Source organism: Cellulomonas sp. P22 (assembly GCF_044392165.1).
On the sequence record NZ_JBISBW010000007.1, the window covers coordinates 229942 to 345284 of the forward strand.

Consider the following 115343-nt stretch of genomic DNA (forward strand, 5'->3'; position numbering starts at 1 on the left):
GATGCCCTTCTCGAGGTCGCTGTTGAGGTTCACGCCGATCGAGACGGCCCCCTGCGCGATGCTCTGCGCGAGGATCCCCGGCAGCAGGTACTGCAGGTAGTCGTGCGTCGAGCCCGCGATCGACGCCCCGAAGATGTAGACGAAGGTCACCATGATGAGCACCGGCTGCAGGGTCACGTCGATCAGGGCCTCGGGTGTGCGCCGGGTCTTGACGAGGCTGCGGCCGGCCAGCGCGAGCGAGTGCCGCACCAGCGGGAACGGCCGGGGCCGGGTCGTCAGGTGGTCACCCTCGGGGCCGGTGGCCGAGGCGCCGGGCGGGAGAACGGAACGGGTGGGCGCTGCGGTGGTCATGCCGCCTCCTCGGTGGTGGGCTGCTGGTGGGTGTCCGTCGGACGGCCCGTGAGCGTGAAGAACACCTCGTCCAGGCTGGGCAGGTGCAGGGACAGCTCGATGACGGCGATCCCGGCGGCGTCCAGGCGGGCGACCGTGGCGGCGAGGGCTGTGTCGTCCGCGACGGGGACCGACAGCACGCCCTTGCGGGACTCGTCGGCGCGGGCGCCGCTCGAGACCGCGCCGAGCAGGGTGGCGACCTCCGGGAGCCGGGCCGCGTCGAGCGGTCGGACCGTGAGCGTCTGGCCGCCGACGACCCGCTTGAGGCCGTCGGGGGTGTCGTGCGCGATCACGCGGCCGTGGTCGATCACGGTGATCTCGTCGGCGAGGGCGTCCGCCTCGTCCAGGTACTGCGTGGTCAGCAGGACGGTCGACCCTTCCGCGACGAGCGAGCGGACGACCCCCCACATGTCCTCGCGCTTGGTCGGGTCGAGCCCGGTCGTGGGCTCGTCGAGGAAGACGACCTGAGGGCGACCGACGAGGCTCGCGGCCAGGTCGAGGCGGCGGCGCATGCCCCCCGAGTAGGTCTTGACCACGCGGTCGGCGCTCTCGGTCAGGTCGAACCACTCGAGCAGCTCGGCCGCACGGTCCCGGGCCTGCGGCGGTCGCAGGTCGAGCATGCGCCCGAACAGCACCAGGTTCTGCCGCCCGGACAGGTCCTCGTCGACCGACGCGTACTGCCCGGTCAGGCCCACGATCTGCCGGACGCGGCTCGCCTGGCGGACGACGTCGTACCCGCCGACGCGTGCCACACCCGCGTCGGGTTCGAGCAGTGTCGCGAGGATGCGGACGGCGGTCGTCTTCCCGGCCCCGTTGGGGCCCAGGACTCCCAGGATGCGTCCACGTGCGACGGACAGGTCGATCCCACGCAGGGCGTGGGTCTGCCCGAAGGACTTGGTGAGGCCTTGCGCCTCGATGATCAGGTCGGATCGGCTCATGACGACGAGCCTCGACGGGGCCGGCGACAGCGCGCCGACACCACCTGACAGCGCCCTGACACGGGCGGTAGCCAGCTGCGCCCGACGAGTCCCGCAGACCTGTGCGCGACATCACCCGAACGGACCTCCCGGACGCGCCGCAGCGATCGACGTGCCCGCCCGCGGCGAGGTGCCAGAGTGGGCCCATGGCCGATCTCAGCGAGCTGTTCGCAGCAGACCACTCGTCCGCCCTCGCCCGCACCGCAGCGCTCGACGCCGGCGAGGTGCCCGACGCCCGGGCGCACGTCGAGCTCACCGCGATCACCCCGGGCGACCTCGAGACCCTCGGGGAGATCGCCGCCGAGGTGGTGCGCTTCGGCACGGGCGACCTCGAGCTCGAGGAGGTCGACCTGGACCACGAGAACCTCGCCGAGCTGCCGCCGTTCCTGGTGGAGCTGCTCGCGGAGATCGGCCGCACCGAGGAGCCCGACGCCCTGACCGACATCGCCGCCCGGTGGGCCGCGACCGGCGAGCTCGACGCGACCGCTGAGGAGCTCGCGGTGATGCTCGCCGACATCGTCGACGTGGCCACCACCGCCCAGCGCGAGGACCTGCACGTCTACCTCTGGACCGAGCCCCTCGACTGACCGGGGGCGCGGCGGGCCGCGCGGCGGGTCAGCGGTAGGTGATGTCCGTGCGCCGGCTCGGGCGCCACAGGACGATGGCCCCGCCGGTGCTGCGCTGCTCCCCGACGCGGGCCCGCTGACCGCGGCGCACAGCGATGACGTCGCCCGTGGGGCCGGCGGTGAAGACCCGCCGGCCCGGCTCGGCGAACGAGCGCAGGTACTCGACCTGCTCGGTGAGCCGCTCGACCTCCGACTCGAGGTCGAGGATGCGCTTGATGCCCGCGAGGTTGACCCCCTCGTCCTGCGAGAGGCGCTGCACCTCGCGGAGCTGCTCGATGTCCCGCCACGAGTAGCGGCGACCACGGCCCCGGGTGCGTCGGGGCGAGACGATGCCCAGCCGGTCGTACTGCCGCAGCGTCTGCGGGTGCATGCCCGCGAGCTCGGCCGCGACCGAGATCACGTACACCTTCGCGTCGTCCGCCAGCATGTCTCGCCCCTCCGCCCCTCAGGTGGTTCCGGTGGTCCTGGTGATCATGCCTGCGCACGCACCTTGAGGTCGGCACGCACGTCCTCGCCCGACGTCGCCGCGGCGAACGCCTCGACCGCCTGCTTCGCGTCGCCCGCGAGCTTCTGCGGCACGACGACCTGCACGGTCACGAGCAGGTCGCCCGTGCCCTTGGTCGTGGTGATGCCGCGTCCCTTGACGCGCAGGGTGCGCCCCGAGGGGGTGCCCGCGGGGACCTTGACCCGCACGGACGACCCGTCGAGCGTCGGGACGTCGATCTGCGCCCCGAGCGCCGCCTCGTCGAACGAGACGGGCACGGTCACACGCAGGTTGTTGGCCTCGAGCGTGAACACGGGGTGCGCGGTCACGCGGACCGTCACGACGAGGTCGCCGGCGGGGCCGCCGTTCTCGCCGGGCCGGCCCTTGCCGCGCAGCCGGATCTTCTGGCCGTCGTGCACGCCCGCGGGGATGCGGGCGTTCACGGTGCGGCCCTCGACGTTGAGCGAGATCGTCGACCCCTCGGTGGCCTGCCGGAACGGCAGGGTGGTGACGGCCTCGAGGTCGGCGCCCGGGCGGGGGCCGCGTGCGCCCCCGCCGAAGCCGCCGAAGCCGCCGCCACCCCCGCCGAACAGGCCCCCGAGGATGTCCTCGAAGCCCTCGGGCATCTCCTGGCCGCCGCCACCGCGACCGCCCGTCGAGAAGCGCACGCGCTGGCCACCGCCACCGAAGCCGCCCCCGAAGAGGTCCTCGAAGCCCGCACCACCGCCACGGCCACCACCGGCACCCGAGAAGCGGGTGCCGGTGGCCATGGCCCGCAGCTGGTCGTACTGCTGGCGCTGCTCGGGGTCGGAGAGGACCGAGTAGGCCTCTCCGACCTCCTTGAACTTCGCCTCGGCGCTCGCGTCACCCGGGTTGTGGTCCGGGTGCATCTTGCGGGCGAGCTTGCGGTACGCCTTCTTGATCTCCGCCTGGTCGGCCCCTTTGGGGACGCCGAGCACGGCGTAGTAGTCCTTCTCGAGCCAGTCCTGGCCGCTCACGGCGCCTCCCTCCCGCTCATCGTGCGCCCGGTGCGCCGCTGCGCGGCGACTCAGGCATCCGGGTCGACGACCGCCACGCGGGCGGCCCGCAGGATGCGGTCACCCGCCCGGTACCCGGGCTGCAGGACGTTGGAGACGGTCGGCTCGCTGACCTCGGCCGAGTGGGAGTGCATGAGCGCCTCGTGCACGTTCGGGTCGAAGACCTCCCCGACGGCCCCGTAGCGGACGATGCCGAACCGGCTCAGCGTGCTCTCGAGCTTCTCCGAGATCGACAGGAACGGACCGGTCAGGTCGCCGTGCTGACGCGCGAGCTCGATGTCGTCGAGCACCGAGATGAGCGACTCGGCCACCTCGGCGACCCCGCGGTCCCGGGCGACGGCCGCCTCGGCCTTGGAGCGCTTGACGTAGTTCGAGTACTGCTGCTCGACGTTGTAGTACGCCGCGTTCGCGCGCTGGAGCTCCTCGAGGCGTTCGGCCGCGAGGGCCTCGGCCGCGACGAGCGCCTCGACCGTGTGCGCGTCGGCCTCGGCGTCGAGCCCCGCGAGCGGGTCGTGCTCGCCGCCCTCCTGGGGCTCGTGGGGCTCGCGCACCTGACCCGTCTCGGGGTCGACGCGCCGCTTGTCGGTGAACCGGGGCGCGCCCTCGCCGGAGGAGTCGGGCTGACCCTCTCCCCCGGCGTGGGCCTCGTGCTCGCTCACTTGGACTCGTCCTCGTCCACGATCTCCGCGTCGACGACGTCCTCGTCGCTCGCGGCCGAGGAGCTGTCGGACGGGGCCTCGCCCGCCGCGCCGGCACCGGCGGCCGCGCCGGCCTGGTCGGACGAGTACAGCGCCTCGCCGATCTTCTGGCCGGCCGTGACGAGCTGCTCGTGCTTGGCCTTGACGGCCGAGACGTCCTCGCCCTCGAGCGCGGTCTTGAGCTCGTCGATCGCGGACTGGACCTCGGTCTTGACGTCGTCGGACAGCTTGTCGCCGTTGTCGGCGAGCAGCTTCTCGGTCGAGTAGACGAGCTGCTCGGCGGAGTTGCGGGTCTCGGCCTCCTCACGGCGCGCCTTGTCCTGCGCGGCGTGCTCCTCGGCCTCCTTGACCATGCGGTCGATCTCGTCCTTCGGCAGCGCCGAGCCGCCGGTGATCGTCATCGACTGCTCCTTGCCCGTGCCGCGGTCCTTCGCGGAGACGTGCACGATGCCGTTCGCGTCGATGTCGAACGTGACCTCGATCTGCGGGACCCCGCGCGGGGCCGGGGCGATGCCGGTGAGCTCGAACGTGCCGAGCGGCTTGTTGTCGCGGGCGAACTCGCGCTCGCCCTGGAAGACCTGGATGAGCACCGACGGCTGGTTGTCCTCGGCCGTGGAGAAGATCTCCGAGCGCTTGGTCGGGATGGCCGTGTTGCGCTCGATGAGCTTGGTCATCACGCCGCCCTTGGTCTCGATGCCGAGGCTCAGGGGGGTGACGTCGATGAGCAGCACGTCCTTGCGCTCACCCTTGATGACACCGGCCTGGAGCGCGGCGCCGATCGCGACGACCTCGTCCGGGTTGACGCCCTTGTTGGGCTCCTTGCCGCCCGTGAGCTCCTTGACCAGGTCCGTCACGGCGGGCATGCGGGTCGAGCCGCCCACGAGGATGACGTGGTCGATGTCGGCGAGCTTGATGCCCGCGTCGCGGATCACGGCGTGGAACGGCGCCTTGGTGCGGTCGAGCAGGTCAGCGGTCATCTGCTGGAACTGCGCGCGCGTGAGCTTGCTGTCCAGGTGGACCGGACCGTTCTCGCTCATCGACAGGTACTGCATCGAGATGTTGGTGCTCGTCGCGGACGAGAGCTCCTTCTTGGCCTGCTCGGCGGCCTCGCGCAGACGCTGCAGGGCGATCTTGTCCTTGGACAGGTCGACGCCCGTGGAGTTCTTGACCTCCTTGATGAGGTGCTCGACGATCCGGTTGTCCCAGTCGTCGCCACCCAGGCGGTTGTCGCCCGAGGTCGCGCGGACCTCGATCGTGGAGAAGTCGTCGTCCTTGCCGACCTCGAGGAGGGACACGTCGAACGTGCCGCCGCCGAGGTCGAAGACGAGGATGAGCTCGTCCTCCTTGCCGCGCTCGAGCCCGTAGGCGAGGGCCGCGGCGGTCGGCTCGTTGACGATGCGCAGCACGTTGAGGCCGGCGATCTGCCCGGCGTCCTTCGTGGCCTGGCGCTCGGCGTCGTTGAAGTAGGCCGGGACGGTGATGACAGCGTCGGTGACGGGCTCGCCCAGGTACTCCTCGGCGTCGCGCTTGAGCTTGCCGAGGATGCGCGCGGAGATCTCCTGCGCGTTGTACTGCTTGCCGTCGATGTCCACGGACCAGTCGGTGCCCATGTGGCGCTTGACCGAGGTGATCGTGCGGTCGACGTTGGTCACGGCCTGACGCTTGGCGACCTCCCCGACGAGGACCTCACCGGTCTTGGAGAACGCGACGACCGACGGGGTCGTGCGCGAGCCCTCGGCGTTGGCGATGACGGTGGGCTCGCCGCCCTCCAGGACCGAGACCACCGAGTTGGTGGTGCCGAGGTCGATGCCTACTGCTCGAGCCATGAGCGTGCGCCTTCTTCCTTGTGGGTGCGTGTTCCCCGGGGCGGTGTGCCACCACCACGGAGATGCCTTGAGTCTGCTGGGCTCAAGTCTGCGCGCTCGACGCGGCCCACGCAAATCCCGGGGCTCAATATTGAGTCTGGTCCGCTCAACTCTGGAGGCGGAAACCGCCCCCACTCACCCTCCAGTGGACTCCAGCAACGACGGACCTGCACGCCGAGCGGGCGCCCAGGCGCCGCTCAGACGCGCGTGACCGACCCCGGAACGCCGGACGACGAAACCGGTCTCAGCTGACCCGCGTGCGCCGGGGGCTCGCGGTCGTCGAGGCGGCGGCAGCCATGCCCCACCACTGCGACCACCGGTCCAGGACGCTCGCGACCTCGGCGTCGGACACGTCGTAGAGCGAGAGCACAGCGGTCACCAGACCGTGCGGGGGGCGGGCCGCCGCCGGGGTCTCCAGGAGCACGAGCATCGCCGACTTCGTGCCGAGCAGCCGCAGACCGACCTGGTACTGGCTCTTGTAGGCCAGCGTGCCGCCCACGCGTGAGCCGTCGGGCAGGGTGGTCTGGACGTGGCCACCCACCGGCACCCCGCGCAGACCGTGCAGCCCGAGCCGGTCCAGCAGCCGGTCGTGCAGCGTGCCCGCGTCCATGTCGCGCATGACGACGGTGCGGCGCCCCAGCCCCGGGTACTCCTCGAGCGCGAACTTGAGCTGGTTCGCGCCCGCGAGCCAGGCCTCGTCCCGCGGGTCCTGCACGCCGTCGAACGTCGTGAGGCCGTCGTGGCTGCGCCGCTGGATCGACAGGTGCGACCGCTGGTGCGACTCGTGCGGCACGGACGTGACGACGGCACGGTCACCGCGCGGCCACGTGAGCGTCCGCACCGGGTGCCCGTCGACCGACGAGGTCTCCGACGCGCTCGCGCGCACCTCGAACATCTCGTGGATCTCGTCGGCGAGACCCTCGCGCTCGAAGCCGAACCAGCGCCGCACCAGCTCAGGGTCACGCAGGTGGTGCCACAGCACGTCGGCGGGCACGCCGACGTCCATCGCGACGATCTCGCGGTGCTCGATCCCGACGACCATGCTCACTCACCTCGCCCCTCACGCCGGGGCAGTCGGGCCACGGCGGTGTTCTACCGACCGTAGCCCGGGGCGCGACCGACGGCCTGTCCGGAAGGTGCGAACTGCGTCACACCCGGACAGGCCTCGCGTCTCGCCCAGCCGGGCCGCGAGTCAGCGCAGGAACGCCACCGACCCGGCGTCGAGCGCGAACGCCGCGTGCTCGCCCGGCGCGCACGTCGCGCCCGCGGGGGCGACGGCCGTCACGTGCCCGACGCCCTCGACGCGCACAGCGAGCTCGGCGTGCCCGCGCCGGAACGCGACCCCGAGGACCTCGCCCCGCACGACCGCGCCGGCCGCGTCCGGCGCCAGGACCAGCGCACCCGGGGCGAGGGCGAGGACCGACGCCGCACCCGCGCCGACGGTCTCCGTCGTCCGCCCCGCGCCCGAGACGACCGCCCCCGTCAACGCGGTGCCCACGGGCGACCCCGCGGCCACGAAGGCCTCGTACCCCAGGAACTCGGCGACCTCACGTGTGGCCGGTGCGCGCCACAGCTCGGCAGGCGGGGCGACCTGCAGCAGCCGGCCCCCACCCATCACGCCGACGCGGTCGCCGACGGTCGACGCCTCGTCGTGGTCGTGCGTCACGAACAGCGCCGTCGTGCCCGTGGCCAGCAGCGCCGCCCGCAGGTCGTCCGCGAGCCGTTCGCGCAACGCGCGGTCGAGCGCCGAGAGCGGCTCGTCGAGCAGCAGCAGCCGCGGCCGGGGCGCCAGGGCCCGCGCGAGGGCGACCCGTTGGCGCTCACCGCCCGAGAGCGTCGCGACGCCGCGCCGCGCGTAGCCCGCGAGACCCACCACGTCGAGCAGCTCGGCGACGCGCGCCTCCCGCTCCGCACGCGGCACGCCGGCCGTGCGCAGGCCGAACGCGACGTTGCCGCCCACGTCGCGGTGCGGGAAGAGCTGCCCGTCCTGGAACATCAGCCCGAAGCCGCGGCGGTGCACCGGCACCCCGGCCAGGTCCGCGCCGTCCCAGGACACCGTGCCCGCAGCGAGCGGCTCGAGCCCGGCGACGGCGCGCAGCAGGCTCGACTTGCCGCAGCCCGACGGGCCCAGCAGCGCGAGCACCTCGCCGCGCGCGACGTCGAGGCTCACAGCGTCGACAGCGGGCGGGGCCTGGGCGGGTGAGCCGCGGCGGACGTCGCCGTACCGGACGCTGACAGCGTCGATCGTGAGCCCGTCCATCAGAGCTCGCCTCCTCCTGCGGGGCCGCGCAACCTCTCGGCCGTGGCCATGATCCCTGCGGTGAGCAGGGCGAGCAGCACCGACGCCGCGAGCGCCATGCCGTGGTTCTCGGCCCCCGGGCGCCCGATGAGCCGGAAGATGACGACCGGCAGCGTGGGCCGGTCCGGGCGGGCCAGGAACGACGTCGCACCGAACTCCCCCAGCGAGACCGCGAACGCGAACCCGACCGCGAGCCCCAGCGACCGCGCCGCCATCGGGACGTCGACCGACGCGAGCACCCGGCCCGGACCGGCACCGAGGGTCGCCGCGGCCTCGCGCAGCCGCGGGTCGATCGCGCGCAGCACGGGCAGCACGGTGCGGACCACGATCGGCACCGCGACGACTGCCTGCGCGATCGGCACCAGCAGCGCGCTGCGGCGCAGGTCCACGTCGAGGCCGAACGGGTGGTCGAGCGTCAGCAGGAAGCCGAAGCCGACCGTGACCGCGGAGACGCCGAGCGGCAGCATGAACACGGCGTCGAGCAGCGAGACCGCACGTCGCCCGGCACGGCGTCGCGGCCGGCGTGAGACGACCAGCGCGACGAGCCCGCCCACCACCACGGCGAGCACAGTCACGTCGACCGCGATGCGCAGCGAGTTGACCGCCGCCTCCCACACCGTGACCGTCAGGGCGTTGGGGCCGCCGGTGGTCCCCAGGTTCACGTAGTTGTCGAGCCCCCAGCCGGTGGGGGTGCGCAGCGAGCGCACCACGAGCGAGACGAGCGGGAGCGCGAGCAGCACCACGACCAGGGCGGTGACCGCCGCGGCCACCGCGTCGGGGGCGCTGCGCAGCCGCAGCGGCCGGGTGCCGTCGACGGGCTCGGCGAGGTTCAGCGCGCGCTCGCGGGTGCGCCGTGCGCGGGCCGCCACCACCAGCACCGCGGCGACGATCACGACCTGCACCACCGACAGCACCGACGCGGCGCGCAGGTCGAGGAACTGCGTGGTCTGGATCCAGATCTCGGTCTCGATGGTGCCGAAGCGCAGGCCGCCCAGCACGAGCACGGTGCCGAAGGCCGTCGCGCAGAACAGGAAGACGAGGGAGGCAGCCGACGCGATCGCGGGACCCAGCGCGGGCAGCGTCACGGACACGAACGCCCGGGCGGGCGACGCGCCGAGGGCACGGGCGGCCTGCTCGGTGCGCGGGTCGATCCGCTCCCACAGGCTGCCGACCGTGCGCACCACGATCGTGTAGTTGAAGAACACCAGGGCCGCGACGATCGCCGCGAAGGTGCCGTCGAGGTGCAGCCCGGCCAGCAGCCCGCCCTCGGCCAGCAACGAGCGGAACGCGACACCGACCACGACCGTGGGCAGCACGAACGGCACCGTGACGAACGCCCGCACCGCACCCCGGCCCGGGAACCGGCAGCGGTGCAGCACGTACGCACCGGGCACCCCGAGCACGACGGCGATCACGGTCCCGAGGCTCGCCTGCGCGAGCGTGAGGCCGATGATGCGCCACGTGCGCTGCCGGGCGAAGACGTCCGCGAAGGCCGACAGGTCGAGCGTGCCGTCGGTGACGAAGCCGCGCGCGACGAGCGTCACGACGGGCCACGCGAAGAAGAGGCCGAGGAACACGAGCGGGATCCCGGCGGCGAGCCCCCACGCGAGCACGCGCACGGCGCCGGCCCCGCGCCGGGCACCGGGACCAGGCCCCGGTGCCGACGGTGCGGTGGTCGGCGCCGGCGCGAGGGTCGTCATCGCGTGACGATGTCCGTCCATGCCCGGATCCACTCGTCGCGGTGCTGCTCGACGTCCGCGGGCGCCACCTGGAACGGCGCGTCCGACAGCGGGGCCCAGCGGGCCCACTCCTCGGGCAGCTCGACCGCGCTGCTCACCGGGTACATGTACATCGACCCCGGGATGTCGGCCTGCACGGCGTCCGAGAGCAGGAAGTCGACGAACGCCTGCGCACCCTCCGGGTTCTCGGCGTTCGCGAGCACGCCCGCGTACTCGACCTGCCGGAAGCACGTGCCGAGCAGCGCGCCGGTGGTCGGCTCCGAGCCGCCCTCGGGCACGGTGAACGGCGGGGACGACGCGTAGGACAGCACGACCGGGCGCGAGCCCGCCCCGCTGCCGCCCGTGAAGTCGACGTCGTACGCGTCCGACCAGCTCTCGACGACCTTCACGCCGTTGGCCTGCAGCTGCTCCCAGTACCCCTGCCAGCCGTCCTCGCCGAACGCGCCGACGGTCGCGAGCAGGAACGCCATGCCCGGCGAGGACGTCGCGGCGTTCGTGACCACGAGCAGGTCGCGGTACGCGGGCTGCGTGAGGTCGTCGAGCGTGACCGGCTCGGCGACGCCGTGCGCCGCGAACCACTCGTGGTCGACGTTGAGGCACACGTCGCCCACGTCGACGGCGGTCAGCGAGCCCGAGGCGTCGGGGGCGTACTGCTCGGCGTCCGCCGCGGCGGGGACCGCGGACGTGTAGGGCGCGAGCACCCCCGCGTCGATCGCCCGGGACGCGAACGAGTTGTCGATCCCGAACGCCACGTCGCCCAGCGGGGCGTCCTTGGTCAGGACGAGCTGGTTGACGAGCGAGCCGCCGTCGCCGGGCGTGACGGTCTCGACCTGCAGGCCCGACTGCTCCTCGAACTGCTCGATCAGGCCGTCGCTCAGCGCGAACGAGTCGTGCGTGACGAGGGTGACGGTGCCGGTCGACGCGTCGGTCGCGTCGTCGGGGCCGGGGTCGATCGCGGAGCAGGCCGCGAGGGTCAGGGCGGTCGCGGCGGCCAGCGCTGCGCCGAGCGCGCGTCGGGCCGGACGGGTGGTGCGTGACATCGAAGAGTCCTCCCAGAGATGCAGGAGGGGGTCACCGCCGCCACCGGCCCCCGCGGCGTGCGCCGTGACCGACGACGACGGGGACTGAGAAGCCCGACTCCCTACGCCGGTGTGATCCGGATCAGGTTCGAGGGTCTGCGGTAGGCCCGCACTCTCAGCGCCCTCGACCCTCTCGGCACGGTGCCGGGCGGGCTGTGGCGCTCCCCTGTCGTTCAGCGGCGACCCTACACCGCGCGTACGGTGTCCCTCAGCCGCACTCCATCCACCTGCAGGAGGACCAGTGAACGACGAGAAGCAGTCGATGCTCGCCAAGATCGCCGGCACCGTCGTGGCGCTCGCCGCCGCCTGGGCCGCGCAGAAGGCGATCACGGTGGCGTGGAAGGCCGCGACCGGTCACCAGCCCCCCAAGCCCGACGACGAGGGGGACGCCGGCGTCCGCGAGCTGGTCGCCGCGGCTGCCGTGTCGGGCGCCGTCGTGGCGATCTCCCGGGTGCTCGCGACCCGCGGCACCGCGACCTTCGCGGCACGCGTCAACCGGAACCGGCACACCGCGGCCTGAGTCCCGCGCCGCCGCCCGACGTCGGACGGGTCAGGGGCGCTGCTCGTTGTCGGGCACGGGCGGCGGGAGGTTCGGCGGCTCGGCGTTGTCGGCCTCGGCCTGGTCGCGCGTCAGCTCGTCGACCACGAGCAGGTCCTTGCGCACCTTGCCCGTGCGGTAGCCCGAACGGCCGACCATGTGCGCCGAGACGGGCGCCGTCAGCATCTGGAACAGCACCACGAGCACCAGCGCCCACACCTCGGCGGCCGAGCCGATCCGCAGCGCGAGGCCCGCGAGCACGAGCACCAGGCCCAGGATCTGCGGCTTCGTGGCGGCGTGCATGCGTGAGAGCAGGTCCGGGAAGCGCAGCACCCCGACGCCTGCGGCGAGCGCCAGGAACGCGCCCGCGATCATGAAGACCGACGCGACGACGTCGGCGACGGTCGACCACCCGATGCTCATCGCACCTCCCCGGGGGTGTCGCCGCCGTGCTCGTCGGCGGCCTCTTCCGAGCCGGGCCCCGAGGCGGACTCGCGGCGCAGCCGTGCGGTCTCCTCCGCCGCGATCTCCTCGCGGGTGCGGACCCGGCCCTCACCCTCGGGCTCGACCGACGCGAACCGCGCGATCGTGACCGAGGAGACGAAGCCCACGAGCGCCAGCGCGACCAGGATCGGGATGATCTCGGTGCGTCGGGCGACGGCCGCGTACAACGCACCGGCCGAGATCATCGTCGCGACGACGATGTCGAGCGCGATGGTCCGGTCCAGCATCGACGGGCCCTTCTCGACCCGCACCACGGCGAACACGCACCCGACGGCGAGCATCAGCCCGGACACCACCACGACCCAGGTGCTCATGAGCCCACCTCCTGTCGCCGCGCGCCACGCGGGCCGCGGTGCAGCGGGAGCCCGGCCTGGCGCAGCTCGTCGTCCGAGGCGAACGCGCGCAGCACCCGTTCCTCCTGGTCGAGCACCGCCTGCCGGGCCTTCTCGATCCCGCCCGACTGCGCGACGTCGAGCACGTGCAGGTACAGCTTGCCGGTCAGCCGGTGCGCCTCGACCACGAGCGAGCCGGGGACGAGCGAGGACAGCTCGGCGGTCAGCGTCAGGTACAGGTCCGAGTGGCTGCGCAGCTGCACGCCGATCACAGCGCCGTGCGGCACGTGCCCCGGGCGCAGCGCGAGGAACGCGACCTCGAACGACGCCCGGACCAGGTCCAGCAGGAAGCGGCCGAACAGGCGCAGCACCCCGAGCGGGCGCACCCGCCCGTGGAACACGATGGGGGTCATGGGCAGGCCCACGGTGACCAGCACGCCCAGCACCAGGCCCGCCACGACGTCGGCGACCGAGAACGTGCCCCACAGGAGCACCCACACGACCGCGAGCCACAGGATGGTGGCCCACTGCCGGGTCCACGGCCGACGACGCGACGGGCTCACGGGGTCACCGCCGCGGGCGAGGGCTGCGGGGTCGACGGGGCGTCGGGCATGGCGTCCTCGACCAGGTCGGCCGAGACGCCGCCGCCGCGCTCACCGTCGGGCAGCACCGCGTCGATGTACGGGGTGCGCTCCTTGAGCGAGGCCGCGGCGCGGTCGGTGTACGCGTACAGCGGGCCGCCCGCGATCGTGAGCATCAGCCCCAGCCCCACGAGCGCCGCCGTGGGACCGACCATGCCGCCCGGGACGCGCGTGTCGGGCAGCGCGGCGGGGGGCGTCTGCCAGAAGGCCTTGTTCCACGCCTTGACCAGCGCGTACAGCGTGAGCAGGGACGTCACGACCCCGCCGACGACGAGCGTGTACGCGAGCGGCGTGCCGAGCTGCACACCGGCCTCCAGCAGCCCGACCTTGCCGAGGAAGCCCGACAGCGGCGGGATCCCCGAGAGGTTCATCGCGGGGATGAAGAACAGGATCGCGAGCACCGGGGCCAGCTTCGCCAGGCCACCGAGCCGGTCGAGGCTCGTGCTGCCGCCCCGGAGCTCGATGAGCCCCACGACCAGGAACAGCGCCGTCTGCACGGTGATGTGGTGCGCGACGTAGTAGATCGCCGACGACCAGCCCGCCTCGGTCGCGAGCGCGATGCCGAAGATCATGTAGCCGATGTGGCTCACCAGGGTGAACGAGAGCAGACGTTTGATGTCGTCCTGGGCGACCGCCCCCAGGATGCCCACCAGCATGGTCGCCAGCGCGGCCCACATGAGCACGTCGTCGAGGCGCCCGTCGGGGAACAGCAGCGTCTGGGTGCGGATGATCGCGTACACGCCGACCTTGGTCAGCAGGCCCGCGAACACAGCCGTGACGGGCGCGGGAGCCGTCGGGTAGGAGTCGGGGAGCCACGACGAGAGCGGGAAGATCGCCGCCTTGATGCCGAACGCGAGCAGCAGCATGACCTGCAGCACGAGCCGCACCCCGCTGTCGATCTCCGGCAGGCGCACGGCGAGCTGCGCGAGGTTCACGGTGCCCGTCGCCGCGTAGATCATCGCGATGGCCACGAGGAACAGCACCGAGGACAGCAGCGCGACGACCACGTAGATGCTGCCCGCACGGATCCGCTCGCCCGTCCCACCGAGGGTGAGCAGCACGAACGAGGCGGCGAGCAAGATCTCGAAGCCGACGTAGATGTTGAACAGGTCGCCCGAGAGGAACGCGTTCGCGACACCGGCCGTCAGCACCAGGTACGTCGGGTGGTAGATCGAGACGGGGGCCGCCTCGTCGCCGTCGGCCTCGCCCTGGGCGAGCGAGTACACCAGGACGCACAGCGTCACGGCGCTCGAGATCGTGAGCATGAGCGCCGAGAGCCGGTCGGCGACCAGGTCGATGCCGACGGGCGCGGCCCAGCCGCCCACGTCGAGCACGAGCGGCCCGCTGTCGGCGATCACCAGCAGCGACGCCGACGCGAGGAGCACGAGCGAGAGCGCGACGACGCTGATGGTCCGCTGCGCCCGCGGGCGGCGGTACAGCGCGAGCGCGAGCCCCGCACCGAAGAGCGGCACCACCACCGGCAGCGGCACGATCCACGTCAGGTCGGTCGTCATGGGCGCTCCTCGGTCTCGGAGGCTCCAGGCCCGCCCTCGGGGGTGGCGTCGTGGGGCACGCCGGGCCCTCGCAGGTGCTCGTCGGTCTCGTCGCGCGTCTCGGCGGCCTCCTGGTCGAGCGTCTCCCCGGCGGCCTCGGTGTCGCTGTCGGTGAACGCCCGCTCGTCGAGCGCGGCGAGCCGCGCGATACGGCGGTCCTCGACGTCGTCCTGCACCTCGTCGTGGCGGTGCAGCTGCCACGAGCGGTACGCCATGGCCATGAGGAACGCCGTCATGCCGAGCGTGATGACGATGGCCGTGAGGACCATCGCCTGCGGCAGCGGGTCGCTCATCTCCGCGACGGGTGAGTCGCCCACGATGGGCGGGTTGCCCGCGGCGCCGCCCGCGATGAGGAACAGCAGGTTCGCGCCGTTGCCGATGAGGATCACGCCGATGAGGACGCGCGAGAGGCTGCGCTCGAGCAGCAGGTACACGCCGGCCATGAACAGCGCGGCGATCACGACCACGAGGGTGAGGTTCGGGCTCATGTCGATGGTCACGGTCGGCCTCCTGACCTGCGGCCGCGGCCCGGGCCCGACGCGCCGTCGGCGGGGCCCTGCGCGGGCACCGGTCGGGTGTCGTCGTACGCGTCCGGGCCACGCTCGCCCTGCTCGGCCTGCTGGTCGATCTCCGCGCCGAGGCTGCGCAGGATGTCGAGCACGAGCCCGATCACCACGAGGTACACGCCCACGTCGAAGAACAACGAGGTCACGAGGTGCACGTCGCCCAGCACCGGCAGGTGCAGGTCGATGATCCAGGACTGCAGCACCGAACCGCCCGCGAACAGCGCGACGATGCCGACCCCGGCCGAGAGGAACAGCCCGCTGCCGAGCAGGAGGCCGGGCTGCACGGGCGCGGCCTCACCGAGCTCGTAGCGACCGCCCGCGAGGTAGCGCACCACCAGCGCGGTGCCCGTCACGAGGCCTGCGGCGAACCCGCCGCCGGGCGAGTTGTGCCCCGAGAACAGCAGGAACAACGAGTACATGATCATGGTGTGGAACAGCAGCCGGACCGTGACCTCGAAGATCACCGAGCGGCGCTGGGGGGCGAGCGTGCGCCCCGCACGCAGCCACTCGCGCGAACGTGAGCCCATGCCCTGGGCGCGCGCTGCGACGGTGCCCGGCGGCAGGTTCGCGGGGGTGCGCAGCGCGGCCATCGGGTCGGGCGTCCCGCCCCACACGTGCCGGCTCTCGGTCGCGTCCTGGGCGCGGTAGATCGCGCCACCGCGTCGCCGCAGGAAGACGAGCGAGGCGACACCCGTCGCCGCGACGAGCAGCACCGAGATCTCGCCCATCGTGTCCCACGCGCGGATGTCCACGAGCGTCACGTTGACGATGTTCTTGCCGCCGCCGAACTCGACGGCCTCCTCGGCGAAGTGCGCCGAGACCGGCACGTGCATGCGCGCACCCGGCACCACGACCGCGAGGCCCGCCACCGTGAGACCGACCGCGAGCCCGACACCGAGCCGCACCCAGCGGCTCGGGGCGAACGGGCGGTCCGAGAAGTACGGGGGGAGCCGGCGCAGCACGAGCACGAACACGACGAGCGTGATGGTCTCGGTCAGCACCTGGGTCAGCGCGAGGTCGGGGGCGCCGTGCAGCAGGAACAGACCGGCGACGCCGTAGCCGCTGACGCCCAGCAGGATCACGGCCTTGAGGCGTCGGCGAGCACGGGCCGCGAGGACCGCGGAGACCACGACGAGCGCTCCCAGGAAGGCCTGGGCGGGGGTGTCCCACGCGGCGAACGTGGCGGACGGCTCGGTCGAGGCGATCAGCACCCCGCCCACGGCCACCACGAACACGACGAGGATCACGCCCAGGTAGACGGGCAGCGAACCGCGCTGGGTGAGGGCCGTGACGTCGGCTGCGAGGTCGTCGAGCTTGCGCATCATGCGGCGGTAGACGCGGTCGGCCTCGGGCCCCGTCGACAGCTCTTCCTGGAAGCGCTCGACCGGGGCGCGGACGACGAACAGCAGCGCACCGACGCCCAGCACGAGCAGCGTGATGAGCAGCGTCGGGGTGAGCCCGGCCCACAGCGCCAGGTGGCCCGGCTCACCCACGGGGTACGTCGCGGCGTAGGGCTCGAGGAGGTCCTGGCCGAAGCCCGGCAGCAGCGCGACGGCCAGCCCGAGCACGGCGAGCACGAGCGCCGGGGCCACGAGCACCGGCGAGGGCTTGGTGATCGACGCGGGGCGGGCCGGCACGCCGCGGTCCACGGCCACCTCGCCCGGCTCGTCGGCCGCGTGGATCACGGGCTTCGTCGCGAACGCGCCCCACCACAGGCGCAGGCCGTACGCGACAGTGAGCATCGACCCGACCGCGACGGCCGCGAGCACGACCCCGCCGACCCAGCCGCGGCCCAGGTGCCCGATCGACTCGAGCGCGGCCTCCTTGGCCACGTAGCCCGCGAACGGCGGCAGCCCGATCATCGACGCCGTGGCCAGCGCGGCGGCGGTCGCCGTCACGGGCAGCGCGCGACCGACCCCTGAGAGCCGTCGCAGGTCACGCGTGCCGGTCGCGGCGTCGACGACGCCCACCACGAGGAACAGCGCGGCCTTGAACATCGCGTGCGCGCCGAGCATCGCGAGCCCGGCGAGCGCGGTCGCCCGGGTCCCGATGCCGACCAGCAGGATGATCAGGCCCAGCTGGCTCACGGTGCCGAACGCGAGGATGAGCTTGAGGTCGTGCTGGCGCAGGGCCCGGTAGCCGCCCAGCAGCAGCGTGCCGCAGCCCAGCACCACGACCACGACCTGCCAGGCCGTGAGCTCGGAGTAGCCGGGCGCGAACCGCGCCACGAGGTACACGCCCGCCTTGACCATGGCCGCGGCGTGCAGGTACGCGCTCACGGGGGTCGGCGCGGCCATCGCGGCCGGCAGCCAGAAGTGGAACGGGATGAGGGCCGACTTGCTCACGGCACCCACGAGCAGGCACACGACGGCGACGGTCACGGCGGTCGTGGTGGGCGGCGGCGACGCGACGACCTCGGAGATCCGGTACGTGCCGGCAGCCTCGCCCAGCAGCACGATGCCCACGAGCATCGACAGCCCGCCCGCGGTGGTGATGACGATGGCCTGCATCGCGGCCCGTCGGCTGGCCTTGCGCTCGTTGTAGTGCCCGATGAGCAGGTACGACAGCACCGTCGTGAGCTCCCAGAACACGTACAGCAGCAGCATGTCGTCCGCAGTCACCAGGCCGAACATGGCTCCGGCGAACGCGACCAGCACCCCCGCGAACCGGCCCATGCCGCGGGCGCTGGCCGAGAAGTACGCCGAGCAGTACACGAGGACGAGCGCGCCGATGCCCCCGACGAGCAGCGCCATGAGCCACGAGAGGGTGTCCAGGCGGAACGACAGATCGAGGCCCAGCGCGGGTATCCACTGGACCACCTGCACCGGCCCGCGGCCCGCCATCACGTCGCCCGTGAGCGTCAGGGCCCACACCGCGACCGACGCGGGGGCCAGCGCCAGCACCGCGAACGCCTTCCGGCCGAGACGACCCACCAGTGCGGGCGCAGCAAGTGCCGCTGCGAGGTGCACGGCGAGCAGTGTCAGCACGTCCGCTCCGTCCTGTGGTGGGCGGGTGGTCGGTCAGTGGCCCTGCGAGGACCGGGAAGGAAGGTGCTGTTGTCAGCGGCAGCTACGAGCACGCGTGACGACTGTGAGCGCCGACCACGGTGCGTGACTGGATTGCAGAAGACACTATCAACCGCACCAGGGTGCCCCGGCGCACCCGGACGCTCCGGAAACCCTGCCCGAAGCCGCGGATCGGTGCAGGCCGGGCACTCGCGGGGGCGTCGGCGGCCGCTCGGTCCGTCGCGGCGTCCGCACCCCAGGGCGACCCGCTAGCGTGACCGCGTGACCGCCCTCGAGATCGTCTGCCTCGCGCTCGTGCTCGTCGCGAGCGTCGTCGGTGTCGCCGTGTTCGTCCGCGGGTGCGTCGCGATCGTCCGCACCGTGCGCATCGGGCGCCCCGACGCGACCCGCCGGGGTCCCGTCGGTCCGCGGCTGCGCACAGTGCTCGGCGAGGTGCTGAGCCACGACCGCTTCCAGGGCAAGCCCGTGGTGCGGGCCGCGCACTGGGTCGTGATGCTCTCGTTCCCGATCCTCTTCTTCACGCTCGTCACCGGCTACGCCCAGGTCGTCGACCAGACCTACGCGCTCCCGCTCCTGGGTCACCTCGTCCCGTGGGAGTGGGCCACCGAGGCGATCGCGTGGACGTCGCTGGTGGGGATCTGCGCGCTCATCGGCATCCGGCAGCGCCGCCGCCCGCGGGCCGGGCAGGACGAGGCCACGCAGCGTCGGTCGCGCTTCTTCGGGTCGAGCGAGTGGCAGGCGTACGTGGTCGAGGCCACCGTGCTGCTCGTCGTCGTGGCGGTGCTCGTGCTGCGGGGCCTCGAGTACGCGCTCGCCACGCAGGACCCGGCGACGGCGCACCTCGCGAGCGCCTGGCACTTCCCGCTGACCGCCTGGTACGGCTCCGCGTGGGCCGGTGCCGCGACCGGCACGCTCGAGACGGCCGTGGTCGTCGCGGCGACGATCAAGATCCTCGTGTCGATGTCGTGGTTCGTGGTCGTCGGGCTGCAGCCCACCATGGGCGTCGCCTGGCACCGCTTCCTGGCCGTCGTCAACATCTACGCGCGCCGGTACCCCGACGGCACCCCGTCCCTCGGGCCCCTGCAGCCCGTCCTGGTGGACGGCACCCCGCTCGACATGGCCACCATCGAGGACCTGCCCGACGACGCCCGGCTCGGCGTGGGCGCGATCGAGGACTTCACGTGGAAGGGCCTGCTCGACTTCGCGAGCTGCACCGAGTGCGGCCGTTGCCAGGACCAGTGCCCGGCGTGGGCCACCGGCAAGCCGCTGTCGCCCAAGCTCGTGACCCTCGCGCTGCGCGACCACGCCGCCGCGACCGCGCCGTACCTGCAGGCGGCCCGCGCATCGGGCACCGCGGACGCCGGGACCTCCGCGGCCGATGGGGCCGACGGGCACGCCGGGCTCGACCTGATCGGCACGGGCGTGCTGGACCCCGAGGCGCTGTGGGCCTGCACCACGTGCGGCGCGTGCGTGCAGCAGTGCCCCGTGGACATCGAGCACGTCGACGCGATCGTGGACGTGCGCCGCTACCAGGTGCTCATGGAGTCGGCGTTCCCCAAGGAGCTCGGCGGCACGTTCACCAAGCTCGAGCGCCAGGGCAACCCGTGGGGCCTGCCCGCCCGGGCTCGCCTCGACTGGGCCAAGGGCCTGCCGTTCGACGTGCCGGTGGTCGGCGCCGACGTCGACTCCGCCGCGGAGGTCGACTACCTGTTCTGGGTGGGTTGCGCGGGCGCCTACGAGGACCGCGCCAAGCGCACCACCCGGGCCGTGGCCGAGCTGCTGCACACCGCCGGGGTCTCGTTCGCGGTGCTGGGCGACGGCGAGTCCTGCACGGGCGACCCGGCCCGCCGCGCCGGCAACGAGGTGCTGTTCCAGATGCTCGCGACCGCGAACGTCGAGACCCTCAACGAGGTCGGCGCCCAGGCGATCGTCGTGACCTGCGCGCACTGCTTCAACACCATCTCGCGCGAGTACCCCCAGCTCGGGGGCCGCTACGACGTGGTGCACCACACCGAGCTGCTCGACCGGCTCGTCGCCGAGGGCCGCCTGACCCCCACCGACCCGCAGCCCGGCACCCCCGCCGACGGCCAGCGCGTCACCTACCACGACCCCTGCTACCTGGGTCGGCACAACCAGGTCTACGCCCCGCCGCGCGAGCTGCTGGGAGCCCTGCCGGGCGTCGAGCTCACCGAGATGCCCCGCAACCGCGAGCGCTCGTTCTGCTGCGGCGCGGGCGGCGCCCGGATGTGGATGGAGGAGTCGATCGGCACCCGGATCAGCACGAACCGCGCGGCGGAGGCCGTCGCGACCGGTGCCGACGTCATCGCCACCGCGTGCCCGTTCTGCACAGTGATGCTCTCCGAAGGTGTCGCGGCCCAGCCCGCCGCGACCGGTGACGCCTCGACCCCGCCCGTCGGGGTCCCCGAGGTCGTCGACATCGCCCCGCTGCTGCTCGACCGGGTCCGCCCCCGCGACTGACCCACCAGGTCCGGGGTCGGTGACCACCAGCGGCCGCACCGGGACCCGCCCCGCGGCGATCGGTGACCCGGCGCGCGGCGCGGTGGCCGACGTACCGTGGACGGAGACCTGGACGGCCTGGGGGGGCAGCCATGGTGGACGACTCGCACGAGGTCATGCCGGAGCAGGGTGGGGCCACGGTCCGACGGCGGCGGGCGCTGTACGACCGGCCGATCGTCATCGCCTGCCTGGTCGCAGGCCTGGCGGTGGGGCTGCTCGCGGGGCTCGTGGCGTCGAGCTTCCGGGTCACGCGGACACCCACGTACCGGGCGCTCGCTGACCAGGCCCGGCTGCTCGTCGAGGAACGTGACGCGGCGGTCGACGAGGCCGACCGCGCGACCGCCGACCTGGCGACGACCCAGCAGACGACGCAGACGCTCCAGGCGCAGGTCACCGAGCTCGAGGGCCAGCGGACGACGGCGGCCGCGCGCGAGGAGGCCCTGTCGGACCGGGAGACGGCTGTGGCGGCGGGCGAGGCTGCGGTCACGGACCGTGAGGCGGCCGTGAGCGCAGCGGCGTCGACGGTCGAGGGCGCCAAGGCCGCGCTGGCGGCGACCGAGGCGAAGGTCAAGGCCCGCGAGAAGGCCGTCGCCACGCGCGAGGCAGCGGCGACGAAGCAGCAGGGCTCGGCACCCGCGACCGGGACGGCGGCGACCGACACCGCCGCGACCGACCGGGCAGCCGTCGAGGCCCGCGCGGCGCAGGTCGAGGACGCGGCGGCGGACGTCAGCCGGCGCGAGGCGGCCGTGGCCGAGCGCGAGGCAGCGGTGCAGGCGGCCGAGGCGGCTCAGCCCGCGGCGAGCCCGCCTGCGGCCTGCACCCCGGTACCCGACGACGCACCGGCGAGCCCCTGACGGGACGTGCTCAGAGGTCCTCGGGGGCGACCAGGAACTCGGCGGCGTCGGCGATCTCACCGCCCACCACCGCCTGGAGCTCGCGGGCCAGCGCCTGCAGGGGTGGCATGGCGCGACCGCGGGCGACCCGGTGCGCGAACGACGGGCGCTCGAGCTCGAGCTCGTCGACGTCGGTGGGCTCCCACCGCAGCCGGTAGGCGACCGCACCGTCCGCGGTCCACGGCAGGTCGCGCAGCATGGGCGGCAGCACGTCCTCCGCGGCGACCTCGAGGGCCAGCAGGCCGTCGACGCCCATGTCGACCAGGGCGCCGTAGCCCTCGGGCCGCGGCGGGGCCGCGAGCATCGCGTCGTCGTACGCCGTGGCCTCGGCGAGCAGCCGGGTGCGCTCGTGCACGTCCTTCACCCCGTGCCGCTCGAGGGCGACCCGCAGCCCCGCGCCACCGCGCTCGGGCAGGCCGGTGCCCGCGGACGCGGCGAGCGCCCCGCGACCCGCATCGGGCATGGGCCCCTCCCACGGGACCCCGTCCATCGCGAGGCGGGCACGGGGCACGACCCGCTGGACCACGCGCAGGGTCTCGTCGGGCTCGAGCCACTGGTCGGTGTAGACGGTGAGGTCGATCGTCCCGTCGACGTCGGGGTGCAGCACGGTGCCGTGCTCACCCGTGCGCACCGCTCCCCCGAGCCGTCGTGCGACAGCGACGAGCCACAGCAGGACCCGCTCCTCCTCGCGCACCGGCATCGCCTCGGGGAACGCACGCTTGAGGCCGTCCCGGTCGCCGCCCGGGTACGGCCGCGGTCCGCGCTCGCGGGGGCACCTCACGTCGTAGACGATCGCGGTGCTGGTCGGCAGCCCGAGCCCGGCCGCGTCGGCCTGGTCCACGGCGAACGGACCGGTCAGCGTGGACAGGCGCGAGACGCGCAGCACGCCCGGGGTGCAGGGCACCGCGCGTCCGCGGCCCGGCTGCGGGACGCCCGGCAGCACCTCCCACGCGGCGGCGGGGAAGCGGCTCAGGGCCAGCACCTCGACCTCGTCGGCGCCGATGCCCGCGGGCAGCGCGAGCAGGTGCCGGGTGCGCAGGCCCGGGTCGTCGAGCGCGAGGCGCGGCAGCACCGGGGGCGCGCTCACGGCGTCAGACCTCCGAGCGGTGGAAACCCTGCCAGGACCGGCTCGCCGTCGGGCCACGCTGGCCCTGGTAGCGCGAGCCGTACGCGCTCGACCCGTACGGGTGCTCGGCGGCGGACGACAGCCGGAAGAAGCACAGCTGACCGATCTTCATGCCGGGCCACAGCAGGATGGGCAGCGTCGCGACGTTCGACAGCTCGAGCGTCACGTGCCCCGAGAAACCGGGGTCGATGAAGCCCGCGGTCGAGTGCGTGAGCAGCCCGAGCCGGCCGAGCGACGACTTGCCCTCGAGCCGCGCGGCGACGTCGTCGGGCAGCGTGACCGACTCGTACGTCGCGCCGAGCACGAACTCCCCCGGGTGCAGGACGAACGGCTCGCCGTCCTCGACCTCGACGAGCCGCGTCAGGTCGGGCTGCTCGGCCGCGGGGTCGATCACCGGGTACTTGTGGTTGTCGAACAGCCGGAAGAACCGGTCGAGCCGGACGTCGATGCTCGAGGGCTGCAGCATCGAGGCGTCGTAGGGCTCGAGCACGACGCGGCGCTGCTCGAGCTCGGCACGGATGTCACGGTCGGAGAGGAGCACGGAGCAACCGTAACGGTCGCGAGGCCCACGCCGTTCCGCCATCGGACGGGTCGGGCTATGCTCTAGCCCGTGGGAGCGCGTGGGAGCGCTCTCGCACAGACCCAGCGCCGCGTCGGCCCACCACGACTCCGCGAAGCAGCGGACAGTGCCAGCACGTGCGGTATTCCGAGCACGCGAGAGGCAAACGCATGCGGTACGGCCATTTCGACGACGCAGCCCGCGAGTACGTCATCACGACTCCGCACACGCCCTACCCCTGGATCAACTACCTGGGCTCCGAGCAGTTCTTCTCGCTCCTGTCCCACCAGGCCGGCGGGTACTCGTTCTACCGCGACGCCAAGATGCGCCGCCTGACCCGGTACCGCTACAACAACATCCCCACCGACGAGGGTGGCCGGTACTTCTACATCAACGACGGCGGCGACGTCTGGACCCCCTCGTGGATGCCCGTCAAGGCGGAGCTCGACCACTTCGAGGCGCGCCACGGCATGGGCTACTCGACCATCACGGGCGAGCGCGGTGGCCTCAAGGTCGAGTCGCTGTTCTTCGTGCCGCTCGGTGAGAACGCCGAGGTGCAGAAGGTCACGCTGACCAACACGTCCGCCGCGGCGAAGAGCTTCACGCTGTTCTCGTTCGTCGAGTTCTGCCTGTGGAACGCCCAGGACGACCAGACGAACTACCAGCGCAACCTCTCGATCGGCGAGGTCGAGGTCGAGATGGACGGGCCGTCCGGCTCGGCGATCTACCACAAGACCGAGTACCGCGAGCGCCGCGACCACTACGCCGTCTACGGCGTGAACACGCAGGCCACCGGCTTCGACACCGACCGCGACACGTTCGTGGGCGCGTACAACGGGCTCGGCGACGCCGCGGTCCCGCTCGCCGGGAAGTCGGCCGGCTCGGTCGCCTCGGGCTGGTACCCGATCGGCTCGCACTCCCTGGACATCACGCTCGCCCCCGGCGAGTCGACGAGCTACACGTTCGTGCTCGGCTACATCGAGAACCCGCAGGACGAGAAGTGGGCCCCGGCCGACGAGGCCGCGGGCATCGGCGCGCTGCAGGTCGTCAACAAGACCCGCGCGCACGAGCTGCTCGCCCGCTTCGCGACGAACGAGCAGACCGACGCCGCGTTCGAGGCGCTCAAGGCGCACTGGACCCAGCTGCTCTCGGGCTACTCGGTGTCCAGCACCGACGAGAAGCTCGACCGCATGGTCAACGTGTGGAACCAGTACCAGTGCATGGTCACGTTCAACATGTCCCGCTCGGCGTCGTACTTCGAGACGGGCATCGGGCGCGGGATGGGCTTCCGCGACTCCAACCAGGACCTGCTCGGCTTCGTGCACCTCATCCCCGAGCGTGCCCGCGAGCGCATCCTCGACATCGCCGCGACGCAGTTCCCCGACGGGTCGGCGTACCACCAGTACCAGCCGCTCACGAAGCGCGGGAACAACGACATCGGGTCCGGCTTCAACGACGACCCGCTGTGGCTGATCGCCGGCGTCGCTGCGTACATCAAGGAGTCGGGCGACTTCTCGATCCTCGACGAGCAGGTCCCGTTCGACAACGACGAGTCGCTCGCCGAGTCGCTGTTCGAGCACCTGACGCGCTCGTTCCGCTACACGATCGACAACAAGGGCCCGCACGGCCTGCCGCTGATCGGTCGCGCCGACTGGAACGACTGCCTGAACCTCAACTGCTTCTCGAACGAGCCCGGTGAGTCGTTCCAGACCACCGAGAACCAGGCCGGCGGGGTCGCGGAGTCCGTGTTCATCGCCGCGCAGTTCGTCCTCTACGGCGCCGAGTACGCCGAGCTGGCCGAGCGCCGTGGCCTGACCGACGTCGCCGCCGAGGCACGCGCCGCGGTCGAGGAGATGCGCGCCGCGGTGCTGTCGCACGGCTGGGACGGTGACTGGTTCCTGCGGGCGTACGACTTCTACGGCAACAAGATCGGCACCGACGAGAAGCCCGAGGGCAAGATCTGGATCGAGCCGCAGGGCTTCGCGGTCATGGCCGGCATCGGCGTCGAGGGCACCGACCCGACCACGCCCGAGGCCAAGGCCAGCCCCGCGATCAAGGCGCTCGACTCGGTCAACGAGATGCTCGCGACCGACCACGGCATGGTGCTCCAGCACCCCGCGTACACGAGCTACCAGATCGAGCTCGGCGAGGTCTCCACGTATCCCCCGGGCTACAAGGAGAACGGCGGCATCTTCTGCCACAACAACCCGTGGGTCATCATCGGCGAGACCGTGGTGGGTCGTGGCGCGCAGGCGTTCGACTACTACAAGCGGATCACGCCGGCGTACCGCGAGGACATCTCCGACGTGCACAAGCTCGAGCCGTACGTGTACGCGCAGATGATCGCGGGCAAGGAGGCCGTGCGGCACGGTGAGGCCAAGAACTCGTGGCTGACCGGCACCGCCGCGTGGAACTTCGTGGCCGTCTCGCAGTACCTGCTGGGCGTGCGACCGGGCTACGACGGCCTCGTGGTCGACCCGCAGATCGGCCCCGAGGTCCCCGAGTACACGGTCACGCGCCGTGCGCGCGGTGCGACGTACGTCATCACGGTCACGAACTCGGGCGCCGACGGCGCGCGCGCGACCCTCGAGGTCGACGGTGCGCCGATCGACGGCAACGTCGTGCCGTACGCCCCTGCCGGGGCGACGGTGAAGGTGCGCGCGACGCTCTGACACGTCACCGGCCCCGGTGGTCCGAGCACCCGCTCGGGCCGCCGGGGCCGTCGTGTCAGGACCGACCGGGTCGGCACCCGCTGCCGGTCGGCACCGACTGGTGAGAGCGCGACCATGCGCGCTACGGTCTGCATCGGCGCGTCATCCACACGAGCCCCGCACGACGACGACGTCGCACCGGGGACCGTCTTCATGAGTCGTCGCGGACACCGCACACGGACGAGGAGCAGGGCGACGATGCGCTACGGCCACTTCGACGACGACGCGCGCGAGTACGTCATCACCCGGCCCGACACCCCGCGGGCGTGGAGCAACTACCTGGGCTCGCGGCTGTACGGCGGCATCGTCACGCAGAACGCCGGCGGGTACAGCTTCTACCGCTCGGGCGGCACCGGGCGGCTGCTGCGCATGCGGTTCAACGGGGTCCCGCAGGACGAGCCGGGCCGCTTCGTCTACCTGCGCGACGACGAGACGGGCGACTACTGGTCGGCGTCGTGGCAGCCCGTGGGCAAGCCGCTCGACGGGCCCGACGCCTACCGGGCGCAGGTGCGCCACGGGCTCGGCTACTCGGTGTTCGACGCGTCGTACGCGGGCATCGACACCGAGACCACGATGTTCGTCCCGCGGGGGCAGGCCTTCGAGCACTGGTCGGTCCGCGTGACCAACCCGGGCACGCAGACCCGCACGATCTCGGTGCTGTCCTACGCCGAGCTCGCGAACGAGTGGAACTACCGCCAGGACCTCGAGAACCTGCAGTACAGCCAGTACGTGGTCCGGGCGACGTACGCCGACGGCTTCATCCACCGCACCAACCACACCCGCGACTCCACGAGCGAGTGCTGGTTCGCGCTCAGCGGGGCCGACGTCGTCTCGTTCGACACCGACCGGGACGTGTTCCTCGGGCCGTACCGCACCCCCTCGGCCCCGATGGCCGTCGAGCGCGGCGAGTGCTCGGGCAGCGAGACCGTGGGTGACAACGCGTGCGCGTCGCTGCACACCCGGCTCGTGCTCGCCCCCGGCGAGACCCGCCAGATCGTGTTCACCCTCGGGGTCGGCTCTCCCGACGAGCCGTGGAGCGACGGCACCACCACGCTGCGCCCCGGACGCGAGCTCGTCGCCGAGCACGCCACCCCGGAGCGGATCGCGGCCGAGGTCGACGCCCTGCGCGACGAGTGGTCCGCGGCCCTGGCGCCGTTGCAGGTGCGCACCCCGGACGCGCAGCTCGACTCGATGGTCAACGTCTGGAACGCGTACCAGACCCACATGACGTTCAGCTGGTCGCGCGGCGTCTCGCTCATCGAGGCCGGCGACCGCGACGGGCTCGGGTTCCGCGACACCGCGCAGGACATCCTCGCTGTGGTGCACTCGATCCCCGAGGCCGCCCGGGAGCGGCTCGACCTGCTGCTCACCGGCCAGACGGCCGAGGGCGGCGGGCTGCCGCTGATCAAGCCGCTCACGCACACGCCCGGCAAGGAGGCCACGCCGCGGCTCGAGGAGTACCGCAGCGACGACGCGCTGTGGCTGCCGCTGTCCGTCACGGCGCTCGTCAACGAGACCGGCGACGTCGGGTACCTCGACCAGGTGCTGCCCTACGCCGACTCGGGCGAGGACACGGTGCTGGGCCACCTGGTGCAGGCGCTGCGGTTCTCGCTCGAGCACCGCGGCGAGCACGGGCTGGTCCAGGGGCTCGCCGCCGACTGGAACGACTGCCTGCAGTTCGGCGTCGAGGGCGAGTCGATGTTCTCCACGTTCCTGCTGGCCCACGGCCTGCGGGCCGTGAGCGAGCTCGCTGCCCTCGTGGACCGCGGCGACGTGGCCGCGTGGTGCGTCGAGCAGCTCACGTTCCTGCTCGAGGCCGTCGAGGGCGCGTGGGACGGCGACTGGTACATCCGCGGGATCTCCGCGGTGGGCACCCCGCTCGGCTCGGCCGACGCCGACGAGGGCCGCATCTACCTCGAGCCCAACGTGTGGGCCGTGATCTCGGGTGCGGCCAGCCCCGGGCGCGCCCGGCACGCCATGGACCACGTCCACGAGCTGCTCGCGTCCGAGCACGGCGTCGCGCTGTGCGCACCGCCGCACACGCACCCCGTCGAGGGCGTGGGGCTGTCGCTGCTCGTCTTCCCGCCCGGGCACAAGGAGAACGGCGGCATCTTCTGCCACGCCGCCTCGTGGGCCGTGGTCGCCGCCGCGATGCTCGGCCAGGGCGAGCGGGCCTACGAGTACTACCGGGCGTACCTGCCCGCCCGCTACGAGGACGACGCCGAGACCCACCAGACCGAGCCGTACGTGTACGCGCAGTTCACGCACGGACCCGCGTCCCCGCGCTTCGGCCAGTCCCGCAACCCGTGGCTCACGGGCACCGCGAGCTGGACGTACGTGGCCGTGACGCAGCGGATCCTCGGCGTCCGCCCGGTACCGACCGGGCTCAAGATCGACCCGTGCATCCCCGCGGCGTGGGACGGGTTCGAGGTACGCCGCCATTTCCGGGGTCATGAGGTGACGATCCGCGTCACCAACCCGGAGCACGTGAACAGAGGGGTAGCGATGCTCAGCGTCGACGGGACAGCGGTGGACGGCGACGTCGCCCCCGCACACCTGGTCCAGGACGGTTCGGTCGTGGACGTGGTGCTCGGATGAGCCTCGTCGAGCTCAAATCGAGCGGCTGGCAGCTCGGGGTCCTCCCCGGCACGGGTGGCTCGATCGCGTACGGCAGGGTGCTGGTCGACGGGCAGTGGCTCGACCTGCTGCGACCCACCCGACCCACCGTCTACGGCAACCCCGACATGTGCGCCAGCTTCCCGCTCGTGCCCTGGTCCAACCGGCTGCGCGACGGCGTGCTGACGTTCCGGGGGCGCACGTGGCAGCTCGCGCACCACGCCGCCGACGGCACCGCGATGCACGGCGCGACGCTGCCCTACACGTGGCAGGTCGCCGACCGCGGCGAGAGCCACGTCGAGCTGACGATCGACACCGCGGGCCTCACGGGCGTGAACTTCCCGTGGCAGTTCCGCTCGCGGATCCTGTACGCGCTCGACGGCGACCGGCTGACGGTGACCACGACGGTCGAGAACACCGACACCGAGCCGTTCCCCGCAGGCTTCGGCCACCACCCCTACTTCGAGCGCCGGCTGCGCCCCGCCGTGCAGCACGGCACCCCCGCGCCCGACGAGGCCACCACGGGGTCGGACGCTCTCCTCGAGCTGCCGTTCGACCGCGGGTACGCACTGGTCGACGCGATGGCCACGGGCCCCGCGGGCGACGTGCCCGCACGTGCCGACTACCGCACGCCGCGCCCGATCGGCTCGGCGTTCGTGGACGACGTGCTCACCGGGCAGCGCGCCGGCGAACCCGCGGCCCGGATCACCTACCCGGACCACGGCGTCGAGGTCCGCCTCGACATGGACCCCGTGTACGAGCACCTGGTCGTGTACGTGCCCCGCCACCGCGCCTACTTCGCGGTCGAACCCGTCACGAACACCAACGGCGCGTTCGCCCTCCACGACGCAGGCGTCCCCGGCACCGGCACCTTCGTCCTCGCCCCCACCGAGTCCCGCACCGGCACCTTCACCCTCACCCTTTCGCCGAGATAGAGCCCGCGCGCCGAGGTAGAGCGGTGTGCGGCTCTACCTCGGGCGGACGGCACCACCTCGGCGGATGGAGGGGTGGGTTGGATCGGGTTGGGGTCGGGGGGTCCGGCGGGTATATTGGTCGGCGCGTGGCCGACGTGCAGCGTCGGGCCGTCGCGCGGGTGTAGTTCAGTGGCAGAACTTCAGCTTCCCAAGCTGATAGCGCGAGTTCGATTCTCGTCACCCGCTCCATCCAGAGGGCCAGGCCAGAGCGCACGCTCCGGTCTGGCCCTTCGTCGTCGGCTACGGTCGCGACGTGACCGCACCCGGAACCGCACCCGTGACCCTGCGCCGCTTCGTCCACGCCGACGGCCCCGCGACGCTCGATCTGTTCGTGCGGGCCATCCGGGTGACAGCGCGGAACGACTACTCCGCCACCCAGATCGCGGCCTGGGCGCCCGATGACCTCGACCCCGCGGCCTGGACCTCCCGGCGCGAGACGAGCCGCACGTGCGTGGCGTGCGTCGACGGGCGGGTCGTGGGCTTCACGGACGTGGACGGGCAGGGCTACGTCGACATGATGTTCGTCGACCCCGACCACGGCGGCCGCGGCGTGGCCGGCGCGCTGCTCGGCTGGGTGGTCGACGTCGCCCGCCGGGAGGGCGTGACCGAGCTCAGCACGCACGCCAGCCTCACCGCACGACCGTTCTTCGAGGCCCATGGCTTCGTGGTGGAACGCGCGCAGCGGCCGGTCCTCCGCGGCGTCGAGCTGGTCAACTTCGTCATGCGCTGCCCGCTGCGGGCAACGACAGACACCCCCTGACGACAGCCAGAGGGCATCCGGGTCACGCTGCTTCGAGGCTGTCAGTCCTCGACGAGGCACCCGCCAGGAGGGCTCCACCCCTCGGGCGCTGCGGGCCAGCTGGGGGCGTGTTGAACCGCATCGCACGGCCCTAGCCGCGGGCGTCCCCCAGCAGGTCGGCCAGCAGCGCCTCGACGCGCCCGCGGATCTCGTCACGGATCGGGCGGACCGCCTCGATGCCCTGCCCTGCCGGGTCCTCGAGCACCCAGTCCTCGTACCGCTTGCCCGGGTAGTACGGGCAGGCGTCGCCGCAGCCCATGGTGATGACGGCGTCCGACGCCTGGACGGCCGCCGGGCTGAGGACCTTGGGGGTCTCGGCCGAGAGGTCGATGCCGACCTCGGCCATGGCCTGCACCGCGACGGGGTTGATCGAGGCGGCCGGGGCCGAGCCGGCCGATCGCACCTCGACCGCTCCGCCCGACAGGGCCGTCATGAAGCCTGCGGCCATCTGGGAACGGCCGGCGTTGTGCACGCACACGAAGATCACGCTGGGGCGGGGCTGGTCGGTCATCGGGCACTCCTCGGGAGGGTCGTGGTGGGACTGCCGGGGGCGGTCGGGTCGGCGCCGAAGAAGCGACGACCCGCCCACAGGGCGACGTAGACGAGGCCCACGAGCACGGGGACCTCGATGAGCGGTCCGACGACACCCGCGAGCGCCTGCCCGGACGTGACGCCGAACGTCGCGATCGCGACGGCGATGGCGAGCTCGAAGTTGTTGCCCGCGGCGGTGAACGCGAGCGTCGTGGTCGTCGCGTAGCTCATGCGCAGCGCGCGTCCGAGGGCGAACGAGCCACCGAACATGAGCACGAAGTACACCAGCAGCGGGACCGCGATGCGGGCGACGTCACCAGGGTGGCTCGTGACGGCGTCGCCCTGCAGGGCGAACAGCATGACGATCGTGAAGAGCAGGCCGTAGAGCGCCAGGGGGCTGATCCGCGGGACGAAGGTCTGCTCGTACCAGGTGCGGCCGCGCCGACGCTCGCCGAGGGTGCGCGTGAGGTAGCCCGCGACGAGCGGCACCCCGAGGAACACGAGCACCGATCCGCCGATGGCACCGACCGAGAACCCGGTCGTGGTGGTCTCGAGCCCCAGCCAGGCGGGCAGCACCTGCAGGTAGAACCAGCCGAGGGCCGCGAACGCGACGATCTGGAAGACGGCGTTGATCGCGACGAGCACCGCGGCGGCCTCCCGGTCGCCGCACGCCAGGTCGTTCCAGACCAGCACCATCGCGATGCAGCGCGCCAGCCCCACGATGATCAGGCCGGTGCGGTACTCCGGCTGGTCGGGCAGCAGCAGCCAGGCGAGGGCGAACATGAGCGCGGGTCCGACGAGCCAGTTCAGCACGAGCGAGGTGACGAGCAGCCGTCGGTCGCGGGTCACGCGCCGGGTCTCGGTGTACCGGACCTTGGCGAGCACGGGGTACATCATCACGAGGAGCCCGACGGCGATCGGCACCGAGACCGACCCGATGCTCACGGCGTCGAGGCCCGCGGAGAGCCCGGGCACCCACCGCCCCAGCAGCAGCCCGACCCCCATCGCGAGGAGCACCCACACGGCCAGATACCGGTCCCCCCACCCCAACCGCCCGACCGCGCTCCGCCCACCCGACCCGCGCGGTCCGCTCGGTCCGCTCGGTCCGCCGAGATAGAGCGTTCGCGCCGACGTAGTGCCGTCTACGGCTCTATCTCGCCGCGAGCGCTCTATCTCGGCGGACGAAGGGGTGGGGGTCATCGGGGCTTGGTGGCTTGGACGGTGGCGGCGTGGAGGCCGGGGGCGACCTCGTGGGTGGAGGTGATGGTGGCGTCGGTGAGGCCGGCGGCGTGCAGGGCGTCGAGGTACTCCGTGCGGGACAGGGCGCCGGCGATGCAGCCGACGTACGAGCCGCGCTCGGCACGGTCCGCGGGGCTGAGGTGGTCCTCCGCGACGACGTCGGAGATGCCGACCCGCCCGCCGGGCACGAGCACCCGGAACACCTCGGCGAGCACCGCGGGCTTGTCGGTGGAGAGGTTGACCACGCAGTTGGAGATGACCACGTCGACCGACGCGTCGTCCATCGGCAGGTCCTCGATGGTGCCCTGGCGGAACTCGACGTTCTCGGCCCCCGCCCGGGCGGCGTTGGCCCGTGCCAGCTCGAGCATCTCGACAGTCATGTCCACGCCGTACGCGTAGCCCGTAGGGCCGACGCGGCGGGCCGAGAGCAGCACGTCGATGCCGCCGCCCGATCCGAGGTCGAGCACGCGCTCACCCTCGCGCAGCTCCGCGACGGCCGTCGGGTTGCCGCAGCCGAGCGAGGCGAGCAGCGCCTCGGCGGGCAACTCGGCCGCGCTCTCGGCGTCGTACAACGCGCCACCGAACGACGGGTCGAGGTCGAGCGTCGCGCTCGCGGGACCGCCGCAGCACGAGGTCGTGGTGTCGCTGTCGCACGCAGAACCGGTCACCGCCTGCGCCGCTGCGGCGTAGCGCTCGCGCACCTGCTCGCGCAGTCCGCCGTCACGTGTGGTGGTCTCGTCCCCGGCCATGACCGTCTCCTCATATCGATGATTGTCGATGTCGATCTGCGACGAGCGTGGCACCACACATCGACCGCTGTCAATATCGACGGACGCCGATGTCTATCGGCATACTGGACCGATGACACCGACCGCCACCGCGCCGCGCGAGTCCACGACCAGCGCCGACGCCGCCTGCTGCGGCACGCCACCGCGCGCGTCGCTGTCCGCGTCCGACGCCACCGCCCTCGCGCGCACGCTCAAGGCCGTCGCCGACCCCGCACGGGTCCGTCTGCTGTCGCTCGTCGCGTCGCACGAGGGTGCGGAAGCGTGCGTGTGCGACCTCGTCGAACCGCTCGGGCTGAGCCAGCCCACCGTCTCCCACCACCTCAAGGTGCTGGTCGACGCGGGCCTGCTCACGCGCGACAAGCGTGGCGTGTGGGCCTACTACGCGCTCGTGCCCGGCGCCCTCGACGCGGTGGCCGACGCGATCGGCGCGCTGGGCGGGCGCGCACCCCACGGCGACGGCGACCGATGACCCACCCGTCGGCCGACGCGACCAGGAGCCGCGTGTCGACCGCGCCGCTCACCGCAGCGCACTGGCCCGCGGTCCGCGCCATCTTCGCCGACGGCATCGCGAGCGGTCACGCGACGTTCGAGACCGACCCCCCGACGTGGGAGACGTTCGACGCCGGGCGCCTGCCCGAGCACCGGTTCGTGGCGGTCGACACCGACGCGACGGTGCTGGGCTGGGTCACCGCCGCGGCCACGTCGAGCCGGTGCGCGTACACGGGCGTGGTCGAGCACTCGGTGTACGTCGCTGCCGCCGCACGCGGCCGCGGCGTCGGCCGGGTGCTGCTGGACGCGCTGCTCCGCTCGACCGAGGCCGCGGGGATCTGGACCGTGCAGGGCGGCATCTTCCCCGAGAACGCCGCGAGCCTCGCGCTGCACCGCGCTGCCGGGTTCCGCGTGGTCGGCACCCGCGAACGCATCGGCCGCATGTCCCACGGCCCGATGGCGGGCCACTGGCGCGACGTCCTCCTCGTCGAGCACCGCACCCCCTGACCCCACCCCACCCCACCCAGACGCCGAGATAGAGCCTGAGCGCCGAAGTAGTACCTCCCCCGGCTCTATCTCGACGCGCAGGCTCTATCTCGGCGGATCGGGGGTGGGGCGGGGGGGACACGGGGGGCGGCTGCGGGGAGTTGGTGGGACGGGGTCGCATGATGGGGGTGGGTACCGGCATGCTCGGACCGTCCGGGGTGGCGATCGGGAGGAGCGGCACGTGACCGACCTGCTCTCCTCGACGCGCGGACCGGGCGTGGACTCGGCCGAGCGGCGTCCGGACTGGTCGTGGCTGCCCGACGCCGCGGACGCGCCGACCGACGCCGACCTGGCACGGTTCCGCGAGCAGGCGGCGCGGCTGCTGGCCGACCACGGTGTGAGCCACGGCGCCGACGACACCGAGCACGGCCCGAGCGACTGGCACCTCGACCCGGTGCCGGTGATCGTGCACGAGCACGAGTGGGTCACGCTCGAGGCAGCCCTGGTGCAGCGTGCCGAGCTGCTCGACGCCGTGCTCGACGACCTCTACGGCCCCCGGCTGCTGCTGCGCGACACCCTGCTGCCGCCCGAGCTGGTGCTCGGCCACCCGGGCTTCCTGCGTGCGGTCCACGGCCTGCCGGCCCCCGGCCCCCGACGGCTCGTGCTCGGCGCGACGGACCTGAGCCGCGACCCGTCGGGCACCTGGACCTCGATGCTCGACCTGACCCAGGCGCCCGCGGGTGCCGGGTACGCGATGGAGGACCGCCGCGTGGTGGCCCGGGTCCTCGCGGGCGTCTACCGGCAGGCGCCGATCCAGCGCATCGGCCCGTTCTTCCACGCGCTGCGCCTGGCCCTCGCCGACGCCGCCCCCGCGGGCATCGAGGAGCCGCGTGTGGTGCTGCTGACCGCCGGCCCCTACAGCGACACGGCCTTCGACCAGGCGTACCTCGCGTCGATGCTCGGGCTGCCGATGGTCGAGGGCAGCGACCTGGTGGTGCGCGACGGGCGGGTGTGGGTGCAGGGCGTCGACGGGGAAGAGCAGGTGGACGTGGTGCTGCGCCGCATCGACGACGACCTGTGCGACCCGCTCGAGCTGCGCTCGGACTCGCGCCTGGGGGTGCCCGGCCTGGTGCGTGCGCTGCGGGCGGGGACCGTCGGTGTGGTCAACCCGCTGGGCTCGTCTGTGCTCGAGAACGCGGGGCTGCACGCGTACCTGCCCCGGCTGGCGCGCACGGTGCTGGGCGCCGAGCTGCGGCTGGGTTCGCCGACCACGTTCTGGTGCGGCGAGGAGTCGGCCCGCGCGCACGTGCTGGGCCGCCTCGACCGGCTGGTGCTGGCACGCACCACGCCTGAGCACCCGCCGGTGCTGGGGTGGACGCTCAGCCGCGCCGAGCGGGAGGTCCTGGCTGACAAGATCAGCGCCCACCCCGAGCTGTGGGTGGGTCAGGAGCCCGTGGGACCTGTCGACCCGAGCCTCGGATCGGCCCAGCTGCGCACCTTCTCGGTCGCGCACCGGGGCAGCTACCAGGTGATGCGCGGCGGGCTCGCCCGTCTCACCCCGGCTCCCGTCCAGCCCGACATCACCGGCACGCCGCGCGCCGTCGCCAAGGACGTCTGGGTCATCTCGTCCGAGCCCGACTCGACGCCCGACGCGTGGGTGCACGGCGACCCGCACACGCAGCGCATCCCGACGGGCCTGTCCGCTCGCACCGCCGAGAACCTGTTCTGGATGGGCCGCTACGCGGAGCGCGCCGAGGGGACCGTGCGGATGATCCGGGCCGCGGTGGACCGCTGGGAGGACTACCACCGCGCACCCCGGTCGCCGGGTGGCGGCGCCCTCGCGGTGCTGCTCGCGGCCCTCGACGCGCACGAGCCCCGCTCGTGGGCCGGTCGCGGACCCGGCCCGGCCCCCGTCGCCGACCGCCGCGACCCCGCGGCCCGCGAGCCCGGGAGCCACGACCCCGCCCCCGCGCCGAACCCCGACCTGCGCACGCTGCTGCTCGAACGCTGGCGCCCGGGGACGGTCGCCTGGTCGGTGCGCCGCCTCGCCGAGGCCTCGGCCGCCGTGCGCGACCAGCTCTCGCAGGACACCTGGCTCCCGCTCGCGAGCATGGAGCGCGCCCTGGCCGACGACGACGGCAGCGTCACCGGCGCGGGCAGCGTCACCGGCACCGGGCGGGCGTCCGCGCGCGGTGCCGGCACCGAGACCGCCGGGCTGCGTCCGGTGCTGGACCGCCTGCTCGAGGCGCTGCTCGCGGTCGCGGGCATCGGCGCCGAGAGCATGACGCTCGACACCGGCTGGTACTTCCTCGACGCGGGTCGCCGGCTCGAGCGCGCGCTCGACGTGGTGGACTCGCTCGACCGCACCCTCACCGTGCGCCGCACGGACGACGTGGACTCGCTCGTGGTCGAGTCGGTGCTGCTCGCGCACGAGTCGATCCTCACCTACCGCCGCCGCAACCAGTCGCGTGCGAGCGTCGCCACCGTGCTCGACCTGCTGCTGACCGACGTGACGAACCCCCGCTCGCTCGCGTTCCAGGTGGCGCGGCTCCGCGCCGACCTCGCCGCCGTCCCTGCCCCCAGCGAACCCGTCGACCAGCGCGACCGGCTGCTGCAGGACGTCGAGGACCTGCTCGCCGAGCTCGACACGACCGCCCTGGCCCTCGCCTCGGAGGACGGTCGCCGCGAGCGCATGGCCGACGCGCTCGAGTCTCTGCGCTGGCGGCTGCGCGCGGCGGGCGACGAGATCGGGCGGGTGCACCTGGCGCACCCCACCCCGAGCCGCGCGTTCGACGAGGAGTGGGGCTCGCGTGCCACGGACCACGAGGCCCCCGAGCCCGGCGACGACCTCCAGTCGGGGGGCACGTCATGAGCCCGGCGGCCACCACCACCACCGTCGACGCCCCGGCCGGGCGCACCTACGAGCTCGTGCACCGCACGACCTACGCGTACACCGACCCGGTGACTCGCTCGTACGGCCGCACGACGCTGACCCCGCGCGACCTGCCCGACCAGACCCTGCGGTCGTCGACCGTGACCGTGCACCCCCGCCCGACCGACACCGACGCGCACGTCGACTACTTCGGCAACCGGTCGACGTACTTCGCTGTCACGACCCCGCACCGCGAGCTGGTCGTCACGGCACGCTCGACCGTGCACGTATCGCGCGCGCAGGCGGACGTCGCGACGCTGCCGCAGGTCAGCTGGGAGGACACGGCCCGCGAGGTGCGGCGCGGCGCGGGGGCGGCGGACGGATCGGACGTGGTCGCGCTGCGCGAGGCGCTGCTGCCCTCACGCCACGTCGTGCCCTCGGCCGAGGTCCGCGCGTGGGCGGCGCCGACGTTCACGCCGGGGCGTCCGCTCGCGCAGGTGCTCGCCGAGCTCGCGCACCGCATCCGCACCGAGCTCACGTACCGGCCGGGATCGACCACCGTCGGCACGACCCAGGCCGAGGTGCTGGCCCAGCGCGCCGGGGTGTGCCAGGACTTCGCCCACCTCATGATCGCGGCGCTGCGCGGGCGCGGGCTGCCGGCGCGGTACGCGAGCGGCTACCTCGAGACGTTCCCCCCGCCCGGCCGACCGAAGGTGCGCGGCGCGGACGCGTCGCACGCGTGGGTCTCGGCGTGGGTGCCGGGGGCCGGCTGGGTCGACATCGACCCCACGAACGACGCCTTCGTCTCCGACCGGTACGTGGTGCTCGGGTGGGGCCGCGACTACGGCGACGTGCCGCCGCTGCGTGGCGTGATCTTCACCGACGCCTCGGGCTCGGAGCTCACCGTGTCGGTCGACCTCGCCTTGAGCGACCCGGGCGCCTCCGTCGACCCGGTCAGCCCGACCCCCGTCGACGCGTCCTGAGCTACTCGCACACAGGGTTGTCCACAGCCTCACCTGCGGAAAGACGCCAGCATCACAGGGCTGTGGACAGAACCTGTGGACAACTCAGCGTGTCCGACCGTGCGCTCGGGCCGCGAGCTCGGCCGGCCCCACCAGGAACCCTCCGTCGTCGACCACCGCCCCGCCGACCGCGGGCATGAGGGCCGCGACCGTGCGCGCGACCAGCGGGGCGATCCGGCCCCGGGCGATCACGTGCGGCGTCGACGGCTGCTCGGCCAGCAGCTCGTCGGGCTCCGGGGGCTCCCATCGCACCGCGTACGCGAACGGACCGTGGTCGCGCCAGCTCATCCGTTCGAGCACAGTGGCCACGCGTGCGGGCCGGGAGAACGTGAGCCGCACGTCGCCGTCGTACTCGAAGCGCGCGACCAGCTCGTAGGGGGCGACGACCGACCCGGGCACCGTGGGGGGGTGTGACGCTCACGCGCGCGCCGGGCAGCCGCGGCCGCACGAGCCGGACGAGCGCGTCGAGGGGCAGCGCCACCGCCGACCACAGCGTCAGGTCCACCGCGGCCCGCGGGTCGAAGGTGCAGGTCAGCGACCTGTCGGCGGGCACGATCACGCCTCCCGCGTGCCGCGCGGCGGCCACCGCCCACCCGCCCGGGTCCACGGCCGACACGCCGGCCGGGTCGTCCACGACGATCCCGTACGCGTCGAGGGTGCGCGGCACCTGGCACCCCGCACCGGCGGCCGAGGCGGGGACGTCGAGCGGGTACGGCCCCCGCAGGGTCGCCCCGGGGGCGCCGGGGGCCAGGCGCAGCACGCCGGGCTCCGCGGTCGCCTCGGTCGTGACGCCCCGGAACCGCGCGCCGGCTGCGGGGCGCGCGAGCGACCGGACCTGCGCCGCGGTGACCGGCGCGTGCTCCCAGCGGGCCTGCGGGAACCATGCGCCCGCGAGCGCGAGCACGTCGGTGTCGCGCGGGAGACCGAGCACCGGGATCCCGGCGAGGTCCGACGGAAGCTGAGCGGGGTCCGCTGTCATGCGCGGACGCTATGCGCGGGATGCTGCCGGGACGTTTCCGCGACGTGAGGATCGTGGACCGTCTGTCGTCGTCCACCGCTGCGTCCACAGGCCGGTGCGCGTGGGAGTCACGCTGTGCACACAGGTGTGGACAACACCTGTGGACAACGTGTGCCGGGCCGTCAGCCCCGGATGTCGTGCAGGTGGTGCACCACGTCGTGCAGGAAGTACTGCCCCAGGGTCGCGACGGTGAACACCGAGCCGTTCGAGCGGCGGCCCGCACGGTCCCACTGGTCGTCGCGCACCGACTCCAGACGTTCGGCGAACACGTCGGCCGCGTGCGCGATCTCGTCCGCGACCACACCCGGGTCCTGCAGGTCGTAGCGTTCCTCGACCGCCGTCGCGTCCTGGTCCCAGTTGGCGAACTGCGGGTCGTCCTCCGCGAGCATCCGCCGCAGCCGCTCGTCGAAGATCCGGTGGACGTCGCGCACGTGGGCGCCGTACTCGAGCACCGACCACGTCGTGGGGGCCGGACGCACCCGGGCCCCGGGGCGGTGCAGCGCGGCGACCCACCGCGGCACGAGGTCGCGCACGGTGCCCGCGAGCGCGGTCGGGGCGACATCGGTCGGCGCGAACCCGCACTCGGAGCAGCCTCCGTCGATCACCAGCGTCCAGTCCTTCACGTCCGGGACGATCGGCGGCGCGGCGGGGGCCTTCGAGGAACCGGACTTCTGGGGCGCGGAGGGCGTCATGCGTTGCACCCTAACGTCGGTGCCGCGGCCCGGCGAGGGTGCGACCACGACCGATCCCGAGACGGATCCGATGCGCCGGGACGCACGAGGTCCGGTGCGCGCGCGACGCACCGGACCTCGCCTCCCACGGTGGCCCGGCCTGACCCTCGACGGCCCGGTCGGGGTGCCGCACGTCTCCCCCCGGGCGTGCGGCACCCCTCGCGGTCCAGCCAGGGATGTGCTCCCCGACCGGAGTCGGAGACCCTCGCGAGCTGGACCTCCGCGGCGGGTCAAGCCGGTGAGAGCACGCTAAGCGGGGCAACGTTGCACCCGGGTTGCACTTTCCGACCAGTTTGACGGGAATTGTGAAGCGCTTCGACGCTGGTCCGGGACCTCATCGCCGGAGGTGGCGCGCCGCCCGCGGTGCGAGCTCGCGCGAGAGCAGGTCGAGGCGGCCGTGCGCCCGCACCCACCGCGGCGACCCCTTCACCGACAGCCGGGCGAGGCGTTCCCACGCCTGCCAGTCCTCCGCACCCTCGTCGAGGGCCACCCACTGCTCGACGACCTGCGCGTCCTGCGTGGCGAGCACCGACGCCCGCAGCTCGGCGCTCAGCTCGGCCCGCAGGCGCTCGACACCCGGCGCCCGCGAGCGCGCCAGCAGCGGCCCGGGGTAGCTCGCGAGCGCACCCCGCACATCACCCTCGGCCAGCGCCGTGCGGACCGCGTCGGCATCGGTGTAGACCGGCACGGCCAACCGGTACGGCCGTGACCCGCCCAGCAGCGGGCCGACGACGCGTCGCAGCCGCCAGACCTCAGCACGCACCGTGACGTCGCTCAGATGGTCGGGGTGCAGCAGCACAGCGAGCTCCTCGCTGCTCAGCCCCCGCGGGTTCGCCGCGAGCAGCAGCAGCAGCTCGGCGTGGCGCAGGCTCAGGCTCCGGGTCTCACCCGAGTCGGGTCCGTGCAGCACGCCCGCGTCGGGCCCCAGCACGTCCAGCCGGGCCGTGCCGGGCACGCGCGGCCCGATCCCCGACCGCGGGTTGCGCTCGTCGGCCCCGATCCGGGTCGCTCCCGTCGCCGCAGCGAGCTCGAGCTCGACCGCCATCGCGGTGGCGCGCACGAGCGAGAGCATCAGCCCCGACGCGACGTCGTCACCCCCTGTCACGTCGAGCACCCCGAGCACCCGCCGCGTGGCCAGGTCACGCACCGGCACCGCCGAACAGCTCCACGGCTGGACCGCCCGGGTGAAGTGCTCGGCCTGGAACACCTGCACCGCGCGCCGCGTGGCGATCGCCGTGCCGGGGGCGTTGGTCCCCGCGTACTCCTCGCTCCAGGTCGCACCCTCGGCGAAACCGACCCGGTCGACAGCCCTGCGCACCTTCCCGTCGCCCTCGACCCACAGCAGCCGCCCGACGTCGTCCGTCAGCGCCGCGACGATGCCGTCACCCACCGCGCCGTCCACCAGCAGCCGGCGCACAGCCGGCATCGCGGCGGCGAGCGGATGCTCACGCCGGTAGATGGCGAGCTCGCCGGTCGACAGGTCGACGGGGGCGACAGGCTGCTCGGGGTCGACCCCGTTGCGCGCGCTGCGCCGCCACGAGCTCGCCACGAGCGGCCGCACGTCGTCCGCGAGCGTCCCGGTCGTCACGAAGGTCTCGTGCGCCGAGCGCAGGCTCGCGGCGAGCGCGGCGGGGTCGGCACCGGGAGGTACGGCAGGTGCTTCGTGCCGGCGCATCGAACCCCCTTCCCGACGTCGACGCGAGCGACAGTCGTCGAGCGTCGTCACAGTCCGGATCTGGCACCAATTGTCAGAAGATATCCCGCTTGCGTCGATCCGCCGCCACGACATCCCGCGGGCAGGACGCCCGACGGGGCGCTGACCGGCCCAGATGTCGGGTGGTCAGCGCCCCGTCGGGTGCGCGGTGCTCAGGTCAGGCGCGGTCGTCCACCCGGATCGCGGCGCGGACGACGCGGGCCCGATGCCGTGCGACGAGCACGAGGCCCGCCCCGAGCGCCACGAGCAGCAGCGCGTAGGTCAGCGCGTCCAGGTCGCCGCCGGTGCTGGCCAGGACCCCGCTCTTGCCGTACTTGGCGAGCGCGGCACCCGAGGCCGACGTGCAGTCGGTCTCGGCGCCCAGCGGCAGGGTGAAGGACACCGGGTCGAACGCGGTGCCCGCCGAGTAGAAGCCCTCGAAGGCGGGAGCGGCCGCGGCGGTGAGCGTCGCGGGGACACCCGTCCACGAGACCTTGCCCGCGCTCGCCGACGAGGTGCCGTCACCCAGGCGGAGCGTCGCGACGGCGATGCCGCCGTAGGTCTTCTCCGCGGTGCGGACGTCCGCCACGAGGGTCGCGGACGTGGAGCTGTTGACCTGGACCCGCGGGTTCGAGATCGTCACGTCGAGCACGCCGCCGTGCGCGGTGAACTGCACCGAGCCGGCGAACGCGGCACGGCCCACGGCGTCGGTCCTGTTGAACGTCCCGGTGCCGCCGCTCCACGTCCACGGACCCGAGCCCGAGACGTTCGACGTGGCGATCGCACCCTGGCCGATCGAACCGGTGACGTAGCTGCGGAACGCGTCCTTGACACCCCACGTCAGGGTCGCACCCGAGACGGCGCGCGCGACGCACACCGGCAGCGCGGCCTCGACGGTGACCGGGAAGGAGACCTCGGTACCGTCGGCGGCCACGACCACCAGGTGGTGGCTGCCCGCGGGCGTTCCCGCCGGGATCGTCACGACGAGCCGCACGGTGCCCGACGCGTCGGCGGTCAGGCCCGACGCGAGGACCACCGGGTCGGACCGCAGCTCGAGCCGGATGCCCGTCTGGTGCGGCGCGAAGCCCGTGGCCACGATCGTGACCTCAGTGCCGGCCGTGATCGTGCCGTTCGACCCGGCGCCCTGGACCGAGACCGCAGGGGCCCCGCCCACCGACGGCAGCGTGGGGGCGGGCGTCGAGGTCGCCGCCGCGAACGTGATCGGGCCCGACACCGCGTCGAGGCTCCGCTCGGTCGCCGAGCAGCCGTGCGCGCAGAAGACCGCGGCGACGTACGTCGAGCCGGCCTTCGCCGTCCCGGCCTTGATCGTCAGCGTGGTCGTGAACGAGCCGTCGACGGCGATGCGTGCGGTCGGGACGTAGCCCGAGGCCGCCCAGCCGTCCTGCGCGGGCGTGGTCCCGGGCGTCCACGTGCCCGACGCGCCGATGTTGACGTACACGCCCTGGTGGGCGAGCGCCCCGGCGAACCCGGTGCCGCTCACAGTGATCTTCTGGTCGACCGACGGGTCCAGGCCCGTGGCGGGCGAGACGGTCAGCGCGGGTGCGGGCACCGGTGCGGGCGTCGACGGCTCGGGGCTCACGGGCGTGGCCGTGAACGTCACCGGCACGAACAGCTCCTGGGCGGCGTTCTTCGTGCCGCCGGCCGCGTAGGTGAACACGCCCACCGAGCCGCCGTCGAGGGCGGTCGGGGCGGTGACCGTCAGGCGGGCGGTGAAGGTGCCGTCATCAGCCAGCTCGACCCACTGCGCGCGGATCGCCGACTGGTACTGGGCGGGGACCTGGTCCACGACCGAGGAGGGCAGCACCCAGCCCTGGCTCGCGACCTTGCGGGCCGCGGAGGTGGCCCCCTCGGACGGCTTCCACACCGCGGCGGCGGTGCCGAACACGACGTAGGTGCCCTGCGAGAGCGTCTGGGGGATCGGGACGCCGTAGCCGCCGACGTTGGCGGCCGGGTCGAACCCGCTGCCCTTGACGACGATGGTGTCGCCCGCACGCACCGCGGTGCTGCCCAGCGGCGTGGTGCCGTCGGCCGCGTGCACCGAGATCGCCGGCGTCCACGTGGTGGGCTCCGGGCTCGCCGTCGCGGTGGGCGTGGGGCTCGGCGCCGGCTCGGCAGTCTGCGTCGGCGTGGGCGTCGGCGTGGGCGTCGGCGTGGGCGTCGGCGTGGGCGTCGGCGTGGGCGTCGGGGTCGGGGTCGCCGCGTAGGCGACCGGGACGGTCACGTTCTGCGTCAGGTCGGGCCCGGTACCCAGCCCGTGCGCCTTGGAGGCGTACACGGTGAACCCGGCCTCGGTCGGGGCCGGTGCGGTGAGCGTCAGCGTGAACGTGCCGTCCTCCGTGAACGGCGCGGCGGAGGCGCTCGCGACCTTCCCCTGCGCGACCCACACCGTGGCGTCGGTCGAGATGCCCGCGTCGTAGAAGCTCGCGGCGCCCGTGGCGCCGATGCCGACGTAGACGCCCGTGGTGTCGACCGTGAAGCCCTCACCGGTCACGGTGACCGTGCCGCCGCCCTCGGGGGCCGTCGTGACCGTGAGCGAGGGGCCGGTCGCGGCACCGGCCGAGCCGGCCAGCCCGACGACGGCCGTGGTCGCCGCGATCGCTGCCGCGGTCAGGGCGGCGAGCACTCTCCCGGCACGTCGGGTCCTGGGGTGTCCTGTCAGCACAGGAGAGCTCCTTCGGTGGGTGCGCGGCGTCGTGCCGGCGCGAGGGCGGACGGGGCAGGGCGTGACGTGCGGCCGACGCGGCGGGCCGCGTCGGGTCGGTGGCCGACGGGTCAGTCAGCGGCGCGATCAGGGGTGGAGGCGGTGGACGCGTCGGGGGCCACGGCAGCGGTCGCCGCGCGTCGACGTCGCACCGAGACGGTCGCTGCCGCGGCGACGAGCAGGACCACGACGGCCCCGACCGCGAGCGCGGTGCCGGCGCCCGTCGATCCGTCGTCCTCGGCGACGACGGGTGCGGCGTCGGCCGTGTCGTCGGCCGGCGCGGTCTGGGTGTGGGTGGCGGCGTCGGCGCCCTCGGTCGTCGTGGTGACCTCGGGCTCGGGCGTGGCCGCGGACGTCGTACCGAGGGGGGCGAACGAGACGGGGACCAGCACGTCTCCCGTGCGGTCGTCGGCGCGGGTGTGGTCGTAGCGGACGGCGACGGCGCAGGCGACCTCGCGGCAGTCGACCCCCGTCACGGGGTCCTCGCTGGTCGCCGGGAGCTGGACCTCGAACGTGCCGCCGGGGCCGAACGCGGTCGGCAGGCCCGCGGCGTAGCTGGGCGGGTTGGACGAGATCCAGGCCGAGCCGCCGAGCGAGCCGTCCATGTCGACCCCGCCGAGGCAGGGCGTGGGGGTCTGCCCGGGGCCGTTGTCGACGCAGATGGCGACGTAGACGCCCTTGCTCTCGTCGAAGCCGCTGCCGGTCACGGTGAGGACCTGCCCGGAGACGAGGTCCTCGGTCTGCGAGACGACGACCTCGCCCGTCGGCGCGGCCTGCGCGACCCCGGCGAGGGCGACGACGCCGCCCACGGTGAGGCTCGCGACGGCGACCAGCCGGTTCCTGAGTTCGAGACGACGTTCCACGGGCCGGACAGTACTACGACTTAGGGTTGCCTTCCTAATGTTAGCCTTACCTCCGGTTGGCGGGGTCGTCGACCCCCTTTCACCAGGAGAGAGACCATGAGCGCCGCGCGATCCGCACGCCGTCGCCCGCGCGCGGGCACGCTCGCCACCGTCGGTGCGGCGCTCGTCGTCGCGCTCCTGGCGGCGTGCAGCGCCGCGACCGCCGGGGTCCCTGAGCGCTCGTCCGGCTCGTCACCCACGGGCCCCACGACCGCCGTCGTGGCGGACGAGAGCATCCACCCGATCGCGACCGACCCCGCACCGCAGCTGCCCGTCACGGTGCGCTCGTACGACGGGGTCGACGTCACGATCACCGACGCGAGCCGCATCATCGCGGTCGACCTGTACGGCACCCTCGGCGAGATCGTGTACACGCTCGGACTGGGCGACGACGTCGTCGGACGTGACCGCGCCACGGGCTTCGCCGAGGCCGCCGACGTGCCGCTCGTGTCCGCCGCGGGCCACGACCTCAACGCGGAGTCGATCCTCGCGCTCGACCCGACTGTGATCCTCACCGACACCTCGATCGGGCCGCCCGAGGTCCAGGCCCAGCTGCGCGCCGCGGGCATCCCGGTCGTCTTCTTCGACCCCGCCCGCACCCTCGAGGGCATCGCGGGGCACATCACGGCCGTCGCCGAGGCCCTCGGGGTCCCCGCCGAGGGCGCGGCCCTCGTCGAACGCGTCGAGGCCGAGATCGCGGAGGCCCTCGCGCTCGCCCTCACCGACGGCGAGCCCCTGCGCATCGCGTTCCTGTACCTGCGTGGCACCGCCGGCGTCTACCTGCTCGGGGGGCCCGGCTCGGGCGCCGACTCGATGATCGAGGCGATCGGGGCGGTCGACGTGGGCACCGACATCGGTCTGACCCGCTCGTTCGTGACCCTCACGAGCGAGGCCCTCGTCGCCGCGGCACCCGACGTGATCCTCATGCTCTCCGAGGGGCTCGAGTCGATCGGCGGCGTGGACGGGCTGCTCGGCATCACCGGGGTCGCGCAGACGCCCGCCGGCGCGGCGCACCGCGTGGTCGACATGGACGACACAGTGCTGCTCAGCTTCGGCCCCCGCACCGGTGCGACGCTGCTCGCGCTCGCCGAGGCCGTGCACGGGACCGCTCGATGACGACCCAGGTCGCTGCTCCCCCGGTCCGACGCGGGTCCGAGCCCGGTCCGGCCCCCCACGCCCGACGTCGCGGCCGGGTGCTGCTCGTCGGGCTCGCGCTGGTCGTGCTGTGCGTCGCTGTGGTCTCGGCGGGCGTGGGCCAGGTGCGCATCCCCCCGGCCGAGGTGCTCGGCTCGCTGCTGCACCGGGTCGGTCTCGACCTCGGTCCGCTGCCCAGCCACCCGCAGGGCGACAACACGCTGTGGCTCGTGCGCTTCCCGCGCATCACGCTGGCCCTGCTGGTCGGCGCGGCGCTCGGCACCGCCGGGGCGCTCATGCAGGGCGTGTTCGCGAACCCGCTCGCCGAACCCGGCGTGATCGGCGTCTCGTCGGGCGCGGCGGTGGGCGCGTGCGCGGTGATCGTCTTCGGTGGCGCGCTGACCGCGGGCCCGTGGGTGGCCGTCGCGGCGTTCGTCGGCGGCCTCGTGACCACGTTCGCTGTGTACGCCCTGTCGCGGGCCGGTGGCCGCACCGAGGTCGTCACGCTCGTGCTGACGGGCGTCGCGATCAACGCCTTCGCGGGCGGCCTGCTCGCGTTCTTCACGTTCATCGCGTCGCCGGCCGCACGCGAGCAGATCGTGTTCTGGCAGCTCGGTTCGCTCAACGGGGCGTCGTGGGCGTCGGTCGCGATCGTGGCACCGCTGGTGGCCGTAGGCATCGCCGTGGCGCTGGCCCTGTCGCGGCGGCTCGACCTGCTCGCGCTCGGCGAGCGCGCGGCACGGCACCTGGGTGTGCACGTCGAACGGCTCCGGCAGGGCGTGATCGTGCTCGTCGCGGTGCTCGTCGCCTCGGGCGTCGCGTTCACCGGCATCATCGCGTTCGTGGGTCTCGTGGTCCCGCACCTGGTCCGCATCGTCGCGGGTCCCGGTCACCGGGTGCTCGTGCCCGGATCGGCCCTGGGCGGGGCGCTCGTGCTGGTCGTGGCCGATCTCGTCGCCCGCACGGCGATCGCCAACGCCGACCTCCCGCTCGGCATGCTGACCTCGCTGGTCGGTGGTCCGTTCTTCTTCTGGCTGCTGCGGCGCACCCGGTCCACGCAGGGCGGCTGGGCGTGAGCCGGCCCACCTGGTGGCCGCGCGGCGGTCCGCGGCTGCCCGTGCCGAGCGCCCCGGGGGACGTGGTCGCGCAGGTCCGCGGCGCCCACCTGACGCGGGGTGGCACCGAGGTGCTGCGCGGCGTCGACCTCGAGGTGCGGGCGGGCGAGGTGCGTGCTCTGCTGGGCCCCAACGGCGCGGGCAAGTCCTCGCTCCTGGGGGTCCTCACGGGTGACCTGCCCGTCACCGCGGGCACCGTCGCGCTCGACGGGCACGAGCTCGGGCACTGGACCACGACCGAGCTCGCGCTGCGTCGTGCTGTGCTGCTGCAGAGCGTGAGCGTCTCGTTCCCGTTCACGGTGGCCGAGGTCGTGCGGATGGGCCGCTCGCCGTGGCGCGGCACCCCGTTCGAGGACGAGGACGACGACGCGGTCACCGAGGGCCTCGCTGCAGCCGACGTGACCCACCTGGCGGGGCGCCTCTTCACCGAGCTGTCGGGCGGCGAGCGGGCGCGGGCGGCGCTGGCCCGGGTGCTCGCGCAGCGTGCCGGGGTGCTGCTGCTCGACGAGCCGACCGCGGCGCTCGACCTGCGGCACCAGGAGCTCGTGCTGCAGCTGGCCCGCCGCCGGGCGCAGGACGGCGGCGCCGTCGTGGTCGTGGTGCACGACCTCGGGCTCGCCGCGGCGTACGCGGACCGGGTCACGGTGCTCTCGGGCGGGCGCGTCGTGGCCGACGGGACGCCCGGCGACGCCCTGACCCCCGAGCTGCTCAGCGGGGTCTACGAGTACCCCGTGGACGTCTTCGCGCACCCGAGCACCGGTCGGCAGGTCATCCTCCCGGTGAGGTGACCGGCGCGCGGTACCGGGTGGTCCGACGTCCTGACAGACGGTGGGAGAATGTCAGCATGCCCAAGATCATCGGTGGCTCCTTGCACGAGCACCGCGAGCAGACGCGTCAGAAGCTCTTCGCGGCGCTGTCCTCGCTCATGGAGGAGCGCGGCTTCGACGCGATCACCCTCGCCGACATCGCCGCCGCGGCCGGCGTCGGCCGCACCGCCGTCTACAACCACTTCGCCGACAAGGAGTCGCTGCTCGTCGGCTTCATCACGGACGAGACCGAGCAGTACGTCGCGACGCTCGAGCGTTCGCTCGAGGACGTCGAGGACCCGACCGAGCAGCTCCGGGCCTACGTCCGCGCCCAGGCGCAGCTCAAGCGGATCTACCACCTGGCCCCGGGTCCCGACCTGCGCTCGGTGCTCTCGCGGGCCACGCAGCAGCGGGTGCGCGAGCACGTGGTGCTGGTCGAGCAGATCCTGCGCCGCATCCTGCACGCGGGGATCGCGTCCGGCGACTTCCCCGAGCAGGACATCGACACCACAGTGCCCCTCGTCAACGCGTGCCTGTCGAGCCGCGGCGTGCCCGAGGAGGACGGCCCCGCGCGCGACCGTGCGATCGAGTCGACCGTCACGTTCGTGCTGCGAGCCGTCGGCGCTCAGGACACCGTCGCCGCCTGAGCGTCGCGCGCGGGTCACAGCCCGGAGATGCCGGACTCCCAGAAGTATGCGGGCAGCTCGAGGCGACCCCGGTCGTGCTCGTCGTATTGCGGCAGCGGGAGCACCATGAACTGGTCGGGCGGGATCCGGTCGGACGGGGCGGTGATCCCGAGGTCTGCGCCGGCCCGGAAGCCGAACCGCTGGTAGTAGGCGGCGTCGCCGCGCGCCACGAGCACCGACTCGACGCCCTCCTCGGCCCTGCGGACCGCGGTGCGGAGCAAGGCCGAGCCGAAGCCCTGGCCGCGCGCGTCGGGCAGCACGCCCACCTCGGCGAGGACGAGCGCCTCGAGGGGGCCGCGCTCGGTGTGCAGCGGAGCCTTGCTGATGAGGATGTTCCCGACGAGCTCGTTGCGGACCTCGGCCACGAGGGAGAGGTGCGCGACCCACTCGGGCGACTCGTGGATCCGGTCGACGAGCACGGCGAAGTTCGGGTCGGAGTCCTCGAAGGCGACCCGGACGAGCTCCCGTACCGCGGGCCACTCGTCGGCGTGCTGCTGGCGGATGCGCATGACCACTCCCCCACGATGCTCGCTCCCCCGGCGGCGCGCCAACGGTCCCTCCGAGGGCGGAGAGGCGTGGCGCGCCGCGGTCCTCGTCCGTGAGACGGATGTAGGCAAGCCTTACCTTGCTCGGCTACAGTTCGTGACGGAGTGTCATGACGACGTGTCAGATCGCCCGTGCCGAGGAGACCGCTGTGACCATCACGATCGCCCGACCCGCCGCGGAGCACGACGCCGCCCGGACCCCGCTGTCGACGCTCCTGCGCGAGGGCACGCGACCCGAGCACGAGGCCGCCGAGTCGATGGGCTTCGTCGAGCAGCTCATGGCCGGGCGCCTCGACCGGGCCGCCTACACCGACCTCGCGGCCCAGCAGCACGCGATCTACACGGCGCTCGAGGCCGCGAGCGCGCAGATCCGCACCGATCCCGTGGGCACCTCCCTCGTGTTCGACGAGCTCACACGCGTCCCCTCGATCGAGGCCGACCTCGAGTTCCTCGTCGGACCGGACTGGGCCACCGAGATCCGCACCCTGCCCGCGACCGAGCGGTACGCGGCCCGCATCGCCGAGACAGGAACCTCCGTGAGCCTGTACGTCGCGCACGCCTACACGCGCTACCTCGGCGACCTCTCGGGCGGCCAGATCATCCAGCGGATGCTCGAGCGCCACTACGGCTTCGGCGCCGAGGGCGTGAGCTTCTACCACTTCGCCGAGATCCCCAAGGTGAAGCCCTTCAAGGACACGTACCGCGAGCGCCTCGACGCGCTCGACCTCGACGACGACGCCCGCGCCCAGGCCGTGACCGAGGCCAGGGCCGCCTTCGAGCACAACCGCGCCATGTTCGCCGAGCTGGGCGCGGTCCACGTGCGCTGACCCGGCGCACCGCCGATGAGGTGACACCGCTCTTGCGCACACGGCTGAGTGGCGGATGATGTCGTCGTGACCAGCACACAGGCGCGCGCCCTCGGAGCCCCCACGGGCGCCCCGTCGCTGGGTGGTGTGCGGGGCCTCGCCCTCGCTGCGCACCGGCTCGACCGGTGCCGCAACCTCGCGGAGGTCACCGATTCGGGCGCCCAGCTCGCCCGGCAGATCCTCGACGCACGCTCGGTCGCGATCTGCCGGATCGAGCAGGAGACGTGCCGGGTGCTCGCGACCGAGCCTGCGCCGAACGGCACCCGCGAGAGCCTGCTCGCGACGTCCTCGTTCCGCGCCGCCGACCGGCCCGCGCTGCGCACGCTCCTGCGCGACCGCACCAGCTGGGTCGCGCACGCCCCCGGGCTCGCCCCCGACGCCGACCCGGGCGACGCGGTCGAGAGCGCCGCGCTCGAGACGATGGGCAACGTGTCAGGCCTCGCCGCGCCCGTGGTCGTCAACGGCAGCGTGTGGGGCCAGCTCTACGCCGCGCGCGGTGCCGGGCAGGAGCTCTTCGGGATCGACGACGTCGCCGCAGCCGAGGTCGTCGCGGCCCTCGTCGCCGGCGCTGTGGCCCGTGTCGACCTCGAGGACCAGGTGCGCCACCTCGTCGCCGACGACCCGCTCACCGGGCTCGGGAACCGCCGCGTCGCCGACCACGCCGCCGAGCAGGCCCTCGAGGCCGACGGTGAGACCTGCGTCGTGATGTGCGACGTCGACGGGCTCAAGCGCGTCAACGACGAGTTCGGCCACCACGCCGGGGACGACCTGCTGCGCGCCTGCGCGGACGTGCTGCGCCAGGTCCACGACCAGCTGCCCGGCTCGACCGCTGCCCGCCTGGGCGGCGACGAGTTCTGCCTCGTGACCGTCGGGCAGTCCCGCGCCACCGTGAGCCAGACCGTGGCCCGCACCCTCGCGGCGTACCCGCTGCCGCACGGCTCGGCCATCTCGTGGGGCATCGCCTCGACCGCCGACGCGCGCGTCGAGGCCCCCCGGGCTCTGTTCCGGCGCGCCGACGCGGCGCAGTACCAGGCCAAGCGCAACCGGGCCCGCGTGAACCAGGCTCGCGAACGGCGCAACGCCGAGTCGGCCGTGACCGTCGACCGGCTCATCACCGCCGTCGTGGCGGCCGTCCTCGCCGCGCAGACCGGCGAGGTCACCCGGCTGTGCGCCCTCGCCGCCGCCGCGACCGCCGCCCTGGGCGGCTCGACGTGGACCGTGCTCGGCGACGCGGACGGCGTGCCCGTGGCCGTCGCCCGCGGCGGCACCCCGTCGGACGACACGACCGGGGTGCGCACCCTGAGCGTCGAGCACGCGCCCTGGGTCGTGCGGGTCGAGACGACTGCGCCCGACGACGCGACCGAGGCGCTGACCGACGCCCTGCAGGCCCTGATCGACGTGGCCATCCAGGGCGCGCGCTGACCGCGACCCGCTGACGTCGGCGGGGCCGACGTCGGGCCGGAGCGGACCCGTCAGCCGTGCAGCGGCAGCACGAGCTCGGTGGCCGCACCCTCGACGACCCGCACCGGCACTCCCCAGTCCTGCGCGTTGAGGTGGCACGCGGGGTACTCGATCGCGGGGTCGGCGTCGCAGCTCGCGGCGTGCGCCGTCACGTGCAGCACCCCCTCGCCGATCTCGGGGTCGAGGCGCAGCACCCGGTCGAGCGGCACGTCGTCCCCCGCACCCTCGAGCAGCAGCCCGGGCGGGGTCGAGGAGACCTGCAGCCGGGTCGAGGGGCCGTAGCGGTCGTCGTACTTCTGCCCGGCGGCGGGGGTGAACACCACGTCGAGCCGCACCGTGCCGGGGGCCAGGTCGGTCACGGGCCGCTGGGTGCGGTGCGCGCCGGAGTCGAGGATCTCCCCCGCGAGCGCGGCGGGCAGCGCGATGCGGGTCAGCCGGTGCGCGGCCGACTCGACGACCAGCAGCTGCACCCCGTCACCGGCGGTCTCGACCAGCAGCCCCGAGGGCTCGGCCAGCCCCGTGGCGAGCGTCGTGACCTCGCCCGTTCCGTCGATGCGGGCGCCGTCCGGGCCGGTCGCGGGGGCGTACCGGCGGATCGCGCCGTTGTAGGTGTCGGCGACGGCGACCGAGCCGTCGGGCAGCACCGCGACGCCGAGCGGGTGCTGGAGCAGGGCCTGGTCGGCCGGTCCGTCGCGGTGGCCGAACTCGAAGAGCCCGGCGCCGACGGCCGTGCCGACGGTGGGCGTGGCGCCGGCCTGGTCGAGGTGTCGGAGCGCGGACACCTCGGAGTCCGCGAGCCACACCCGTCCCCCGGCGTCCACCGCGAGACCCGAGGTCTGCGCGAACCACGCGTCGCGTGCGGGGCCGTCGACGAGCCCCTCGTTCATGGTGCCCGCGAGCCACGTGATCCGGTCGGCGACGGGGTCGAACGCCCACAACGTGTGGTTGCCGGCCATCGCGACGACGAACGCGTGCGCGTCGGGCGACCAGACGACGTCCCACGGCGAGGACAGCCGCACGTCGCGCGACGGCCCGTCGTACCCGACGCCCGTGCGGTCGGCCTTCGGGCCGTCGCCGGGGCGGGCGAGGACGTTGTCGGACGCACCGACCATGTACTGCTCGCCCGTGCCCGCGACCGTCGTCACCGTGCCGTCGGCGAGCCGCACGCCGCGCAGCGCGTGGTTCACGGTGTCGGCCACGAGCACGTCGAAGCCGACCTGCGCGCGCAGCTCGTCGGGCACCAGGGCCAGCCCGTTCGGCTCGCTGAACCGGGCCTCGTCGGGCCCGCCGTCGGCCAGGCCGCGCTCGCCCGAACCGATCCGGCGCACCAGCGTCTCGCCGTCGGGCGCGAGCTCGGTCAGCGCGTGGTGCCCGGCGTCGGCCACGAGCAGGTTCCCGCCGGGCAGTGCGACGACCTTGGCCGGGAAGCGCAGCGTGCCCGACGTCGGGGTGGGCGGCACGTACGGCCCGTCGCCTCGGTGCAGGGTGCCCTTGGCCTCGTGCTCGGCGACGAGGTCGCGCAGCAGCAACGCCACGTTGTTCTGGTGCCCCTCGCCGGCCATCTGTGCGACGACGTAGCCCTCGGGGTCGATCACCACGAGCGTGGGCCACGCGCGCGCCGCGTATGCCGACCAGGTGGTCAGGTTCGGGTCGTCGAGCACCGGGTGGTGCACCTCGTACCGCTCGACCGCCGACGCCAGTGCGACCGGGTCCGCCTCGTGCACGAACTTCGGCGAGTGCACCCCCACGATCACCAGCACGTCGCGGTACTGCGCCTCGAGCTCACGCAGCTCGTCGAGCACGTGCAGGCAGTTGACGCAGCAGAACGTCCAGAAGTCGAGCAGGACGATCTTGCCGCGCAGGTCCGCGAGGCTCACGTCCTTGCCGCCGGTGTTCAGCCAGCCCCGCCCGACGAGCTCGGAGGCGCGGACCTTCGGAAGACGAGTGCTGCTCTGGGTCACGGCACCAGTCAACACGACTGCCAGACGGAGCAGCGCCAGCTCCACCCCATGAAGCCCTCTCGCGGCACCTGACGACCTCCCGCCCGCACCGCCCTTGGCGCAGTCGCGAACCGGGGCGGGGCGTGACAGATTCGCTGACGTGGCAGACGGTCCGCGGCACTCGATCGGACTCGTCGCGTGCGTCGCGTTCGGTGTCGGGACGACGGTGGGCGGCGGGGTCTTCACGCTGTCGGGCACGGCCATCAACCTGGCCGGATCGGCGGCAGTCCTCGCCTATGCGCTCGCCGGGGTGGTCATGCTGCTCAGCGCGCTGTCCTTCGTCGTGGTCTCGGCCCGCGCACGACCTGGCGAGTCCGGCTACGCACCGGTCGGGGACCTGCTCAGCCCGGTGTGGCGATTCGTCGTCATGTGGGCCTTCTACCTCAACGGCGCCACGATCATCGCCTACCTCGTCATCTCGTTCGGCGACTACCTGCACGAGTACTTCATCCCCGTGGCCGGCACACTGGTGCTCGCGCTGGTGGCCACCGTGCTGGTCACCGCGCTCAATCTCGGCGGCACCGACGCCGCCGCGCGCGCCGAGACGTGGATCGTGGCGATCAAGCTCGCGCTGCTCATGCTGTTCGCCGTCTGGGGCCTGACCGAGCTCCGCCCCCACGACCTGGACCGCCCGCTGCCCGAGGGAGGCCAGGGCGTCCTGCGCGCCACCGCGCTCCTGTTCACCGCGTACACGGGGTTCAACGTCATCACGAACATGGCGGGATCGGTGCGCGACCCGCGCAAGACGGTCCCCCGCGCGATCATGCTCACCATCTTCATCTCGGGGGCCGTCTACCTGGGGACCGTGCTCGCGATGCTCGCGAGCGGCATCACCACGTTCACCTCGACGGGCGTGGCCCAGGCGGCCTCGATCGTGATGGGCCCGTGGGGCGGGGTGGTCGTCGCGTTCGCCGCGTGCCTGTCGACGCTGTCGGGGGCCAACGCCAACATGCTGGGCGCGAGCGACCTCGTGCTGCGGCTCGTCGCACGGGGTGACGTGCCGCCCGTCCTCGGTCGGCGCACCCGCTCGGGGCACCCGTACGTGAGCGTCCTGTTCCTCGCGGCCGTGACGGTCGTGCTCGTGCTGGTCGACGACCCCACGTTCGTCGTGGCGGTCGCCAACGTCGCGGCGATCATCGCGATGATCGTGGTGGGCGTCGCGGCGACCGTCCTCGCCGTGCGGGGGTGGCCCGGCGAGGGCTCACGGCTGCCGCTGGGGCCCACGATCCCGGTGCTCGCTGTGCTCACCGCGGCGAGCCAGCTCCCGTCGCTCGACGTCACGGCGCTGATCACCGGCTTCGCCCTGACGGCCGTCGGCACTCTTCTCTACGCGGCCCGGCAAAACGAGCGCGGCGGCCACGGCCGCCAGTCCGACGCGACCACCCAGATCGACGCCCTCAACACCCCCCTCCTCCGAGCCACCCGCCCCACCCCCACCCCTCCCTCTCGCTGAGACGGATGGGGGGGTCAGGCGGTGCGGAGGTGGGGGCGCGAGGCGGGGGTGATGGGGCCGGTGACCTTGATGTGGACGTGGACGCCGTCGACCGAGGACGGGAGGGCGGTGGCGTCGTCGGCGAGCTGGACGTTGACCTGGACGGCGTAGCCGTCGTCGTCCTTGGTGAGGCCGATCCCGTTGACCCCGGGGCGCTCGCGCAGCTCGGAGCGCAGCCTGTCCTTGGCCTCGCGTGCCCGCTGGAGGTCCGCCATCGTCGTCGCCTCACGTCTCGGCCGGCGGAGGCGCACGAACCCCTGCGCCGAACGCGCGGACCCTGCGCGTGACGCCCCCAGAACGGCTACCGATCGGATCGAGATACGTCGTCCGACCCCAGTGTCTCTCGCCGTGGCCGGTGACCGCCATGGTCCGGCACACCTGCGCACCGGCGCAACCGCTCCCACCGGCCGTCCGGACGGTCGGACGGGACCAACGGCCCACCAACGGCCCACCGCCGCCCTGGGCGCCGCCGGCCGCCGCCCGATCGCGGGCCGCACACTCACCGACTTCACCCGCTCAGATCTCGCAGGACGGGGTCGATCAGGAGGGAGAGCCCGCGCGGCCCACCGACCCACCGCTTGGAGACGATCATCAGCACCACGCACGACACCCCTCGCAAGGCATCCCGGCTCACGGTGCCGCCATCGCTCCGGGTCAAGGTCACCGTGGTCGTCCTGGGGCTCGCCGCGGGCGCCGTCACGGCCGGCGTGCTGATCGCCCAGTCGCCGGGTGGCGCCGCCGCACCGGCGACGTCGGGCACCTCGCAGACCGCCGGCTGACCCCGGGCTCGGCCCCGGGCCCGCCGGCTGGCCCCGGTCAGCGGGCGAGCTCGGCCCCGAGCGCGCCGAGCACAGCGTCGATCGGGTTGAGGTAGGTCAGCCCGGTGCCGTTGTCCCCACCGGTCTCGCTGCCGGCGAAGAGCAGCCCGATCGCGACCCCGTCGGCGCGGTACACGAGCGAGCCCGAGTCGCCGCCGCGGGAGAACGGGCCCTCGCCGGTCGACTCGACCTCGATCTGGTCGTCGAACCGCAGGTTGCCCAGGCCGCCCCCGTAGCCGACCACGACGTCGTCGAGCTCGATCGCGGTGACGCGACCCACCGTGAGCGCGGTCGTGCGACCGATCTTGGCGACGTCCTCCCCGCCGAAGGCCACCGTCGTGCTGGTGATGCGCCCCACCGGGTAGTCGAGGTCGACCGTCGGGTCGTCGAGCACAGCGACGGCCGCGTCGACGGTCGCGTTGCGTCCGTGCTCGAGCGGGACCGAGGCCGCGAGGGTCCCGACCCGATCCTGCGGGGCGTGACCGCCGTCTGCCGGGCCGGGCTGCACCACGACGTCACCGATCTGCCCCTGGGGCGATCCCACGAGCACGTGGTAGTTCGACAGGGCGTGCAGCACGCCGTCGACCCGCACGAACGCACCGAGCGTGCCCGCGGTCACGTCCACGTGCGCGATCGAGACTCCCGGCCGCAGCGGCCGCACCCGGTCGGTCTGGCCCACCGCGAGGGCGGTCGCGACGGGCGGACGGTGACCGATGCGTCGGTCCGAGCCCTCGGGGCTCACGAGGTGCTCGGTGGTGACGGGCCGGATCCGGCCCGTGCGCCGCACGTCGACCGCGGGACCGGCCTGCTCGATGACCTTGCGTGCGAGCCGCCGCACGGCGGGGAGACCCAGCCGGTAGCGCACAGCGACCGTGTAGCCACCGTCGCCCCGCGGCGCGAGCCCCAGCCCGAGCGTCGGCCCGGGCACGACCCCGCCGTCGAGCGCGAGCGGTGGCACCCCCTGGCGCTGGACGAGCTCGTCCACGTAGTCCGCGAGCTGGGCCTTGATCTCACGCGCTTCGTCCCTGTTCATGCTGCGCCCCCTGTCGGCGTCCGCACCGTTCCCCGCGACGGGCGTTTCGCCCGATGTGCGCCACAGTCTGCCGCGCGGCGCCGACACGCGTCGGCACCGCCGCGCTCAGCGGGCGCGGGAGGTTCACACGACCTGGACCTGCGGCGCTCACCACCGGAGGGCAGGTATCGGCGCAACCCCCGGTGAAGCGTTTCGCGTCGTTGACCGCCCCGGCGGCCGCACGGATCCTGGGCCTCTGAGCGCAGCACCTCCGCGCTCCGCACGCCCCCGGCCCTCGACGACGCCGGCCGGAGGCGGGACCGGTCGGCACCGACGGACCAGCCCCAGACGGGGAGCACGCTTCGGGTTCCTGGCCACCTCGACCTCGAGCCCGGGGGTCCCGACGGCGGTGACGCTCAACGGTGCGAGCTGCACCCTGACCTGACCACCCGGTCAGGAACCTGAGGACGGCCCTCGCGCCGGGACGGTCACTCGTCCCGGCGTGGGGGCCGTCGCCGTGCCGGGTCCGCTCAGCCCCTCGGGTACGGCCCCTGGTCGTGCCGTTCGATGACCTCGCGGTGCGAGGTGTGGGTGCGCTGGGCGTTGAGGATGATGGCCAGGATCAGGGCCAGGAACCCCGCACCCAGGCAGATGTACCCGACGACCGTGAGGTCGACGCCCGGGACGGTGTCGGTGACCGCGAACGCGAGGACCGCGCCGATCACGATGAGCACGATGCCGCCGCCGATACCCATGGGCACTCCCCGGTCCGGTGCCGGGCTCCCGGGCCCGGCCTCCTTCGAGTCTCGCCCGGCGGCGGGGTCGCCGCGCGGCGAGCGCCGCACCCCGGGGGGCAGGGTGCGGCGCTCGGGTCGCACCCCTCAGTAGGCGGGCGGACGCGAGGTGTCGTCGTGGCGCTCGATGACCTCACGGTGCGTGGTGTTGCTGCGCTGCGCGTTGAGGACCAGGGCGATGACGAGCGCCAGCACGCCACCACCCATGCAGATGTAGCCGATCGCCGTGAGGTCGATACCGCTGATGCCGTCACGGACGGCGAACGCGAGGATCGCACCGATCACGATGAGGCCTATGCCGCCACCGATTCCCATGGTCACTCCTCCGGTCGTGCCGGGCGGGGGTCGCCCGGTCGAGCCCTGAGTCTGGCGCGGGACGTCCAGGTCCGCTCGTCGAGAGCGCGTCTGGCCTGCGCACGAGGGCGGAACGGGCCGCACCGGCACCGCAGGAAGGCTCCGGGCTTCAGGTCGCGGGCCTAGGCTCGGCGCATGGCCCGGTACCTCGACGTCCACCCCCACGACCCCCAGCCGCGCACGATCTCGCAGGTGGTGCAGATGCTGCGCGACGACGCGCTGATCGCGTACCCGACCGACTCGTGCTACGCCCTGGGCGCCCGCATGGACGACCACGCTGCGGCCGACCGCATCCGCCAGATCCGGCACCTCGACGAGCGGCACCACTTCACGCTCGTGTGCTCGGACTTCACGCAGCTCGGCCAGCTCGTGCAGCTCGACAACGCGGCGTTCCGCGCGATCAAGGCCGCGACGCCCGGCGCGTACACGTTCATCCTGCCGGCGACCAAGGAGGTGCCGCGGCGGCTCGCGCACCCCAAGAAGAAGACCGTCGGCGTGCGCATCCCGGACAACCGGGTGGTCCAGGCGCTGCTGCACGAGCTCGGCGAGCCGCTGCTCTCGAGCACGCTGCTGCTCCCCGGCCACGAGGTGCCGCTCACGGACGGCTGGCAGGTCAAGGAGGAGCTCGACCACCTGGTCGACGCTGTGATCGACGCGGGTGACTGCGGCACCGAGCCGACCACGGTCGTCGACTGGTCCGAGGGCTACCCCGAGGTCGTGCGCGTCGGGGCCGGGGACCCGAGCCGGTTCGAGTGACCCCCTCGCCCGACGCGCCGACGTACCCGCTGGTGGCCGCCACGGCCACGAGCGTCGAGGCGATGGACGGGCTGCTCGTCGGGTGCCGTGCGTGCCCGCGGCTCGTCGCGTGGCGCGAAGCCGCGGCGGTCGCCCCGCGCGCGTCGTTCCGCGGCGAGACGTACTGGGCCCGTCCCGTCGCCGGGTTCGGTGACCCCGACGCCCGCGTGCTCGTGGTGGGGCTGGCCCCGGCGGCGCACGGCGGCAACCGGACGGGCCGCATGTTCACGGGCGACCGCTCGGGCGACTTCCTGATCGCGTCGCTGCACCGCACGGGCTTCGCGTCGCAGCCCACGTCCGAGCGGCCCGACGACGGCCTCACGCTCACCGACCTGCGCCTGACCGCGCCGGTGCACTGCGCCCCGCCCGACAACGCCCCCACGCCCACCGAACGCCGCACGTGCGGCCCGTGGTTCGCCCGCGAGCTCGAGCTCGTGGCCCCGCGCGTGGCTGTGGTGCTGGGCGGCTTCGCGTGGCAGGCGCTGCTCTCCACGCTCGCCGAGCAGGGGTGGCTCGTGCCGCGGCCCCGACCCCGGTTCGCGCACGGTGCCGAGCTGACGCTGCACGGGCCCGACGACCGGCGGCTCACGGTGCTGGGCTGCTTCCACGTGAGCCAGCAGAACACCTTCACGCGGCGCCTGACCCCCGAGATGCTCGACGCCGTGCTGCTCCGCGCCCGCGCGCTCGCCGACGCACCGCCGAGCGGGGTGCGCCGGACGGACGACGCGCCCTGACCGTCAGCGGCCGGTGACGCTCCAGGAGCCGGCGGCGAGGTCCATGAGCCGGGGCAGGATGACGTCGCCCGCGGCCCGCAGACCGTCGTGCAGGTACTCGTTGGTGATCCACACCTGGGTGCTGCCGACCTGGTCGGCGGTGCGCAGCGCCAGGTCGAGGTCGACGTACGGGTCGTCGTAGTACTGCACGGCCGCGACGGGCACCTCGTTCGAGGCCAGCCGGTCGACGTCGTACAGCGCGGGCCACTCGGTGCGGGCCGCGAGCTCCTCGGCCGCCGCCTGGAACGGGCGCAGCGCGCTGACCTGGGAGTACATCCACGGGAAGATCGCCTCGCCGGTGAGCAGCAGCGGCCGGGCGGTCGGGTCGAACGCGGGGTGCCTGGCCTGCTCGTCCTGAGCGGCCCAGCCCGGCTCGCGGTGACCCTGGTGGTAGATGACCTCCTGCAGCACCGCGTACAGCGGGTTGTCGTCGAAGCCGGTCTGGTGGGCGACCGCTGCGAGGAACGCCGCGGACGGCTCGGCGGTGGCCTCGTCGACGAAGGCCGTGTCGAGCGTCCAGTGCAGGCCGTCGACCCCGGTGCTCATGCCCAGCGGCATGCCGAGGGTCTGCAGGCGCTCGACCGTGAACGGGTCGCCGTTCGGCAGCCGCACGTCGTCGGCCGCGAGCCGGTCGGCGAGCCGCCCCAGCAGCGTGACGTCACCCGGGTAGCGCTGCGCGAGCTCGGCGTTGCGGGCGGCCTGCCGGGGGTAGGTCGCGCGGTACACGTCCTCGGCGGTCGCGGTGATGCCGGGGAGCCCGCCCGTGACGTAGCAGGCGGTCAGCGCCTCGGGGTGCCGGGAGAGGTACGCGAGCGTGAGGAACCCGCCGTACGACTGGCCGAGGGTGGCCCACCGGCGCCCGCCGAACACTGTGGTGCGCAGGTGCTCGGCGTCGGCGACGATCGCGTCGGCCCGGAAGCAGGACAGGTAGTCGGCGGCCTGCGCGGCACCCTCGAACGATGCGATGGTGCGCCCGTCGACACGCGACGAGCGGCCGGTGCCGCGCTGGTCGAGCAGGACCACGCGGTGCGTCTTCAGGGCGGTCGACCACCAGCCGCCGCCCTGCGGGCGCGGACCCTGACCACCCGGACCGCCCTGCAGGAACAGCAGCAGCGGCAGGTCGTCGCCCGTCCGCGTCGGGTCCACGATCTCGCGCGCGAAGACCTCGATGGCGCCGAACCGCTCGGGTGCGGACCAGTCGACCGGCACGCTCAGCCGGTGCTCGCGCACCACCAGGCCCGGGATCCGGTACTCGTTCAGGTCGCGGGCGAGGGGTGCAAGCGTGCTGGTCACCTGGTCAGCGTACGGCCGCACGGCAGCGGGCCCCGGGCACGACCAGGCCCGCGCGCCAAGCGGACGCGCGGGCCGGGTCGTGCAGGCCAGGTCGTGCCGTCAGGTCAGCCGAGCAGCTCGGGCAGCGCGGGCGACTCCTCGCCGAGCACGTGCTGCGCGAGGAACGCCTCGACCACCTGGTACCAGACGATCGCGTGCTGGGGCGTGAGCACCCAGTGGTTCTCGTCGGGGAAGTACAGGAACCGGTGCGGGGTGTTCCCGTCCGCGTCGGCGGCCAGGCCCGAGCGCGCGTTCAGCTCGTACCAGAGGCGCAGGCCCTCGCCGATCGGGACGCGGTAGTCCTTGTCGCCGTGGATCACCAGCATCGGCGTGACGATCTGCTCGACGAACAGGTGCGGCGAGTTCGCCAGCGCCATCTCCTGGGTCATCTCGCGCTCCCAGTAGTAGGAGGCGTCGGTCGTGGGGCCGAACTGGTCCAGGGCCCACAGGCTCGCGTGCGTGACGATCGCGTCGAAGCGGTCGGTGTGCCCGGCGACCCAGTTGGCCATGTACCCGCCGAACGACCCGCCCATCGCGGCGGTGCGCGACTCGTCGATGTCGTCGCGGGCGACGGCGGCGTCGGTCGCGGCCATCAGGTCGGTGAACGGCGCCGCGCCCCACGAGCCCCAGCCGCGGTCGATGAACTCCTGGCCGTAACCGGTCGACAGGGCCGGGTCGGGCAGCAGCACCGCGTAGCCCTGTGCGACCAGCAGCCACGGGTTCCAGCGCCACGACCAGGTGTTCCACGAGCCGAGCGGGCCGCCGTGGATCCACAGCAGCAGCGGTGCGGGCTGCTCGGCCGAGGCGCCCTCGGGCAGGGCGAGCCACGCGCGGACGCGGTGGCCGTCGGCCGCGGTGGTCTCGACCTCGGTGAGCGTCCCCGGCACGGTGGGCAGCGGCGCGGGCGTCGGCAGCGGGGTGGCGGCGACGGGTCGACCCGTGGCGACCGCGTCGGCCAGGTCGACCCGCACGGGGTGCGCGGGGGCCAGGTACGAGCTGCGCAGCGCGTAGAGGGTGCGCCCGTCGGGGCTGACCTGGACATCCGTGAACACGGCGTCGTCGCTGGTCACCCGCGTGACGGAGTTCGCGGCCACGTCGATGCGGAACACCGCGCCGCGGCCGTCGTCGTCGGCCATGACGAGGATCGAGGCCGAGTCGGGGGCCCACACGTAGCCGTGCGGCCAGCGGTCCCAGTCGGCGCCGAGCCGGCGCGGGTCGCTGCCGTCGATGCCGACGACCCACAGCTCGACGCGCGGTGCCTGGTGCGGGGTCGAGATCGTCTCGCGGCTGTACGCCACGAGCCGGCCGTCGGGCGAGATCACGGGAGAACCGAGATCGGCCTCGGGGTCGTCGACCAGCACCCGGTGCTCGGCCGTCGCGACGTCGACCACCTCGAGGCGCATGTGCTGGGCACCGCGCGCGGCGGGCACGTTCCACCCCGAGACGATCGTGCGCCCGTCGGGCGAGAGGCTGCTGCTCTGCTCGACCAGCACGGACCCCACGCCGGGTGTCACGTCGCGCAGGTCGAGGCGCGGGTCCGGGACCCCGGCGACGGGCGCGAGCACGTCGGCGCCGAGCTCCGCGGCGAACAGGTGCGGGTGCGCGGGGCCCAGGTCGTGGTCCCAGTACCGCACCGGGTACGACGTGTGCAGGATCGCCGCGACCTTCTTGTCCTTGCGGGCCTTGCGCAGCCGCTCGTCGTCCGCCGCGTCGATCGCGCGCGGCAGCACGTCCGACGTGACCAGCACGACGGGCGCGTCGGCCGCGACGTGCACCCCGCCCAGGCCGGCGCCGCGGTCCGCGACCACGCGGGCCTCCGCACCGTCGGCGGGCAGCAGCCACAGCGCGGGGGCGGGCTCGTCGTCGGCACCCTCGCGCGGCTCGGTGTCGGGGCGCGCCGACGTGAAGAGCAGGTCGCCCGACGGCGTGAACGCCGCGCTCGACTCGCCCTTGGTGCTGCGCGTCAGGCGCCGGGCGGGCTTGTCACCCTGCGGGTCGATCTCCCACAGCGCGGTCACGTAGCGCGTGCGCTTCTGGTCGAGCGTCGCGACCGCGGTCACGAGCCGGGTGCCGTCCTTCGACAGCGTGAGTCCCGACAGGCGCGGGAGGGCGATGTACGACTCGAGGTCGTGGAACGGTGTGGCAGCAGGTGGGGTGTCGGTCACCGCCCCGTCCTATCACGCCCGGCCCACACGTCAGCGCGGGCCGGTGCCGTCGGTCTCGGACATGCGCGCGAGCATCGCGTTGTACTCGTCCATCTCGACGTCGCCGTCCCGGTCCACCCGGCGGTCGCGCCGCCGAGCCACCCGCTCGTCGTCCCGCGCCCAGGACACCGCGACACCGATCGCGAGCGCGAGCGTCGGGAGCTCCCCGATGCCCCACGCGAGCCCCCCGCCGCGCTGCTGGTCGGCGATCGCGGACTCACCCCACGGACGGCCCAGCAGACCGAACCAGTCGGGCACCAGCAGCGTCTCGGAGTTGATGAGCCCGACCCCGAAGAACGCGTGGAACGCCATGGTCGCGAACAGCAGCAGCAGGCGCTGCGGGTACGGCGGCCGGGCCGGGCCGGGGTCGATGCCCACCAGGCCGTTCGCGAACAGGTACCCCGCGAGCGAGAAGTGCACCACCATGACGATGTGCCCGACGCCGCTCGTCAGGGCCCACTCGAACGCACCCGTGTAGTAGAACGCGATCATCGACCCCGCGAAGTTCACGGCCGCGACCAGCGGGTTCGCGAAGAACCGGCCCACGTGGCTGTGCACCAGCACCAGGATCCACTCGCGCGGGCCCCGCGACGCGTCGCCCCGCAGGCTCACCGTCCGCGACGGCAGCGCACGCAGCGCCAGCGTCACGGGCGCGGCGAGCGCGAGCAGGATCGGGATGACCATCGCCAGCACCATGTGCTGGACCATGTGCGCGCTGAACAGCACGTGCCCGTACATCGCCGGCCCACCCGACGTGGTCCAGAAGAACAGCACCATGCCCGCGACCCACATGACCGTGCGGCTCACGGGCCACGCGTCGCCGCGTGCCCGCAGCCGGCGCACCCACCGCACGTACACCACGGCCCCCGCGACGGCCGCGAAGCCGAACAGCAGCTCCCAGCGCCATTCAGTGAACCAGCGCAGCACGGTCGGCTCGGGCGGCAGCGCGTGCCCCGTGACGATCTGGGCCGGGGTCGGGTCGGCGATCGGATCGTCGGGCACGGGCGGGGCCGATGCGCCCATGGCCACGGCCACACCCGAGACGGCGCCCATCACGGCCAGCTCGACCGCGACGAGGCGCCAGAAGACCCGGCCCGCGGCGGGCGCCCCACCGGACAGGCGCGGGATGACCGAGCGCCGGTAGCGCAGCCCGACCAGTCCCAGCACGACGAACAGCGCGGCCTTGAGCAGCACCAGGACCCCGTACCGGCTCGCGAGCCCGTCGACGCCGCCGAGCCGGACCACAGCGTTGACCAGGCCCGAGACGGCCACCGCGGCGAAGCACCAGCCCGCGATCACCGAGTAGCGAGCGACGGCCGGGCCCAGGTCGCTGCCTAGCCGCCGCACCAGCACCGCGAGCGCGGCGAGCGCACCGATCCACACGGCCGCACCGACCAGGTGCACGAACATCGACGTGGTGGCCAGGTCGTGGCTCGCCGAACCTGCCGAGTGGCCGGTCTGCGCCTGCTGCCACAGCGCGACCACGACCAGCGCGGCCGTCCAGGCGGCCCCCGTGGGCGTCGCCACGACGAGCGCGAGGGCCGTGACGACCGCCGCGATCGTGGTCACGAGCAGCAGGGTGCGACCCAGGTCGATCTGGGTCACGAAGACGCCGAGCTCCTCGCCGAACGTGGCGGAGTCGAGCGGGCGCCCGCTCACCGAGGCGTAGGTCAGCACCAGGTGGACCAGGCTCAGCACGGTCCACAGCCCGGCCGCGACGCCCGCGACCAGCAGGCTGCGCGGGTACGCGGCGCCGTCCACGACGCTCGGCACCTCGCGCGCGGGACGCCTGTCGGTGCCGGCGCCGGCGCGGCCCGCGGTGCCGGCGCGGCCCGCGGTGCCGGCACGCGGCGTGGGGGCGCGCCGGGGCAGCACGCCGATCGCGAGCACCAGGGCCCCGAGCGCGAGCGACCCCGCGAGCTCGGTGAGCGTCGCGGCCACGGGCAGCCCCCACCGCACGACCGCGCCCGGGTCGCGCAGGTAGCCGGGCACCGCCGCACCCGTCAGCCACACGCCCAGCAGCGCGAGCAGCGCGGCGCTCCCGGCGAGCAGCGCGAGGAGCCCGCCGACGCCGAGCCGTCGACCGGGCCCGGCCTCGACCTCGGGAGGCACCTCGCGCACGCTCATCGCGTCACTTCCGCCGCTGACGGACCGCGACGGCGACCACGCCCGCGGCGATCAGGGCGGCGAGGACCGCGAGCACGAGCGGGGTCGAGCTGGTCTCCGCGGGCTCGGCCGAGACGGGCTCGGTCAGGTCGTTCGTGGCGGGGTCGGTGGCGGTGACGTCGGGCGACGGCGCGACCTCGCCCGGCTCGGCGTTCGCCGTCATGCGCGGCTCAGGGTCCGCTGTCGGCTCGACGCCGATCGCGGTGGCCTCGGCCGCGGTGAACGTGAGCTCGCCCGAGAGCGGGTGGCCGTCGGCCGAGGTCACTCGCCACTGCACCGTGTACGTCCCGGCGGGCAGCTCGCCCTCGATGGGCTGGCTCACGCTCGCGTCGAGGAGCACAGGCTCCCCCACGCTGACGGTGCGGCCGTCCGGCGCCACGACGACGACCTCGGTGCCGATCGCGGTGGCCGGCTGGTCGAACGTGAGCGTCAGCCGCTCCGGCACCACGGTGACGGTCGAGCCGTCGGCGGGGTCGGTCGAGCGCAGCGCGTTGTGCGCCTGCGCGGCGCCGGCGCCGATGCCGACCAGGACGAGGGCCGCGAGGGCGGCCGTGAGCGCGCGGGCGGCACCGCGCGCGGCGGAGGACGAGGACGGGCGACGGGTCACATCGACCATCATCGGGCCTCGTCCTCGCTGCGCCGAACTCCCGGCCCGGACGTCACCCCCGCGGTGAGCGCCGCCGGGGCGCCACGCCGCCGCAGCCCGAGCCACAGCCCGGCGGCACCGAGCACGCCGGGGCCCCGGCCCACCGGGTCGCCACCTGCGGCGACGTCCCCCTCGGGCGTCGCCGTCGACGTGTGCGAGGCATCGTCACCGGTCGCGACGACCCCGCTCGCCGCGCCCGCCGCGCCCGCCGAGCGTCAGGTGTGGCGTCCGTCGCAACCCGGCCCTGCGCCCCCGCGGCGACGATCTGCCTCCACCGACCTGGGGGCAATTGTCCGCAATGGGAAATAGTGTCGTGGGTCGTCGCCGTTGGGTTGGAGTCTGGGACGACGTCCGCGTCACGCGGGCCTCGCACCACGCGTCGGTCAACCCACAGGGATCGTCCATCCCGCGCTCGTTCGAGAGGCACCCGTGTCCCAGAACCCGTTGGTCCGCCCCGCCGTCCCCGCTCCATCCGTCGAGAGCCCCACCGCCCCTGCGCCCGGCGGACCGACGCACCGCGAGATCATGACGATCCTCGGCGGGCTCATGCTGGGCATGTTCCTGGCGGCGCTCGACCAGACGATCGTCGCGACCGCGATCCGCACGATCGGCGACGACCTCAACGGGCTCTCGCTGCAGGCCTGGGTCACCACCGCGTACCTCATCACCTCGACGATCGCGACGCCGCTGTACGGCAAGCTCTCCGACGTCTACGGGCGCAAGCCCTTCTACCTGCTCGCGATCGCGCTGTTCGTGACCGGCTCGCTGCTGTGCGGCACCGCCGGCTCGATGTACCAGCTCGCGATGTACCGCGGGCTGCAGGGGCTCGGTGCCGGCGGTCTCATGGCGTTGGCCATCACCATCCTCGGCGACCTGGTCCCACCCCGCGAGCGAGCCCGCTACCAGGGCTTCTTCCTCGCGGTCTTCGGCACCTCGTCGGTGCTCGGGCCGGTGATCGGCGGCTTCTTCGCGGGGGCCGACTCGATCCTGGGCATCACCGGCTGGCGCTGGGTCTTCCTGGTCAACGTGCCGCTCGGCATCCTCGGCATCGTCGTCATCTCGCGCGTCCTGCACCTGCCACCCATGAAGAAGGTCCAGCACCGCATCGACTGGCCCGGTGCGCTGATGCTCGTGGTGGCGCTCGTGCCGCTGCTGCTCATCGCCGAGCAGGGTCGCGAGTGGGGCTGGACGTCGGGCCGGGCGCTGCTCTGCTACGGGGTCGGCGTCGCGGGAATCGGGCTGTTCGTGCTCGCCGAACGCGTCGCGGGCAACGACGCGCTGCTGCCGCTCTACCTGTTCCGCAACCGCGTGTTCTCGTTCGGGGCGGGCGCCAACGTCGTGATCGGGCTCGGCATGTTCGGAGGGCTCGCGACGCTGCCGCTGTACCTGCAGATCGCCAAGGGCATGTCACCCACCGAGGCGGGCCTGACCCTCATCCCGTTCACCATCGGGATCATGGCGGGCTCGATCGTCGCGGGTCAGCTCACGGCCCGCACGGGCCGCTACAAGATCTTCCCCGTCGCGGGGACCGTGCTCATGGCAGCGGGCGGGCTGCTGCTCTCTCGGCTCAGCGCCGACACGACGCTGCTGGCCATCAGCGCGTACTCGATCGTCTTCGGCCTCGGGCTCGGCCTGACGATGCAGCCGCTCGTGCTCGCCGTGCAGAACGCCGTGCCCGTGCGCGACATGGGCGTCGCGACGTCCGCGTCGCTGTTCTTCCGGCAGATGGGCGGCACGCTCGGCACCGCCGTGTTCCTCTCGGTGCTGTTCTCGACCGTGGGCGCCAACATCGTGGCCGCGTTCCGGGCCGCGGTGCCGACCCCCGAGTTCCAGGCCGCCCTGGCCGATCCGACCGTGCTGGCCGATCCCGCGAACGCGCCGGTGCTCGACATGCTCGGCAAGGGATCGGGCGGGGCGCTCCCCTCGCTCGACGACTCCTCGTTCATCGGCGCGCTCGACCCACGCCTCGCCCGGCCGTTCCTCGAGGGCTTCTCCGAGTCGGTCGACCTGATCGTGATGATCGTCGCGGGCGTCATGGTGCTGGGCCTGGTGCTCGTGCTGCTCATCCCCGAGGTGCCGCTGCGCAACGTCTCCGGCATCCAGGGGCGGCTCGAGGAGGAGGCGGAGGCGGCAGCCGGCGCGACCCCGGGCGTCGCGAGCGAGGCCGAGACGGCCGAGGCCGCGAGCCTCCCGGCGCCCGACCGCAACGCACCCGGCGCACCCGGCGCACCCGGCGCACCCAGCAGCGGCCTGCCCGCCGAGCGGGGCGAACCCAGCCCGGCTCACGGGCCGCGCACCACGGACACCTGAGGGGCCGCCGCGACGGGACGACGTGCGGCCAACGGCCCCGGGTGCACCGCCGGGCTGCTCACCCAGGGCGCGATGTCCCCCGGGAGATGGTGTCGGAACCGTCGGGTTTGCGTCATCCTGTGCGGATGAGCACTGACACGCCGCGCGGCCTGCTGGTCGCGGTCTGCGGCATCGACGGCAGCGGCACCTCGACCCAGGTCGATCGTCTCGCCGAGCACCTCGGCACGAGCACCGCGACCCACGTCGCGCACGTGCCCACCGATCTCTACCGGGGCGACGACCTCGTCCGCGCGGTCCTCGAGCCGGACCAGCGCAGCGAGGAGAACATCCGCGAGCTCGCGCTGTTCGCGGCGTTCGACCTCGCGCGCCACGCCCGCACCGTCCTGCGCCCCCGGCTCGCCGCAGGCGAGACCGTGGTGGCCGACGGCTACGTCTACGGCAGCTACGCGTACTTCCGGTCGCGCGGCATCACCGACGTCGAGTGGCTGATGCACCTCAACCGGTACGCCCCCGTGCCCGACGTGACGATCTGCCTCGACGTGCCGCCTGAGACCGCCGCGAGCCGCGTGGTGCACCGCGACGGGTCGCTGCGCCAGCACCGCGACGTGGACCTCGACCGGATGATCACCTCGCGCCGCCTGTACCTCGACCAGCCATGGGGTCGCCGCACGAGCTTCCACGTCGTGGACGGCGCGCGCCCGGTCGACGACGTCGCACGCGACGTGACCAGCCTGGTCGAGTCCGCCGCGCAGGAGCTCACCGAGCGGCTCGAGGCCGAGGCCAGGGCTGCCCGGGCTGCCGACGCGGTCATCGAGCCGACCGACGGGCCCCCGCGCACGCCCGAGCACGGCACGAGCGTCCTCGCGTAGCGCTCCCGCCCCCGAGGACGGGACTGTCTAGCAGGCCAGCGCCTGGCCGCGTCGGGCGAGCTCGTGCACCGTGAGCCCGGGCCAGCCGTGCACCACGGCGAGCCACGGTTCGGGCAGGGCCGACAGGCCCCAGCGCGCCCCGACGAGCGCGCCGGTGATGGCCGCGACCGTGTCGGCGTCACGCCCGCCCCGCACGGCGGCCTCGAGGGCCCGGCGCAGGTGCTCAGGGCCGTCGTCGGGCAGCGACGTGCGGGTGATCGCGGACCATGCGGCCTGGAGCGCCTGGACCACCCAGCCGTTGCGCTCGAAGTCCGCGGGGTCCAGCCCCTCGGCCTCGGCGATCAGCCCGTCCCAGCGCGTCCGGCTCGCGGCGGGCAGCAGCGGCAGGCCGACGCGCACGTCGAGGTCGCCGGCGAGCACCGCGTGGCGGATGGCCGCGCACCACAGCACGCACGCGTCACCCGCGTCGGGGTCGTGGTGGGTGAGCTCGCTGACGGCGCGCGCGGCGTCGGCCGTCGCGGACGCGTCGTCGAGGTGGGCCAGCGCCACGGGTGCGGTGCGCATGAGCGAGCCGTTGCCGCCCGAGCGGCCCGTCGCCCGGTGGTGCGCGGTCGCGGCCGCACGGGCCCGGGCCGCGGTGGGCGGGCCGTCGTCCGTCGCTGCAGCGAGCACAGCGCGCGTCTGCGCGCCCACGTCCGCGGCATCCGACGCCCACGCGACCCACCCGGCGACCACGTCGTCGAGGCGGTCGACCAGCCGGTCGCCCGCGCACGCCGCCCGTTCGGCGGCCTCGAGCACCACGACCGCCATCTGCGTGTCGTCGGTCCACTCGCCCGGTTCCCACCCGAACGCCCCGCCACCGACCATGCCCACGGGCTGGTCGGCCGTCAGGGGCGGGCCGAACTCGTACGGGGCACCGAGCGCGTCGCCGCAGGCCATCGCGGCCAGCACCCCGGCCGCGCGGTCCGCCACCGCGGGGTCGGCAGCCGGGCCGTGAGCGGTGGGCGTCAGCCCCACACGAGGCCCTGGGCGGGCTCGGCGAGCACCGCGGCGACGTCCGAGAGGAACTTCGCCCCCAGCGCGCCGTCGACCAGCCGGTGGTCGAAGCTCAGCGCGAGCTGCGTGACGTACCGGGGCTTGATCTTGCCCTTGTGCACCCACGGCTGCTGCCGGATCGCCCCGAACGCGAGGATCGCCGCCTCGCCAGGGTTGAGGATCGGGGTGCCCGAGTCGATGCCGAACACGCCGACGTTGGTGATGGTGATGGTGCCGTCGGACATCTCGGCGGGGCTCGTGCGGCCGGCCCGGGCCGTGGCGGTCAGCTCGGAGATGCCGAGCGCGAGGTCCTTGAGCCCGAGCGTGTGCGCGTCCTTGATGTTGGGCACCACGAGCCCGCGCGGCGTCGAGGCCGCGATGCCCAGGTTCACGTAGTGCTTGTAGACGATCTCCTGGGTCGCGTCGTCCCAGCTCGCGTTGATCTCCGGGTGCCGTCGGACCGCCGTCAGCACGGCCTTCGCGGCGATGAGCAGCGGCGTCACCCGCACGTCGGTGAACTCACGGTCCTCGCGCAGCCGCGCGACGAGCTTCATGGTCCGGGTGATGTCGAGCGTGTGGAACACGGTGACGTGCGGGGCCGTGAACGCGCTCGCGACCATCGCCTCGGCCGTGCGCTTGCGCACCGACTTGACCGGCACGCGCGTCTGGCGGCCACCGTCGCTCACCGTGCCCTGCGCGAGCCACGGCGAGTCGTCGCCGGGGTACGTCGCCAGGGTGCGCGCCTCGGTCTCGACCGAGCGGGCGAGCACGTCCTCGCGGGTCACGATGCCGCCGGGGCCCGTGGGGTTGACCGATCCGAGGTCGACGTCGAGGTCACGGGCGAGCTTGCGCACGGGCGGCTTGGCGAGCACGTGCGGTCGGACCGACGCGGCGGGGACGGCTGTGCGCGGGCCGGGTGCGGCGGTGACCGCCTGTGCTGCGGGCGCGGCAGGCGGGCGCGCGCCGTTCTGCGCGGCGGCCCCGTTCTGCGCGGCCCCGTTCTGAGCGGCGGCGGGCTGGGCGGCGCGGGGACGGCGGGCCGAGCCCTGCCCGCTCACGCCGTAGCCGACGAGCACGGCCTCACGGGTCACGGCGTCCGCCGTGCCGGGCACGGAAGCGGCGGGCACGTCGGCCCCGCCGGTCGGAGCCACGGGGGCAGGCGCGGCACCGGTCGGGTCGACGTCCACCTCGATGATGGGCGTGCCGACGTCCACCGTGGTCCCAGGCTCGACGAGCAGCCGCGTGACGACCCCCGCGAACGGGCTCGGCAGGTCCACGAGCGACTTCGCCGTCTCGATCTCGACGATCGTCTGGTTGACCTCGACCGTGTCGCCGACCGCGACGTGCCACGCCACGATCTCGGCCTCGGTCAGGCCCTCGCCCGCGTCGGGCAGGTTGAACTGCTGGTACGTCGGCACCGTCGATCTCCTCAAACGCCAGGGTTCAGAACGTCGGGGTTCAGAACGTCAGGGTGCGGTCGACGGCGTCGAGCACACGGTCCAGACCGGGAAGGTAGTCCTCCTCGATCTTCGCGACGGGGTACGGGTTGTGGAACCCGCCGACGCGCAGCACCGGGGCCTGCAGGTGGTAGAAGCACTCCTCGGTGACCCGGGCGGCCACCTCGGCGCCCGTGCCGTAGAGCGTCGGGGCCTCGTGCACCACGACGCAGCGGCCCGTGCGGCGGACCGACGCGACGACGGTCTCGACGTCGAGCGGCGAGATCGTGCGCAGGTCGACGACCTCGACGCTCGTCCCTTCGGCCGCTGCCGCGTCGGCCACCTTGAGGGCCGTGGCGACGGTGGGCCCGTAGGCGACGACGGTGACGTCGGTGCCGGCGCGCAGCACCTGGGCCCGGTCCAGGCCGGTGGCGACCGCGGGGTCGTGCGGCGCGGCGACCGGGCCGAGGTCCACGTCGCCCTTGTCCCAGTACCGACCCTTGGGCTCGAAGAAGAGCACCGGGTCCGGTGAGGCGATGGCCTGCTGGATCATCGCGAACGCGTCGGCGGGGTTCGACGGGCTGACCACCCGGAGCCCGGGGGTGTGCGCGAACAGCGCCTCGGGCGACTCCGAGTGGTGCTCGATCGCACCGATCCCGCCGCCGTAGGGCACCCGGATGACGACGGGCAGCGAGAGCCGGCCGCGCGAGCGGTAGTGCATCTTCGCGAGCTGCGTCGTGATCTGGTCGAAGGCCGGGAAGATGAAGCCGTCGAACTGGATCTCGCACACCGGGCGGTAGCCGCGCAGCGCGAGGCCGATGGCGGTGCCGACGATGCCCGACTCGGCGAGCGGCGTGTCGACCACGCGGTCCGCCCCGAAGTCCTTGTGCAGGCCGTCGGTCACGCGGAACACCCCGCCGAGCGCGCCGATGTCCTCGCCCATGAGCAGCACCTTCGGGTCCTGCTCGAGCGCGCGGCGCAGCCCGTGGTTGATCGCCTTGGCGAGCGTGATCCGCTGCGTCCCGGTCGTGCCGGGGCTGGTGAGGTCGGTCGTGCTCATCGGGCACCTCCGGACAAGTTCGCGACGTGGGGGTCGCCCACCGCGTCGCGCTCGGGCAGGAACGAGCCCTCGTACGCCTCGAACCAGGCCCGGTCGGACTCGACCTGGGCGTGCGGGCTCGCGTAGACGTGCTCGAACATCGACGTCGCCTCGGGGGCACCCCATCCGCGGACCGTCGTCCGTATGCGCTCACCGAGCGCCGCAGCCTCGGCGTCGACGTCGGCGAGGAACTCGGCGGACAGCTCGCCCGCGAGCTCGAGGTGCAGCCCGAGCCGGTCGATCGGGTCACGCCGGCGCCAGAACTCCTCCTCGGCGGACGAGCGGTAGCGCGTCGGGTCGTCCGACGTGGTGTGCGCACCCATGCGGTACGTGAACGCCTCGACGAGGGTCGGGCCGCCGCCGCTGCGGGCCCGTTCGAGCGCCTCGGCCGTGACGGCGTAGCAGGCCAGCACGTCGTTGCCGTCGACGCGCACGCTCGGCACCCCGAAGCCGGGGCCGCGGTCGGCGATCGGCACGCGCGCCTGACGCGTGGTCGGCTCGGAGATCGCCCACTGGTTGTTCTGGCAGAACAGCACGAGCGGTGCGTTGTTCACGGCGGCGAAGACGAGCGCCTCGTTCACGTCGCCCTGCGAGGTCGCGCCGTCACCGAAGTACGTCACGACCGCCGTGTCGCGCTCGGGGTCGCCCGAGCCGACCGCGCCGTCGCGCTGCACACCCATCGCGTAGCCCGTGGCGTGCAGCGTGTGCGAGCCGATGACGAGCGTGTACAGGTGGAAGTTGTGGGCGGTCGCGTCCCAGCCGCCGTGGTCGAGCCCGCGGAACAGCCGCAGGATGTCCACGAGGTCGAGGCCGCGGGTGTGGGCGACGCCGTGCTCGCGGTAGGACGGGAAGACGTAGTCCTGGGTGCGCAGCGCTCGGCCCGAGCCGATCTGTGCGGCCTCCTGACCCAGGCACTGCGCCCACAGGCCGAGCTCGCCCTGACGCTGCAGCGCGGTGGCCTCGGTGTCGAAGCGACGCACGAGCACCATGTCGCGGTACATGCCGCGCAGCGCCTCGGCGTCGAGGTGCGCGGCACGCGGCGTGTACTCGGGGTGGTCGACACGCTGGCCGGTGGGAGTCAGGAGCTGGACGAGGTCATCGTCGTCGAGTGGACCGGTCGTGCTCACGCGGGGTCTCCTTGCGGCCGGCGGCAGTGGTGCGATCGGGTCGATCGGCAAACCTACGTCAGCGTAGGCTACGGGACCGTAGGTAGTCCCGGAGGGTCCCTGACAACCCTCGACCCGCGAACTTGTCGACTTCCCACACCCTCCGCTTCCCACACCCTCCGCGCAGGTCGTCGGACCCCCGCCCGACCGGCTCCTCCCGGGCGTCACCCCCGCGCGCGGGCCGCGATCTCGAGCAGCAGGTCGGTCGCCTCGGTCTCGCCCACGCTGACCCGCACCCCGTCGCCCTGGAACGGACGCACGAGCACGCCGGACCGCGCGGACGCCTCGGCGAACGCCGCCGCGCGGTCGCCGAGCGGCAGCCACACGAAGTTCGCCTGGCTGTCGGGCACGTCCCACCCCTGGGCACGGAGCCCCGCGAGCAGACGCTCACGCGCGTCGACCACGGCCTGCACCCGGACCATCAGCTCGTCCGAGGCACGCAGCGACGCGACCGCGGCGAGCTGGGCGATCTGCGAGACGCCGAACGGGGTCGACGTCGCACGGATCCCGGCGGCGAGCCGCGGACGGGCGACCGCGTAGCCGACCCGGAGGCCGGCCAGGCCGTAGGCCTTGGAGAAGGTGCGCAGCAGCACGACGTTCGGGTGCTGGGCGAACGCCGCAAGGCCGTCGGCCGCCTCGGGGTCGCGCACGAACTCGACGTACGCCTCGTCGAGCACCACGAGCACGTCACGCGGCACCGCCGCGAGGAACTCGGCGAGCTCGTCCGCGTGCACGGCCGGACCCGTCGGGTTGTTCGGGGTGCACACGAGCACCACGCGGGTCCGGGGGGTGACGGCCGCGGCCATCGCCGGCAGGTCGAGCCGACCGCCGTCGGCGAGCGGCACCGGCACACCCTGCGCACCCGCGACGCCCACCGCGATCGGGTAGGCCTCGAACGAGCGCCACGGGAGCACGACCTCGTCGCCCGCGTCGCACACCGCAGCCAGCACGTGGCTCAGCACCGCGACCGACCCGCAGCCGGTGACCACCGACGCGGGGTTCACGTCGAGGTGGGCCGCGATCGCCTCGGTCAGCTCGGTCGCGTACATGTCCGGGTACCTGTTGACGTCCATCGCACCGTCGGCGATCGCCGCGACCACGGACGACAGCGGCGGGAACGGGTTCTCGTTCGACGAGAGCTTGAACGCGGCCGCCCCGACGAGAGCCCGCGCCCCCGGGACGTACGGCGGGAGAGCGGCGACTGCCGGACGGAGCGGTACCTGGGTCACCGGGCCAGCATGCCACCGCCCGCTTCGCCCACGGCGACGGCACCCCGGATGGCAGGATCTGCCCATGAGCTTCATCGTGCGCGTGATCATCAACGGGGTCGCCATCTGGTTCGCGACGCTGATCCTGCCGGGCCTGGAGGTGGTCGCGACCGGGTCGACCGCGCAGTACATCGGCGTGATCCTTCTGGTCGCGCTGGTGTTCGGGATCGTCAACGCGATCGTCAAGCCGATCGTGAAGCTCTTGTCGATCCCCTTGTACATCCTCACGCTCGGTCTGTTCACGCTGGTCGTGAACGCGCTCATGCTCCTGCTCACCGCGTGGATCACGGAGCAGTCCACCTGGGGCCTGCGGATCGACAACTTCGGCACCGCTGTGCTCGGCGCGCTCGTCATCTCGGTCGTGAGCTTCGTGCTCAGCCTCCTGGCGCCCCGCAGCGGCCGCTGACCTCACCACCCGAGCGCTGCCGACTCCGCAGGGCTCAGGGGTCGGACGACGGGCACCGGCGGCAGCCCGCCCGGTGCGACCTCGCCCGCCGCGGGTGCGCGGACGCCCTGGTACTGCTGCAGGTGCACCGTGGTGCCCGCGGGCCCGAAGATCCTCTGCTCCGACGTGTCCCACGCGCTGAGCGACGGGTCGGACGCGCTGAGCTCCTCGACGCGCTCGGCGCTGCGCACGTAGCCGTCGATCGCGTGCGAGGCGACCAGGTCGCGCGACGCGAGGCGGTCGGCCGGGTCGGCGGACGTCCGCAGGTCGACCGCGACGGTGGTCCGCTCGGGGGTGTCGGGCACGTGCCACCCGTCGGTGACCGGGATCGCGTCGGTCGTGTGCTCGAGGTGCTTCATCGTCACGCCCGGGGCCGCCATGCCCGCGACGGGTGAGCCGGCGGTCAGCACGTGCGTCACCGCGAAGCTGCCCGTCGCCACGGCACTCGCGGCCACAGCCACCGCGGCCATCCCGCCCTGGCTGTGCCCGGCGAGCAGCACCGGTTCGTCGGGCCGGGCCCCCGCCTGGGTCAGCGCCTGCGTGACGAGGTCGCTCGTGGAGTCGGGCAGCCCCGCGATGAGCCGCAGGTTCGACCCCATGTCCATCGGGTTGCTCCCGCTGACGCCGGCGTCCTGGGTGCCGGGGATCGCGACGGCCCAGCTCCGGGTGCCGTCGGGGTGGTCGAAGCGCAGCACCGACACCGCTCCGGGGGCTCCCGTGCCCGCCTCGAGCCCCGAGGGGTAGGTGGCGCCGACGAGCCGGAGCAGGTCGGCGTCGTCGTGGGGCACCTCGTCGCCGCGCAGCTCGCGGCCCGGCAGCCGCGGCGTGACGGCCATGGACCGCAGACCCAGGGCGACCGCGACGGGCCGGACCGCTCCCCCGGACGGGGTCGGGGTCCAGGGCCGGAACCCGCTGCGCAGCCCGCGCAGGTAGCTCGCGACACCGTGCAGCAGCACCTCGGCGGCACCCCCGCGCACCAGGTCGGTGGGGTCGGGCCGCCGTCCCGTCAGCGCGAAGTTCGCGACCACCGCGAGCCCCGCGCTGGACACCATCGGCCCCGTGATCCCCCACGCGACAGCGACCGCGAGCAGGGGTGGCAGCTCCCCGACCCGGGCGGCGCCGACCCCGACCAGGCCGCGCACGACCCGGGTCGCTGTGCTCTCGGCGTCCTCGTAGCCGGCCGCCGCGGCGCGCAACGACCGCGACAGCGACCTCAGGACCTCGGCGGTCTCGCCCGGGGCACCGGCACCCGCGAGCAGCGGGGCGAGGCTCGTGCGCGCAGCACGGCCGGTGCCGAGCGCCTCGTCACCCAGCCAGGTCGCGTGCGCGGCCGCCGCGAGCTTCTGGGCGGCGTCGTCGAGCCGGCGGGCGGCGTTCTCGAGCGCGGTCGCGGCGTGGTGCAGGTCCTCGAGCCGGGCCGTGGTCCCGCCGTAGCCGCCCGAGACGACCACGCCCGGCGCAGGCCGGTTCACCGCGCACCGCACAGCAGGCTGCGTCCCACCTCGGCACGGCGGGTGGCGCCCGCGAGCGCCGTGGCCCGGTCGTGCACCACGAGCTCGCTGTGGGCCGCGTCCACGCTGCGGGCGGTCTGGGCGACGGCCCGCAGCGCCTGGTCGAGCGCGGCGCGGTACCGGGTCGCCGCATCGGACACCCACTCCACCTGCAGGGCCGCGGCGATCGCCAGGGCCGCCGCGGCGACCTGCTCGCCCGCGAGCGCGACGGTCGGGGCGACCGACCCGCCGTTCACGATCCGCGCTCCGCTCACACCGTTCGTCATGCGGGTGAACGTAGGGGCGTCGTCCAGACCGGTCAGGGCCGGGCGCACCCGCCCGGTGACCCCTCCCCGCACCGCGACGGCTGGGGGTGGGCCAGCCCGGTCACTCGGTGTCGTGCCACCACAGCCGTGCGGGGCGCGGCAGCACCAGGACCACCACCGCGCCGGCCAGCAGCAGGGCGCCGAGCCGCCACGCGTCGCCCGCCGCGAGGCCGTCGCGGGCGAGCGCGAGCGCCACCACCGCGAGCACCTGGACACCGAGCTGCACCACCACCAGGTCACGCAGGCCCGCCACGACCACGGCGACCTCGACCCGGGTGCGCCACGACGTCGGGGTCGCGAGCGCCGCGAGCCACAGCACCAGGTGCACCAGCAGCACGAGCACCCCGAGCGCGACCGGGCCCAGCAGGTCGCCCGCCACGACCCGGCCGCCCACGACCAGTGCGAGGACCGCACCCAGCCCGAGCCCGGGCTGCCACACGAGCGCCGCGACGAGCAGCGCGAGCACGAGCGTGACCGGGCTCAGCACGGCCGGCGGCGCCGGCGCCCACGCGAGCGCGAGGGCCGCCGCAGCCGTCACCGCGAGCGCGCACCGCAGCGCCACGGCCGGCACAGCGGGACCGGTCTGCACCTCCACCTCAGGCCCGGGCCGCGTCACGCGGGCACCCCCGCGCCGGGCCGACGACGCCCCCGCCGTGACATCCGGGCGAGCGCGACAGCCGGGTCGTCACGCCACACCACGAGCTCGACGTCGTGGTCGGCCAGCGCGGCGAGCCGGTCCTCGCGGGCGATCATCACGAAGCGGAGCGCGAGGCGCTCCTTGAGGTCCAGGTGGCGCACGCGCAGGCTCGGCAGCACGTCGACCGCGAGCACCCGGTGCCCGGCCCGCCGCCACTGGGTCGCGACGTGCGAGGCCTCGTCGTCGAGGAACGTGGAGAACAGCACGACGAGAGCCCCCGAGGGGATCTGCGGCGGGCGCAGCCGCGAGCGCGGGTCGCCCGCGGGACGGGTGAGGGCCAGCGCGTGGCGGATGCGGTCGAGCTGACGGCGGCCACCGCCGGGCGGCAGCGGGCGGCGCCGCACCCCGAGGTCGTCGAGGCCCACCCGGTCGCCGAGCGCGAGGTACCCCTGCGCGAGCGACGCGGCGGCCTGCCGGGCCAGGTCGAGCGACGTCGGGTCCTGCGGGCGCGGGCCCTCGGCGCCGCGCCACGTCCACGGATCGGGCCCCACGTCGTCGCGAGAGTCGACCACGAGCAGCACGTTCGCCTCGGCCTGGGCGTGCTCGCGTCGCACGTACAGCTCGCGCAGGTCGGGGGCGCGGCGCGCAGTCACCCGCCAGTCGATGCGGCGCAGCCGGTCACCCGGTGCGAACGGGTGCACGTCACGCAGCCCGCCGCCCTCGCCCGGTCGCCGGGACTCGTGCGGCCCCGTGAGGCCGTGCAGCCGCGGTGGCAGGGGCAGGTCGCGCAACGGGACAGGCAGGGGCAGCACGAGCGCCGTCCGGTCCACGGGCTCGGTGGGCCACGACACGCTCGCCGCACCCGGACCCACGCCCTGCACCTCGACCGTCGCGACCTCCTGCGGTCCCGTGCGCACCGTGTGCACCACGAGCGGCAGCTCGCGGCGCCCGTCGACCCGCACGAGGACCTCGGCGGCGTCCCGACCTGCACGGCGCACCCCGACCAGCGCCGCGACGGCTCCGTGCGGGGCGCTGACCTGCACGGCAGCCCGCAGGCTGCCGGCCTCCCGGTTGGCGGCCAGCGTCGGGCGCGAGATCGTCACGGCGAGGTCGCCCGCGGGCCGACGGCGCAGGTCCCACGCACCGGCGACGAGCGGCGCCGCACCCAGCACGGCCACGTCGGGCCGTCCGAGCAGCGCACCGACCACGAGCAGCACGACCCCCGCGGCGACCCCCAGGGCAGCGGGTCGCGTGCGCATCCAGGACGCGCTCACTCGGACCTCGTGGCCCCGTCGCCCGCACCGACGCCCACCGGACGGGCCTGCCGGGTCGTGCTCGGCCCCGCGACGGCGCCCAGCACCTCGGTGACCACGCGCTGCGGCGCCAGCCCCGACGCCCACGACTGCGGGCTGAGCGAGAGCCGGTGCGCGAGCGTGGCGACCCCGACGGCCTTGACGTCCTCGGGGGTCACGAAGTCGCGGCCGTCGAGCACGGCGAGGGCCCGCGCCACGAGCACGAGCGCCTGCGAGCCGCGCGGCGAGGCACCCACCTCGACCGCCGCGTGGGCGCGGGTCGCCGCGGCGAGGTCGACGCAGTAGCCCAGCACGTCCGGGTCCACCTCGACGGCCTCGACACCGGCCTGCATCGCGGCGAGCGTCGCGGAGTCGACCACCTGACGCACGTCCGCGTGCTCGCGTCGCCGCGCGAGCCGGCGGTTCAGCACGTCGACCTCGGCCTCACGCTCGGGGTAGCCGACCGCGAGCCGCACCATGAACCGGTCGAGCTGGGCCTCGGGCAGCGGGTAGGTGCCCTCGTACTCGACCGGGTTCGACGTGGCCACGACGTGGAACGGCTCGGCCAGCGGGTACGTCTGGCCGTCGACTGTGACCTGCCGCTCGGCCATCGCCTCGAGCAGCGCGGACTGCGTCTTGGGGGCCGTGCGGTTGATCTCGTCGGCCAGCAGCAGTCCCGTGAACACCGGACCGGGCCGGAACGCGAACGTCGCTGTCGCCGGGTCGAACACGCTCGACCCGGTCAGGTCCGAGGGCAGCAGGTCGGGCGTGCACTGCACCCGGCGGAAGTCGAGTCCCAGCGCGGTCGCGAGGCTGCGCGCCGCGAGGGTCTTGCCCAGCCCCGGCACGTCCTCGAACAGCACGTGGCCACCCGCGAGGATCGCCGCGAGCGCGACGCGCAGCGGCTCACGCATGCCGACGACGACGGTGCCGACCTCGTCGAGCACGGCACGGCCGCGGGCGGCGACCTCGGTGACGGGAAGCGCGGTGCTGGTCATCGGACGGTTCTCCCAGGGGTGAAGGGTTCAGGCTGCGGGGACGACGCGGGGTCGGTCGCGGGCGGGCGGGTGGTGCCGAGCCGTTCCAGCACGTCGACCGTGTGCCGGACGTCGCGCAACGACGGGAGCGGTGACGTGGTGGTCGTGAGGGTGCGGTGCGCGCGGGCACCGACGAGGTCGCGCAGCGCGCCGTCGTGCTCGGGGTCGGTGAGCGAGACCCCGTTGCGGGCCACGCGCCCGGCGGCGATGGTCCGCAGCGCGCGCAGCGCACGCTCGCCGACCCGGCCGTCGCGGCCCGTCATCGCCCACGCCAGGTCCTGCACCTCGCCGCGGGCACCGCTGCGACGCGGCCCGTGCTCACGCACCCAGCGCACGTCGGGGTCGAGCTCGAGACGCTCGACGAGTGACACGCCCAGGGCCACGGCGACCCCGAGCAGCAGCGCCGACGGCGTCGCCAGGCCCGCCGCCCAGGCGAGCACCAACGCGACCAGCAGACCCACGAGCGGTCGCCACACGAGGTCCCACAGCCGCCTCACGACGCACCCCCGCCCTGCGCGTCGTCGTCCTTCCGCCGGGCCGCGAGCCCGTCGGCGAGGGTCGCGAGGCACTCGCGGGCCCGGCCGACGTCGGCCGCCGTCACGGGGTGCTCGCTGAACCGGGCCGTGAGGTAGAGCCCGAGCAGGGTGCGCGTGGCCCGCGGGTCGGCGCGCGTCGAGTCGAGCACCTCGACCGTGAACTCGCTCGCGGTCTGGGCGCGCTCGCGGACGAGCCCGCTGCGCTCGGCGGCCTGCTCGAGCGAGACCCAGGCGGCGACGACCGCGTCCCCGGGCGGCACGCCGTCGACGAGCTCGCGCGCCGCCCGGGTCACGCCCTCGCGCAGCGCGGGGGTGCTCAGCTCGGCGGCGTCGGCCTCGAGGGCGACGTCGGGCGCGACGTCGTCGTCCGGCTCGGGCTTCTCACGGGTGCGCCACCACCGCCCCACCGAACGCACGAGCAACGCGAGGAGGACCACCAGGGCCACCGCGACCCCGATCGCGAGCCAGCCGCTCCAGCTCGTGTCGACCGCGTCGAGCCGGGGCTCGGGGACGACCTGCTCGGGCGACGGCTGCGGGATCGAGGAGAAACGGGGGGCGGGGACGATGCCCGTGGTCGCCTCGCGGCGTCCGAGCTGCCACGGGCCGGCCACGGCGGCGGCGAGCACCCCGGCACCCACGAGGACGGCGACGAGGAGCTCACGCCCGGGCAGGGCGCGGGGCGTCGGGTCGTGGCGGGCGATGTCGGCCGGGTCCGTGCGCGTCACCATCGGGCACCCACCCTGCCTCGCTCGGCACCGCGGCGGCTGTCGCCGCGCTGTCTCCGGTCGCTCTCGCTGCTCTCGGACGGCCCCACTGTAGCGACGGCGGTCGACGGACACCGCCGCGATCCGGGCCCGTGCTCTGGGATGATGGGGGTCATGACCTCCCCCGCGCGCGTGAGCCTGGCCGACGTCTCCCCTGCGATCGCGCTGGGACCCCTCGACGGGCGCTACCGCGGCACCGTGGCCCCGCTCGTCGACCACCTCTCGGAGGCGGCGCTCAACCGTGAGCGGGTGCACGTCGAGGTCGAGTGGCTCATCCACCTCACGTCGCAGCAGGTCGTGCCCGGCGCCCCGGCGCTCTCGGCCGCCGAGCAGCAGTACCTGCGGGACGTGGTGGCGACGTTCGGCCCGGCCGAGATCGCCGAGCTGGCCGAGATCGAGCGCACCACGGTGCACGACGTGAAGGCGGTCGAGTACTTCCTCAAGAAGCGCCTGGCAGACGCCCCGGCGGTGCTGGGCCCGGACACCGTGCTGCCCGACGTGAGCGAGCTCGTGCACTTCGCGTGCACGAGCGAGGACGTCAACAACCTCTCCTACGCGCTCATGGTGCGCGGCGCGGTGCAGGACGTGTGGCTGCCGGCCGCGACGACCCTGACCGACGAGGTCGCCGCGCTGGCCCGCGAGCTGGCCGGGGTGCCGATGCTGGCCCTCACGCACGGCCAGCCGGCCACGCCCACCACGCTCGGCAAGGAGCTGGCCGTGCTCGCGCACCGGCTGCGCCGCCAGCTGCGCCGCATCGCGGGCGACGAGTACCTGGGCAAGCTCAACGGCGCGACGGGCACGTACGGCGCGCACGTCGTGGCGGTGCCGGGGGCCGACTGGCCCGAGGTGTCGCGCACGTTCGTCGAGCACCTGGGCCTGACGTGGAACCCGCTGACCACGCAGATCGAGTCGCACGACTGGCAGGCCGAGCTGTACGCCGACGTGGCCCGCTTCAACCGGGTGCTGCACAACCTCGCGACCGACGTGTGGACGTACATCTCGCGCGGCGTCTTCATCCAGATCCCGGTCGCGGGTGCGACGGGCTCCTCGACGATGCCGCACAAGGTCAACCCGATCCGCTTCGAGAACGCCGAGGCCAACCTCGAGCTCTCGTGCGCGCTGCTCGACACGCTCGCCGCGACGCTCGTCACGAGCCGCCTGCAGCGCGACCTGACCGACTCGACCACGCAGCGCAACATCGGCCCGGCGTTCGGCCACTCGCTGCTCGCGATCGACAACGTCCGCCGGGGCCTGAAGGCCCTCTCGGTCGACACCGCGCTGCTCGCCGACGAGCTGGACCACAACTGGGAGGTCCTGGGCGAGCCCGTGCAGTCGGCGATGCGCGCCGCCTCTGTCGCGGGCGTCACGGGCATGCACAACCCGTACGAGCGGCTCAAGGAGCTGACCCGCGGGCGCCGCCTGACGGCCGACGACATGCGCGACTTCATCGCCGGCCTGGGCCTTCCCGAGGACGTCGCGGCCCGGCTGGGCGCGCTGACGCCCGGGGGCTACACGGGGCTCGCCGAGGAGCTCGTGAGCTTCCTGGACGTCTGACCAGAAGGGCTCTCCCGGACGAGACCACCCAGACTCTCACCAAGTTCTCAGGAACCTGGGCTTCCGAGCGTCGTCGCAGGTGGGCACGTATCACCAGGCCACTGGCGACCCCTTCGGGCGGGGGGCGACCGCCCTGGACCACCCGGAAGGGGGTTGCCGGGCCTGAGCCGTCCGGGTGAGTCCTGGACACATGCCCGGATTCGTTGCAGAATCGGGTCTCGATCCCGGAACGTCCGGTTAGATCCCCATTCGGCGAGGATGCCAACGTGACGCTGATGCAGAAGGCGATCACCCCCGCTCTGACCCGCGCTCACCTGAGCGTCGGCCATGACCGCGTGGCGGGGTACGTCGTCCGCGCGGAGGACGTGTCCTTCGCCACCACCCCGTCCCAGCTGTTCGAGGTGCACGGGCTCGGCTACCCCGGGACCCCGTTCAGCCCGTACGCCCCGTCGATCGACGTGCTGCGGTTCGAGTCGTCCCCGCAGCTGCAGTACAAGGACGTCCCGGGGTACATCGTTCCGCTGTGGTGGCTCCGGCACTCGCGCATCCCGCCGGGCGCCGAGCTCGTCCGCATCTTCGCGGACGGCACCCAGATCCTGCTCGGGCACTACGGCGACGTGGGCAGCGGCTGGAGCGTGACCCAGCTCGGGGCCCGACGCCCGGCCCTCGCGTCGCTGTCCCGCTGCGTCGGGCCCGTCGCCAAGTGGCACGGCGCCTACCTCGAGGCCGACGTGGTCGACGACGGGAGCACGGTCGTCCTCGCGCTGGCCAACCCGCCGCTCTTCGAGCGGGACTTCCAGCAGTCCCCCGCCGGGCGCTGGTACCGCCGGGTGCCGCGCGAGGACGTCACCGAGCTGTTCGAGCTCGACCTCACGGCCCGCTGGAACGACCTGTCGGTGCGGGTCGTCGACCAGTGGCAGGACGCCCAGCGCTACGTCGTCGCCCGCATCTCGCACCTCGGTGACGACGTCGACCGGGCCGAGCAGCTGCGGCTCGACCGGGTCGAGGCGGGCGTGTACGAGGCGGTGGTCTACGCCGCCGAGCTCACCGACATCCAGACCAACCAGGTCGTGCCGCACACGTGGGCACCCGGACCTGCCCAGAGGGCGTGGGCCTGACGGCCCACGCTTCCCCCTGACCGCGAGCCGGGCCTGGCTCCCCCCCGTTCAGGCCCGGCTCGCGTTCGTCCGTCCGGGGTCGGTCGCCGCACGGCTCGGCAGGTCGTCGCCCGCCAGGTCCGGGACCGGCAGGTCCGGGACCGGCAGCCGTTCCAGGTCGGCCAGCGCCCGGGCGTACGCCGCAGCGTCCCCCGCACGGGCCGCCTCCTGGGCCCGCACCGTCGGGCCGTGCAGCGCGGCGCGCACCCGGCGCCGCAGCATCCGCAGCTCCTTGACGTCGGCCACGCCGGGCCCGGCGCTGCCGTCCGCCGCCCGCTCGAGGGCACCGAGCACCCGGGCACGTTCGGCCAGCACCGCGGGGTTCCACCGGCGCACCCGCTGCTCGGCCTCGAACGCGGCAGCGGTCTCCCGGACGATCGCCCGCGCGGCCTCGACCGGGGCCGACTGCTCGTCGGGGGCGTGCTCGCTCACGGTGGTCAGGCTCACCAGCCGGACACCGGGCAGGTTCCCCACCTCCGGGTCGACGTCGTGCCGCAGGGCCAGGTCGACGACCGCGAGGGGCCTGTCCACACCGGTGCGCGTGGCCGCGAGCGCGTCGACCTCGAGCACCTCGCCGGCCGCACCGCTGCACGCGACCACGAGGTCGACGTCCCGCAGCGACCCCGCGAGGTCGCGCGTGGTGATGGCCTGCACACCCCGCGCGGCGGCGAACGCGGGCGCCCGCCCGCTCAGCGAGTAGACGCGCACGTCCTCGCAGCCCCGGCTCTTGAGCGCGGCGAGGCTCGCCCCGGCGTACGAGCCGGTGCCGACGAGGACGCAGCGGACGTCGGGCCACGCGGGCAGGCCGTCCTCGACCAGGTCGAGGGCCACCGACACGACCGACCGCCCCGCCGCCCCCAGACCGGTGCTGCTGCCCACGGTGCGTGAGGTGCGCGAGGCCGTCTGGAACAGCCCCTCGAGGTCGGAGGTCGTGGTGCCGTCACGGCGGGCGGAGGTCAGCGCCCGGCGCACCTGACCGGCGATCTCCCGCTCGCCGACGACCATCGACTCGAGGCCCGCTGCGACCGAGAACAGGTGCTCGGCCACGTCGGTCCCGGTGCGGGTGTGCACCTGGGCCTCGACCCGGTCGGCGGGGTACCCGGTGTGCGCGGAGACGATCCCTGCGACCGCGGCCCGCGCGTCGGGCACACGATCGGCCTCGACGACGTCGAGGTACAGCTCGAACCGGTTGCACGTCGCGAGCACGACGGATCCGGAGACAGGGGGGCAGTCGGCCACGATCTCGCGTCCGACCGCGTGCGTCGCGGCCGAGAGCCGCTCGAGCACGCCGAGGTCGAGGTCGTGGTGACTGGCGACCAACGACATCAGCACCACGATCAACGATTGAATCATCCCGGAGAAACTCCGGCACAATCGACACGTGACCCTTCTTCCCGCCACACATCCTCTCGCCGACGGCCGGACGAGCAATTCCCCGCTGGTCACGGCCTATTCCTCGGGAACCCCGGCCCGGCGCCCGGTGTGGTTCATGCGACAGGCAGGCCGCTCGCTCCCGGAGTACCGCGCGGCCCGGCAGGGCGTCGGGATGCTCGACTCGTGCCTGCGTCCCGAGCTCGCGAGCGAGATCACGCTGCAGCCCGTCCGGCGCCACGACGTGGACGCGGCGATCTTCTTCTCGGACATCGTGGTGCCGCTGCGGCTCGCGGGGGTGGACGTGGACATCGCCCCGGGCGTCGGGCCCGTGCTCGGCTCGCCCGTGCGGACCGCCGACGACGTGGCCCGGCTGCGTGACGCGGGACCGCTCGACGCCGAGGCGCTCGCACCTGTGACCGAGGCCGTGGCCCTCACGGTCGCCGCGCTCGGGTCGACGCCGCTCATCGGCTTCGCCGGGGCGCCGTTCACGCTCGCGGCGTACCTGGTCGAGGGTCGGCCGTCGCGGGACCACCTCGCCGCGCGGGCGCTCATGCACTCCGACCCGGCCACGTGGACCGCGCTGACCGAGTGGGCGGCCGACGTCACGGGGGCGTTCCTGCGCGCGCAGGTCCTCGCGGGGGCCAGCGCCGCACAGCTCTTCGACTCGTGGGCCGGGTCCCTCTCGCTCGCGGACTACGTGGCGCACGCCGCGCCGTCGTCGGCCCGGGCCCTCGGGCACGTCACGGACCTGGGCGTGCGCACCGTGCACTTCGGCACGGGGACCAGCGAGCTGCTGGTCGCGATGCGGGACGTGGGCGCCGACGTGGTGGGCGTCGACTACCGGCTGCCGCTCGACGAGGCGAACCGCCGGCTGGGTGGCCGCACCCCGCTGCAGGGCAACATCGACCCCGCGCTGCTGGTCGCCCCGTGGCCGGTGCTGGAGGCCCACGTGCGCGACGTGATCGCGCGCGGCTCGACCGCACCCGGCCACGTGGTCAACCTCGGGCACGGCGTGCCGCCCGACACCGACCCGGACGTGCTCACGCGCGTCGCCCGGCTCGTGCACGAGGCCTGAGGCGGTGGCCGCCACGTCGCAGCAGCCGACCGACGCCGCGGTGCGCCCGGGCGACGGGCCCTGGGACGCGGTGGTCGTCGGGGGTGGGGTCGCGGGGCTCGTCGCGGCGCGCGAGCTCGCGACCGCGGGCCTGCGCACGCTGCTGGTCGAGGAGCGGCCCGAGGTGGGCGGCGCGGTCGGACGGCACGAGCTCGCGGGGCTGACGCTCGACTCGGGCGCCGAGTCGTTCGCGACGCGCGGGGGCGCTGTGGCGGTGCTCGCCGACGAGCTGGGCCTGCGGGACCGCGTCGTGACCCCCGATCCGCGCGGTGCGTGGGTGCAGCTGCCGCAGGGTGCCGGTCCGCTGCCCCGCGCCGGGCTGCTGGGCATCCCGGCCGACCCGTGGGCCCCGGACGTGCGGCGCACGATCGGGCTGCTCGGGGCCCTGCGAGCCGGGGCCGACCGCGCCCTCCCCGCCTCGTGGGGCACCCGTGCACCCGCAGGCGGTGCGGTCACTGTCGGTGGTCTGGTGCGGGCCAGGATGGGGCGGCGGGTCCTCGAGCGCCTGGTCCGTCCCGTGGTCGCGGGCGTGCACGCGGCCGACCCGGACGACCTCGCGGTCGACGCCGTCTCCCCCGGTCTGCGGGCGGCCCTCGCGGAGCGCGGCAGCCTGGGCGCGGCCGTCCGGTCGCTGCGCGCGCTCGCCCCCGCGGGATCGGCGGTGGCGGGCTTCGAGGGCGGGCTGCACGTGCTGGTCGACGCCTTGCTGGCCGACGTCCTGGCGCGCGGCGTGCAGGTGCGCACCGGGGTACGGGCCACGGGCGTGACGCGGCCGGCGGACACCCCGTCGGCCGAGGACGACGCCGTGCGCGGGCCCGGCTTCGAGGTCGAGCTGCATGGTCCCGACGGCGCCGTGGCCAGAGAGCGGACCGACCGCCTGGTGCTCGCGACCCCGGCCGCGGTCACGCTGCTGGCCCCGGTCGTGCCGGCGCTCGCGGGCCTGACACCCGACGCAGGTGCCGAGGTCGTGCTCGTGACCCTGGTGCTGGACGCCCCGGCGCTCGACGCCGCGCCGCGCGGCACGGGGGTGCTCGTCTCGCCCGCGGTGCGCGGGGTCCGGGCCAAGGCGCTGACGCACGCCTCGGCGAAGTGGTCGTGGCTTGCGCGGGCCACCCCGGCCGGTCGGCACGTGGTGCGCCTGTCCTACGGGATCGCGGGGCACGGCGGAGCGGCCCCCCAGGCACCCGACCCGCGCACGCTGCCTGACGACGAGCTGACGAGCCTCGCCCTGCGGGACGCCGCGGCGCTGCTGGGGGTGCCGCTCGGGGCCGCCGAGCTCGTGGCGAGCGCCCGGGTCACCTGGTCGCAGGCCCTGCCGCGCCCGAGCGCGCGGCACCGCGCGGTCGTGGACCAGGTCCGGGCTGCGGCCGTCGACGTGCCGGGTCTCGCCGTCTGCGGGGCGTGGGTCGCGGGCAACGGCCTGGCGTCGGTGGTGCCCGATGCGCGTGCCGCGGCACACGCGCTGCTCAGCGCGCGAAATGTGCGCTCCGAATAGCGTGGAAGTCCGCGCGAGCGAGTCCTCGGTGCTTTTCTGACAGCCGGTCACGAAGCCCTCACACAATGCACCACGGATATGCGTTCCGGCGATCCGTCACCGCATTCTGGGCCACCGGTCCGGTCCGCGCGGTCCGGGCCCTTTTCGACATCGGCAGCGCCGAGGACGACACTGGACCCCATGCCCACGACGGTTCGCATCGGCACCCGTGCCAGCACGCTGGCACTCACACAGACGGGGCTCGTGGCGGCCGAGCTCGCCCGGCTCGGTGACCTGGCCGTGGAGCTCGTGGAGGTGCGCACCGAGGGCGACCGCGCGACCGGGTCGCTCGCGACCCTCGGCGGCACCGGGGTCTTCGTGACGGCGCTGCGCGACGCCCTGCTGAACGACCGGTGCGACATCGCCGTCCACTCGCTCAAGGACCTGCCGACCCTGCCCTTCGAGGGGATCGTGCTCGGCGGGACACCCCCCCGCGAGGACCCGCGCGACGTGCTCTGCGCCCGTGAGGGCTGGACGCTCGAGACGCTGCCGCTCCGCGCCCGGGTCGGCACCGGCTCACCTCGCCGAGCGGCGCAGCTCCTGGCCGTGCGACCCGACCTCGAGGTCGTCGACATCCGCGGCAACGTCGACACCCGGCTGGGCCGGGTCGCCCCCGGCGACCTCGACGCCGTGGTCCTCGCCCGCGCGGGACTCGCCCGGCTCGGGCGCCTCGACGCCGTGACCCAGGAGATCGACCCCCACGTCATGACCCCGGCCCCCGGCCAGGGAGCGCTTGCCATCGAGGTCCGCGCGCCGGGCACCCCCGACTCGCTCGGCCTCGAGCTCGCCCAGGCCCTCGCGGCCCTCGACGACCCGCGTACCCGCCTCGCGATCCTCGCCGAGCGCGCCCTGCTCGCCGCGCTCGAGGCGGGGTGCGCGGCGCCGGTGGGCGCTCTCGCGCGGGTCGAGGACGCCCCCGACGCCTCGAGCCCCGCGCGCATCCACCTGGACGTCGTCGTGATCCGCACCGACGGCTCCGCGGAGCTGCGCCGCTCGGCGTCGCTCCCCCTTCCCGGACCGGTCGCTGAGCACGTATCCGGGTTCGACGAGGCGCTGCGGCCGCTCGACCGATCGGGCCCCGTCGCTCTCGGCAGCCGCGAGCAGGAGCTCCGCGCCATCGCGCTGGGCGACGCCCTGGCCGAGGAGCTCCTCACCGCGGGCGCCGCCCGGCTGGCCGCCGTGGGACCGCGCGCGCCGGAGGCCCTGTGACGCAGACCGCCGCCGCGGCCCCCCTCGCCGGGCTGCGGGTGCTCGTCCCGCGCGCCACGCACGGGCCCGACCCGCTGTCGATCGCACTGTCCGCCGCCGGGGCGGTGCCCGTGACGGTCGAGCTGATCGAGACCGTCCCCCCCGAGGACCCGACCGACCTCGACGACGTGCTCCTCGCGCTGGGCGCCGGGTACTACACGTGGGTCGCCGTCACGAGCGCGGCGGCCGTCCCCGTGCTCGTGGACCGCGCCGAGGAGACGGGCTCCACGCTGGCCGAGCTCGTCGCGACCACCCGGGTCGCCGCGGTCGGTCCCGCCACGGCCCGCGCGCTGCGGCTCGCGGGGGTGCACGTCGACCTCGTGCCGCAGGGCACGTCCTCCGCACACTCTCTGCTCGCGCAGTGGCCCGCCCTGGCCGCCGACGACGACGGTCACGTGCTGCTGCCCCACGCCGACCTCGCCGCGCCGACGCTCGCCACGGGCCTGCGGGCCCAGGGCTGGCAGGTCGACGACGTGGTCGCGTACCGCACGGTGCGTGGCGCACCGCCCGACGCGGCGACCCGCAGCGCCTGGGAGAGCGGCGACATCGGCGCGGTCCTGCTCACGTCGGGCAGCACGGCCCGGAACCTCGTCGAGCTGCTGGGCCCGCCGCCGCCCGGCACCCTCGTGTGCTGCATCGGCCCGACCACGCGCGCCGAGGCCGATCGCCTGGGGCTGCCCGTCGCGGGCGTCGCCGAGACCCAGACCCCCGCCGGGCTCGTCCTCGCGCTCGTCGCCGCACGCACCGAGGCGGCAGCCGGCCCGACCGGCACCACGACCCTCGACCCCGACCCGTCGAACCCCCAGGTGACCCCGTGACCACACCCGACCGCACCCCACCCGTCGTGGGACGCGTGCGCCCCCGCCGCCTGCGCGCGACCCCCGCCCTGCGACGGCTGACCGCCCAGACCCGCATCCATCCGGCGGGGCTCGTGCTGCCCCTGTTCGTCAAGGAAGGGCTCAGCGAGCCGGCGCCGATCGGCTCGATGCCGGGCGTGGTCCAGCACTCCCGCGACTCGCTGCGCCGGGCCGTGGCCGAGGCCGCCCGCGCGGGCCTCGGCGGCGTGATGCTGTTCGGCGTCCCCCAGCACCGGGATGCGACGGGCACCCAGGCCACCGACCCGCACGGCGTGCTCAACCAGGCGGTCGCGGACGCTGTCGCGGAGGTGGGTGACGCGCTCGTGGTGCAGGCCGACCTGTGCCTCGACGAGTTCACCGACCACGGTCACTGCGGGGTGCTGACCCCCGAGGGCGCCGTCGACAACGACGCGACGCTCGAGCGCTACGCCGACATGGCCCTGGCGCTGGCCGGGGCGGGCGCCCACCTCGTGGGGCTCAGCGGCATGATGGACGGCCAGACCGGCGTGGTGCGGGACGCTCTCGACGCCGCGGGGCACGACGACGTGGCGATCCTCGCGTACGCCGCGAAGTACGCGTCGGCGTTCTACGGCCCGTTCCGCGAGGCCGTCGACTCGCAGCTCGACGGCGACCGCCGCACGTACCAGATGGACCCCGCGAACCGCCGCGAGGCCGCGACCGAGGTCGCGATCGACATCGCCGAGGGCGCCGACGTGGTCATGGTCAAGCCCGCGGGTTCCTACCTCGACGTGCTGGCCGACGTGGCCGCGGCGTCGAGCGTGCCCGTCGCGGCCTACCAGGTGTCAGGCGAGTACGCCATGATCGAGGCCGCCGCCGCGCACGGGTGGATCGATCGACGCCGAGCTGTGATGGAGTCGGTGCTCAGCATCCGACGCGCAGGTGCCGATCACGTGTTGACGTACTGGGCGGTCGAGCTGGCCGGATGGCTGCAGGAGGAGAGCTGATGGGTGCAGGGAGCGTGACGTCCGCGTCGTACTTCGAGCGGGCACGGTCCGTGACCCCCGGCGGGGTGAACTCCCCGGTCCGGGCCTACGGCTCGGTGGGTGGCACCCCCCGGTTCCTCGCGTCGGCGAGCGGCCCGTACGTGACCGACGTCGACGGCCGCGAGTACGTCGACCTGGTCGGCTCGTGGGGTCCGGCGCTGCTCGGGCACGCGCACCCCACCGTGGTCGAGGCCGTGCAGCAGGCCGCCGCGCGCGGCCTGTCGTTCGGGGCGCCCACGCTCACCGAGGTCGAGCTCGCCGACGAGATCCGCGCCCGGGTGCCCGCCGCCGAGCGCGTGCGGCTCGTGTCGACCGGCACCGAGGCGACCATGACGGCGGTGCGCCTCGCACGCGGCGTCACGGGCCGCGAGCGCATCGTGAAGTTCGCGGGCTGCTACCACGGCCACGTCGACTCGCTGCTCGCCGAGTCCGGCTCGGGCGTCGCGACGCTGGGCCTGCCCGGCTCGGCCGGGGTGACCACGGCCGTCGCGGCCGAGACGATCGTGCTGCCCTACAACGACCTCGCCGCGGTCGAGGCGGCGTTCGCCGAGCACGGCCCGACGATCGCGGCCGTCATCACCGAGGCCGCCCCCGCGAACATGGGCGTCGTGCCCCCGATGCCTGGCTTCAACGCCGCGCTGCTGCGCATCGCTCACGAGCACGGCGCGCTCCTGATCCAGGACGAGGTGCTCACGGGATTCCGGGTCAGCCCGTCGGGCTGGTGGGGGCTCGAGGGCTCGGTCGAAGGCTGGGACCCGGACCTGCTGACGTTCGGCAAGGTCATCGGCGGCGGCCTGCCGGTCGCGGCCGTCGCGGGCCGGGCGGACGTGCTCGACGCGCTGGCCCCGCTGGGACCCGTCTACCAGGCGGGCACCCTCTCCGGGAACCCGGTCGCCACGGCTGCGGGTCTCGCGACGCTGCGCGCGGCCGACACCGCTGTGTACGGGCGTATCGACACCGTCGCTGCCGTGCTGCGCGGCGCCGTCTCGCAGGCCCTCGCGGCCGAGGGCGTCGAGCACGCGGTGCAGTGGGCGGGCAGCCTGTTCAGCACGGTCTTCGGCGGCGCGGCCGCGGCGCACGGCGCCCGCAGCTACGCCGAGGTGCTGGCCAGCGAGTCGTGGCGCTACCCGCCGTTCTTCCACTCGCTGCTCGAGCAGGGCGTGTACGCACCGCCGTCGGCGTTCGAGGCGTGGTTCGTCTCGGCCGCGCACGACGACGACGCCGTCTCGCGCGTGCTCGAGGCGCTGCCGGCCGCAGCCCGGGCGGCCGCCGCCGCGACCCCTCCGCACAGCTGACGCGTGGGTGCCGTCACGAGGGTGACGGCACCGCACGGCGCAATCCGGCATGATGGCGCCCGGACGCGGAGGAACCGCGCGAACCGGACGCGAGGAGCTGCGCTGTGCCGACCATGCAGAAGGTCGTGACCCCTGCGGTCTCGACCGCCGTCCTCGAGCACGGCTACGACCGGGTCGCCGGTTTCGTGGTGCGGGCGGCCGACGTCGCGTTCGCGACGACCCCTGCGCAGCTCTTCGTGGCGCACGGCCTCGGCTTCCCCGCGACGCCGTTCGGCCCCGACGCCCCGCACGTCGACGTGCTGCGCTTCCCCGCGGCCGCGCAGCTGCGCTTCGAGGACGCGGTCGGCGGCACCGACGAGGCGTCGCGTCGGCGCACCGGCGGATCGTTCGTCGACCGGCCACCCTTCACGGGTACCGGGTTCGTGGCGGTGCCGGACGAGGTCGTGCCGCTGTACTGGCTGGTGCACTCGCGCGTCCCCGCGGGCTCGGAGCTGGTCCGGGTGCACGCCGACGGGTCGTCGTCGGTGCTCGCCCGCTTCGCCGACGTGGGCCACGGCTGGGTGGTCGAGGATGCGGGGTCCGGACGCCCGGGCACGCCGCCGCTGTCGCGCTTCGTCGGGCCGATGGCGCTGTGGCACGACGAGTACGTCGCGGCCGACGTGCTGCCCGACGGCACGGTCGTGCTCGCGACCCCGCCTGGGCGGACCCCCGCGCTCGACGGCTTCGTGACGGTCGCCGGCGGTCGCGGGCGGCGTGAGGTCGCCCGCGCCGAGGTCGAGGAGCTGTTCGAGCTCGACGTCTCGGCCAGCTGGGGCCCGCTGCAGGTGCGCGTCGTCGACCAGTGGACCGACGCGGACGGCGAACCCCGGGCGCGGGTGGCGTACACGGGTCACGACGCTGACCTCGCGGAGCAGCTCGGGCTCGAGAAGCTCGACGCGGCTGTCTACGAGGCCACCGTCCCGATGGGCTCGCTGCGCGACGTGACCCCCGCGCGACTCGTCCCCGAGTCCTGGGGCACAGCCACCGTCTGAGCCAGGCGCTGCCCGGTGCGCACGACACGGGGCAAATCCGGTCATAGCGGGCCGATGCTCCGCCATACTCGGCCGAGGCGGACACGGCCGCCCGCACGACCCCCGGCGCTAGCTACGGAGTCGCCATGACCACTGCACAGACCGTCGAACGTCGGACCCTGCTCACGAGGGCGCTCGACACCATCGAGCGGGTGGGCAACAAGGTGCCGCACCCGGCGATCATCTTCCTCGGGCTCATCGGCCTGATCATCGTGCTCTCGGCGGTGTTCTCGCTGCTCGGCACCGAGGTCACGTTCGAGCAGGCCGTGCTCGGCCAGGACGACCTCGAGACCGTCACCGTCGCCGCGAAGAGCCTGCTCGACGCGGACGGCATCCGGTTCCTGTTCACCTCGACGGTGTCGAACTTCAACGGCTTCGGCGTGGTCGGCGTCGTGGTCGTCGCGATGATCGGCGTGGGCCTGGCCGAGGAGGCCGGGCTCATCTCGGCCTTCATCAAGCGGCTCGTGAAGGTCACCCCGGCGCGCTTCATCACGCTGATCGTCGTCTTCCTCGGCGTGATGTCCTCGATCGCGACCGACGCGGGCTACCTCGTGCTGATCCCGCTGGCCGGCGCCGTCTACGTGTCGCTGGGCCGGAACCCGCTCGCGGGCATCGCTGCCGCGTTCGCGGGCGTGGGCGGCGGGTTCGGGGTCAACCTGCTCATCACCCCGAGCGACGGGATGCTCGCCGAGATCACCAACGAGGCGATCGCCGACCCGACGCAGCACGTGTCGATCACCGGCAACATGTACTTCTCGATCGTCTCGACGATCGTCGTGACGATCGTGGCGACGCTGGTCTCGGAGAAGTTCGTCGAGCCGCGCCTAGGCCCGTGGAACCCCGCGGACGCGCCGGAGGACGAAGCCGCGACGGCGCCCGCGTCGAACGACCTCACTCCCGAGGAGCAGCGCGGCCTGCGGTGGGCCGGCTGGGGACTGCTGGGCGTGACCGCCTTCGTGCTGCTGCTCTCGCTGCCGCCGTGGGGCCCGCTGCGCAACCCGGAGACGGGCAGCCTGATCGAGGGCTCGCCTCTGATGGGCAGCATCATCTTCCTGATCCTGCTGTTCTTCTTCGTGATGGGCCTGGCCTACGGCAAGGGCGCGGGGACCATCAAGAACAGCGCCGACGTCATCAACCCCATGGTCAAGACCATCGCGGGCCTGGCCGGCCTCATCTTCCTGCTGCTGATCATCAGCCAGTTCATCGCGTACTTCAACTACTCGAACCTCGGCACGATCGCCGCGGTCAACATGGCGGACGCGCTCGAGCACGCGAACCTCGGCACGGTCCCGCTCATCCTCGGGCTGATCGCGATGACGGCCGTGATCGACATCTTCATCGGCGGCGTGGTGCCCAAGTGGGCGATCTTCGCGCCCATCTTCGTGCCGCTGTTCATCCAGCTCGGCATCTCGCCCAACCTGGCCGTCGCGGCCTACCGGGTGGGCGACTCGCCCGTCAACATCGTCACGCCGCTCATGCCGTACTTCGCGCTCATCGTGATCTTCGCCGAGCGGTACAAGCGCAAGATCGGCGTCGGATCGATCATCTCGCTGATGCTGCCGTACACGGTCGCGCTGCTCGTGGCGTGGACGGCGCTGCTGGTGGGCTGGTACCTGCTCGGGCTGCCGCTCGGGCCGGGCGGTGCGTCGATCTACCTCTAGGCACCCCACGACGAGAGGCCCCGGTCCGCCGCTCGCGGACCGGGGCCTCTCAGCTGACGGCGCTCAGCGGCGCGGGTTCAGGCGCCCGGCGTCTGGAAGTCCGCCGCGAGGTCGACGAGCAGCCGCGCCCCGAACCCGGTGGCCCCGGCGGTGCGCCACGCGTCGTCGTGCTCCGAGCGCATCGGACCGGCGATGTCGAGGTGAGCCCAGGGGGTGTCGCCGACCCACTCGGCGAGGAACAGGGCCGCGGTCACGGCACCCGCGAACGGCCCGCCCAGGTTCTTGATGTCGGCCACCTGCGAGTCGAGCTGCGAGCGGTAGCGACGGTCGAGGGGCAGCCGCCACACGCGCTCGTCGGTGCGGGCGGCGGCGAGCTCGACCTGGCGCTGCAGATCCTCGTTGTTGCCGATCAGCCCGGCGGTGAGCATGCCGAGCGCCTGGAGGCACGCGCCCGTGAGGGTCGCGACGTCCACCACGGCGTCGACACCGTCCTCGACCGCGAGGGCGAGGGCGTCCGACATGACCAGGCGCCCCTCGGCGTCGGTGTTGACGACCTCGATGGTGCGCCCCGACCGGGTGGTCAGGACGTCGCCCAGCATCGTCGCGGTGCCCGAGGGCATGTTGTCGGTGCAGGCCAGGTACGCGGTGACGCTCACGGCGACGTCGAGCTCGCGCAGCACCGACACGGCCGCGAGCACAGCGCCCGCCCCGGTCATGTCCATCTTCATCGCGGCGTGCATCGCGTCGGACGGCTTGAGGCTGATGCCGCCCGAGTCGTACGTGATGCCCTTGCCGACGAGGCCGAGGTGGGCGCGCGAGGTCCCCGGGCGGTACGCGAGCCGGACGAGGCGCGGCTCGTGCGCGCTGCCGGCGTTGACGCCGAGGATGCCGCCGCAGCCCATCTCCTCGAGGGCGGCCCGGTCGAAGACCTCGACGTCGAAGCCCTCCGTCTCGCCGAGCCGCACCGCGACGTCGGCGAGGGCGACGGCCGTGAGCAGGCCGCCCGGGGCGCTCGCAAGGTCCCGCGAGACGAGGGCCGCCCGGGCGAGCACCTTGCCGCGCCCGGCACCGCGCCGCACACCACCCAGGCGGTCCTCGGGCACCACGAGCACGATCCGTTCGAGCGGGACCCCGGCGCCCGGGGGCGTCTCGGAGCGCAGCGCGTCGTACCGGTAGCGGCCCAGCAGCACGCCCTCGACCACGGCGGCGCCGGCGTCCTCGGCGTCCACGGCGGGGGTGTCGGCGAGGGTCGTGGTGACGACCGCGTCGCGCGGGACCGCGCGGGCGTAGGCCGCTGCCGCGTCGCGCAGCACAGCGGCGTCGAGCTCCTTCGGGACGCCCGTGCCCACCGCGACGAGCGTGCCCTCGGCGCGGGGCAGCACGAGCGTCTGCCCGGTGCGCCCCGTGAAGCCCCAGCGGGCCAGCTGCTCGCGGTCTAGCCCGAGCACCGCGGGCACGTCCCCCTCGCTCGGCACCGGGACCCCGAGCGTGACGTCGGGCTCCAGACCCGCGGGCGCCACGACGTCGAGGGCGACGGCGCGCACCGCCGCGGCCGAGGGGACGAGATCGAGCGGGTCGCTGCTCGGGGTGTCGGTGCTCACGGTGGGTCTCCTGTCGGACGTCGGGGGCTGGGCGCTGCGGTCACGGCTGCGGTCAGGCGGGTACGAACGGCCACGCGGTGGGGATCACGAGCAGGGCGACGGCGAGCCACGCCAGCATCGTCACGAGCCCGATGCGCCAGTAGTCGCCGAAGCGGTAGCCCCCGGGGCCCATGACCATCATGTTGGCGGGGGTTGCGATGGGGGTCAGGAACGACGCGGCACCCGCGACGGCCACGAGCATGAGCACCGGCAGCGGCGAGATCCCGGTCTCGGCGGCAGCGGCCAGCGCGACGGGAACGACGATCAGCACGGTCGCCGTGTTGCTGATGACCTGCCCCAGCACCGCGGTGAGCCCGAAGAGCACGACCATGAGCAGGTAGGGGCTCGACGAGCCGACCACGTCGACGATGAGGTCGGCGATGAGGTCGGCCGCGCCGCTCACCTGGATGGCCGTCGAGAGCGGGATCAGGCCGCCGATGAGCACGACCGTCTGCCACGAGATCGCCCGGTAGGCCTGCTGCGCGTGCACCACCCGCAGCACGACCATCGCCGTCGCGGCGATCAGCCCCGCGACGGCCGGGGGCACGATGCCCGTGGCGAGCAGCGCGACCATGCCGACCAGCACGCCGATCGCGCGCATGGCGGGCGGTCCGAGCGGGCCGACCTGGCGTCGGACGGCGTCGGGGCAGTCGACCACGAGCACGTCACGGTCACCCGCGAGCCCCTGGACCGTGGTCCACGGGCCGTGCACGAGCAGTGCGTCGCCCTCGGTGAGCGTCGTGGGCCGGGGCCCGCGGTCTCTGCCGAGGTGCCGCACGGCCTGGATGAGCAGGCCGCCCTCGCGCACCATGCCCGGGAACACGACCTCGCCGACGAGCCGCGAGCGCGGCGGGATGACGATCTCGGCGACGCCCGTCTGGTGCGTGAGCAGCTCGACCTGGGCCCCGCGCAGGAACGGCGAGATCGTGACGTCCAGCCCGTGCACGCTCGCGAAGCCCGCGACCTGCTCGGGTGGCCCGGCCACGACGAGCGCGTCGTCCGGCGCGAGCGCCGCCTCGTCGCCCGGCTGGCCTCCCGCGCGCTGCACGCCGACGAGGCTGAGCCCGGGGTGGTCGGCCAGAGCGACCGTGGACCAGCGCTGCCCGACGAGCCCCGAGGCCGGGGCCACGACGAGCCGGTGGACGCCGTCGTCGAGCGAGTAGTGCTCGACGAGCGTGCTCACGTGTGCGCTGAAGTCGGGCGGCAGGGCGTCCGAGCTGCGGTGCGGCAGCAGCCGTCGGCCCGTGAGCAGCGCGACAGCGACCGTGACGAGCACGAGCGGCACGCCCACCACCGCGAACTCGAAGTACCCGAACCCCTGCGTCCCGAGGTCCAGGGCCGCCTCGGAGGCGATGACGTTGACGGGGCTGCCGCTGAGGGTGAGCAGCGCGCCCGCGCTCGCCGCGAACGCGAGCGGGATGAGCAGGCGCGAGGGGGGTTCGCCCGCCTTCCGTGAGGCGGCGACGACCACGGGAAGCAACGCGGCGACGGCACCGTTGGGAGTGATGAGGGCGCTGAGCACGGCGGCGAGCAGCATGACCGCTCCGAGCAGCAGCACCCGGTGGGCACCGGCCTTCTCGGTGAGCACCTGGCCGGCCCAACCGGTCACGCCGCTCGAGTCGAGCCCCTCGCTCACCACGAACAGCGTGGCGATGAAGATGACGACGGGTTCGCCGAACCCGCCGAGCGCGGTGCTGACGTCGAGCACCCCGGTCGCGGTGAGGCTCAGCGCGGTGAGGATCGCGACGACGCCCACGGGCAGCCGGTTCCAGATGAACAGTGCGACGGAGCCGGCCAGGATCACCAGGCTGATCGTCGCGTCGTCCATGCCGCCTCGTTCGCAGGGAAATCGGGTGCAGGGTGCCTGGTCATGATGCCGCCGGGCAGGGCCGGCTGTCAGGGGACACGCCGCCCCGATGTGGGCGGAACTGGGGTGGTCTGTGGTGGTGTGCGCACGCCGGTCACCACCCAGGTCCGTCGGGACCGAGGTCCTGGTCGGGAATACCCCCCAGGGGTACCGTGTTGCACGTGACGGACGGCACCCGGCCGCCCACCGCACCAGCCACGGAGGTCCCGTGCACGGCTACATCCAGGACAAGGACGACTACCTCAAGCGCCTGCGCCGCATCGAGGGGCAGGTCCGCGGCATCGCCCGCATGGTCGAGGACGAGACCTACTGCATCGACGTCCTCACCCAGATCGCGGCCGTGACGAAGGCCCTGCAGGCAGTGAGCATCGGCCTGGTCGAGGACCACCTCGGCCACTGCGTGGTCGACGCCGCACGCGAGTCCCCCGAGGCCGGCGCCGCGAAGGTCCGCGAGGCCAGCGAGGCCATCGCGCGCCTCGTGCGCAGCTGACCGACCACAGCCCCCGCCCCGCACCACCCCATCCCCGGCCGATGACGGCCGGCCCCTTGGAAGGAACCACCATGAGCCAGACCCTCACCTCCACGTTCGGCGTCGACGGCATGACCTGCGGCCACTGCGTCCAGGCCGTCACCACCGAGCTGACCGAGCTGCCCGGCGTCAAGGACGTCAGCATCGAGCTCGTCAAGGGCGGCACGTCGCAGGTCACGGTCGTCTCGGACGAGCCGCTGGCCGATGACGCGGTGCGGGGAGCCGTCGAGGAGGCCGGGTACGCGCTGACCCCCAAGGGGTCGCTGCTGTGAGCACCGGACCCCGCCCCGACGACCGGTCCGGGCACGTGGACGCCCCGCGGGCCCCGGTCGGCACCATCGACCTCGCCGTGACCGGGATGACGTGCGCGTCGTGCGTCGCGCGCGTCGAGAAGCGCCTCAACCAGGTGCCTGGCGTGAGCGCGACCGTGAACCTCGCGCTCGAGACCGCGCACGTCGAGCTCGCCGACCCGACCGACGAGGAGGCGCTGCTCGCGGCCGTCCGCAAGGCCGGCTACGACGCGCGCGTCACGGGTCGCCGCGGGTCGGCCGCGCCCACCCCCGCAGCCCCCGCGGCGCCGGGCGACCACCACGAGCACGGCGAGCACGAGGGCATGGACCCGGTCGAGCACGCCCTCTCGGGCCACTCGATGGCCCCCGGGCACGACATGGAGCCCGACGAGGACACGTCCGCCCCGACCGCCGACCGCGGCCACGACCTGCTCTCACGGCTGCGCGTCGCCGCCGTGCTCTCGGTCCCCGTGCTGCTGCTGTCGATGATCCCGGCCCTGCAGTTCACGGGCTGGCAGTGGGTCGTGGCCGTCCTCGCGCTGCCCGTCGCCACCTGGGCCGCGTGGCCGTTCCACCGCGCTGCCGCCCGCGCCGCCCGGCACGGCGCCTCGACGATGGACACCCTCGTGTCGATCGGCATCATCGCGGCGACCGGCTGGTCGCTGTGGGCGCTGCTGCTCGGCGGCGCGGGACGTCTCGGCATGACGATGTCGCCGAGCCTGTGGCCGGCAGCCTCGTCCGACCACATGGCCACGGCCCCCGAGCTGTACTTCGAGGTCGCGGCCGTGGTCACCACGTTCCTGCTGGCCGGTCGCTACGCGGAGCACCGTTCGCGGCGCCGGGCCGGTGACGCGCTGCGCGCCCTGCTCGACCTCGGCGCGAAGGACGTCGCGCTCGTCGTGACCGGGCCCGACGGGCGCCGCACCGAGCAGCGCGTGCCGATCGACCGGTTGGGCCACGGCGACGAGTTCGCCGTGCGACCCGGCGAGAAGATCGCGACCGACGGCATCGTCGTCTCCGGGTCGAGCGCCGTCGACACCTCGCTGCTCACGGGCGAGCCCGTGCCCGTCGACGTAGGCCCTGGCGACGAGGTCACCGGCGCGACCATGAACACGTCGGGCCACCTCGTCGTGCGCGCCACCCGCGTGGGCGAGGAGACCCAGCTCGCGCAGATCGGTCGGCTCGTGGCCGCCGCGCAGACCGGCAAGGCGCCCGTGCAGCGGCTCGCCGACCGGATCTCCGCGGTCTTCGTGCCCATCGTGCTGGTGCTGGCCGTCGTGACGCTCGTGGCCTGGCTCGTGAGCGGCGGTGGCGTGCAGGCGGCGTTCACCGCGGCCGTCGCGGTGCTCATCATCGCGTGCCCCTGCGCGCTCGGCCTCGCGACCCCCACGGCCCTGCTGGTCGGCACGGGACGCGGCGCCCAGCTGGGCATCCTCATCCGGGGCCCGCAGGTGCTCGAGCAGACCCGCGCGGTCGACACCATCGTGCTCGACAAGACCGGCACCGTCACCGAGGGCCGCATGTCGCTCGTCGACGTGCTGGTCCCCGACGGGGCCGGTGCCGAGGCACCGGACGAGGTGCTGCGTCTCGCGGGCGCCGTCGAGGCGCTCTCGGAGCACCCCATCGCCCGCGCCGTCGCCAACGCGGCGGACGAGGTCGCTGCTGCCCGCCGCGCCCGCGTCCCCGCCGGGGTCGGTGAGGACGGGGTCGTGATCGGCTCCGACCAGGTGCACGACTTCCGCAACGAGGCCGGCCACGGCGTCGTCGGCGTCGTGCGCGTCGCTCACGACGGCGTCGGGCTCGCCCGGCGTGTGCTCGTGGGGCGCCCGCGGTGGCTCGCCCAGGAGGACGTGCGCACCGACCACCTCGACGAGGCGTTCCGCGCGGCCGAGGCCGACGGGGCGACCGCCGTGATGGTCGCGTGGGACGGCGCCGCCCGCGGCGTGCTCGTGCTGCGCGACCCGGTCAAGGCCACGTCGGCGCAGGCCGTGCGCGAGCTGCGCGACCTGGGGCTGCGACCCGTGCTGCTCACGGGCGACAACCTGGGTGCGGCACGCGTCGCGGCCCGGGCGGTGGGCATCCCCGACGACGACGTGATCGCCGAGGTGCTGCCCGCCGAGAAGGCCGAGACGGTCCGCCGTCTGCAGGCCCTCGGGGCGCACGTGGCCATGGTGGGCGACGGCGTGAACGACGCCGCGGCGCTCGCCACGGCCGACCTGGGGCTCGCGATGGGCACCGGGACGGACGCCGCGATCGAGGCGGCCGACCTGACCCTGGTGCGCGGCGACCTGCGCTCCGCTCCCGAGGCCATCCGGCTCGCCCGCACGACCCTGCGCATCATCAAGCAGAACCTGTTCTGGGCCTTCGCCTACAACGTCGCGGCCATCCCGCTCGCGGCACTGGGTCTGCTGAACCCGATGATCGCCGGCGCGGCGATGGCCTTCTCCTCGGTCCTCGTCGTGTCCAACTCCCTGCGGCTGCGCCGCTTCCACTGACGCAGCCCGACCCCCGTCGCTCCACGAGCGGCGGGGGTCGCGCGCGTCTCCCGGCCCCGGCTCAGAGGTCGCGGGCGCGCCACACCACGTCGAGCGCCCGGTCGCCGGTGGGGTTCGGCTCGACCCGCTCGGTGGTGAATCCCTCGCGCTCGTAGAACGACCCGGCGCGCTCGTTCGCCGCGAAGTGCTCGACGCAGAGCCGAACGCTGCCCGAGGGCAGCTGTTGGATCAGAGCCTCGACGAGCCGAGGCCCCACCCCCCGGCCACGGCGCTGCGGGTCCACGTACAGCTTGTAGATCACCTGGTCGGCGCCGCTCAGGCCCCGTTGCCCGACACCCACGACCTGACCGTCGACCTCGGCGACCACGACCAGCCCTTCGGACACCGCCGCGTCGATCTGCACCTGGCTCCACCACGCGCGCACCTGCGCGTCGGCTGCTCGTGCGCCGATCAGTGGCGTGTAGTGCGGACGGATGTGCGCCTCACCGAACTGGCAGATCGCCGCGACGTCGGCTCGCTCGGCGCTCCGTACGAGCACGTCGGACCTCGACACCATGCACCCCCTGCGGGCTCAGCGGAAGCGGCGGCCCTCGTCGCGGCGGTAGGCCGTCACGGCCAGGACTGCGAAGACGACTCCCCAGGCCACAAGCACGGGCAGGGCCAGCGCGTAGGCCGGTGCGCCCGTGACGACCTCGACCACCAGGTCGCGGGCCGCACGGGTGGGCAGCACCCGCGAGGCGGTCTCGAGCCACGGAGGGAAGATCTCGGGCGGCATGAACAGCCCACCGGCGAACGCGAGCGGGAACAGCACAGCCTGGACCACCGCGATGGCCGACTTGGCGCTCAGCGAGTAGCCGATCGACAGGCCGAGCAGCAGGAACACGAGCGCGACGACGGGCACCATCGCCAGCCCGCCGATGAGCTGGCCCACGCTCACCCGGGCCGCGGTGAACAACGCCGCGATCACCACGAGCGGCACCAGCGCGAGGAAGCACCAGACGATCCCGTTGAGCACCCGCCCGGCCATGCGCGGCCCGGCGCCCGCGGGCAGGGTCCGCAGGAACGGGTCGAAGGGCAGCGCACGGTCCTCCGCGACACCGGCGCCGAACGAGAACATGCACGCCGAGATCACCGCGAACGTGCCGAGCTGGGCCACGGCCGCGGTCGACGCGACGGGGTCCTGCGCGATCGCCCGCTGCGGCACCACGAAGAAGAACATCGCGAGGGCGGGGAACATGAGGTTGCCGATCACGGCGACGGGCAGCCGCACGGTCTCGAGGAAGCTGTAGCGCGCGTGCAGCAGCGCCAGGCCCAGCCATCGGCCAGGTCCGGCCGGGAGCGTCTGCACCGTCATCGTGGTGCCTCCTCGGTGGGAGGGTCGTCGGGCGGGTCGCCGTCGTCGGTCGGGTCCTCGCGCCGCTCCCCCGCGCCCCGGCGATCACCGTCGACCCGGCGCTCAGACGCGACGTCGCGGTGCACGGAGTCGCGGTGCACGGAGACGCGGCGCTCGGTCACGCGCCGTTCGGCGCTGCGCCGTTCGGAGCGCCGTCGCTCGGCGGCGGCCCGCTCTGCGGCCTCGCGCTCGGCGGCGGCGGACGGCTCCTCGGCCCCTGCCGTGGTGCCCGTGAGCGCGAGGAACGCCTCCTCCAGCGAGGCGCCCCGCACCTCGAGCCCGCTGAACGGCACGTCGGTGCGCACGAGCTCGCGCACCACCTGGTCCGCGTCGGCGGCCAGCAGGGTCCAGCGCTCGCCGTCGCGCCGGACGCCGACCACGCCGGGCAGCGCGGCGAGCCGGGCGGCGTCGGCGTGCGGCACGGAGACCAGCACGCGGCGCACCGAGACGACGTCGAGCACGGCCTCGAGCGTGTCGTCGACGAGCACCCGGCCGGACCCGACCACGACCACGCGCCGGGCCAGGGCCTCGATCTCCTCGAGGTAGTGGCTCGTGAGCACGACCGTCGCGCCGTCGGCGTGGTAGTCGAGCAGCGCTCGCCACAGGATGTGCCGGGCCTCGACGTCCAGCCCGGTGGTGGGCTCGTCGAGCAGCACGAGCCGGGGCCGCCCGACGAGGGCGAGGGCCACAGCCAGGCGCCGCCGCTGGCCGCCGGACAGGCCGCCGGTCTGGCGACGCGTGACCTCCTCGAGCCCGAACCGGGCGAGCAGCTCGTCGCGCGGCATCGGGTCGGGGTAGTGCCGTCCGACGAAGTCGACCACCTCGCCGACCTTGAGCGAGGGCGGCAGGCCCGTCTCCTGGGGTGTGGTGCCGAGCCCGATCCGGGCGGCGGCGTCGCGCGGGTCGCGGCCGAACAGCCGCACGGTCCCGGCATCGGGGCGCCGGAGCCCGCTGACCAGGCTCAGCAGCGTCGTCTTGCCCGCGCCGTTGGGACCGAGCAGCCCCACGAGCTCGCCCTCGTGCACGGTGAGCGACACGTCGTCGAGGGCCAGGACGTCACCGAAACGGCGCGTCACCCCGTCGACCTGGATCACCGGTGCGGTCATCGAGCTCCTCCCAGCGGGTCGGTCAGGGTGCGGGTGTCACGCTCGAACGCTGCACAGCCCGCGTCCTCGACGCGTTTGCGCACGTGCGTGGAGAGGCTGCCTGCGATCATGCTCGATCCGACGCCGACCAGGAAGCCTCCACCGCCAGCGAGAGCCATGTGGAGCAGCCGACGGCGAGGCACGTGATCGACAGCCCCCACCGGCGCCCCGGGCCCGTCTACTCTCGGGGCGTGAGCACCCTGGGGACTGCGCCGGCACCCGGCGCGGGCGCGATCCGGCGCCGCCTGACGACCGAGATCTGGATCGTGCTGGGCCTCTCGCTCGGCAGGTCGGGCGTCTACGCGCTCGTCAACATCGCCGGGCGGCTCACCGCCGGCCCGCCGCTGTCCGACCAGTCCACGACGCTCAACCCCAGCCGCTCGCCGCGCCCCTACCTCGACCTCACCTACCAGCTGCTCAGCATCGGCTTCGCGCTGGTCCCCGTCGCGCTCGCGCTGTACCTGCTCTCGGCCAACGGTCGCAGCGCGGTGCGGCGCATCGGCCTCGACGTGACCCGGCCGTGGCGCGACCTCGGCATCGGCGCGGGCCTCGCGGCGCTGATCGGGATCCCGGGCCTCGCGCTGTACGCGGTGGGGCGGGCGATCGGCATCACCGTCGAGGTCCAGGCCTCGGCCCTCGACGCCGCGTGGTGGACGGTGCCCGTGCTCGTCCTCGCGGCGCTGCAGAACGCGCTGCTCGAGGAGGTCATCGCTGTCGGCTACCTGTCCGAGCGGCTGCGTGACCTGCGCTGGCACCCCGCAGCGATCGTGGCCGCGAGCGCCGTGCTGCGCGGCTCGTACCACCTGTACCAGGGCATCGGCCCGTTCTTCGGCAACGTCGTGATGGGCGTCGTCTTCGCCGAGTACTACCGCCGGAAGCGGCGCGTCATGCCGCTCGTGGTCGCGCACACGCTGCTCGACGTGGTCGCGTTCGTCGGCTACGCGCTGCTGCCCGCCGAGCTGCGCACGTCGCTCGGCCTGAGCTGACCCGAGTCGCGAGCGCCCAGCACCGCGCGCCGTTCACTCCCCGGTCTGGCGTTCACCCGGTCTGGCGCTCACGCAGCGCGAAGCCGGACACGGTCAGCACCGCGCCCAGCACGAACGCGAACAGGCCGAAGACGACCACCAGCACCTCGACCGTGTCCTGCGGCCGCAGCACCAGGAACAGCCCGAACAGCACCGCGACGAGCCCGCTCGCGAGCGCCCACGTCCATCCCTGGTCACGGGACCGGTACATCGAGGCGGCACCGATGACACTGAACACGCCGAGCACGAGCACCCAGATCGCGAGGAGGTAGAACAGCACGAGCGCCGTGGGCCCCGGCCAGAGCACGATGACGACGCCGAACGCGACGCCCACCAGACCCTGCACCATCCACAGCGGCGCGCCGGGGGTGCCGCGGTGCAGGAAGCCCTGGCCGAGCGCGATCAGGCCGTCGACCACGGCGAAGACGCCGAACACCCAGACGAGCGTCGAGACGGTCGCGAGCGGCTCGACGAGCATGAGGAACCCGAGCACCACCAGCAGCACCCCGCGCAGCACCGGCAGCCACCACTCGCGTCGCCGCGCCACGAGCCAGACGGCGTCGTCCGCCATGGGACCTCCCCCGGGCGCCGGGCGGGCCTCGCTGCCCACGGGTGCGGCGCTCCTGCCGATCACGCTAGTGCGCAGACCGGGGATTCCTCCTGTTGGCCCGGTTGATCCGGTGCCCGACGACCACCTCCCCGCCTGTTCTCCCTGCCTCGAGGGGCACCGCTCCCTAGACTCGCCGGTATGCCTGACACGCCGAGCACCACTGCCGGCGCCAGCCGCACCCAGAGCCCGGACGACCCTCGCGCCCCTGCCACCCCCCTGACCGAGACGATCGACGGCGTCGAGATCCAGGACACCCCGACCGTCCGCGTGCACCACCCGACCGACCTGCTGAACGTGGTGCTGAGCGCGCTCGGGATCGTCGTCGTGCTGATCCTCGCGACCTACGCGCAGAACACGACCACGGGCGTCGCGGAGGACGTGCAGGGCTTCGCGACGGTGCTGCGCCGCATCCTCTTCCTGCCGGTCGCGGTGCTCGAGGGCCTCGTCACGATCGTGGTCCCCGTGGCGGTGCTCACCGAGCTCGCCCTACGGCGCCTGGGGCGCCAGCTGCTCGAGGCGCTCGTCGCGGGCATCGCCGCCCTCATGCTGTGCACGGGCGTCGAGTGGGCGCTCGAGACGTTCGGCTCGAAGGCGCTCATCTCCGGGATGTCGGTGCGTCTCGGGGACACGTGGACCCTCACGGTGCCCGGGTACGTCGCACTGCTGGTCGGCCTGCTGTGCGCGAGCGGGCCGCGCACGCGCCGACGCTCGGTCGCGTGGTCGTGGAACCTGCTGTGGATCGCGATCGGCGTGGTGCTCATCACCGGCCAGGTGTCGCTGCCGGGCCTGGCTGTCGCGCTGCTCGTCGGGCGCATCGGGGGCCTCGGGGTCCGCTACCTCACGGGGGTGCAGTCCGAGCGTGCGTACGGTGCGAGCCTGATCGCGGGGATCCGCCGCGCGGGTTTCGACCCGGTGCGCCTGGTGCGGGTCCCCGGCGGCGACGCCGATGCGGACGCCGCCGACCACGGCCTGTTCGGACGGCGCCGCCCCGCGCCGCCCGCACCCTCCGCGAACCCCGACATCGACGCGACGGCCCGCGCGCTCAACCGCACGTCCGACGCGCGCGTCTACGAGATGCGCACCACCGACCACCAGCGGCTCGACGTGATCGTGCTCGACGGCGACCGGCAGGTCATCGGCACCCTGTCGCGGCTGTGGCGGTCGCTGCGGCTGCGGGGCATCGACGGACGCTCGGTCGTGTCGCTGCGCCAGGCCGCCGAGCGCACAGCGCTGGTCTCCTACGCCGCGCGCTCCGCGGGGGTCCGCACGCCCCATCTGCTGCGCATCGCCGAGGCCGAGGACTCGATGCTGCTCGTCAAGGAGCACCCCGGCGCCGCGGTGCCGCTCGCCGACCTGGGGCCCGAGTCGATCTCCGACGCCACGCTCCAGGCGATCTGGCAGCAGCTGCGCATCGCGCACGAGGCCGGCCTCGCGCACCGCGCGCTCACGAGCGACACCGTGCTCGTCGACTCGCTCCTCGGGCAGCCTGTCGTGTGGATCGTCGGGTGGGCCACCGGCGACGTCGCCTCGTCCGAGCTCGCCCGGCGGCTCGACGTCATGCAGATGGTCGCCCTGCTCGCGCTCCGGGTGGGAGCGCAGCGGGCCATGGCCTCGGCGGTCGCCGTGCTGCCCGACGACGACATCGCCGCGGCCGGTCCCTTGCTGCAGACCGTCGCGCTCCCCCGCCAGACCCGCGACGAGATGCGCCAGCACCCCGAGGTGCTCACCGAGCTGCGCTCGGCGCTCGTGCAGCGCCTGCCCGAGGCGGACGTCGAGCCCGAGCAGCTCGTGCGCTTCGGTGCACGCACCGTGCTGTCCATCGTCGTGACCGTCGCCGCGATCGTGGTCGTGCTCGCGACCATCAACGTGGAGCAGATCACCCACGCGATCTCCGACAGCGACTGGCGCTGGAGCGTGGTCGGCTTCCTGTTCGGCATGTCGACGCTGTTCGGCGGGGCGCTCGCCTTCGTCGCGTACTCACCCGTGAAGCTGTCGCTGTGGCGGGCCACCCTCACCCAGACGGCCGCGACGTTCGTGGCACTGGCCGCGCCTGCGGGCCTGGGGCCGGCGGCGCTCAACCTGCGCATGCTGACCCGGCGGGGGGTGGCGACCTCGCTCGCCGTCGCGACCGTCGCGCTCGTGCAGGTCTCGCAGTTCGTCGTGACGATCCTGATCCTGGTGGTCCTGACGATCGCGTCGGGCTCGAACCAGGCGACCCGGTTCACCGTCACCCCGACGACACTCATCGTGATCGGCGCCGTGGCGGCGACCATCGCGGCGCTGCTGCTCGTCCCGCAGGTGCGCCAGTGGGTGCTGCGCAAGACCCTGCCGACGCTGCGCCAGACGTGGCCCCGGCTCATCGAGGTCGTCGGGGAGCCCAAGCGGCTCGCGCTCGCGATCGCGGGCAACGTGCTCATGACCATGGGCTACGTGTTCGCGTTCGAGGCGTGCCTGCTGGCCTTCGGGCAGCACCTGAGCCTGGTCCAGGTCGCGCTCATCTACCTCGCGGGCAACACCGCAGGCTCGCTCGTCCCCACCCCGGGCGGCATCGGCACCGTCGAGGCGAGCCTGATCTTCCTGCTGTCGACGGCCGTGAACCCCGGTGTCGCAGCCTCGGTCGCACTGCTCTTCCGCGTGGTCACCTACTGGCTGCGCATCCCGTTCGGGTGGGCCGCGATGCGCTACCTGCAGCGCACCCACGAGCTCTAGCCCCACCGGTCAGGTCAGCCGAGCGCCTTGGCCTTGATCTGCGCGAGCTCGGCGTCGCTGATGACGCCCGCGTCGTGCAGCTCCTTGGCGTGCTGGATCTCCTGCGCGGGCGACCGTCCCGCGACCTGCCGGATGTACTGGTCAGCCTCGGTCTGCGCCTGCTCAACCGCCTCGGCCTGCCGGTGAGCCATCCCCGTGCCCCGGAAGATGATGTACAGCAGCGCCGTCAGGAACGGGAAGATCACCAGCCCGATGACCCACAGCGCCTTCCACCACCCGCTGAGCTTCCGGTCGCGGAACAGGTCCGAGAGGATCTGGAACAAGATGATCAGATAGACGATGAACAAGAAGGCCCAGACGGCTACCCAGACGAAGTCCCACCAGCTGTCCCACATGTCCGCTCCCGAGGTCCGCGTGGCCGTCCATCGGCCCTGTGACGCGGCCTCCGGAGCAGGTCTGACACCTCGATGCTAGAGCCGCACACCACCCATGTCCCCCCGAACCAGGACATATGCCTCCGGCGGGTCGACGCCGGGGTCGCGTCAGGCGATCGCGGCGTAGTCCCGCTGGGCCGGGACGAGGTCGTGGCGCACCGCGCGGGAGGCGGCGATGCGCGCCCAGGCCTGGAGGCGGGCGGCGGAGGCGCCGAGCTCGTGGGAGCGCTCGAGAGGGGCGATATCGGTATCGGTCGGCTCCGAGGGCCCGAGGCTGCCGCGCTGGTCCATGTCGTGTCCTGTCTTTCGGTAGCCCGGCTGACCCCGTGGGTCCCGTGGCTTTGCGTCCCCTCCTCGCGGAGGGTTTGCCTGTTCGCTGACAGGTGTGACATTAGACGCAGGTGAGACGCGGATGGAAGCGTTTCGACGGACGAGGTCGGCTGTGCAGCCGCACATCACCCAGTCGGACCAAACGGACGATCCAGACCGGGTGGCGCCGCGACACGGCTCGGTCCATGATGTTGTGACTCAGATCACAGTGATCGTGTGGTGATTCCGAGCGGATCGCGGACATCTCATCAAGGACGGGGATCTCTCGCACAGAGGGACCCGCCGCGCTGGGCAGGCGGTGCGGGCGACACGCAGGGGGGGTCGTCCGTACCGCGGGCGCTGCCGCGCACGCGGGGGGCTGCCGCGGACCACGCCCACAGCGCGGGGCTTCTGACCGTGCCCCCCGAGGCCGGTCAGAGGCCAACCCCCCGTCACCGCCGAGCGGTGCGGGGGGGTTCGACCCTCAGGCGGCAGCGCGCAGGAACGCCTCGAGCAGGGGCCCCGACGTCGTGGTGCCGAAGTCGCCGTCCTCGACGAACACAGCGACCGCGAGGTCGCCGTGCACCGCGATCATCCAGGTGTGGTTGCGCAACGCGTCCTGCGAGCCGAACTGGGCCGTGCCGCTCTTCGCGAGCACCTCGGGGCCGGGGACGTCGAGCAGGAACGTGCCGCCACCCTCGGTCACGAACGCGCGCATCATGTCGCGCAGGGCCGCGGCCTCGCTCTCGGTCAAGGGAGCCGGGGTCGCAGCCGCGGGTGCGGCCGAGGTCGCGGTCGTTGTCGCGGTCGCACCCTCCGCCGCAGCACCCTCCGTGGCTGCCCCCTCGGCCGGGACCACCAGCCGGGGCGTGACCCGCGCACCCTGCGCCACCGACGCCGCGACCACGGCCATCGCGAGCGGCGAGGCCTGCACCTTGCCCTGGCCGATCATCGACGCCGCGTGCTCGGTGCCCGTGGCGGTGCCCGGCACCGACCCCAGGTACGCCGGGAAGCCGACCGCCGCGTCGACGCCCAGCCCGAGGCTCGCCGCCGCATCCGCGAGCGCCTGCTGGTCGACCGTGTCCCGGGCGCCGATGAAGGCCGTGTTGCACGAGTTCGCCAGCGCGGTGCGCAGCGTGATGTCGCCCAGCCGGTTCGCCGGGTAGCCGGGGTAGTTCGAGAACGCGCGCCCGTCGACGGTCGTGGACGCGGGACAGCTCAGCGTGCTCGTCGGGGTCAGCCCCGCACGCAGCAGCGCGAGGGTGCTCACGACCTTGAACGTCGAGCCCGGCGCGTAGGTGCCGACCGTCGCGGTCGAGAGCCCTTCGCCACCCGGGCCGCTCGCAGCAGCCAGCACCTCGCCCGTCGAGGGCCGCAGCGCGACGATCGCGCTCGCCGGCACCACCGGTTCGAGGATCTGCTCCGCGGCCTCCTGCAGCGTGGGGTCGAGCGTGAGGACGAGCGGCTGGCCCGGTGTCGGGTCGAGGTGGAAGAGCTCGCGGTCAGCCGCACCGTTGCTCGAGACGACAGTGAGGCCCGGGCGACCGCGCAGCTGCTCGTCGTACTGCTTCTGCAGCCCGCCCAGCCCTGTCAGGTCACCCGCGGCGATCGCCCCGTCGGAGGCCTCGACGATCTCGGCGGTGGCCTGTCCGACGCTGCCCAGCAGGGGCCGGGCGAACCGCCGCGTCAGGGCCAGGGGCAGCGTGTCGGGGACCACGTTCACGCCGACGAGCGTGCGCAGGGCGCTGACGTCGTACGCCGGGTCGTTGTCCCGCACCACGATGGCCTCGACGAACGCCTTCTCGCCCGCGGCGGCGACCCGCCCCGCATACGCGTCGGCGTCGATCTCGAGGGCCGCGGCGAGCTCGCGTGCCGCCGCGTCCTGACCGACCGCGTCGACGCGGGTCTTGTCGATGCCGATGCGCTGCACCGGGCGGTCCTCGACGAGCACCGAGCCGCCGGCCCCCAGCACGTCGGCCCGTGCGGCCCGCTCGCGGCGCACCCCGAGTGTCTCGCCCGCGACCAGGTCGGGGGCCAGCAGGGCGGGCGACCACTGCGGCTGCCACTCCCCCTCGACCCGCTCGAGCCGTGCGTGCGTCGTGTAGGTCCAGTCGACGTCACCGGAGTCCACGTCCCACGTGTAGGCGAAGGTGGCCGTGGCGGCGGCGTCGTCCTGCTCGTCGACCGTCACGGCCCCGGCCTCGACCGTCGGCACCCACGGCGCGAGCCCGGCGAAGGCCTCGTCCCGTACGGCCGCCGCCTCGGCGGGCGTCGCACCGACCAGGCCCGCCTTCGCGAAGTCGCCGGTGGCCAGCGCCTCCGCGAGCGCATCCGCCGCACCCTCGGGGCCGGGCTCGTCCGACGTGCAGCCGACCAGCCCCGTCGCCAGGACCACGACCGTCAGCACCCCCGCCGTCGCCCGACCGGCTCGACCCACGGCTAGACGTCGACCCCGGACGGCGTGCCCGTGCGGCGTCACCCCGCCGCGGAGGTGTACCTGACCTGCGGTCGTGTCGCTCATGTCGCCCCTCGCCTGCTGCTCGAGCCGCACTGGTGGACGGTCGCCCACGCGTCGCGCCCGCCCATCCTGCCCGAGGAGCCGGCCTCGACCCACCGGATCGGACGCCCGGAGACGCACACGATCGGTGAAGATCACGAACGTGTCCGGTGCGCGGCCCGGCGGGTCAGACGTTCCGGGGCCGGGTGACGGGCCGGAGCGCCCCCGGAGCCCCGGCAGGCACCACCGGGTGACGCGGGGCCACCGTGTCGAGGCGCACGTACGGCTCCCCGGGTGCCGGGCGCGGGTCGACGTCGCCCCGGTTCGGCCACAGCGACAGCGCACGCTCGGCCTGCGCGGTGATCGTCAGCGACGGGTTCACGCCCAGGTTCGCCGAGACCGCCGAGCCGTCCACCACGTGCAGCGTCGGGTAGCCGTGGACCCGCTGGTACGGATCGAGCACGCCGTCCTGCGGGGTCACCCCGATCGGGCAGCCACCCAGGAAGTGCGCCGTCATCGGCATGTTGACGAGATCGCCGAGCGACCCCGCCGCGACGCCGCCCAGCTCCTCGGCCAGCAGGGTCGCGGCCCGGTGGCCCGAGGGGATCCAGGTGGGGTTGGGCTCGCCCGGGCCCTGCCGGCTCGTCATGCGCCGCCACCGGGCCGGCACCGGGAGCACCCCGAGCCGGCGGGGCGCGAGAGACGTGGTGAGCGAGTTGTCGGCCGACTGCATGACCAGGGCGATGACGGACCGCTCGCTCCAGCGGTACGGGGCGAACGCCCGCAGCGTCGCCACGGGCGCCCTGCGCAGGTCACGCCCGTACGCCCGGAGCACCGACGCCCAGCGCCGCCACGTGGCCGCGCCGGGCGCCAGCGCCGTCGAGAGCAGGGCCATCGCGTTCGAGCCCTTGCCGTAGCGCACCGGCTCGACGTGCGTCGTGTCGTCGGTGAAGAAAGACGACGTGATGGCCACCCCGCGGGTCAGGTCGCGCGCAGGGTCCACGCGTGGGGCGCTCGCACCGAGCAGCGCCTCTGAGTTCGTGCGGGTCAGCTCACCGAGCCGCGCCGACACCCGGGGCAGCCGACCCGTCGCCCGCATCCGGTGCAGCAGCGTCTGCGTGCCATAGGTGCCTGCCGCGAGCACCACCTCGTCGGCCAGCCACGTCGTGCGACGTCGGGCAGCGCCCGGGCCCGGACCCGTGGCCCGCGAGCGCACGGCCCATCCCCCGCCCACGGCCGGGACCACGTCGGTGACAGTGCTCAGGGGCACGATCCGCACGCCCGCCCGCTCCGCGAGGTGCAGGTAGTTCTTGGTCAGCGTGTTCTTCGCCCCGACCCGGCAGCCCGTCATGCAGCCCCCGCACTCGGTGCAGCCCGTGCGATCGGGCCCCGCACCGCCGAAGAACGGGTCCGGCACCGGGCGACCCGGCTCGCCGAACAGCACGCCGACGTCGGTCGCGTGGTGCGTGTGCTCGCGCCCCATGCGCGTCGCCACCTGCAGCAGCAGCCGATCGGCGGGTGTCGTCGACGGGTTCCGCGTGACCCCGAGCATCCGGGACGCCTGGTCGTAGTGCGGGGCGAGCTCGGCCTCCCAGTCCGTCACGTGGGCCCACTGCGGGTCGCGGAAGAACTCGGGCAGCGGCCGGTACAGCGTGGTCCCGTACACCAGCGAGCCACCACCCACCCCGGCACCCGCGAGGATCAGCGAGTCCTTGAGCACGTGGATCCGCTGGATGCCGTAGCAGCCCACCGCCGGCGCCCACAGGAACGTGCGCAGGTGCCACGACGTGCGGAAGTCCTCGTCGGCGAAGCGCCGCCCCGCCTCGAGCACCGCGACCCGGTAGCCCTTCTCGGCCAGCCGCAGCGCCGCGACCGCCCCGCCGAAACCTGACCCCACCACGAGCACGTCGTACCTGGTGGACGCACCGTCAGGGTGCACGTCGTCGGGGCGCTCGTCGTCGTCGACCATCCGCGCATCGTGGCACACGGGCCTCGTCGACCCCCCACGAAGAGCGACGGGCGGTACGGGGCTTTGGTCCGATACCCGCCGCGGGCCGGTGCGGCAGGGTGGAGGGCATGCACGAACGGGGGGTGGGGGTGCGGGACGTCGACGACGTCGCGCGACTGCTCGGCGCCGCCCTGCACCTCGACCCGGGCTTCGTGCACGTGCTGCCCGACGCGCGGGTGCGCGCCGCGACGTTGCGGTCGATGTACGCGCTCGCTGTGCACGACGCGCTGCGCTCGGGTCACGTCACGACCGCGGCCGACTCCCGCGGGCTCGCCGGGGTCGCCGTCTGGTACCCACCCGGGAGCTACCCCCTGACCCCCGTCCGGTGGGTGCGGTCGCTGCCGCGGGTGGCCGCGGTCGCTGCGCGCTCAGGGCGGCGCGCCCCCGCGCTGCTGCGCCTGACCTCCGCCGTCGAGCACGCCGTCCCGGCCGACGCCTGGTACCTCGAGGCGCTCGGCGTACGGCCCGACGCGCAGCGCCGCGGTCACGGTCGCCGGCTCGTCGAGCAGGTGCTCAGGCTGGCCGACGAGCAGCGCACCGCGTGCTACCTCGAGACCTTCCACGCCGCGAACGTGCCGTACTACGCCGCGATGGGGTTCGACGTTCTGGGTCAGGCCGCACCGCTGCTCCCGGGCGGGCCGCCCGTCGCCCGCATGCGCCGCGAGCCCCGGGACCGACCTCACGCGAGCCGGTAGGCCAGCTCGATCCGGGACACCTGGTCCTCCTCACCCTCGGGCGGGCCGCCCGTCAGGTCGTACTCGATCCGCCCGCCC

Annotated in this window: 101 protein-coding genes, 1 tRNA gene, 1 pseudogene and 2 riboswitches (2 of these 105 only partly in view); of the genes and pseudogenes, 42 read left to right on the forward strand and 61 right to left on the reverse strand. The window is 73.9% G+C overall.

What is annotated here, in order from left to right; genetic code table 11:
- Together ACGIF2_RS10040 and ACGIF2_RS10045 are read right to left on the reverse strand one after the other, a co-directional pair.
- Positions 1-351 carry the 5' end (the start) of an ABC transporter permease gene (locus ACGIF2_RS10040; protein ID WP_396046114.1) on the reverse strand. The gene continues 498 nt to the left of window position 1, outside the view, so 351 of the gene's 849 nt are visible here — the first part of the coding sequence; its start codon is at positions 349-351; the stop codon falls past the left edge of the window.
- Positions 348-1328, reverse strand: a complete 981-nt coding sequence (locus ACGIF2_RS10045; protein ID WP_396046116.1) for an ATP-binding cassette domain-containing protein — start codon at positions 1326-1328, stop codon at positions 348-350. Before ACGIF2_RS10045 ends, ACGIF2_RS10040 begins: the two co-directional genes overlap by 4 nt.
- Before the next feature lie 185 nt (positions 1329-1513).
- On the opposite strand from ACGIF2_RS10045, the gene ACGIF2_RS10050 reads away from it, so the two are divergent.
- Positions 1514-1954 carry a hypothetical protein gene (locus tag ACGIF2_RS10050; RefSeq protein WP_396046118.1) on the forward strand — a complete coding sequence of 147 codons (441 nt, stop codon included), beginning with the start codon at positions 1514-1516 and terminating at the stop codon, positions 1952-1954.
- A gap of 28 nt (positions 1955-1982) precedes the next feature.
- Here ACGIF2_RS10050 and ACGIF2_RS10055 read toward each other — a convergent pair whose 3' ends face one another.
- The 8 genes from ACGIF2_RS10055 to ACGIF2_RS10090 all read right to left on the reverse strand — a co-directional run bounded on the left by ACGIF2_RS10055 (position 1983) and on the right by ACGIF2_RS10090 (position 11155).
- Positions 1983-2420, reverse strand: a complete 438-nt coding sequence (locus tag ACGIF2_RS10055) for a heat shock protein transcriptional repressor HspR (RefSeq protein WP_396046120.1) — start codon at positions 2418-2420, stop codon at positions 1983-1985.
- A gap of 44 nt (positions 2421-2464) precedes the next feature.
- The gene (locus ACGIF2_RS10060) at positions 2465-3475 is read right to left on the reverse strand and encodes a DnaJ C-terminal domain-containing protein (RefSeq protein ID WP_396046122.1); all 1011 of its coding nucleotides are present in this window, start codon (positions 3473-3475) and stop codon (positions 2465-2467) included.
- A gap of 50 nt (positions 3476-3525) precedes the next feature.
- Positions 3526-4173 carry a nucleotide exchange factor GrpE gene (locus ACGIF2_RS10065; protein WP_396046124.1) on the reverse strand — a complete coding sequence of 216 codons (648 nt, stop codon included), beginning with the start codon at positions 4171-4173 and terminating at the stop codon, positions 3526-3528.
- On the reverse strand, positions 4170-6038 hold the full coding sequence (gene dnaK, locus ACGIF2_RS10070) for a molecular chaperone DnaK (protein WP_396046126.1): 1869 nt from the start codon (positions 6036-6038) through the stop codon (positions 4170-4172). The genes ACGIF2_RS10065 and dnaK overlap by 4 nt, the downstream gene beginning before the upstream one ends.
- A gap of 283 nt (positions 6039-6321) precedes the next feature.
- Entirely contained in the window at positions 6322-7119 is a 798-nt protein-coding gene (locus ACGIF2_RS10075; RefSeq protein ID WP_396046128.1) for a hypothetical protein, read from the reverse strand.
- 150 nt (positions 7120-7269) lie between these two features.
- Complete coding sequence (locus ACGIF2_RS10080; RefSeq protein WP_396046130.1) at positions 7270-8337, reverse strand: ABC transporter ATP-binding protein; 1068 nt, start codon at positions 8335-8337, stop codon at positions 7270-7272.
- On the reverse strand, positions 8337-10076 hold the full coding sequence (locus ACGIF2_RS10085; RefSeq protein ID WP_396046132.1) for an ABC transporter permease: 1740 nt from the start codon (positions 10074-10076) through the stop codon (positions 8337-8339). The genes ACGIF2_RS10080 and ACGIF2_RS10085 overlap by 1 nt, the downstream gene beginning before the upstream one ends.
- Positions 10073-11155 (reverse strand): thiamine ABC transporter substrate binding subunit, encoded by a 1083-nt coding sequence (locus tag ACGIF2_RS10090; RefSeq protein WP_396046134.1) that lies wholly within the window; start codon positions 11153-11155, stop codon positions 10073-10075. Before ACGIF2_RS10090 ends, ACGIF2_RS10085 begins: the two co-directional genes overlap by 4 nt.
- Positions 11156-11236: 81 nt before the next feature.
- Positions 11237-11372, reverse strand: a riboswitch (TPP riboswitch).
- Positions 11373-11435: 63 nt separating this feature from the next.
- On the opposite strand from ACGIF2_RS10090, the gene ACGIF2_RS10095 reads away from it, so the two are divergent.
- Positions 11436-11714 carry a DUF4235 domain-containing protein gene (locus ACGIF2_RS10095; protein ID WP_396046136.1) on the forward strand — a complete coding sequence of 93 codons (279 nt, stop codon included), beginning with the start codon at positions 11436-11438 and terminating at the stop codon, positions 11712-11714.
- 30 nt (positions 11715-11744) lie between these two features.
- Here the strand turns inward: ACGIF2_RS10095 and mnhG are convergent, their stop codons facing one another.
- From mnhG to ACGIF2_RS10125, 6 genes are read right to left on the reverse strand one after another with little or no spacing between them, the layout of a single operon-like run.
- On the reverse strand, positions 11745-12155 hold the full coding sequence (gene mnhG, locus ACGIF2_RS10100; RefSeq protein WP_396046138.1) for a monovalent cation/H(+) antiporter subunit G: 411 nt from the start codon (positions 12153-12155) through the stop codon (positions 11745-11747).
- Complete coding sequence (locus ACGIF2_RS10105) at positions 12152-12550, reverse strand: monovalent cation/H+ antiporter complex subunit F (RefSeq protein ID WP_396046140.1); 399 nt, start codon at positions 12548-12550, stop codon at positions 12152-12154. Before ACGIF2_RS10105 ends, mnhG begins: the two co-directional genes overlap by 4 nt.
- Positions 12547-13131, reverse strand: a complete 585-nt coding sequence (locus tag ACGIF2_RS10110) for a Na+/H+ antiporter subunit E (RefSeq protein ID WP_396046142.1) — start codon at positions 13129-13131, stop codon at positions 12547-12549. The genes ACGIF2_RS10105 and ACGIF2_RS10110 overlap by 4 nt, the downstream gene beginning before the upstream one ends.
- Positions 13128-14723, reverse strand: a complete 1596-nt coding sequence (locus ACGIF2_RS10115; protein ID WP_396046144.1) for a Na+/H+ antiporter subunit D — start codon at positions 14721-14723, stop codon at positions 13128-13130. The genes ACGIF2_RS10110 and ACGIF2_RS10115 overlap by 4 nt, the downstream gene beginning before the upstream one ends.
- Positions 14720-15250: a Na(+)/H(+) antiporter subunit C gene (locus ACGIF2_RS10120; RefSeq protein ID WP_396046456.1), complete on the reverse strand. Its 531-nt coding sequence runs from the start codon at positions 15248-15250 to the stop codon at positions 14720-14722. Before ACGIF2_RS10120 ends, ACGIF2_RS10115 begins: the two co-directional genes overlap by 4 nt.
- An 8-nt stretch (positions 15251-15258) precedes the next feature.
- A complete protein-coding gene (locus ACGIF2_RS10125; protein WP_396046146.1) occupies positions 15259-18315 on the reverse strand; it encodes a Na+/H+ antiporter subunit A in 3057 nt (1018 codons plus the stop codon).
- 300 nt (positions 18316-18615) lie between these two features.
- Here ACGIF2_RS10125 and ACGIF2_RS10130 point away from each other — a divergent pair, with 300 nt between their 5' ends.
- Complete coding sequence (locus ACGIF2_RS10130) at positions 18616-20832, forward strand: (Fe-S)-binding protein (RefSeq protein ID WP_396046148.1); 2217 nt, start codon at positions 18616-18618, stop codon at positions 20830-20832.
- 131 nt (positions 20833-20963) lie between these two features.
- Complete coding sequence (locus ACGIF2_RS10135) at positions 20964-21725, forward strand: hypothetical protein (RefSeq protein ID WP_396046150.1); 762 nt, start codon at positions 20964-20966, stop codon at positions 21723-21725.
- A gap of 10 nt (positions 21726-21735) precedes the next feature.
- Here ACGIF2_RS10135 and ACGIF2_RS10140 read toward each other — a convergent pair whose 3' ends face one another.
- Together ACGIF2_RS10140 and dcd are read right to left on the reverse strand one after the other, a co-directional pair.
- The gene (locus tag ACGIF2_RS10140; protein ID WP_396046152.1) at positions 21736-22851 is read right to left on the reverse strand and encodes a hypothetical protein; all 1116 of its coding nucleotides are present in this window, start codon (positions 22849-22851) and stop codon (positions 21736-21738) included.
- A 4-nt stretch (positions 22852-22855) separates the two neighbouring features.
- Positions 22856-23431: a dCTP deaminase gene (dcd, locus tag ACGIF2_RS10145; RefSeq protein ID WP_396046154.1), complete on the reverse strand. Its 576-nt coding sequence runs from the start codon at positions 23429-23431 to the stop codon at positions 22856-22858.
- Positions 23432-23619: 188 nt separating this feature from the next.
- Here dcd and ACGIF2_RS10150 point away from each other — a divergent pair, with 188 nt between their 5' ends.
- The 5 genes from ACGIF2_RS10150 (at position 23620) to ACGIF2_RS10170 (ending at position 30510) form a co-directional block, all read left to right on the forward strand.
- Entirely contained in the window at positions 23620-26121 is a 2502-nt protein-coding gene (locus ACGIF2_RS10150; protein ID WP_396046156.1) for a GH36-type glycosyl hydrolase domain-containing protein, read from the forward strand.
- 237 nt (positions 26122-26358) lie between these two features.
- The gene (locus ACGIF2_RS10155; RefSeq protein WP_396046158.1) at positions 26359-28758 is read left to right on the forward strand and encodes a GH36-type glycosyl hydrolase domain-containing protein; all 2400 of its coding nucleotides are present in this window, start codon (positions 26359-26361) and stop codon (positions 28756-28758) included.
- Entirely contained in the window at positions 28755-29711 is a 957-nt protein-coding gene (locus ACGIF2_RS10160) for an aldose epimerase (protein ID WP_396046160.1), read from the forward strand. The genes ACGIF2_RS10155 and ACGIF2_RS10160 overlap by 4 nt, the downstream gene beginning before the upstream one ends.
- A gap of 154 nt (positions 29712-29865) precedes the next feature.
- Positions 29866-29939 (forward strand) — tRNA-Gly (locus ACGIF2_RS10165).
- A gap of 64 nt (positions 29940-30003) precedes the next feature.
- Positions 30004-30510 (forward strand): GNAT family N-acetyltransferase, encoded by a 507-nt coding sequence (locus ACGIF2_RS10170; RefSeq protein ID WP_396046162.1) that lies wholly within the window; start codon positions 30004-30006, stop codon positions 30508-30510.
- A gap of 130 nt (positions 30511-30640) precedes the next feature.
- Here ACGIF2_RS10170 and ACGIF2_RS10175 read toward each other — a convergent pair whose 3' ends face one another.
- From ACGIF2_RS10175 to arsM, 3 genes are all read right to left on the reverse strand, one after another.
- Positions 30641-31060: an arsenate reductase ArsC gene (locus ACGIF2_RS10175; protein ID WP_396046164.1), complete on the reverse strand. Its 420-nt coding sequence runs from the start codon at positions 31058-31060 to the stop codon at positions 30641-30643.
- Entirely contained in the window at positions 31057-32130 is a 1074-nt protein-coding gene (arsB, locus tag ACGIF2_RS10180; RefSeq protein ID WP_396046166.1) for an ACR3 family arsenite efflux transporter, read from the reverse strand. Before arsB ends, ACGIF2_RS10175 begins: the two co-directional genes overlap by 4 nt.
- Positions 32131-32276: 146 nt before the next feature.
- On the reverse strand, positions 32277-33068 hold the full coding sequence (gene arsM, locus ACGIF2_RS10185; RefSeq protein ID WP_396046168.1) for an arsenite methyltransferase: 792 nt from the start codon (positions 33066-33068) through the stop codon (positions 32277-32279).
- A 112-nt stretch (positions 33069-33180) separates the two neighbouring features.
- On the opposite strand from arsM, the gene ACGIF2_RS10190 reads away from it, so the two are divergent.
- From ACGIF2_RS10190 to ACGIF2_RS10205, 4 genes are all read left to right on the forward strand, one after another.
- Complete coding sequence (locus ACGIF2_RS10190) at positions 33181-33576, forward strand: ArsR/SmtB family transcription factor (RefSeq protein WP_396046170.1); 396 nt, start codon at positions 33181-33183, stop codon at positions 33574-33576.
- 32 nt (positions 33577-33608) lie between these two features.
- On the forward strand, positions 33609-34103 hold the full coding sequence (locus ACGIF2_RS10195; RefSeq protein ID WP_396046172.1) for a GNAT family N-acetyltransferase: 495 nt from the start codon (positions 33609-33611) through the stop codon (positions 34101-34103).
- Positions 34104-34323: 220 nt separating this feature from the next.
- Positions 34324-36954, forward strand: a complete 2631-nt coding sequence (locus tag ACGIF2_RS10200; protein ID WP_396046174.1) for a circularly permuted type 2 ATP-grasp protein — start codon at positions 34324-34326, stop codon at positions 36952-36954.
- Complete coding sequence (locus tag ACGIF2_RS10205; protein ID WP_396046176.1) at positions 36951-37937, forward strand: transglutaminase N-terminal domain-containing protein; 987 nt, start codon at positions 36951-36953, stop codon at positions 37935-37937. The genes ACGIF2_RS10200 and ACGIF2_RS10205 overlap by 4 nt, the downstream gene beginning before the upstream one ends.
- 84 nt (positions 37938-38021) lie before the next feature.
- On the opposite strand, the gene ACGIF2_RS10210 is transcribed toward ACGIF2_RS10205, so the two are convergent.
- From ACGIF2_RS10210 to ACGIF2_RS10230, 5 genes are all read right to left on the reverse strand, one after another.
- A complete protein-coding gene (locus ACGIF2_RS10210) occupies positions 38022-38375 on the reverse strand; it encodes a hypothetical protein (RefSeq protein WP_396046178.1) in 354 nt (117 codons plus the stop codon).
- A 741-nt stretch (positions 38376-39116) separates the two neighbouring features.
- On the reverse strand, positions 39117-39686 hold the full coding sequence (locus ACGIF2_RS10215; RefSeq protein WP_396046180.1) for a DinB family protein: 570 nt from the start codon (positions 39684-39686) through the stop codon (positions 39117-39119).
- 373 nt (positions 39687-40059) lie between these two features.
- On the reverse strand, positions 40060-41400 hold the full coding sequence (locus ACGIF2_RS10220; RefSeq protein WP_396046182.1) for a GAF domain-containing protein: 1341 nt from the start codon (positions 41398-41400) through the stop codon (positions 40060-40062).
- A 196-nt stretch (positions 41401-41596) separates the two neighbouring features.
- Complete coding sequence (locus tag ACGIF2_RS10225; protein ID WP_396046184.1) at positions 41597-44062, reverse strand: HtaA domain-containing protein; 2466 nt, start codon at positions 44060-44062, stop codon at positions 41597-41599.
- Positions 44063-44211: 149 nt separating this feature from the next.
- Entirely contained in the window at positions 44212-45003 is a 792-nt protein-coding gene (locus tag ACGIF2_RS10230) for a hypothetical protein (protein WP_396046186.1), read from the reverse strand.
- A gap of 96 nt (positions 45004-45099) precedes the next feature.
- Between ACGIF2_RS10230 and ACGIF2_RS10235 the strand changes: the two genes are divergently transcribed.
- From ACGIF2_RS10235 to ACGIF2_RS10250, 4 genes are read left to right on the forward strand one after another with little or no spacing between them, the layout of a single operon-like run.
- Positions 45100-46158, forward strand: a complete 1059-nt coding sequence (locus tag ACGIF2_RS10235) for a hemin ABC transporter substrate-binding protein (RefSeq protein WP_396046188.1) — start codon at positions 45100-45102, stop codon at positions 46156-46158.
- Positions 46155-47252 (forward strand): FecCD family ABC transporter permease, encoded by a 1098-nt coding sequence (locus ACGIF2_RS10240; protein ID WP_396046190.1) that lies wholly within the window; start codon positions 46155-46157, stop codon positions 47250-47252. Before ACGIF2_RS10235 ends, ACGIF2_RS10240 begins: the two co-directional genes overlap by 4 nt.
- Positions 47249-48079 carry a heme ABC transporter ATP-binding protein gene (locus ACGIF2_RS10245; protein ID WP_396046192.1) on the forward strand — a complete coding sequence of 277 codons (831 nt, stop codon included), beginning with the start codon at positions 47249-47251 and terminating at the stop codon, positions 48077-48079. Before ACGIF2_RS10240 ends, ACGIF2_RS10245 begins: the two co-directional genes overlap by 4 nt.
- A gap of 56 nt (positions 48080-48135) precedes the next feature.
- The gene (locus ACGIF2_RS10250; protein ID WP_396046194.1) at positions 48136-48744 is read left to right on the forward strand and encodes a TetR/AcrR family transcriptional regulator; all 609 of its coding nucleotides are present in this window, start codon (positions 48136-48138) and stop codon (positions 48742-48744) included.
- A 14-nt stretch (positions 48745-48758) separates the two neighbouring features.
- Here the strand turns inward: ACGIF2_RS10250 and ACGIF2_RS10255 are convergent, their stop codons facing one another.
- Complete coding sequence (locus tag ACGIF2_RS10255) at positions 48759-49292, reverse strand: GNAT family N-acetyltransferase (RefSeq protein ID WP_396046196.1); 534 nt, start codon at positions 49290-49292, stop codon at positions 48759-48761.
- Between the two features lie 146 nt (positions 49293-49438).
- On the opposite strand from ACGIF2_RS10255, the gene ACGIF2_RS10260 reads away from it, so the two are divergent.
- Together ACGIF2_RS10260 and ACGIF2_RS10265 are read left to right on the forward strand one after the other, a co-directional pair.
- Positions 49439-50155 (forward strand): heme oxygenase (biliverdin-producing), encoded by a 717-nt coding sequence (locus tag ACGIF2_RS10260; protein ID WP_396046198.1) that lies wholly within the window; start codon positions 49439-49441, stop codon positions 50153-50155.
- A gap of 66 nt (positions 50156-50221) precedes the next feature.
- On the forward strand, positions 50222-51616 hold the full coding sequence (locus ACGIF2_RS10265) for a diguanylate cyclase domain-containing protein (protein ID WP_396046200.1): 1395 nt from the start codon (positions 50222-50224) through the stop codon (positions 51614-51616).
- A 50-nt stretch (positions 51617-51666) separates the two neighbouring features.
- Here the strand turns inward: ACGIF2_RS10265 and ACGIF2_RS10270 are convergent, their stop codons facing one another.
- Positions 51667-53616 carry an NHL domain-containing thioredoxin family protein gene (locus ACGIF2_RS10270; RefSeq protein ID WP_396046202.1) on the reverse strand — a complete coding sequence of 650 codons (1950 nt, stop codon included), beginning with the start codon at positions 53614-53616 and terminating at the stop codon, positions 51667-51669.
- Positions 53617-53755: 139 nt separating this feature from the next.
- Between ACGIF2_RS10270 and ACGIF2_RS10275 the strand changes: the two genes are divergently transcribed.
- On the forward strand, positions 53756-55108 hold the full coding sequence (locus tag ACGIF2_RS10275) for an APC family permease (protein WP_396046204.1): 1353 nt from the start codon (positions 53756-53758) through the stop codon (positions 55106-55108).
- Between the two features lie 14 nt (positions 55109-55122).
- Here the strand turns inward: ACGIF2_RS10275 and ACGIF2_RS10280 are convergent, their stop codons facing one another.
- On the reverse strand, positions 55123-55362 hold the full coding sequence (locus ACGIF2_RS10280) for a hypothetical protein (protein WP_396046206.1): 240 nt from the start codon (positions 55360-55362) through the stop codon (positions 55123-55125).
- Between the two features lie 363 nt (positions 55363-55725).
- Here ACGIF2_RS10280 and ACGIF2_RS10285 point away from each other — a divergent pair, with 363 nt between their 5' ends.
- Positions 55726-55926 carry a hypothetical protein gene (locus ACGIF2_RS10285; protein WP_396046208.1) on the forward strand — a complete coding sequence of 67 codons (201 nt, stop codon included), beginning with the start codon at positions 55726-55728 and terminating at the stop codon, positions 55924-55926.
- A gap of 37 nt (positions 55927-55963) precedes the next feature.
- On the opposite strand, the gene ACGIF2_RS10290 is transcribed toward ACGIF2_RS10285, so the two are convergent.
- The 3 genes from ACGIF2_RS10290 to ACGIF2_RS10300 form a co-directional block, all read right to left on the reverse strand.
- Positions 55964-56998: a hypothetical protein gene (locus ACGIF2_RS10290; RefSeq protein WP_396046210.1), complete on the reverse strand. Its 1035-nt coding sequence runs from the start codon at positions 56996-56998 to the stop codon at positions 55964-55966.
- Positions 56999-57507: 509 nt separating this feature from the next.
- Positions 57508-57732 carry a DUF6458 family protein gene (locus ACGIF2_RS10295; RefSeq protein ID WP_396046212.1) on the reverse strand — a complete coding sequence of 75 codons (225 nt, stop codon included), beginning with the start codon at positions 57730-57732 and terminating at the stop codon, positions 57508-57510.
- Between the two features lie 126 nt (positions 57733-57858).
- Positions 57859-58086, reverse strand: coding sequence for a DUF6458 family protein (locus tag ACGIF2_RS10300; protein WP_396046214.1), 228 nt, complete (start codon positions 58084-58086; stop codon positions 57859-57861).
- Positions 58087-58260: 174 nt separating this feature from the next.
- Here ACGIF2_RS10300 and ACGIF2_RS10305 point away from each other — a divergent pair, with 174 nt between their 5' ends.
- Both ACGIF2_RS10305 and ACGIF2_RS10310 read left to right on the forward strand, forming a co-directional pair.
- Entirely contained in the window at positions 58261-58881 is a 621-nt protein-coding gene (locus ACGIF2_RS10305) for an L-threonylcarbamoyladenylate synthase (protein WP_396046216.1), read from the forward strand.
- The gene (locus ACGIF2_RS10310) at positions 58878-59654 is read left to right on the forward strand and encodes a uracil-DNA glycosylase (RefSeq protein WP_396046218.1); all 777 of its coding nucleotides are present in this window, start codon (positions 58878-58880) and stop codon (positions 59652-59654) included. Before ACGIF2_RS10305 ends, ACGIF2_RS10310 begins: the two co-directional genes overlap by 4 nt.
- A gap of 3 nt (positions 59655-59657) precedes the next feature.
- Here ACGIF2_RS10310 and ACGIF2_RS10315 read toward each other — a convergent pair whose 3' ends face one another.
- From ACGIF2_RS10315 to ACGIF2_RS10335, 5 genes are all read right to left on the reverse strand, one after another.
- A complete protein-coding gene (locus ACGIF2_RS10315) occupies positions 59658-60986 on the reverse strand; it encodes an alpha/beta fold hydrolase (RefSeq protein WP_396046220.1) in 1329 nt (442 codons plus the stop codon).
- 104 nt (positions 60987-61090) lie between these two features.
- Complete coding sequence (locus ACGIF2_RS10320; RefSeq protein WP_396046222.1) at positions 61091-63190, reverse strand: alpha/beta fold hydrolase; 2100 nt, start codon at positions 63188-63190, stop codon at positions 61091-61093.
- 30 nt (positions 63191-63220) lie between these two features.
- Positions 63221-65356 (reverse strand): cytochrome c oxidase assembly protein, encoded by a 2136-nt coding sequence (locus ACGIF2_RS10325; RefSeq protein WP_396046224.1) that lies wholly within the window; start codon positions 65354-65356, stop codon positions 63221-63223.
- Between the two features lie 4 nt (positions 65357-65360).
- Entirely contained in the window at positions 65361-66014 is a 654-nt protein-coding gene (locus ACGIF2_RS10330) for a copper resistance protein CopC (protein ID WP_396046226.1), read from the reverse strand.
- A complete protein-coding gene (locus tag ACGIF2_RS10335) occupies positions 66011-66145 on the reverse strand; it encodes a hypothetical protein (RefSeq protein WP_396046228.1) in 135 nt (44 codons plus the stop codon). Before ACGIF2_RS10335 ends, ACGIF2_RS10330 begins: the two co-directional genes overlap by 4 nt.
- Before the next feature lie 421 nt (positions 66146-66566).
- On the opposite strand from ACGIF2_RS10335, the gene ACGIF2_RS10340 reads away from it, so the two are divergent.
- Positions 66567-68351 carry an MDR family MFS transporter gene (locus tag ACGIF2_RS10340; RefSeq protein ID WP_396046230.1) on the forward strand — a complete coding sequence of 595 codons (1785 nt, stop codon included), beginning with the start codon at positions 66567-66569 and terminating at the stop codon, positions 68349-68351.
- Positions 68352-68476: 125 nt separating this feature from the next.
- Complete coding sequence (gene tmk, locus ACGIF2_RS10345; protein ID WP_396046232.1) at positions 68477-69220, forward strand: dTMP kinase; 744 nt, start codon at positions 68477-68479, stop codon at positions 69218-69220.
- Between the two features lie 27 nt (positions 69221-69247).
- On the opposite strand, the gene ACGIF2_RS10350 is transcribed toward tmk, so the two are convergent.
- The 5 genes from ACGIF2_RS10350 to hisC form a co-directional block, all read right to left on the reverse strand.
- Positions 69248-70237, reverse strand: coding sequence for an ADP-ribosylglycohydrolase family protein (locus ACGIF2_RS10350; RefSeq protein ID WP_396046234.1), 990 nt, complete (start codon positions 70235-70237; stop codon positions 69248-69250).
- Positions 70228-71673: a dihydrolipoamide acetyltransferase family protein gene (locus ACGIF2_RS10355; protein WP_396046236.1), complete on the reverse strand. Its 1446-nt coding sequence runs from the start codon at positions 71671-71673 to the stop codon at positions 70228-70230. Before ACGIF2_RS10355 ends, ACGIF2_RS10350 begins: the two co-directional genes overlap by 10 nt.
- Positions 71674-71713: 40 nt before the next feature.
- The gene (locus ACGIF2_RS10360) at positions 71714-72751 is read right to left on the reverse strand and encodes an alpha-ketoacid dehydrogenase subunit beta (protein ID WP_396046238.1); all 1038 of its coding nucleotides are present in this window, start codon (positions 72749-72751) and stop codon (positions 71714-71716) included.
- Complete coding sequence (gene pdhA / locus ACGIF2_RS10365) at positions 72748-73917, reverse strand: pyruvate dehydrogenase (acetyl-transferring) E1 component subunit alpha (RefSeq protein ID WP_396046240.1); 1170 nt, start codon at positions 73915-73917, stop codon at positions 72748-72750. The genes ACGIF2_RS10360 and pdhA overlap by 4 nt, the downstream gene beginning before the upstream one ends.
- A 203-nt stretch (positions 73918-74120) precedes the next feature.
- Positions 74121-75185, reverse strand: coding sequence for a histidinol-phosphate transaminase (gene hisC / locus ACGIF2_RS10370; protein WP_396046242.1), 1065 nt, complete (start codon positions 75183-75185; stop codon positions 74121-74123).
- 64 nt (positions 75186-75249) lie between these two features.
- On the opposite strand from hisC, the gene ACGIF2_RS10375 reads away from it, so the two are divergent.
- On the forward strand, positions 75250-75630 hold the full coding sequence (locus ACGIF2_RS10375) for a phage holin family protein (protein WP_396046244.1): 381 nt from the start codon (positions 75250-75252) through the stop codon (positions 75628-75630).
- Between the two features lie 2 nt (positions 75631-75632).
- On the opposite strand, the gene ACGIF2_RS10380 is transcribed toward ACGIF2_RS10375, so the two are convergent.
- The 7 genes from ACGIF2_RS10380 to ACGIF2_RS10410 form a co-directional block, all read right to left on the reverse strand.
- Positions 75633-77141: a hypothetical protein gene (locus ACGIF2_RS10380; RefSeq protein WP_396046246.1), complete on the reverse strand. Its 1509-nt coding sequence runs from the start codon at positions 77139-77141 to the stop codon at positions 75633-75635.
- The gene (locus ACGIF2_RS10385) at positions 77138-77446 is read right to left on the reverse strand and encodes a hypothetical protein (RefSeq protein ID WP_396046248.1); all 309 of its coding nucleotides are present in this window, start codon (positions 77444-77446) and stop codon (positions 77138-77140) included. Before ACGIF2_RS10385 ends, ACGIF2_RS10380 begins: the two co-directional genes overlap by 4 nt.
- A 100-nt stretch (positions 77447-77546) precedes the next feature.
- Positions 77547-78101 carry a hypothetical protein gene (locus ACGIF2_RS10390; RefSeq protein ID WP_396046250.1) on the reverse strand — a complete coding sequence of 185 codons (555 nt, stop codon included), beginning with the start codon at positions 78099-78101 and terminating at the stop codon, positions 77547-77549.
- Complete coding sequence (locus ACGIF2_RS10395) at positions 78098-79381, reverse strand: DUF58 domain-containing protein (protein ID WP_396046252.1); 1284 nt, start codon at positions 79379-79381, stop codon at positions 78098-78100. The genes ACGIF2_RS10390 and ACGIF2_RS10395 overlap by 4 nt, the downstream gene beginning before the upstream one ends.
- Positions 79382-79392: 11 nt before the next feature.
- Positions 79393-80412, reverse strand: a complete 1020-nt coding sequence (locus tag ACGIF2_RS10400; RefSeq protein WP_396046254.1) for an AAA family ATPase — start codon at positions 80410-80412, stop codon at positions 79393-79395.
- The gene (locus ACGIF2_RS10405; protein WP_396046256.1) at positions 80409-80948 is read right to left on the reverse strand and encodes a hypothetical protein; all 540 of its coding nucleotides are present in this window, start codon (positions 80946-80948) and stop codon (positions 80409-80411) included. The genes ACGIF2_RS10400 and ACGIF2_RS10405 overlap by 4 nt, the downstream gene beginning before the upstream one ends.
- The gene (locus ACGIF2_RS10410; protein WP_396046258.1) at positions 80945-81715 is read right to left on the reverse strand and encodes a DUF4129 domain-containing protein; all 771 of its coding nucleotides are present in this window, start codon (positions 81713-81715) and stop codon (positions 80945-80947) included. Before ACGIF2_RS10410 ends, ACGIF2_RS10405 begins: the two co-directional genes overlap by 4 nt.
- A 150-nt stretch (positions 81716-81865) precedes the next feature.
- Here ACGIF2_RS10410 and purB point away from each other — a divergent pair, with 150 nt between their 5' ends.
- Together purB and ACGIF2_RS10420 are read left to right on the forward strand one after the other, a co-directional pair.
- Positions 81866-83305: an adenylosuccinate lyase gene (gene purB / locus ACGIF2_RS10415; protein ID WP_396046260.1), complete on the forward strand. Its 1440-nt coding sequence runs from the start codon at positions 81866-81868 to the stop codon at positions 83303-83305.
- Positions 83306-83580: 275 nt separating this feature from the next.
- Positions 83581-84423: a hypothetical protein gene (locus ACGIF2_RS10420; RefSeq protein WP_396046458.1), complete on the forward strand. Its 843-nt coding sequence runs from the start codon at positions 83581-83583 to the stop codon at positions 84421-84423.
- Between the two features lie 48 nt (positions 84424-84471).
- Here ACGIF2_RS10420 and ACGIF2_RS10425 read toward each other — a convergent pair whose 3' ends face one another.
- Positions 84472-85815 (reverse strand): glutamyl-tRNA reductase, encoded by a 1344-nt coding sequence (locus ACGIF2_RS10425; RefSeq protein WP_396046262.1) that lies wholly within the window; start codon positions 85813-85815, stop codon positions 84472-84474.
- On the opposite strand from ACGIF2_RS10425, the gene hemE reads away from it, so the two are divergent.
- The 8 genes from hemE to ACGIF2_RS10465 all read left to right on the forward strand — a co-directional run bounded on the left by hemE (position 85811) and on the right by ACGIF2_RS10465 (position 95619).
- Positions 85811-86911, forward strand: coding sequence for a uroporphyrinogen decarboxylase (gene hemE, locus ACGIF2_RS10430; protein WP_396046460.1), 1101 nt, complete (start codon positions 85811-85813; stop codon positions 86909-86911). The two genes, ACGIF2_RS10425 and hemE, sit on opposite strands and share 5 nt — an antisense overlap.
- A 4-nt stretch (positions 86912-86915) precedes the next feature.
- Positions 86916-88445, forward strand: coding sequence for a protoporphyrinogen/coproporphyrinogen oxidase (locus ACGIF2_RS10435; RefSeq protein ID WP_396046264.1), 1530 nt, complete (start codon positions 86916-86918; stop codon positions 88443-88445).
- Between the two features lie 180 nt (positions 88446-88625).
- The gene (gene hemC / locus ACGIF2_RS10440; protein WP_396046266.1) at positions 88626-89693 is read left to right on the forward strand and encodes a hydroxymethylbilane synthase; all 1068 of its coding nucleotides are present in this window, start codon (positions 88626-88628) and stop codon (positions 89691-89693) included.
- Positions 89690-90550, forward strand: coding sequence for a uroporphyrinogen-III synthase (locus tag ACGIF2_RS10445; RefSeq protein WP_396046268.1), 861 nt, complete (start codon positions 89690-89692; stop codon positions 90548-90550). The genes hemC and ACGIF2_RS10445 overlap by 4 nt, the downstream gene beginning before the upstream one ends.
- Entirely contained in the window at positions 90547-91554 is a 1008-nt protein-coding gene (hemB, locus tag ACGIF2_RS10450; RefSeq protein ID WP_396046270.1) for a porphobilinogen synthase, read from the forward strand. The genes ACGIF2_RS10445 and hemB overlap by 4 nt, the downstream gene beginning before the upstream one ends.
- On the forward strand, positions 91554-92888 hold the full coding sequence (gene hemL, locus ACGIF2_RS10455; RefSeq protein ID WP_396046272.1) for a glutamate-1-semialdehyde 2,1-aminomutase: 1335 nt from the start codon (positions 91554-91556) through the stop codon (positions 92886-92888). The genes hemB and hemL overlap by 1 nt, the downstream gene beginning before the upstream one ends.
- Before the next feature lie 113 nt (positions 92889-93001).
- Positions 93002-93919 carry a hypothetical protein gene (locus tag ACGIF2_RS10460; protein ID WP_396046462.1) on the forward strand — a complete coding sequence of 306 codons (918 nt, stop codon included), beginning with the start codon at positions 93002-93004 and terminating at the stop codon, positions 93917-93919.
- Between the two features lie 125 nt (positions 93920-94044).
- Positions 94045-95619, forward strand: a complete 1575-nt coding sequence (locus tag ACGIF2_RS10465) for an AbgT family transporter (protein ID WP_396046274.1) — start codon at positions 94045-94047, stop codon at positions 95617-95619.
- 77 nt (positions 95620-95696) lie between these two features.
- Here the strand turns inward: ACGIF2_RS10465 and ACGIF2_RS10470 are convergent, their stop codons facing one another.
- Positions 95697-97220 carry a leucyl aminopeptidase gene (locus tag ACGIF2_RS10470; RefSeq protein WP_396046276.1) on the reverse strand — a complete coding sequence of 508 codons (1524 nt, stop codon included), beginning with the start codon at positions 97218-97220 and terminating at the stop codon, positions 95697-95699.
- 52 nt (positions 97221-97272) lie between these two features.
- A complete protein-coding gene (locus tag ACGIF2_RS10475) occupies positions 97273-99087 on the reverse strand; it encodes an SLC13 family permease (RefSeq protein ID WP_396046278.1) in 1815 nt (604 codons plus the stop codon).
- Between the two features lie 247 nt (positions 99088-99334).
- Here ACGIF2_RS10475 and ACGIF2_RS10480 point away from each other — a divergent pair, with 247 nt between their 5' ends.
- The 3 genes from ACGIF2_RS10480 to ACGIF2_RS10490 all read left to right on the forward strand — a co-directional run bounded on the left by ACGIF2_RS10480 (position 99335) and on the right by ACGIF2_RS10490 (position 102440).
- The gene (locus tag ACGIF2_RS10480; protein ID WP_396046280.1) at positions 99335-99616 is read left to right on the forward strand and encodes a metal-sensitive transcriptional regulator; all 282 of its coding nucleotides are present in this window, start codon (positions 99335-99337) and stop codon (positions 99614-99616) included.
- 71 nt (positions 99617-99687) lie between these two features.
- Positions 99688-99927: a heavy-metal-associated domain-containing protein gene (locus ACGIF2_RS10485; protein ID WP_396046282.1), complete on the forward strand. Its 240-nt coding sequence runs from the start codon at positions 99688-99690 to the stop codon at positions 99925-99927.
- Positions 99924-102440 carry a heavy metal translocating P-type ATPase gene (locus tag ACGIF2_RS10490; protein WP_396046284.1) on the forward strand — a complete coding sequence of 839 codons (2517 nt, stop codon included), beginning with the start codon at positions 99924-99926 and terminating at the stop codon, positions 102438-102440. The genes ACGIF2_RS10485 and ACGIF2_RS10490 overlap by 4 nt, the downstream gene beginning before the upstream one ends.
- A 61-nt stretch (positions 102441-102501) precedes the next feature.
- Here the strand turns inward: ACGIF2_RS10490 and ACGIF2_RS10495 are convergent, their stop codons facing one another.
- The 3 genes and pseudogenes from ACGIF2_RS10495 to ACGIF2_RS10505 all read right to left on the reverse strand — a co-directional run.
- The gene (locus ACGIF2_RS10495; RefSeq protein WP_396046286.1) at positions 102502-102978 is read right to left on the reverse strand and encodes a GNAT family N-acetyltransferase; all 477 of its coding nucleotides are present in this window, start codon (positions 102976-102978) and stop codon (positions 102502-102504) included.
- Positions 102979-103011: 33 nt separating this feature from the next.
- Positions 103012-103794, reverse strand: a complete 783-nt coding sequence (locus ACGIF2_RS10500) for an ABC transporter permease (protein WP_396046288.1) — start codon at positions 103792-103794, stop codon at positions 103012-103014.
- A 233-nt stretch (positions 103795-104027) separates the two neighbouring features.
- A pseudogene (locus ACGIF2_RS10505) lies at positions 104028-104939 on the reverse strand (ABC transporter ATP-binding protein); the annotation flags it as partial.
- A 230-nt stretch (positions 104940-105169) separates the two neighbouring features.
- On the opposite strand from ACGIF2_RS10505, the gene ACGIF2_RS10510 reads away from it, so the two are divergent.
- Entirely contained in the window at positions 105170-105964 is a 795-nt protein-coding gene (locus tag ACGIF2_RS10510) for a CPBP family intramembrane glutamic endopeptidase (RefSeq protein WP_396046290.1), read from the forward strand.
- A 52-nt stretch (positions 105965-106016) separates the two neighbouring features.
- On the opposite strand, the gene ACGIF2_RS10515 is transcribed toward ACGIF2_RS10510, so the two are convergent.
- The gene (locus ACGIF2_RS10515; protein WP_396046292.1) at positions 106017-106574 is read right to left on the reverse strand and encodes an HdeD family acid-resistance protein; all 558 of its coding nucleotides are present in this window, start codon (positions 106572-106574) and stop codon (positions 106017-106019) included.
- A 177-nt stretch (positions 106575-106751) separates the two neighbouring features.
- On the opposite strand from ACGIF2_RS10515, the gene ACGIF2_RS10520 reads away from it, so the two are divergent.
- Positions 106752-109322 carry a YbhN family protein gene (locus tag ACGIF2_RS10520; RefSeq protein ID WP_396046294.1) on the forward strand — a complete coding sequence of 857 codons (2571 nt, stop codon included), beginning with the start codon at positions 106752-106754 and terminating at the stop codon, positions 109320-109322.
- Between the two features lie 14 nt (positions 109323-109336).
- Here the strand turns inward: ACGIF2_RS10520 and ACGIF2_RS10525 are convergent, their stop codons facing one another.
- The 4 genes from ACGIF2_RS10525 to ACGIF2_RS10540 all read right to left on the reverse strand — a co-directional run bounded on the left by ACGIF2_RS10525 (position 109337) and on the right by ACGIF2_RS10540 (position 114531).
- Positions 109337-109717 (reverse strand): hypothetical protein, encoded by a 381-nt coding sequence (locus ACGIF2_RS10525; RefSeq protein ID WP_396046296.1) that lies wholly within the window; start codon positions 109715-109717, stop codon positions 109337-109339.
- 147 nt (positions 109718-109864) lie between these two features.
- Positions 109865-110047 (reverse strand): hypothetical protein, encoded by a 183-nt coding sequence (locus ACGIF2_RS10530; protein WP_396046298.1) that lies wholly within the window; start codon positions 110045-110047, stop codon positions 109865-109867.
- A gap of 14 nt (positions 110048-110061) precedes the next feature.
- A riboswitch (cyclic di-GMP riboswitch) is annotated at positions 110062-110136 on the reverse strand.
- A 413-nt stretch (positions 110137-110549) separates the two neighbouring features.
- Entirely contained in the window at positions 110550-112502 is a 1953-nt protein-coding gene (locus ACGIF2_RS10535; RefSeq protein ID WP_396046300.1) for a penicillin-binding transpeptidase domain-containing protein, read from the reverse strand.
- Positions 112503-112749: 247 nt separating this feature from the next.
- Positions 112750-114531, reverse strand: coding sequence for an FAD-dependent oxidoreductase (locus ACGIF2_RS10540; protein ID WP_396046302.1), 1782 nt, complete (start codon positions 114529-114531; stop codon positions 112750-112752).
- A gap of 107 nt (positions 114532-114638) precedes the next feature.
- On the opposite strand from ACGIF2_RS10540, the gene ACGIF2_RS10545 reads away from it, so the two are divergent.
- The gene (locus ACGIF2_RS10545; protein WP_396046304.1) at positions 114639-115265 is read left to right on the forward strand and encodes a GNAT family N-acetyltransferase; all 627 of its coding nucleotides are present in this window, start codon (positions 114639-114641) and stop codon (positions 115263-115265) included.
- On the opposite strand, the gene ACGIF2_RS10550 is transcribed toward ACGIF2_RS10545, so the two are convergent.
- Positions 115250-115343, reverse strand: the final stretch of a protein-coding gene (locus ACGIF2_RS10550) for a hypothetical protein (RefSeq protein WP_396046306.1). It continues 455 nt past the right edge of the window; 94 of the gene's 549 nt are visible here — the last part of the coding sequence; its start codon lies beyond the right edge, outside the window — the gene reads right to left on this strand; the stop codon is at positions 115250-115252. The genes ACGIF2_RS10545 and ACGIF2_RS10550 overlap by 16 nt on opposite strands.

Coding starts and splice junctions, on each gene's coding strand:
- ACGIF2_RS10045 (WP_396046116.1), bottom strand. CDS start 1,328: ATGAGCCGATCCGACCTGATCATCGAGGCGCAAGGCCTCACCAAGTCC.
- ACGIF2_RS10050 (WP_396046118.1), top strand. CDS start 1,514: ATGGCCGATCTCAGCGAGCTGTTCGCAGCAGACCACTCGTCCGCCCTC.
- ACGIF2_RS10055 (WP_396046120.1), bottom strand. CDS start 2,420: ATGCTGGCGGACGACGCGAAGGTGTACGTGATCTCGGTCGCGGCCGAG.
- dnaK (WP_396046126.1), bottom strand. CDS start 6,038: ATGGCTCGAGCAGTAGGCATCGACCTCGGCACCACCAACTCGGTGGTC.
- ACGIF2_RS10075 (WP_396046128.1), bottom strand. CDS start 7,119: ATGGTCGTCGGGATCGAGCACCGCGAGATCGTCGCGATGGACGTCGGC.
- ACGIF2_RS10080 (WP_396046130.1), bottom strand. CDS start 8,337: ATGGACGGGCTCACGATCGACGCTGTCAGCGTCCGGTACGGCGACGTC.
- ACGIF2_RS10085 (WP_396046132.1), bottom strand. CDS start 10,076: ATGACGACCCTCGCGCCGGCGCCGACCACCGCACCGTCGGCACCGGGG.
- ACGIF2_RS10090 (WP_396046134.1), bottom strand. CDS start 11,155: ATGTCACGCACCACCCGTCCGGCCCGACGCGCGCTCGGCGCAGCGCTG.
- mnhG (WP_396046138.1), bottom strand. CDS start 12,155: ATGAGCATCGGGTGGTCGACCGTCGCCGACGTCGTCGCGTCGGTCTTC.
- ACGIF2_RS10105 (WP_396046140.1), bottom strand. CDS start 12,550: ATGAGCACCTGGGTCGTGGTGGTGTCCGGGCTGATGCTCGCCGTCGGG.
- ACGIF2_RS10115 (WP_396046144.1), bottom strand. CDS start 14,723: ATGACGACCGACCTGACGTGGATCGTGCCGCTGCCGGTGGTGGTGCCG.
- ACGIF2_RS10120 (WP_396046456.1), bottom strand. CDS start 15,250: ATGAGCCCGAACCTCACCCTCGTGGTCGTGATCGCCGCGCTGTTCATG.
- ACGIF2_RS10135 (WP_396046150.1), top strand. CDS start 20,964: ATGGTGGACGACTCGCACGAGGTCATGCCGGAGCAGGGTGGGGCCACG.
- ACGIF2_RS10150 (WP_396046156.1), top strand. CDS start 23,620: ATGCGGTACGGCCATTTCGACGACGCAGCCCGCGAGTACGTCATCACG.
- ACGIF2_RS10155 (WP_396046158.1), top strand. CDS start 26,359: ATGCGCTACGGCCACTTCGACGACGACGCGCGCGAGTACGTCATCACC.
- ACGIF2_RS10160 (WP_396046160.1), top strand. CDS start 28,755: ATGAGCCTCGTCGAGCTCAAATCGAGCGGCTGGCAGCTCGGGGTCCTC.
- ACGIF2_RS10175 (WP_396046164.1), bottom strand. CDS start 31,060: ATGACCGACCAGCCCCGCCCCAGCGTGATCTTCGTGTGCGTGCACAAC.
- arsM (WP_396046168.1), bottom strand. CDS start 33,068: ATGGCCGGGGACGAGACCACCACACGTGACGGCGGACTGCGCGAGCAG.
- ACGIF2_RS10190 (WP_396046170.1), top strand. CDS start 33,181: ATGACACCGACCGCCACCGCGCCGCGCGAGTCCACGACCAGCGCCGAC.
- ACGIF2_RS10205 (WP_396046176.1), top strand. CDS start 36,951: ATGAGCCCGGCGGCCACCACCACCACCGTCGACGCCCCGGCCGGGCGC.
- ACGIF2_RS10215 (WP_396046180.1), bottom strand. CDS start 39,686: ATGACGCCCTCCGCGCCCCAGAAGTCCGGTTCCTCGAAGGCCCCCGCC.
- ACGIF2_RS10220 (WP_396046182.1), bottom strand. CDS start 41,400: ATGCGCCGGCACGAAGCACCTGCCGTACCTCCCGGTGCCGACCCCGCC.
- ACGIF2_RS10235 (WP_396046188.1), top strand. CDS start 45,100: ATGAGCGCCGCGCGATCCGCACGCCGTCGCCCGCGCGCGGGCACGCTC.
- ACGIF2_RS10240 (WP_396046190.1), top strand. CDS start 46,155: ATGACGACCCAGGTCGCTGCTCCCCCGGTCCGACGCGGGTCCGAGCCC.
- ACGIF2_RS10250 (WP_396046194.1), top strand. CDS start 48,136: ATGCCCAAGATCATCGGTGGCTCCTTGCACGAGCACCGCGAGCAGACG.
- ACGIF2_RS10255 (WP_396046196.1), bottom strand. CDS start 49,292: ATGCGCATCCGCCAGCAGCACGCCGACGAGTGGCCCGCGGTACGGGAG.
- ACGIF2_RS10260 (WP_396046198.1), top strand. CDS start 49,439: ATGACGACGTGTCAGATCGCCCGTGCCGAGGAGACCGCTGTGACCATC.
- ACGIF2_RS10280 (WP_396046206.1), bottom strand. CDS start 55,362: ATGGCGGACCTCCAGCGGGCACGCGAGGCCAAGGACAGGCTGCGCTCC.
- ACGIF2_RS10290 (WP_396046210.1), bottom strand. CDS start 56,998: ATGAACAGGGACGAAGCGCGTGAGATCAAGGCCCAGCTCGCGGACTAC.
- ACGIF2_RS10295 (WP_396046212.1), bottom strand. CDS start 57,732: ATGGGTATCGGCGGCGGCATCGTGCTCATCGTGATCGGCGCGGTCCTC.
- ACGIF2_RS10300 (WP_396046214.1), bottom strand. CDS start 58,086: ATGGGAATCGGTGGCGGCATAGGCCTCATCGTGATCGGTGCGATCCTC.
- ACGIF2_RS10305 (WP_396046216.1), top strand. CDS start 58,261: ATGGCCCGGTACCTCGACGTCCACCCCCACGACCCCCAGCCGCGCACG.
- ACGIF2_RS10325 (WP_396046224.1), bottom strand. CDS start 65,356: ATGAGCGTGCGCGAGGTGCCTCCCGAGGTCGAGGCCGGGCCCGGTCGA.
- ACGIF2_RS10330 (WP_396046226.1), bottom strand. CDS start 66,014: ATGATGGTCGATGTGACCCGTCGCCCGTCCTCGTCCTCCGCCGCGCGC.
- ACGIF2_RS10340 (WP_396046230.1), top strand. CDS start 66,567: ATGACGATCCTCGGCGGGCTCATGCTGGGCATGTTCCTGGCGGCGCTC.
- tmk (WP_396046232.1), top strand. CDS start 68,477: ATGAGCACTGACACGCCGCGCGGCCTGCTGGTCGCGGTCTGCGGCATC.
- ACGIF2_RS10360 (WP_396046238.1), bottom strand. CDS start 72,751: ATGAGCACGACCGACCTCACCAGCCCCGGCACGACCGGGACGCAGCGG.
- ACGIF2_RS10375 (WP_396046244.1), top strand. CDS start 75,250: ATGAGCTTCATCGTGCGCGTGATCATCAACGGGGTCGCCATCTGGTTC.
- ACGIF2_RS10385 (WP_396046248.1), bottom strand. CDS start 77,446: ATGACGAACGGTGTGAGCGGAGCGCGGATCGTGAACGGCGGGTCGGTC.
- ACGIF2_RS10395 (WP_396046252.1), bottom strand. CDS start 79,381: ATGCGCACGCGACCCGCTGCCCTGGGGGTCGCCGCGGGGGTCGTGCTG.
- ACGIF2_RS10400 (WP_396046254.1), bottom strand. CDS start 80,412: ATGACCAGCACCGCGCTTCCCGTCACCGAGGTCGCCGCCCGCGGCCGT.
- ACGIF2_RS10410 (WP_396046258.1), bottom strand. CDS start 81,715: ATGGTGACGCGCACGGACCCGGCCGACATCGCCCGCCACGACCCGACG.
- purB (WP_396046260.1), top strand. CDS start 81,866: ATGACCTCCCCCGCGCGCGTGAGCCTGGCCGACGTCTCCCCTGCGATC.
- ACGIF2_RS10420 (WP_396046458.1), top strand. CDS start 83,581: ATGCAGAAGGCGATCACCCCCGCTCTGACCCGCGCTCACCTGAGCGTC.
- ACGIF2_RS10425 (WP_396046262.1), bottom strand. CDS start 85,815: ATGATTCAATCGTTGATCGTGGTGCTGATGTCGTTGGTCGCCAGTCAC.
- hemC (WP_396046266.1), top strand. CDS start 88,626: ATGCCCACGACGGTTCGCATCGGCACCCGTGCCAGCACGCTGGCACTC.
- hemL (WP_396046272.1), top strand. CDS start 91,554: ATGGGTGCAGGGAGCGTGACGTCCGCGTCGTACTTCGAGCGGGCACGG.
- ACGIF2_RS10460 (WP_396046462.1), top strand. CDS start 93,002: ATGCAGAAGGTCGTGACCCCTGCGGTCTCGACCGCCGTCCTCGAGCAC.
- ACGIF2_RS10465 (WP_396046274.1), top strand. CDS start 94,045: ATGACCACTGCACAGACCGTCGAACGTCGGACCCTGCTCACGAGGGCG.
- ACGIF2_RS10475 (WP_396046278.1), bottom strand. CDS start 99,087: ATGGACGACGCGACGATCAGCCTGGTGATCCTGGCCGGCTCCGTCGCA.
- ACGIF2_RS10485 (WP_396046282.1), top strand. CDS start 99,688: ATGAGCCAGACCCTCACCTCCACGTTCGGCGTCGACGGCATGACCTGC.
- ACGIF2_RS10500 (WP_396046288.1), bottom strand. CDS start 103,794: ATGACGGTGCAGACGCTCCCGGCCGGACCTGGCCGATGGCTGGGCCTG.
- ACGIF2_RS10515 (WP_396046292.1), bottom strand. CDS start 106,574: ATGGCGGACGACGCCGTCTGGCTCGTGGCGCGGCGACGCGAGTGGTGG.
- ACGIF2_RS10520 (WP_396046294.1), top strand. CDS start 106,752: ATGCCTGACACGCCGAGCACCACTGCCGGCGCCAGCCGCACCCAGAGC.
- ACGIF2_RS10525 (WP_396046296.1), bottom strand. CDS start 109,717: ATGTGGGACAGCTGGTGGGACTTCGTCTGGGTAGCCGTCTGGGCCTTC.
- ACGIF2_RS10530 (WP_396046298.1), bottom strand. CDS start 110,047: ATGGACCAGCGCGGCAGCCTCGGGCCCTCGGAGCCGACCGATACCGAT.
- ACGIF2_RS10540 (WP_396046302.1), bottom strand. CDS start 114,531: ATGGTCGACGACGACGAGCGCCCCGACGACGTGCACCCTGACGGTGCG.
- ACGIF2_RS10545 (WP_396046304.1), top strand. CDS start 114,639: ATGCACGAACGGGGGGTGGGGGTGCGGGACGTCGACGACGTCGCGCGA.